The organism is Stenotrophomonas sp. SXG-1 (assembly GCF_014083965.1).
In the GTDB taxonomy this organism is placed as follows: Bacteria; Pseudomonadota; Gammaproteobacteria; order Xanthomonadales; family Xanthomonadaceae; genus Stenotrophomonas; species Stenotrophomonas geniculata.
In genome coordinates, this window is sequence record NZ_CP046588.1 from 466,537 (window position 1) to 578,570 (window position 112,034).

A 112,034-nucleotide genomic window follows, 5' to 3' on the forward strand; every position below is an offset into this window, starting at 1 on the left:
GACGGCCAGCCAGGCATCCCCTTCGTGAGAGTGGGCCCAGCCCACGATCCGTCGGGCAAACAGATCCACCACGATGGCCAGATAGAGCCAGCCTTGCTGGGTCGGGATGTAGGTGATATCCCCTGCCCAGACTTGGTCGGGTGCCTCCGGGTTGAATTGGCGTTCCAACACGTTGGGCGCGGTCAGTGCCTGCGGCCCCAGACTGTGGTACTTGTGCCGCCGGTGCTGCCGCGCCCTGACGCCGGCCCGGCGCATCAGCGTCCGGGCGCGGTAGCGACCCACTGGCAGGCCGCGATTGGTCAGCTCCCTGGCCATCTTGCGAGAGCCACAGCTCCCCCGGTGGGACTGATGAATGCGACGAACCAGATCAACCTGGGCCAGCAGTTCCCGGTCAATCCGGGGCTCCCGGTGCAGCCAGGCGTAGTAGCTGCTACGGGGATAGTCCATCAACTGACACACCAACCGGATCGGAGCGACCTTCCCCAATTCCTGGATCACCTGTTCCGGTGATCGCTGTCCCGAATGAAGAAGGCGATGGATTTTTTTAGTAGGTCGCGCTCCTCCTTGAGCCTGCGATTCTGGGCCTCCAGCTCGGCGATTCTGACCTGGGCATCTACGGGCGGTGCCTCGGCCTGCGGGTCATGTTTTCGACGCCATTGCTCGATCCAGCGCCTCAGCGCCGTCGGGCCGACATCCATCAGCTGGCAGACGTCCCTGACTGTCTGCCCCTCCACAACCACAAGGCGAACCGCCTCGTCCCTCATGCCCTGAGTGATCTGCTTTGCCATGGGTCTACCTCGATGCTTGAAATTGATCCTATCGAGTGTCCAAGTTGATTAGACCACCACAGGTTCACGGCGTCCCCGCCACCCCCACCCGCCCGGCCCACCTACGGGAACCCAGCTTTCAGCGATCAACCCAACCCCACCACGGAGGGGCTCCGCCGTTCGCCGACTCCCGCCGAAGGCGCGCCTTCCACGGAAGAAAAAATTTCCAACAGACGTGTCGATTCCCAGCCCCCTGGTTCGTTGTACCCAGTGAAGGGCACGCACCACGCGTCCCCACGGGAGACTGCAATGAAAGTAATGGTGATCGTGAAGGCCAACGCCGACTCCGAAGCCGGCCGCATGCCCAGCGAACAGGAACTGTCCGAAATGGGCGCCTTCAACGAACAACTGGTGGCCGCCGGCATCATGCTGGCCGGTGAAGGCCTGCACGCCACCCAGCGCGGTCGCCGCATTCACTTCGGCAGTGGCGCACCCAGGGTCGAGGTGGGTCCGTTCGGTCCCGCCAGCGAACAGATCGCCGGCTTCTGGCTGTGGGACGTGCGGTCGCTGGAGGAAGCTGTCGAGTGGGCCAGCCGCGCGCCGTTCGGCAGTGGCGGCACGCTGGAACTGCGCCCGCTGATCACCGCCGAAGACTTCGGTGAAGCCTTCACCCCCGACTTACAGCAGCAGGAACAGCGTCTGCGTGCACAGCTGGAAGGTTGACCCGATTCATCTCCCTGCCGGGCAGGACCCGGCACTACTGCCTGAACCGCACAACGGAGTATTGCCATGAAACTGATTCCCTTCCTCGGCTTCAGCGGCCAGGCCCATGAGGCGATGGCGTTCTACGCCAAGGCACTCGGTGGCCAGGTCACGTCGGAAATGAAATACCGCGACATGCCGCCCTCCGATGGCTCGCCAGGCTGCAACGAGATGCCGCCGGAAACCCTCGACCACGTTGCGCACAGCCAGCTGGAAATCGGCAGCGCCATCGTGATGGCGGCCGACGGTCCCGGCGGTGGCGAGGGCGGCTCGACCACCATCAATGTCGATGTTGACAGCATCGAAGAAGCCGAACGCGTGTTCGCTGCGCTGGCCGAAGGTGGCCAGGTGCAGATGCCGATCGCCGAAACGTTCTGGGCGCACCGCTGGGGCATGCTGATTGATCGCTACGGCAAGCCGTGGATGGTCAATTGCATGAAGCAGCCCTGATCCCTCCCTCTTTCCTCTTCATCCACAAGGAGCGTTACCAATGAGTGCACCACAACCGCAGATGATCTTCGTCAACCTGCCCGTGCAGGATCTGGAGAAGTCCAAGGCGTTCTTCACCGCGCTGGGCTACAGCTTCAATCCAACCTATACCAATGACGATGCGGCTGGCATGGTCATCAGCGAGAGCATCTACGTGATGCTGCTGACCCAACCTTTTTTCCAGCAGTTCACCAACAAGCCGATTGCCGATGCGCGCACCCACACGGAAGTGATCAATGCGCTCTCGGCGCCCAGTCGCGAGGCCGTTGATGTGCTGGTGGACAAGGCACTGGCCGCCGGCGCCAGCGAGCCGCAGCCGGCGCGCGACCTGGGCTTCATGTACCAGCGTGGCTTCCAGGACCTGGATGGCCATCTCTGGGAAATCGCACACATGGATGGCGAGCCGGGCTGACGGCCGCCGCAAGGGAGAACCCTCATGGCTTACGTGGATGCTTACGTGCTGCCGTGCCCGCAGGACAAGGTGGCGGCCTACCGCCGCCTTGCCCGCAAGGCCGGCGCGGTGTGGAAGGACCATGGCGCGCTGCAGTACATGGAGTGCGTGGCCGACGACGTGGAACCGGGCAAAAGCACGTCATTCCCGCGCGCGGTGAAAGCCAAGCCCGGCGAAACGGTGATCGTCGCCTTCGTGGTGTTCCGCTCGCGCGCGGCGCGCGACCGCATCAACGCCAGAGTGATGGCCGACCCGCGGCTGGCGTCGCTGGGCCCGAAGGACATGCCGTTCGATACCAAGCGCATGTTCTGGGGCGGCTTCAAGCCCATCGTCGAAGCGTGAGCCATGGCGCTTGTGCGGGCCGGGCGTGCGTGCTGTGATCGGCGCATGCTCGATCCCGCACTGACGCAGCGTCTGGAAACCCTCTGGCGGATGGAGTCGCCGGTGTTGATCGCGCGCCTGGCGCGGCTGCTCGGGGGCGATGTCGGCCGCGCCGAGGAGCTGGCCCAGGACACCTGGCTGGCTGCGCTGGAGCGCTGGCCGGAGCAGGGCATCCCGGACAATCCCGGAGCCTGGCTGATGACCACTGCGCGCAACCGTGCCATCGATGTGCTGCGCCAGCACCAGCGCGTGGCGCAGCAGCATGCGCAATGGGGTGAGGAACTGCATCCGGCACCCCTGCCAGCGCCGGATGACAGCCAGGCGCTGGAAGATGATCTGGGGGACGACCTGCTGCGCCTGATGTTCGTGGCCTGCCATCCGGTGCTGCCGGCCGATGCGCGGGTGGCACTGACCCTGCGCCTGCTCGGTGGCCTGACCACGACCGAGATCGCCCGCGCCTTCCTGCAGCTCGAGCCGACCATCGCCCAACGCATCGTGCGCGCCAAACGCACCCTGGCGCAGAAGCAGGTGCCCTATGAAGTGCCGCGCGCGGAGGCGATGCCCGAGCGGCTGGCTTCAGTGCTGGAGGCGATCTACCTGGTCTTCAACGAAGGCTATGCGGCCAGTGCCGGTGACGACTGGATGCGTCCGGCGTTGTGCGACGAGGCACTGCGACTCGCGCGCATTCTGGCGCACCGGCTGCCGGTGCCGCCGGTGCTGGGCCTGCTGGCGCTGATGGAGCTGCAGGCCTCGCGTGCCGCAGCACGGACCGATGCACAGGGCGTGCCGGTGCTGCTGGACCAACAGAACCGCGCGCGCTGGGACTGGCTGCAGATTGAACGCGGGCAGCAGGTGCTGGCGCGCGCGCTGGCCGCCGGTGGCGGCGACGATCCCTATGTGCTGCAGGCGCGCATCGCAGCGTGCCATGCGGCGGCGCGGCGTCCCGAAGATACCGACTGGCCGCGCATCGCAACGCTCTATACGCAGCTGTTGCAGGTGCAGCCCTCGCCAGTTGTCGCATTGAACCGCGTGGTGGCGATACTGCGCAGCGACGGTGCCTTCGCGGCCTGGGCGCAGCTGCAGCCGTTGCTGGTGGACGCGCGACTGCGCGAGTACGCGCCGCTGCAGGTGGTGCACGGGGAACTACTACAGGCGTTGGGACGCGACTTGGACGCACGTCACGCTTTTGCGGAAGCCGCCAGACTCAGCCAGAACCAGGCAGAGCGCGGCCTGCTGCGGCAACGGGCTGGTCTGCCTCCCGCGGAGTGACCCCGACGAAGGCAGCACTTGTCGGCAGCCCCGCGAGCCGTTATGTTTCGCGCCCAGCGGACGCGTCAGCGTCCACTTTCCATGCGTATTGACCGAGGAGCGGTTGGATGTATTCAAGGACGAAGAGCGCATCGCGCGCTTTTGCGCGCCTGCTTGCCTGTGCCCTGTGCCTGGCCGTATGGCCGATGGCCGTGCAGGCGGCAGACAAATCACAGCAGGCCTATTGGGCCGGTTTTGCCTACACCGCTGATGCCGCCGCCGTGCAGGCGACCACGCCGCATGCGCATGCGGTGCTGGAACAGCGCGGCCTGATTCCGTTGAACCAGGCGCTGGCACAGTCGCTCAAGCGCCGCGCCCCGGCCCACCTGCAGCTGATTGACCAGCCGGTGGCGATGCTCGACGGCACGACCAGCGCGACCGTGCTGGCCGCGGCACTGGACCGCGAACTGGTCTCGGTCGAGCCGATCGGTGACCAGTACAAGGTGCTGGTGGAAGTGGCGCTGCAGGCGCTGTTCTTCGACTTCCGCGAGCGCCAGGTGATCGCGTCCTATCCGCTGACCCTGCAGCGCATCGATGTGCAGGATTACCGGCCGGACAACGACGATATCGACGCGATCGTTGCCGATCTCCTGTACGGCAGTGCCGATACCAGCCTGTCGCAGGTGCTGGCCGCCAGCCTCGCCCAGGCCAAGCTGCCCGATGCCGCCGTGCGTCGCCTGCAGGTCGGTGGCGTAACCCTGTCCGACGCGGTCCGCGCCAAGCTGCCCGACCCGAAGTGGGACGCCCCGCTGCGTGCCACGCTGGCCCACGAACTGTCCAAGACGCTGTCGTCCAATACCGGCGTCGGCCTGCTGCCGCCGGCCTCGGGCCAGGCGATCGGTGGTGCGATGGCGGCGCGCTTTGCCGACGGCAAGGTCTACCAGCTGAAGATTCCCGAGCCGGACTACGTCATCAACCTGCAGGTGGATGCGTTGAAGAACGGCGTGATCGAAGAAACCCCGGCGATGAAGACGATGCTGTTCGGCGCGTTCTTCACCGCCAAGGTGACCGAGCCGTTCTCCGGCAAGGTCTATTTCGAACAGCCGCTGCGCAAGGGGGCCACCAAGGTGGTGCCGGTCACGCAGTGGCAGGTCGACCAGTGGTCGGCCAGCTACGAAACCCTGCTGGCGGGCCTCGATGCCTTCGCCGGCGCCGCCGCCAAGCGCGCCGATTCGCGCGGCTGGCTGGACGAACAGAAGCCGGGCGGCCGCCCGTTGCAGCAGCAGACCCAAGCCCTCCAGGAGTTGATCAAGTCATGTCGTTGATGCGTACCATCCTGCTCATCCTCATCGCCCTGGTGGTGGCCTCGCCGGTCGCTGCGCAGACCGCCAGTTCGCGCGGTACTGGTTCGGCCAGCTACGGCCTGCGCCTGAGTGCCGACACCCGTGCCCAGGCCCTGAACAAGGCCAAGGTCAATGCACTGGAGGCGTACATCGCCGAAACCGGTGCGGCCAAGCTGCGCCTGTTCGAAGCGCGCCGCGCCGAGTTCATCGGCGAGATCGACCGCTACGTGCTCAGTGCCGTGCAGCTGTCGGACACCGAAGACAAGAAGGCCAAGACCTACACCGTCACCGTCCGCGCCGAGATCAACACCACCCTGCTGCAGACCAAGCTGGATGCAGGTTCGGCCGTGGCCGGTGCCACCGCCGCCCAGCGTTCGCTGCTGACCTTCCTGTTCATGGCGCGCTCGCAGGACACCGTGCAGTCGTTCCAGGACAAGGAATACCGCCGCGTCGACGCCAGCAGCAGCTACAACGAGAACACCCGCGAGGGCGACAGCTTCCGCGGCAACTCGGTCAGCACCAACGGCAGCATCAACCAGAACGGTTCGATGTCGGTCACCAGCGGTGGCAGCACCACCCAGCGCAGCGACAACATCAGCTGGAAGGTGGCCAACGCGGCCGAAGTGAACACCGCGATGACCGGTGCCTTCAGCGCCGCCGGCTACGAAGTGGTCGAAGCCGAATACGTGGAAGGCGAGTCGCGCGGCCTGCTCAGCATCGAGCGCATCCGCAAGGACTTCAGCACCGGCAACGACCTGGCCCCGGCCACCCTGCGTGATACCGCCAACGGCATTCGTGCGGCCAACATTCCGTACATCGCCGTCGGCACCCTCGACGTCGGCATGCGCGACCGCGATCCGGCCAGCGGCAACACCCGCGTGTTCGTCACCGTTACCGGCAAGGTGCTGGACGTGACCGGCCGCTTCCCGCGCACCGTGTCGTCGGTGGGCCCGGTGCAGTTCTCCGGCACCGGCCCGAATGAAACCGTCGCCCGCACCAACGCCCTGCAGCTGGCCGCCGAGAAGGCCGCCCAGCAGATGATCAACGAACTGAACGTCAAGGCAGTCCGCTGACGTTACCGCTGCGCTCGCCGGGCATGGCCCGGCGCTACCGGCTCTGGTGGGTGCCGAGCTTGCTCGGCACTGACTCGCTGCCATCCCCGATCTCGCGTGCCGCGCTGCGGCCGTCTTTCTCATAAAGGAAATCCCATGATCCGCAATACCGCTCTTGTCGTGGCCATCGCTGCCGCCACCCTGTCGATGCCGGCCCACGCTGGCCTGGGCAAGCTGAAGGACCTGGCCGGTGCCGCCACCGGCACCTCCAGCAGCAGCGCCTCCAGCGCCGCCGCTCCGGACGAAGCCGCGCAGGAAGCGCTGGTGCGTCGTTTCGTTACCTCGCAGTCGCACTCGCTGCAGGCCCAGACCTCGTTCGCCCGTGCCTTCGGCCTGGCCGAGCAGGTGCAGCTGCTGGAAGCCGAGCGCCAGGCGCTGTCGTCGGGTTCGGTCAGCGTCGATGCGATGAAGAAGTCGGTGTCGGTCAGCGAAGCGGCGCAGGCGGCGATCAACGAGCGCCAGGCCGCACAGCCGGAACTGAACGCTGAATCCAAGCAGCACTACGCCGAAGGCCTGGTCTCGCTGCTGTCCTCGGCGGCCGAAGCACAGAAGCTGGGCGGCGAAGCCAGCAACTTCACCGCCGGCATGAAGAACCTGGGCGCGACCCAGCTGGCCACCGTCGGCCGCAAGCTGGCGGCAGGTGCATGGGTGGCCAAGGAATCGCCGGGCTTCATCCAGGGCCTGTACGGCTCGACCAAGTCGGCCGTGACCTTCGCCAAGAAGAGCAAGGTGAAGGTGCCGTCCAACGCCGATTCGATGCTCGACAAGCTCTGATCCGAGGCGAATCTCCATGCGTATGACCTACCGTTTGATCGGCCTGGGCCTGGCTGCCACGCTGCTCGCAGCCTGTGGCAAGCAGGACACCCCGGCCGCCGCGCCCGCCAAGGACAAGGCAACCAGTGCACTGGCCAGCAATGCGCCGGTGGAAGCAGCGCCCCTGCGTGGCACGCCGGATTTCGGCGGCACCACCCAGGTCGCGCGCGAAGCCGACGGCATCGGCAGCACCCCGGAACTGGCGGTGCTGGCGGCATTGCAGTCGGCGGTGGCGCAGGTCAACGGCGTACGCGTGGCCAGCCAGATGCAGAGCCTGCGTGCAGGCCTGCATGTGGATGTGGATGACGAACACGTCGGCGATATCCGCGCCGACGCGTTCACCCAGCAGATGATCGCCGGCTCGCAGGGCGCGGTGCTGGGCTATGAAATCCTGTCGCAGGAAGAAGTGCGGCAGCTGGACGAGGAAACCATCGCCCGCGTGCGCGCCAGCGACGAAGGCTGGAGCTTCAAGGGCTCGGCGTCGGCCAGTGCGTCCGGCGAAGCCTCGGCCAAGGGCGGTTCGGCCTCGGCCAGTGTCAAGCAAAGCTACGACGAGAAGGTGAGTGTTGATGCCAAGCGTGGCGCCAGCTCCTACGATTCCGATGTGACCCATCGCAGCATGCGCAGCTACTGGAAGGTGCGCGTGCGCGCACAGATCGCCCAGTACCGTGCACCGGACGAGCAGGGCAAGCCGAAGATCGTGGTTGCACTGCCGCGCACCAAGGCCGGCAGCTACGCCGTGGGCGACGGCCGCGTGGACGCGGACGAAGTGGCCGACGCGATCCGCGCACGCCTGTCCGACACGCTGACCCAGACCCAGCGCTTCATCGTGCTGGACCGCGAGTTTGGTGACGAGCTGCAGGCCGAGATCGACCACATCAACAGCGGCAACGTGCGCCTGCAGGACACCGCACGCGTGGGCCAGCAGCTGGCGACCGACCTGATCCTGATCCCGACCATCGAGCGTTTCGAGTACCCGCGCAGCGTGCGCAACCTGCGCATGTCCGACCGCCAGGTGACCTCGTACTCCGGTGGCGGGCGCATCACCCTGCGCCTGATCAACGCCACCACCGGCCAGGTGGTGATGTCCGACAGCTTCGACCACCAGCTGGCCTCGACCGGCCCCAGCACCCTGCCGCGCGTGGTCAACGGTCGCAACATGGCGGCGGCGATGATGGAGTCGCTGTCCGGCCAGATCGGCACCACCATCGTCACCACGCTGTTCCCGGTGTCGGTGGTCTCGGTGGACGGCGACCAGGTGGTACTGAGCCAGGGCGGCGAAACGCTGCAGGCTGGCCAGCGCTGGCAGGCCGTGCGCCTGGGCGAAGAACTGAAGGACCCGCAGACCGGCCGCTCGCTGGGCCGCAGCGAACACCCGTGCTGCACCATCCGCATCGATCGCGTGGCTGCACAGACGTCCTACGGCACCATCGAAGACGGCGTAGACGCGATGCGCGGCGGCTTCCGCCCGGGCCAGATCGAACTGCGCCAGAAGCTGGGCAGCAAGCCGGCAACGGCCGCCGCAGGCGCGACCGCCTCGGCCGCTCCCGCAGCTGCCGCACGCCCGGCCGCCAAGCCGAAGCCCAAGGCCGCGGCGGCCCCGGCCGAAGACCCGAACTGGTAACAGGCTGAAGCAACACACAGATGGGGTCAGAGCCCTTTCCCGACGGGAAAGGGATCTGACCCCTTCGTGTTTCCGAGCGTGTCGACCAAGGTCGACACCTACCAACAGCAGCGGGAATCTGTCGAAGGCGGGGTGGGTCCGGTTGCGGGGGCGTGAGCCGCATGGATGCGGCGACCGAGCCTCCATGGACGGATTTACGGCGACCCCCGCAACCGGACCCACCCCGCCATCCCACGGAATGCCGCTGTTGCTTCGGCTGTTGCTGCTGCCCTGGCTTCGGCAGGTGCAGGGCGCAGCCCTGCCGAATCCCATTACACTCCAGAGAGATTTCCCTGCTGGAGAGAGCAATGAAGCGAGTAGCACTGGGCCTGCTGGCCTTGTCAGTGTCGAGCGCACTGATGGCCGCCACCCCGAAATTCGACGGCGCGCGGATCTCCGCCGACGTCAAGGAACTGGCCTCCGACGCCTACGAAGGCCGCTCCCCGGCCACCGCCGGCGAAGAGAAGACCATCGCCTTCCTCAGCAAGCAGTTCGCCGATGCCGGCCTGCAGCCGGGCGGTGACCTCAAGGATGGCAAGCGCCTGTGGACCCAGGCCGTGCCGCTGCGCAAGGGCGACATCGTCGGCGCACCGCAGCTGGCGCTGCACCAGGGCGGCAAGACCCTGCCGCTGGAGCAGGGCAAGCAGATCGCCGTGCGCGCCGCCATGAACGGCGCCAGCAACGTCGATATCAGCAAGGCGCCGCTGGTGTTCCTCGGCTACGGCGTGAAGGCCCCGGAGCGCAACTGGGACGACTTCAAGGGTGTGGACCTGAAGGGCAAGATCGCCGTCGTGCTGATCAACGATCCGGACTTCGAGACCGGCCAGGGCGACTTCGACGGCAAGGGCATGACCTACTACGGCCGTTGGACCTACAAGTACGAAGAAGGTGCCCGCCAGGGCGCGCTGGGCGTGCTGATCGTGCACGAGACCGCACCGGCGTCGTACGGCTGGGCCACCGTGGCCGGCTCCAACACCAACACCATGTTCGACGTGGTGCGTGACAACCCGGCCGACAGCCACCCGCTGCTGGAAGGCTGGATCCAGCGCGACCTGGCCGTGGAGCTGTTCCGCTCGGCCGGGCAGGACTTCGAAGCGCTGAAGAAGAAGGCGCAGCAGCGCGACTTCACCCCGGTGCCGCTGACCGGCGCCAGCCTGGACGCGAAGTACGCGGTGAAGACCGAAGTGATCACCTCGCACAACGTGGCCGCACGCCTGGAAGGCAGCCGCCACCCGGACGAGACCATCGTCTACAGCGCGCACTGGGACCACATCGGCGTGGGCGAGCCGGACGCGCGTGGCGACCGGATCTTCAATGGCGCACTGGACAACGCCAGTGGCACCGCATCGCTGATCGAACTGGCGCGCGGCTTCGCCAAGGCCAGGCGCCCCGAGCGCTCGGTGCTGTTCCTGGCGGTCACCGCCGAGGAAAAGGGCTTGCTGGGTTCGGAGTACTACGCCACCCATCCGCTGTACCCGCTGGAAAAGACCGTGGCGGTGATCAACATGGATGGCATGGCACCGTTCGGGCCGTCGCGTGATTTCGGCATCTACGGCGCCGCGCGCTTCGAGCTGCTGGACCAGCTGAAGGACGTGGCCAAGGGCTGGGACATCCGCTACACGCCGGACCCGAAGCCGGAAGCCGGCCTGTTCTTCCGCTCCGATCACTTCCCGTTCGCCAAGCGTGGCGTGCCGGCGCTGTCCTGGTCGGCCGGCCAGGACTGGGTGGATGGCGGCGTGGCCGCGGGCAAGAAGGCCTCCGAGGACTACACCGCCAAGCGTTACCACCAGCAGGGCGACGAATGGCAACCGGACTGGGTGTTCGCCGGTGCCGCCCGCGACCTGGAAGTGCTGTACACGCTGGGCAACCAGCTGGCCAATTCGCGCAGCTGGCCGAACTGGAGCAGGGACGAGTCGTTCCGCGCCGTGCGTGACGCCAGCGCCGACCAGCGCAAATAACGGCGTTCGGTAGTGCCGGCCGCTGGCCGGCATTGCCCCTCCGGGGAAACGCCGGGCCATGCCCGGCGTTTCCGTAACGGCTTCCATCCCCGCTTTTCCCCCCTTCGTCGCAGCCCGCTTGTTTGCCCGGCGGGCCGCCCTATGCTCGGCTCACCCCCTTCCTCCAAGGCGCCGCCGTGTTTGCCAGCCTCTCTCTCCTGCTTCGTCACCTGCTGGCCTGGGCTGCGGCGCTGTTCGTCGCCGGCATGGTCTGGAGCGGCATCTTCAGTGGCATGAACGATGGCCCGGGCTGGATCTTCGGCCTGCTGGCGATGTTCTTGATGATTTCCGCGCTGGGCAGCGCGATTACCCATGTACGCCGCGTCTGGCTGGTCGCCGGCCGGCTGGATTCGACCACGCTCTCCGGCCGCCAGCGCCGCCAGGTGGAACTGCCGATGGACGCCGGCCAGGCATTCTCGGTGGTGGAAGCGGCCATCGCCGAACTGCCGCGCGTTGAAGACGTGGAAAGTTCGGCCGGCAGCCTGCAGGTACGGGCCTACGTGCGCCGCGTGGATGCCTGGAACGGCCGCCAGCCGTCGCGCTGGAATCTGCCGGCTCGGCTGGCGATCAAGCGCAACAGCGTGCTGGCGACGGTCACGCCGGGGCAGGGCACCAGTACCGTCACTCTGCTGTTTGAACCGGATGCCGGCTGGTGGGCCGACCTGCTGGCGCTGGATGAGGGCAGCAACTTCGAGAACGCCGAAGCGGTCACCCGCGCGATCAGCCGCCGTGTTGCCGACCAACGTCGCGACGAGCAGGCCGCGGCCGAGCAGACCCAGGTGGAAAAGGAACTGTCGGTGGCCCGGTTGAATCTGCTGCATGCGCAGGTGGAACCGCACTTCCTCTACAACACGCTGGCCAACGCGCAGGTGCTGACCCGCACCGACCCGGCACGTGCCGACCAGATGCTGGGCCACCTGATCCAGTACCTGCGCAGCTCGTTGCCACAGGTGGACGAATCGCTGTCCACGCTGGGCGTGGAGCTGGAGCGCACCCGTGCCTACCTGGAGATCCTGCGTATCCGCATGGGCGCACGGCTGGGGGTGGAGGTGCAGGTGCCGAACGAGCTGCACGGCGTGCAGCTGCCGGCGATGGCGCTGCAGACGCTGGTGGAGAACGCGATCAAGCATGGCCTGGAACCCAAGCCCGGCGGTGGCACGATCTGGATCCTGGCGCGTGGCTTCGATGACCATGTGACGGTGACGGTGGCCGACGATGGCCTCGGCTTCGGCCAGGGCACCAGCGGTACCGGCATCGGCCTGAAGAACCTGCGCGAGCGCCTGCGCCTGACCTGCGGTGAGCAGGCCGGCGTGGCGATCGTCGCCAACTTCCCCAGCGGCGTGGCCGCAACCATGACCCTGCCGCAGTCGAACAAGGAGCGCAGCCATGCCGCTTGAGGCGCTCATTGCCGAAGACGAGGAACTGCTGCGGCAGTCGCTGGTCGAGCAGCTGGGCCGGTTGTGGCCGGACCTGAAGCTGGTGGCCGAGTGCGAGGATGGCGCCAGTGCACTGGAGCAGCTGGCCGAGAAGCAGCCGGACATCGCCTTCCTCGACATTCGCATGCCCGGCATCAGTGGCATTGAAGTAGCCCGTTCGCTGTCCGAGCTGAGCCCGCGCACCCAGGTGGTGTTCGTGACCGCCTACGACCAGTACGCCATCGACGCGTTCGAGCAGGGCGCGATGGATTACCTGCTGAAACCGGTCAGCGACGAGCGCCTGCTGGCCACCCGCGAACGCATCCTGTCGCGGCTGCCATCAACGCGCCAGGACGATGCCGTACTCGAGCGCCTGCTGCGGCGCCTGGGGCCATCGCAGGGTGCGGCAGAGCGCCCGCCATTGGCCTGGATCACCGCCAGCAACGGCCGCGAGACGCAGCTGATCATGCTGGAAGACGTGGCCTACTTCCGTGCCGACAACAAGTACACCACCGTGGTGACCGCTGCCGGCGAGAGCCTGTTGCGCACGCCGCTGCGCGAACTGCTGGAAGTGCTCGACCCGCAGCATTTCCGCCAGATCCATCGCTCGACCATCGTCAACATGAAGGCGGTGGCGGCGGTCAGCCGCGACGATACCGGGCGCGGCGTGCTGCGCCTGCGTGGGCGCACGGAGACGCTGGTGGTCAGCCAACCGTTCATGAGCCTGTTCCGCGGCATGTAGCCGCATCCTGGAGGCACCATGCGCCTGTTCCTGTTTGCCTGCATCGCTGCGTTGTCGTTGGCCGGCTGTGAGAAATCCAGCAATACCTCGATCACCCGCACCCGTGCCAATGGCGTGGACACGCTTTACAGCAAGGGCAGCGTGGTCGACGGCGAGGCACGGTTCCAGTGCATCGCCAGCAGTAGTGGCCAATGCCACTACCTGGTGCTGGACCCAGCGTGCAGTACCGACGCCGCGTGTGCGACGCCACCATTGCGCCGGTTTGCCGTGGCGGTGGGGAAGACCGAGGCGATGCGTGACCTGCCCAGCGGCTTCCACCAGTGCGTCAGCCAGGACCCGATAGAACACTGCCACCGTGAGTGATCACGGTGGCAGTGTGGGTCCCCCCGCTTCCCTGAAGGGTCAGTAGGCAGGCTGCAGTGTCAGGTCGTGGTGGTGCTCGTTCTCGCCCACATGGTTCAGGCGGCCGACCAGTTCGGAGTGCTGCTTCATGCGCCCGATCTCGGTCATGATGCGGATGTCCTCGTGGCGCAGCTCGCGTTTGGCGGTGACCGCCTGCTTGTAGTCCAGCACTTCCGGATAGTGCTCGGCCAGGTCAAGCGCCTCGGCCACGTGCTCGACGCTGTCGGCTTTGGAGCTGATGCGGGCGCGGCTGTTGAACGCCTTCATCCAGCGCTCGAAGCCGGCCTGCTGATCGAACATGTTGGCCATGAACCAGATCACGAACAGGATCGACACCCACGAGCCGAACACGATTACCACGCGGGTGAAGGTGATATGGAAGTCGTCGCGCCACAGGTAGTTGGCGATCAGGCCCAGGATCAGCAGCGAGGCCGCCTGCCAGCCGACGATCGAGGCGATCAGCCACTGGCACTTGGCCTGGGCCAGCACAGCCACTTCATCGCGGATCTGCTGCTCGCTGAGGTTGCGCCAGTGCGCCACCTGTTTGTCGAACGGGCTGCTGTAGAGCTCGTTGTCGCGAAGCAGAATTCCCAAACCCTTGAACAAGGCAATCATGGCTGGCTCCTTGTGGAACGTGCGTCGATCAGCATTGGACGGTGTGGCGGATCCAGTTCTAGCACTTCCAGCGAGCCGTGCAATGGGGGCAATGCCAAGCGGCGCAAGGGTTTGACCGGTGGGAGTGAAAATTGATGCGATGCAGCATCGCAGTCACGGCCTGCGACAGGATGTCGCAGGGTGAAACGTGCTGCGACCGCACATGAAACCGTCGCTGAGCGGGGAGGCTCGCCGCCGGAGGCGTGATCGCCGAGAATCGGAGCCAACCGCGCAAGACGCGACTGTTCTTCCGCCTCTCCTGGACCTGTGATGCCGGCTTTGCTGCAGCGACTCTCCCGCCCCGTCACGGCGCCGATCCGACGCTGGGTACTGGACGCCTTCCCGCGCGGCCAGAGTGGTATCGACTACGACCATCCGCAGGGCGATCCGGGCTGGTTCGGCCCGGACAGCGTCACCTGGCGGCTGCACGCCGAATTTCCCTCGATGCTCGCCGGTGGCCTGTGCGCGCTGATGCTGCAGACCCTGCACCCACGCGCGCTGGCCGGGGTCTATGACCACTCCAATTTCCGCCAGGACCTGGTGGGTCGGCTGCGCCGCACCACGGCCTTCGTTGCCGGCACCAGCTATGCGCCCAGCGGCGAGGTGGAGGCGCTGGTGGCCAGGGTGCGCCGCATCCATGCGCAGATCCGCGGCCAGACCGCGCAGGGCGAGCCCTACGCCGCCGACGATCCGCAGTTGCTGACCTGGGTGCACGTGACCGAAGCCTTCGGTTTCCTGCAGGGGTTCCGACGCTTCGGGCGCGAGGTGCCGGCGCACATCGCCGATCGCTATTACGACGAGTACCGTTGCGTGGCCGAGGCACTGGGCGCGGTGGATGTGCCGCGCAGCGAAGCGGAAGTGGCGGCGTACTTCTGTGCACGTCAGCCGGAGCTGCGTGTGGATGAGCGCTCGCGCGAGGTGCTGGAGGTGCTGTCCGGCGTGCGCCTGCCGGTACCGGTGCCGGGGCTGTCGCGCGAGGTGTTCCTCGGTGCGGGCGCGGCGCTGCTGCCGGACTGGGCCGAAGGCATGCTTGCACGCAGTGGCCGTCAGCGCGCCCAGGCTGCGGCATCTGCGAAGCTGATGCAGGGCATGGCGCCGCTGTTCCGCCGTGCGCTGCCCGACGGCCTCGCCAGCCGCGCCTGTGCACGCATGGGCGCGCCGGTGGAGATCCTGCGCGAGTGGCCCGCGGTTGCCTGGTAGGTGCCAACCTTGGTTGGCACGCTTTTCGCGGTGCCGCGGAAGCGCCAACCAAGGTTGGCAGCTACCCGCAAGTGAAACGGGCGCCTTGCGGCGCCCGTTCCGGTTACATCACCACACCTTGACCCGCTTGTCCGGCGCCAGGTACAGCTTCTGGCCTTCCTTCACCTCGAACGCCGGGTACCAGGCGTCGATGTTGCGCACGGTCAGTGCGCGGAACTGGCCCGGTGCATGCACATCGGTCAGCAGCGAGTTGCGCAGCGCCTGCTCGCGGCTCTTGCTGCGCCACGCCTGGGCGAAGCCGAGGAAGAAGCGCTGGTCCGGGGTAAAGCCTTCCAGGGTCTGGCCCGGCTTGCCCTGCAGCGACAGCTGATAGGCATCGTAGGCGGTGCCCAGGCCGGCCACGTCGGCGATGTTCTCGCCCAGGGTCAGCTTGCCGTTCACATGCACGCCCGGGAACGGCTCGTAGCTGCTGAACTGCGCGGCCAGCGCATCACCGGCGGCGTTGAACTGCTTCAGGTCCTCGGCGGTCCACCAGTTGTGCAGCTTGCCGGTTTCGTCGAACAGCGCGCCGGCGTTGTCGAAGCCGTGGCTGATCTCGTGGCCGATCACTGCGCCTATCGCACCGTAGTTCACCGCGTCGTCGGCGGCACCGTCGAAGAACGGCGGCTGCAGGATCGCGGCCGGGAACACCAGGCGGTTCTCCAGCGGCACGTTCATCGCGTTGATGGTCTGCGGCAGCATCGCCCACTCGCTGTGGTCGACCGCCTTGCCCAGCTTGGCGATGTTGCGCTGGTACTCGAACAGTTCGGCGCGCTGCGCATTGCCCAGCGCGTCATCACGGCGGATCTCCAGGCCGGTGTAATCACGCCACTTTTCCGGGTAACCCATGCCCACGGTCAGGCCGGCCACCTTGGCCTTGGCGCTGGCCTTGGTCTGCGGCGACATCCATGCGAGCGCGTCGATGCGTTTGGCGAAGGCGGCGATGATGTTCTTCGCCATCTCGTCCGCGCGTTCCTTGGTCCTGGCGTCGAAGTGCTTCTCGACGTAACGCTTGCCGATCGCTTCGCCGACGGCATGGTTGGCGTCGTCCACCGCACGCTTCCAGCGGTCGCTCTGCTGCGGCGTGCCGCTCAGCGCGGTGCCGTGGAAGGCGAAGCGGGCATCGGCGAACTTCTTCGGCAGGTAGGCAGCGGCGCGGTCCAGCGCGTGGAAGGCCAGGTAGTCCTTCCAGGCATCCAGCGGCTCGGTGGCGACCAGCTTGGACAGGCCGGCCACGGCCTTGGGCTGCCAGACGATGAAGTCCTGCTGCTTGCCCAGTGCGGCCGCGTCGAGGAAGGCGCTCCAGTCCATGCCCGGCGCCTTCGCATTGAAGTCGGCCTGGGTCCACGGATTGGCACCCTTGGTCACGTCATTGGTTTCTTCCTGGGTGGCGTGCGCCTGCGCGATCTTCGTTTCCAGCGCGAGAATGCGCTGTGCCTTGCCCGCCGGATCGGCGACGCCGGCCAGCTGCAGCATCTGTGCGATGTAGGCCTGGTACTGCTTGCGCAGCTCGGCCATGCGGCCACCGCCCAGGTAGAAGTCGCGGTCGGGCATGCCCAGGCCGCCCTGCACCAGGTACGGCGCGGTGCGGTCCGGCTGCAGCAGGTCCACCGACACCCACAGGCCGAACAGGCGGTCGGTGTAGAAGTTGGTCGCATTGAGCAGGTCGACGTCGGCACGCACGTCGCCGCCCAGGGCACGGGCCAGGCCGGCCTTGTCGGCGATCGCGTCGATCGCCTTCAGCTGCGGCTGTACCGGCGCAATGCCGTGCTGCTCGATGCCGGCCTCGTCCATGTAAGCAGCGTAGTAGTCGCCGATCAGCTTGTCGTCACCGCTGGCCTGGGTGTTGCCGGCGGCGCCCTCAAGAATGGCGCGGGTGTCGGCCAGGGTCTTCTCGGCGATGACGTTGAAGCTGCCGAAGCGCGAGCGGTCGGCCGGGATCTCGGTGTTCTTCACCCAGGTGCCGTTGGCGAAGCCGAAGAAGTCATCACCGGGGGCAATGCTGCGGTCCATGCCGCTGGCATCGAAGCCGAAGCTGCCCAGCATCGGCTTGGCCGCAGCGGGTGCAGCTTCGGCGGGCTTGGCGTTGCCAGCGGCCGGATCGGCCGGGCGGTCGCAGGCGGCCAGGGTCAGGCTGGCAACAATGGCCAGTGCCAGGGTGGGACGGCGCAGCTTGGACATGGACTTCTCTTGCAGCGGAAAACCCCAAGTCTAATCCGCTCCGCCCCGGCTGGCCCTCCCGTTGTGGCACCTGCCCTGTGCGGGATCTGGCTGAACGCGCGGAAGCGATCTTCACGCCGTCACCGGGGTGGTGCATGCTGGGCCCGGGAACCCTGCGCGGGCACGGGGAGGTGGCCATGCGGGGTGGGGTCAGGCGTCAAGAATGGCGTCCGCCGGCCGTTGAGGTCGGGGACGTGGAGGATTCGTTCGCGCATGAAGCCAGCCGACTGCACAAGGAACACCCGCCGATGCCCGCGCTGAAACGCGCGTTGGCCCGCCCGCTGCGCGCCATTACCTGGGGCGGAGTGCTGCTGGGCGTGCTGCTGGTAACCGGCCTGACCCTGATGCTGGTCAATGACTACCACCGCCGCCTGGAAGCGGCACAGCGGCAGAGCCGGGCGCTGGCGGTGGGCAGCGAGCGCCTGCTGGCGCTGGAACTGCGCAACCTGGAGCGGGCCATGTCCGGCATCGCCGCCGACGCCGCCGAGCTGTTCCGCAGCGTGCCGGCGCAGGCGCCGGCCTTGATGGATGCCTCCATCGGCGGGGTGCTGGGCCGGCATGCCGAACTGCACAGCATCGCCGTGCTCGACCGCCATGGCCGACCGTTGACGGCCGGCGAGGGCGACCTGCAGCTGCCGCTGTGGACCGACCCGCAGCGTCGTGGCCAGGGCAGCGCCCTGTACATCGGCCCGCCGCAGCGGGCCAGCGATGGCGGCTGGGTGGTGCCGCTGGCGCTGCCGATGGCCGGCGAACGCTGGCTGCTGGCACGGCTGCGCTGTGGCGAACTGCAGCGCATCGTCGGCGGCCTCGATGTCGGCCCCAACGGACTGGTCTCGATCAGCGATGCCGAGGGTTACATGCTGGCCCGCGTGCCTGATCCGCACGGCACGGTGGGCCGCCGCTACGGCCTGCCGCGCCGTGACCTGCTCGGCACGCAGGCGGTGGTCGAGCTGGGCAGCGTGCCGGGTGTGGTCGACGGCGTACCGCGCATCATGACCATCAGCACGCTGGAACACAGCCCGCTGGCGGTGCAGGTCGGCCTGGCCGACGAAGACGTACTGGCGCCGTGGTGGCCGTACCTGCAGGCGTCGGTGGCGATCGTACTGGCTTACATCGCGGTGTTGCTGGTGCTGCTGTACGCCGTGCGGCGCAGCACCCGCAGCCAGCAGGCGATGGCCGAGGAGCTGAAAACAGGCCACGCCGAGCTGCGTCTTGCGCACCAGGTCGGTCGTGTCTGTACCTGGTACGTGGATGAGGACGCCGCATTGCTGCGCTGGTCGCCGCTGGCGCGCGAGATCTTTGGCGTGCAGACCGATGCGCTGCCGGTGGCCGATTTCTTCGCACGCGTGCACCGCGACGATGCCGCGCGCCTGCAGCATGCCTTTGACCAGGCATTCGCCGGCGGCGCCGTGCTCGACCAGGTGTTCCGCTTGGTATTGCCCGGGGGCGAGGTGCGCTGGGTGGGCGCGCGTGGGCAGCGGGTGGAAGTGGCCGACAGCGAGCGGCGCATGATCGGCGCGCTGACCGACCTGAGCGAGCGTTACCAGGCGCGCGAGCAGGTGAGCGAAGTGGAACGGCGCTTCCGGCTGCTGTTCGACCGCAATCCTGCACCGTTCTGGGTGTTCGACCCGGATACGCTGCGCTTCATCGAGGTCAACGACGCTGCGGTGCGCCAGTACGGCTACAGCCGCGACGAGTTCCTGGCGATGAGCATCCTCGACATCCGCCCGCGCGAAGGCTGGGACGAAGTGCGTGGTGCCATCCAGCGCGCACAGGTGGGCGATCCTCCGGACGCGACCGTGCGCCTGCACCGGCGCAAGGATGGCAGCGTGTTCGAGGTCCGCGCACACCTGTCCAAACTCGATTTCGACGGACAGCCGGCGTGCCTCGTGCTGGCCGAGGATGTCAGCGAACGGCTGGCCTACGAGCGTGACCTGGCCTATCGGGCACGGCACAACCCGGCCACTGGCCTGCTCAACGTGCGCGCCCTGACCGAACAGCTGGATGAGCAGGAACAGGGTTACACCATCGCCTTCGTGCAGCTGCGCGGCCTGCAGCTGGTGGCCGATACGCTGGGCCGCGAGATCGGCGATGCGGTGCTGCAGTCGATGGCGACCCGGCTCGGTGGCCTGGGCGCGCGCTGTGGCACGCTGGCCTTCCAGCCAGCCGAGGACTTCGTGCTGGCCATCGGTGCCGAGCACGATACCCAGCGCGTGCTGGACGACCTGCTGCAGATCGTGTCGGCGCCGATGCGCGGCAAGGATTCACTGCACCAGTTCGAACCGCGCATCGGCGTGGCCGTGCACACCGCCGGTGACGGCCACAGTGCCGAGCAGGTGATCGGCATGGCCGCGCAGGCCGCGCACGCGGCACGCGCCGAGGGCAACGTGGTGGTCTGGTTCGACGCGGCGGTGACCACTCGGCTGGCCGACCGGCTGCGCCTGGCCGGGCGCATCCATGCCGCCATCGACAACGAATTCCAGCTCTATTTCCAGCCGATCCGGCATGCCAGCGATGGCACCCCGGCCGCCTTGGAGGCGCTGCTGCGCTGGCCGCAGGCCGACGGCAGCTTCATCCCGCCCAACGAGTTCATCCAGCTGTGCGAGGAGACCGGGCTGATCCTGGCGCTGGGCCGCTGGGTGATCCGCGCGGCGGCGAAAGCGCAGCGCCGGCTGGTCGAGGCCGGTTGGGGCGAGCTGCCGATCGCGGTCAATGTATCGGCGGTGCAGTTCTTCAACAGCGACCTGGTGGCCGAGTTCACCCGTGCGCAGCAGGACTTCGGCCTGGCCCGCGGTGCCCTGCACGTGGAGCTGACCGAGAGCAGCCTGATGCGCAAGCCGGCGCAGGCGATGCAGACCATGCAGCGCCTGCACGAGCAGGGCATCAGCGTGTCGCTGGATGATTTCGGCACCGGTTATTCCAGCATGTCCTACCTGCAGCACCTGCCGCTGGACATCCTGAAGATCGACCGCAGCTTCGTCGCCGACGTGGAAACCAATCCGCGCAATGCCTCGATCTGCCGCGCGCTGTTGTCGCTGGGCCACAGCATGGGCCTGACCATCATCGCCGAGGGCGTGGAAACGCCGGGGCAGCTGGACTGGCTGGCCGCGCACGGCTGCGACCAGGTGCAGGGTTACCTGCTGGGGCGGCCGGCACCGCTGGAACGGATCATCGATGCGCTGGACGAAGTCGCTGCCTGAGCGGATCTCGGATTTGCCGGTCGCTGGCCGGCAAACACCAGACTCGTCTACACCCCGCTTTCCACCAGATGATCGATGAAACTGCGCACCTTCGGTGCCAGGTGGCTGCGGCTGGTGTAGACCGCGAAGATGCCGATCGGCGAGGCCTCCCACTCCGGCAGGATGCGCACCAGGCGACCATCGGCCAGCGCGTCTTCCAGCAGGAAATCCGGCTGCAGGATCACGCCCATGCCAGCAATCGCGGCTTCGCGCAGCACATCGCCGTTGTTGGCGTGCAGCAGGCTGTTCACCGCCACCTTCACCTCACCGCCGGGCCCCTGCAGCGGCCAGTTGTTGCCGGCGGCCCAGTAGCTGTAGCTCAGGCACGCGTGTGCCTGCAGGTCCTGCGGGGTCTGCGGGGTGCCGCGTGCGGCCAGGTAGGCCGGCGCGGCGCACAGGCTCACCCGCGATTCGCCCAGGCGGCGTGCGATCAGCGTGGGGCTGGGCTCGCGGGTGATGCGGATGGCCACGTCGTAGCCTTCCTCGACCATGTCCACCAGGCGGTCGGACAGGGCCAGGTCCAGTTCCACCTGCGGGAAGCGTTCGCGGTAGCTGGCCAGCAGCGGGCCGAGGCGGGCGATGCCCCAGCTGACCGGCGCGTTGATGCGCAGCGTGCCGGAGGGCTCCAGCGCCTGCGCACCGATGCTGGCCTCCAGCGCGTCGAATTCGGCCAACAGGCGCACGCATTGGGCGTAGTAGGCGGCGCCGGCACTGGTGGGGCTGACCCGGCGCGTGGTGCGGTGGAGCAGGCGGGTGGACAGGCGCTTTTCCAGCGCGGCGACCTGGCGGGTGACGCCGGCAGTGGACATGTCCAGAGCCTGGGCGGCGGCGCTGAAGCCATTGCGCTCGACCACCGCCACGAACACGCGCATCGCCTCGAGGGTATCCATTGTTGCGCCTTTTGAAATAAATACGGTCAATCGATCGTATTTATCAGTCCGTGAAGGCGCAATAACCTGTGCCCACTCCCTTCAAGGTGCTTTGCCATGCACACCACGACCGCTCCTGTTTCGCCGCTGGCGCCGTATGGCGCCACCCTGCTGCGCCTGGCACTGGGCGTGCTGTTCCTGGCCCATGCGCTGACCAAGCTGCTGGTATTCACCCCGGCCGGCACGGCGGCGTACTTCGAGTCGCTGGGCCTGCCCGGCGCGCTCGGCTACCTCACCATCGGCGTCGAGCTGGTGATCACTGTCGCGCTGCTGCTGGGCGTCTATGCGCGCTGGGTGGGCCTGGTCGGCGTACCGCTGCTGCTGGGCACCATCGTCACCGTGCACGGCGCCAACGGTTTCGGTTTCGCCAATGCCGGCGGCGGCTGGGAATACCCGGCGTTCTGGGCACTGGCGCTGGTGGTGCTGTTCCTGGTCGGCGATGGCAAGTGGACCCTGCGTTCGCGCTGATCGCCGCCTGATCCTGCAACTGGAGCATTCCATGTCCCGCCTGCCTTCGCTGTACATCTCCCATGGTTCGCCGATGACTGCCCTGCATCCGGGCCAGGTCGGTGTGCGCCTGGCCGAGCTGGCGCGCGACCTGCCGACGCCGCGTGCCATCGTGATGGCCTCGGCGCACTGGCTGGGCCGGCAGCCGCTGGTCGGCGCGCATCCGCAGCCGCCGACGATCCATGACTTCGGCGGCTTCCCGCGCGCGCTGTTCGAACTGCAGTACCCGGCGCCGGGCGATCCGGCGCTGGCCGAAGAAGTGGCCGGCCGCATCGCCGCCGCCGGCCTGCCGGTGGCGCTCGACCCGCAGCGCGGCCTCGACCATGGCGCGTGGGTGCCGCTGCGGTTGCTGCGCCCGCAGGCCGACATTCCCGTGGTGCCGCTGTCGATCCAGCCGCTGCTCGGCCCCGAGCATCAGCTCGCGCTGGGCCGCGCGCTGGCGCCGCTGCGCGAACAGGGCGTGCTGCTGGTCGGCTCCGGCAGCATCACCCACAATCTGCACGACTGGGGCGACTACCAGGACGGCAAGGAAGCGCCGTACGTGCGCCCCTTCATCGAGTGGGTGGAGCAGCGCCTGGCCGCTGATGACCGCCAGGCGCTGTTCGACTATCGCCGGCAGGCGCCGTTCGCCGAGCGCGCGCACCCGACCGACGAGCACCTGCTGCCGCTGTTCTTCGCGATGGGCGCGGCCGGCGAGGGCGGCTTCGGTGCACGCCGCATCGACGCCGGCATCGATGCCGGCTTCCTCGCCATGGATCTGTACCGCTTCGACGGGGCATGAGCCGGGGCTGACGCGCGGCGGCCCCGGCCATCGCGGTCGTGGCCGCATGTGGTAGTTTTTTCCGGGTTTCCGGCGCTGGCCTTCGAGCCTCCCCGCGCGCCGCTTCCTGGAAGAAGCATGCATACCATTGAAGTCGTCCTGGCGATGCTGGTGGCCGTTGTCGCCAGCGGCTACCTGGTTCGCGTCCTCCCGTTCTCGTTGCCGCTGCCGCTGGTGCAGATCGGCCTGGGCGCGGTGATCGCCGGGGTGTTCAACCGCGGCCACGCGCTGGAGCCGGAAGTGTTCTTCCTGCTGTTCCTGCCGCCGCTGCTGTTCCTGGATGGCTGGCGCATTCCCAAGCAGGGCCTGTTCCGCGACAAGGGCGCGATCCTCGAGCTGGCGTTCGGCCTGGTGGTGTTCACCGTCATCGGCGCAGGCTTCCTGATCCACTGGCTGATTCCGGTGATGCCGCTGGCGGTGTGCTTCGCGCTGGCGGCGATCGTGTCGCCGACCGATCCTGTGGCAGTGGGTGCGATCGCCTCCAAGGCGCCGATTCCCAAGCGCTTGATGCACATCCTGGAAGGCGAGTCGCTGCTCAACGATGCATCGGGCCTGGTCTGCTTCCGGTTCGCGGTGGCTGCGGTGATGACCGGCACGTTCTCGCTGGCCACGGCCTCGCTGACCTTCGTGTGGGTGGCCGTGGCCGGCCTTGCGGTGGGCGTGGCGGTCACCCTTGGTGTGTCGACCTTCCAGCGCTGGCTGTGGCGCCGCTTCGGCGAAGAGCCGGGCGCGGCGATGCTGGTCAACCTGCTCATTCCGTTCGCGGCCTACCTGCTGGCCGAAGAGATCCACGCCTCCGGCATCCTCGCCGCGGTCGCCGCAGGTATCGCGATGAGCTATGTCGAGCTGACCGGCCGCGTCTCCGGCAGCATGCGCGTGCAGCGTGCCGGGGTCTGGAACATGCTGCAGTTCAGCTTCAACGGCATCATGTTCGTGCTGCTGGGCGAGCAGCTGCCAGGCATCGTCGAACGCGCCACCACCACCATGAACGAGACCGGCCACCAGAGTGCGTGGTGGCTGCTGGTGTATGTGGTGGTGATCAATCTGGCGCTGGTCGTGCTGCGCCTGTTGTGGGTGTGGCTGTCGCTGCGCTGGAACCTGCTGCGCGCGCGCCGTCGCGGCCTGGAGCGGGGCGAGGCACCGAACTGGCGCATCGTGGTGGCGACCTCGGTGGCCGGTGTGCGCGGTGCGATCACCCTGGCCGGTGTGTTGACCCTGCCGCTGTTCCTGCCTGATGGCAGTGCGTTCCCGGCACGTGACCTGGTGATCTTCCTGGCCGCCTCGGTGATCCTGTTCTCGCTGCTCGGCGCCAGCATCGCGCTGCCGCAGCTGCTGAAGGGCCTGCAGCTGCCGGCCGATTCGGGTGAACGCAAGGAAGAGGACCTGGCGCGCCGGCTGTCGTCGAAGGCGGCGCTGGCCGGGGTCGAGCGCATGCGCCAGCAGCTGGTGATGAACCAGAACACCGAGAACGTGCAGCTGTACAACGACGCCGCGTCGCGGGTGAGCCTGCTGTACCAGCGCCACCTGGAGCGCGACAGCGAGGGGCCCGACGTGGACCCGGAGAAGGTGCGGCGCATGGAAATGGGCTACCGCCAGCTGCGCAGCGCCGGCCTCAATGCCGAGCGCGAGGAGCTGTTCCGGTTGACCCGGCGCGGGGTGATCTCCGATGAGATCTCGCGGCGCCTGATCCGCAACCTGGACCTGCTGGAATCGCGCAAGCGCGAGTGACGCCTGGGACCGGGCGTTGCTGACGCTGACGCGGATTCCGCCCTGGCATGTAGAGCCGAGCCCATGCTCGGCTACGCTTGCTTCAGGCGTCATGAACCCGGAACGAAAAGCAGCCGAGCACAGGCTCGGCTCTACATGCCGGTGCCGGTTATTCCGGTTTCTGGTCCAGGAAATACGCCTCGACCTTGCCCTTGACCTTGATGGTCATCGGGTTGCCGCGGCGGTCGCGGGCCTTGCCGGCCTGCACGCGGATCCAGCCTTCGCTGACCGAGTATTCCTCGACGTTGTCGCGCTCGACGTCGTTGAAACGCACGCCGACGCCGCGCTCCAGCGCCTGCGCATCATGGAAGGGGCTGGCCGGGTTGATCGCCAGGTGGTCGGGAGGGGTATCGCTCATCGCTTCATTCACAGTGACGGCCACCAAGGCCGGCTTCAGCGGCACAGGATAAACCGTAGAATGCCGGCCTGCCCCAGAGGAAGTTCCGCCATGCCCGACAACAGCGACTATTTCGACTTCGAGGAAGACATCCACGACTTCGACGAAGACGGCTTCGAGGCCCGGGTCTGGAACCTGCTGGTGCTGATCAACCCGGGCGACGAAGAGCTGGCCCTGCAGCAGTTCAACCGCTGGCGCGAGCACTTGGCCGAGGACGGGCAGCCGTTGGAAGCGGACAGTGACTGGCTGCCGGCACTGTTCACGGCCATCGCCTGGCAGTCCGGCTTCGAGGTCGAGCGCGATGACCTGGAATCGCTGCAGTCGGCGGTGAACGAGCTGTCGGCGCGCTTCAACCTGCAGCTGGACTGGGGTGGCGACCTGGACGACGAGGACTTCGCCGAAGACCTGGACGGCGTGCAGCTGATGTCCACCGCCTTCGACCGCCTGCGCGAGCACAACTACACGCTGTGGAGCGTGGATGCCGGCAGCGACGGTTTCACCGGCGTGATGGCATTGACCCGCGACGACGACGCGATGCTGGCGCTGTGCTCGCTGCTGAACGTGGAAATCCGCCTGGGCAGCGACCCGTTCTGATCGATGATCCGACCCGCCGGGCATGGCCCGGCGCTACCTGTTCCGCCAGCCCGTGGTAGCGCCGGGCCATGCCCGGCGAGCACACCACGCACTACGGCCGGTACTGCGCCCTGGCGTTGGCAATCACCGCTTTGACCAGGTCACGGTCGGCGTGCCGGGAAATCGCCCGCGCACCGAGCGCGATGGCCTGCGCGCGCAGCTCGGAAGTGACATCGTAGTGCGCACCGCTGGCCTTGTTCTGGAAGGCCCGCGGTGGAATGCCGAGCTGCGCCGCCATCGCGTGCAGCTCGGCCAAGGTGTCGGCCATCAGGTGCGCCCAGCGCTGTCCGCGCCAGGGATGCACCGCGTCATCGACGTAGACCGTCACCGCCGCGGCCGGTTCAGGCCTGCGGCTTGCTGCCGCTGTCAGCGGCCGGGGGGGCCTCGGCAGCAGCTTCAACCACTTCGCCTTCGGCGGCCTCAGCGGCTTCTTCGCCTTCTTCGGCTTCCACGGTCTCGAACTCGGCGACCAGCTTGTCCAGGTACTCGTCAGCGGTCTGCTCGGATTCGGCTGCCAGGGTGTCCAGCAGCTTCTGCAGCAGCTCGGAGTACTCCAGGTTGACCTTGCGGCCTTCCTTTTCCTGCACGTTGGACAGGTGCTTGAGCATGGCCAGCATCGGCACCGGGTTTTCGGCGTTGCCCATGGTCTGGCCGCCGATGGCCAGCAGCCACTCACGGCCCTGCAGGCCGATGGCCGCGACCACCTGGCCGTCTTCGTTGGTCAGCACGGCATGGTTCTGCACCTGCTGCTGGGCGTTCAGGCGCAGGAACGGACGCTTGGCCTGCTGCTTCTTGCGCTTGTCGCGCTTGGCCTTGGAGTTCTGGGACATGGGGTGGGGTCACCTGGAAACGGAAAGACCGCCATTGTAGCGGCCGCACGCAGGTGGGGTCAGATCCCTTTCCAGGGGAAAGGGATCTGACCCCGGTTCAGTGCGCCTCACCCTGCGCGGCCTGCACGTCCGGGTCGGCGGTCGGCGCCGACAGCCCCACCTGTGGCCCGGCACCGGCCAGGGCGGCCGCTTCGGCGGCCTGGGTCATCACCACGATGCTGATGCGGCGGTTGATCGGGTTCTGCGGGTCGACCTTGTCGAACAGCACTGACGAAGACAGGCCGACCACGCGGGTGATCTTGCTGTCGTCCAGGCCACCATCGATCAGCGCGCGGCGTGCGGCATTCGCACGGTCGGCGCTCAGTTCCCAGTTGCCATAGCCGCGAGCGGCGGAATAGGCGGTGATGTCGGTGTGACCGGTCAGGCTGATTCGGTTCGGCACATGGTTCAGGTACTCGGCCAGCTCGTGCAGGATCTGCTGCGTGTACGGCTTCAGCGTGGCGCTGCCAAGGTCGAACATCGGCCGGTTCTGCTTGTCCACGATCTGGATGCGCAGGCCCTCCGGGGTCAGGTCCAGCAGCAGCTGGTCCTTGAACGGTTCCAGCGCCTGGCTCCTGCTGATTGCTTCCTGCAGCTCCTTCATCAGCTGTTCCAGCTGCTGCTTGTCGCGCTGCTGCTGGTCCACCGGCTGCGGTACTGCTTCCTTCTGGTTCTGGAAGGGATCGTTGCTGTTGCCACGCGAAACGTCGGTGGCACCGCCCAGCTTGATCATCGAGGTGCTGGCGCCGCCCGGGCCGGCCATGCCGGGTGCCGGCGTGGCGTTCTGCCCGCTCAGCGGGCTGGGGTTGCGGAAGTACTCGGAAATGGCAGCACGGTCGTTCTTGTTGGTGGTGGCCATCAGCCACAGCACCAGGAAGAACGCCATCATCGCAGTCACGAAGTCGGCATAGGCCACCTTCCACGAACCGCCATGATGGGCGGCGTGGCCGGCCTTCTTGACCCGGCGGACGATGACGGTGGGCTTGGTCTCGGCCATGGCTTACTTGACCGTCTTCAGGTGCTGCTCAAAATCGGAGAAGGCCGGGCGCACGTTCGACGGCAGCGTCTTGCGGGCGAATTCCAGCGCGATCTTCGGGTTGTAGCCGCGCAGGCAGGCCAGCAGGGCGGTCTTCACCGATTCGTAGATGCGGCTGTCCTGCTCGGCGCGGGCCTCCATCGCGGCTGCCATCGGGCCGACGAAGCCATAGCCCAGCAGGATGCCGAGGAAGGTGCCGACCAGCGCACCGGCGACGTGGCCACCGACCTCGACGATGTCGCCACCGATCGAGCCCATGGTGATGACGATGCCCAGCACCGCCGCCACGATGCCGAAACCGGGCAATCCGTCGGCGACCTTGGTCAGCACCTGCGACGGCGCCATGGCCTCGGCGTGGTGCTTTTCCAGCTCCAGTTCCAGCAGCGGCTCCAGCTCGTGCGGCTCGATGTTGCTGCCGATCATCAGGCGCAGGCAGTCGGTGATGAAGTCGATCAGGTGGTGGTCGGCTTGCACCTTGGGGTAGTTGCCGAACAGCGCGCTCTCGGCCGGCCGCTCGACATGGTCTTCCAGCGCCATGAAGCCTTCGCGGCGGGCCTTGTTGAGCAGTTCATAGAGCAGGCTGAGGACGTCGATGTAGTCCTGCTGCTTGTAGCGCGGGCCCTTGAACACGCCGACCATGGCCTGCAGGGTCTGCTTGACCGTCTTGGCCGGCGTGCCGACCAGGAAGGCGCCGAGCGCGGCGCCGCCGATGATGACCAGCTCGTAGGGCTGCCAGAGGGCACCCAGGCGGCCGTGGGCACCGAGATAGCCCCCGATCACGCTGATGATGACGACCAGGAATCCAACGATGATGAGCATGGGGCGACGCAAGGAGAGGGGATATCTCCTTGTCGGCCCGTCGCCCGGTTTTCTGAAGAGGGAATTCTGTGAAACCGGTCAGCGGAATGTTTCAGCCCGCCACGCCGCTTTCTGCGCCGCCACGCTGCAACGGATCGGGCCAGGGCTCGCCATTGCCGGTGAACGAAAGTGAGACGGAGTTCAGGCAGTGGCGCTCGTAGGTGGGCGGCGGACCGTCCGGGAACACGTGGCCCAGATGGCTGCCGCAGCGCGCGCAGGTGATCTCGGTGCGCACCATGCCGTGGCTGGTATCGCGGATCTCGCGCACGTGCGCCGGGTCGAACGGGGCAAAGAAGCTGGGCCAGCCGGTGCCGGAATCGAACTTGGTGCTGGAGCGGAACAGCGGCAGTGCGCACAGACGGCAGCAGTAGACGCCCTCGCGTTTGTTGTCGAGGAATACGCCGCAGAACGGCGCCTCGGTGCCGTGCTGCAGCAGTACGCGGCGTTCTTCGCCGCTGAGACCGGCGACCAGCGCCTCGGTCTGGGTGGCGGTGGGGGGCGTCAGGTCGAAGGCGGTCATGGCGGCGCTCCGTGGGGTCGATGGCCTGGGGATGCCGGAAAACGTGGGGGTGCCGGCGCGCACTTGCAAGTGTGACGGCCGTTCATGGGCGGCACACAGGTGCAGGCGCAAGGTGAATGCGATCCACGCCGGAGCGTGACATGAAACCGAGCCTTCCCCTGCTGTTGATGGGCCTGCTGCCCCTGGTTGCGCAGGCCCAGGTACCGACGTCGTCGAGCCCGACCGCCACCCGCAGTGCCACCACCGTGGCACCGCAACCGGTGGCACCTCCGCCACAGGCTGCCCGCCCGCAGCCGCAGGTGCTGCCGTCGCCGCAGCCGGCACAGCCGATCAAGTCCACCGGCCCCGCCCGGATCGCGCCGGCGCCGGTACCGAAGCCGGCCGACAAGGTCTATGACCGCAATGGCCGCATCGTGCCTGGCGTGCGCCCGGCCGGCCCGAACCGCGTGTTCGACTCGCGTACAGGCCGTTATTACGACAGCGTGCCTGCCGGTGATGGCCAGCAGATCAGGCGCTGACCTATGGGCCAAGCAAGGTTGGCAGCTCCTGCGCGTCGTGCGGGCTGAACGCACGAAAACAGCCTCTTGGCGATCACTGCTTTTTCGCCTGCGATTAACCGTTCCGGGACCACCGTGGCCCTGCGCTGGCATTCCGCCGCCGCATGTCCTTCGTCCACTGGATCGCGATCATGAAAAACCAGCAGAACCGTCATCCCGGCAAGGAACCGCAGGGCCGCAACCCGCAGCAGCAACAGCAGCAACAGATGGACCCACAGCAGCCGCACAAGGGCGGCAAGCAGCAGGAACAGCGCTCGCAGAAGCATCCGCAGCAGCGCTGAGGGACTCCGGGGGTCGGATCCCGCACCGCGGGCTCTGACCCCATCCTGCGAGCGCCTCAATCCGGAATCGGCAGGCTCAGCGTTTCCTTCACTTCTTCCATCACGATGTAGCTCTTCGACTCACGTACATGCGGCAGCGTCAGCAACGTGCTGCCGAGCAGCTTGCGGTAGGAGGCCATTTCGCTGATCCGCGCCTTCAGCAGGTAATCGAAGTCGCCCGATACCAGGTGGCACTCCAGCACGTTGGGCAGCTTCAGCGCCGCGCGCCGGAACTCCTCGAAGATGTCGCCGGACTTGTAGGCCAGGCTGATCTCCACGAACACCAGCAGGCTGGCCTTCACCGCGGCCGGGTCGAGGTGGGCGTGGTAGCCGGTGATCACCCCTTCGCGCTCCAATCGACGCACGCGCTCAGTACAGGGCGTGGTCGACAGGCCGACCCGCTCGCCCAGTTCGGTGAAGGAGATACGGCCCTCGGCCTGCAGGATGCGCAGGATCTTGCGGTCGATCTTGTCCAGTTCGCGGGTACGGGTGGCCATGGCCGTCAACCTTGGGGAATGAATTGCAGGAAAACATCCTGCCGGTTGATTTCAAAACAGGCAAATCAACTGGGAATGGCTGTCTATACTTCCCCAATTATGGTCCCGGCACGCTCCAGTGCAGGGAATGATCGGGTTGGAGAAGTCCCATGCGAGTCCTAGTTCTCGGCAGCGGCGTGATCGGCACCACCAGTGCCTGGTACCTGCGACAGGCCGGGTTTGAAGTCACGGTCATCGATCGTCAGCCCGGCCCGGCGCTGGAAACCAGCTTCGCCAATGCTGGCCAGCTGTCGTTTGGCTACACCTCGCCGTGGGCGGCCCCGGGCGTGCCGAAGAAGGCCATCGGCTGGCTGTTCGAGAAGCACGCGCCGCTGGCGATCAAGCCGGGCATGGACCTGGCCCAGTACCGTTGGCTGTGGCAGATGCTGCGCAACTGCACCCATGAGCGCTACGCGATCAACAAGGCGCGCATGGTGCGCATGTCCGAGTACAGCCGCGACTGCCTGAACGAGCTGCGCGCACAGATCGGCATCGAATTCGAAGGCCGCGACCTGGGCACGACCCAGTTGTTCCGCACCCAGCAGCAGCTGGATGCCTCGGCGCAGGACATCGAGATCCTGGCCCAGTACGGCGTGCCGTACGAGGTGCTGGACCGCGCCGGCATCATCCAGGCCGAACCGGCCCTGGCCCACGTCGATGGCCTGGTCGGCGCGCTGCGCCTGCCGCGTGACCAGACCGGCGACTGCCAGCTGTTCACCCGCCGCCTGGCGCAGATGTGCGTGGATGCCGGTGTCGAGTTCCGATTCGACCAGGACATCACCGGCCTGGAGTTCGATGGCGACCGCATCACCGGCGTGCGCATCGACGGCAAGCTGGAAACCGCCGACCGCTTCGTGGTCGCGCTCGGCAGCTATTCGCCGGCGCTGGTCGCATCGCTGGGCATGCGCCTGCCGGTGTACCCGCTTAAGGGCTACTCACTGACCCTGCCGATCACCGACCCGGCGATGGCGCCGACCTCGACCATTCTCGACGAGAGCTACAAGGTGGCGGTGACCCGCTTCGACGACCGTATCCGCGTCGGTGGCATGGCCGAAGTGGCCGGCTTCGACCTGTCGCTGTCGCAGCGCCGCCGCGAAACCCTGGAGCTGGTGGTCAGCGATCTCTACCCGAAGGGCGGCGACCTGTCGCGTGCGCAGTTCTGGACCGGCCTGCGCCCGGCCACGCCGGACGGTACGCCGGTGATCGGCGCCACGCCGTTCCGCAACCTGTACCTCAACACCGGCCACGGCACGCTGGGCTGGACCATGGCCTGCGGCTCGGGTCGCTACCTGGCCGACCTGATGAGCGCGCGCCAGCCGCAGATCAGCACCGAAGGCCTGGATATTTTCCGCTACGGCCAGTACGGTCACGCGCCGCAACAAGAGAACCGCACATGCGTCCTGCCCGCGCGCTGATCGATCTGGGCGCCCTGCGCAGCAACTACCGGCTCGCCCGTGAACTGGGCGGTGGCAAGGCCCTGGCGATCATCAAGGCCGATGCCTATGGGCATGGCGCGGTGCGCTGTGCCCAGGCGCTGGAAGGTGAGGCTGATGGTTTCGGCGTGGCTACCATCGAAGAGGCACTGGAGCTGCGCCAGGCCGGCATCCGTGCGCCGATCCTGCTGCTGGAAGGCATCTTCGAGCCCAGCGACATGGCGCTGGTGGCCGAGCATGACTTCTGGTTCGCCGTCGGTTCGCCGTGGCAACTGGAGGCCGTTGCTGCCTACGACAGCCCGCGCCCGTTGACGGTGTGGCTGAAGCTGGACAGTGGCATGCATCGCCTTGGCCTGGACGTGGACAGCTTCCGTGCCGCGCATGCACGCCTGTCGGCGCTGCCGCAGGTCGAGCGCATCGTGCTGATGACCCACCTGGCGCGCGCCGATGAGCTGGACAGCGAACGCACCCACGAACAGGCCGCGACCTTCGCGCGGGCCATCGACGGCCTGGACGGCGAGACCAGCGTGTGCAACTCGCCGGCGCTGCTGGGCTGGCCGGATGTACGCAGCGACTGGGTGCGCCCGGGCCTGATGCTGTATGGCGCCAATCCGCTGCCGGACAACACGGCACTGACCGAGCGCCTGCGCCCGGTGATGACGATGCAGTCGAAGGTGATCGCCGAGCGCTGGATCGAGGCGGGTGAGCCGGTGGGTTATGGCGCACGCTTCGTGGCCAAGGCACGCACCCGCGTGGGTGTGGTCGCGCTCGGCTATGCCGACGGTTATCCGCAGTTCGCCCCGAATGGCACCCCGGTGCTGATCGACGGCCAGCCCGGTGCGCTGATCGGGCGCGTGTCGATGGACATGCTGACGGTGGACCTGACCGCGCATGCGCAGGCCGGCATCGGCAGCGTGGTGGAACTGTGGGGCAGCGCACCGACGCTGTCCGAACTGGCGCCGCGCTGTGGCGTGAGTGCGTACCAGCTGCCGTGCGCGGTCAAGCGCGTGGGCAAGGTATACGTGTAGAGCCGAGCCCACGCTCGGCTTCGGTAGCGGCCGACCTTGGTCGGCGCCGTGTAATGCGTGTCGACCAAGGTCGACACCTACCGAGTGGCCTAACGCGCAGCGGTGGCCTGGCTGGCCAGCTGGCGCTTCACCCAGTCATCGATCAGGCGCTTCTCGTAGCGCAGCGGATCACTGTCGCTCTTCAGCCCCAGGTTGTGCAGGTAGCCGGTATCGCTGAGGCGCGCATCGCCCTCGCTGACGATACGGCCGCTGGCGTCCTTCAACGTGTACTGCAGGCTGATCCGCGGCGGGTAGATGTCGCGCATGATCCGGATGTCGCGGCCACGCGGGCCGTGCCACGGCTCGTAGTCACCGGCACGCTTGATGTCCACCAGGGTCACATCGAGGGTCTGCCCAGGCTGCAGCGGCTTGGCAGCGGTGGTCTGCAGGTAGCGGGCCAACTGCTGTACCCAGTCACCGCGTTCGGCCTCGAAGCGGTTGGTGCTCTGGCGGATCTCGGTGAATTTGGCCGGATCCTCCCATTTCACGCTGACCGGGCCATCGGCCTGCAACGCGCGCGGCGCGTCCGCATCGGTCACGGTGCGCGGTGCAGCGTTGGCGCCGCCCGCCACCAGGGCGCCTGCCAGCAGGGCAATCGCGAGTGAGCGTTTCATGACGGTCTCCTGCGTCCCCGCGCTGGGGACGATGTTGATCACAGATCGAGTGTGATCCTGTGGCCGGGCCACCGCAATGGCCGATTGCGTCGTGCGCAAGGGTGGTTGCCGCCAATTCATCGACGTCAACCATGACTGACGGCGCTTGACGCTGTGAATACGCGCTTTGGAAGATGCTGTGCTTCCAATCCGGCCTGCACAGACGCCCCTTGTCCACACTGCCGCCCCTCGTGGAGCGCCCACCGATGATGGTGCCAGCGCCCGAACCCGACCTGCATCATGGCGTGCTTGAGCGCATCAACGCCGGTTTCTGCGTGATCCAGGTGCTGTTCGAGGGCGATCGCGCGGTGGACTACCGTTTCATCGAGGTCAACGATGCGTTCGAGCGCCACACCGGCCTGAAGGACGCGCGTGGCCAGCGCATGACGGCGCTGGAACCGGGCCACGAGCAGGACTGGTTCCGCATCTACGGCGAGGTCGCGCGCAGTGGCCGCCCCGCCCAGTTCGAGATGGAAGCGCGTGCGCTGGGCCGCTCGTTCGCGGTTGATGCGGTGCGCGTGGGCCGTCCGGGCGAAGACAAGGTCGGCATCCTGTTCTTCGACATCACCGCACGCAAGCAGATGGAAGTGGAGCTGGGCGAAAGCGAAGCCCGCTTCAGCGCACTGGCCGACGGCCTGCCGATGCCGGTGTGGGTGCTCGACGAGCGCGGCCATGCCCGTTTCGTCAACAGCGCTTTCAGTGAGTTCTTTGGCGGTGACGAAACACGCGTGCCGGAAGATGTCTGGCGCGGCCTGGTGCATCCGGACGATGCATCGGTGTTCGAGTACGAACTGCAGGAAGCACTGAAGGCGCAGCGGTCGATGCATGCGCTGGTGCGGGCCCGACGTGCCGATGGCGAGTGGCGTTGGCTGGAGATGAACGCACGCCCGCGTTTCTCACGGATGGGCCGCTTCATCGGCCTGGCCGGCAGCAGCCCGGACGTGACCGAACGCCGCGAGATCGAACTGGCCCGCGAAGAGCTTCTGCAGTCCGAGCGTGCCGCGCGCAGCGCCGCCGAGAACATGGCGCGGTTGAAGGACGAGTTCCTGGCCACGCTGTCGCACGAGCTGCGCACGCCGCTGACCACCATCCTCGGTTGGAGCGAGCTGCTGCTGCAGCGCGTGGACAACACCAGCCCGCTGTACAAGGGCCTGAATGTGATCGCCAACAGCGCCGGTGCGCAGAAGCGGCTGATCTCGGACATGCTCGACCTCAGCAGCATGCTGCTGGGCAAGGTGCAGCTGGAGGTGGAGATACTGGACCTGCGCGACCTGCTGGGCGAAGCCATCGGTGCGCAGGAACTGGTCGCCGAAGGCAAGGCGCTGGACGTGAGTCTGCTGCTGCCGGAGCAGCCCAGCCTGGTGCTGGGCGATGCCACCCGCCTGCAGCAGGTGTTCTGGAACCTGCTGTCGAACGCAATCAAGTTCACCCCGGCCGAAGGCCGCATCGACGTGCAGCTGCAGGCCGACGGCAACCACTGGGTGATCACGGTGCGCGATACCGGTGATGGCATCGCACCGGAGTTCCTCAACCATCTGTTCAGCCGCTTCCGCCAGGCCGATGGCACCACCACCCGACGCCATGGCGGCCTCGGCCTGGGCCTGGCGATCGTGCAGCAGCTGGTCGAACTGCATGGCGGTACCGTCACCGCCGCCAGCGAAGGCCATGGCCACGGCGCCACCTTCACCGTGCGCCTGCCGCAGCACATTCCCGATGCCGAGCGACGCCCGCTGCGCGAAGTGATCAGCGGGCCGATCCTGGAGCCGGTGATCGTCGAACCGTACCCGCTGCGTGGCATGCATGTGCTGGCGGTGGAAGACCAGCCGGAAGTGCTGGAGTACCTGCGGCGCATGCTGGAAGAGCAGGGCGCGAGTGTGTCGGCCGCCAGCTCGGCCGGTGAAGCGCTGGCGTTGCTGGCCGATACCGGGCACCTGCAGTACCACGTGATGCTGACCGACATCGGCATGCCGGGCATGGATGGCTATGGTCTGGTGCGCACGCTGCGCGAGGACATGGGCGTGGATGCGATGACCCTGCCGGCGGTTGCCGTGACCGCGCTGGCACGCGCCGATGACCGGCGCCGAGCGCTGGCGTCAGGCTTCCAGGAACATGTCGCCAAACCGTACTCGGTGGCACAGCTGGTGGCTGCGGTACGCAAGGTGCAGGTGCCACGCGCGGACAGCGCGCTGCACTGAGCATTCACGGCCGATCGGCGACCCTGCACGCAGGAGGTCGCCGATGTCCCGTATAGCTCCCCGCATCCATACCGATCCGGCGCAGATCGCGCGCCTGGAAGCCCTGTTGCCGCAGCTGGAAGGCGAGACGCAGGTGCAACTGACCCTGCACGATGGTCGCCGCCTGCTCGGCACCGTGGCGGTGAAACCGACCGTGCAGCAGTACCGCAACGACGCCGGCGACGAAGGCAGCAACGGCCAGTTGCGCCTGGATGACTACGACACGCCGGTGCAGCAGCACCATGTGTGGCTGGACGAGATCGCCAGCGTCAACCGTCTGCCACCCAGGGCGCCTTGATCGGATGTAGAGCCGATCCCACGCTCGGCTGCGCCGTCGCCCGAGCGTGGGCTCGGGCGCTACCGGTGTGTCAGTGCTCGAACAAGGTCGGTGTCGCCTCGAACCGGCGCGCATAGGCGCGTTCTTCCGCCACCCGGGCCACCTCGTCATCGGCCAGGTCCGGTGCGCCGTACACCGCATAGGCCACGCTGCCGTCGGCGCCATGACCGACCTGGTGCAGCCGATAGCGCGAGTGGCCGCCGCCGGTATCCTCGGGGTAATGCACGGGCGGATGGCTGCCTTCCAGGTCCATTTCACTGTTGTCGACCACGCCACCGACGAACAAGGCTCGCATGCAGGTTCTCCTGGGTTTCCGGGGGAGCCTCTACCCTGAACGTTTCAATGTTGCTGGCAGATCAAGGCCCCGTTCGGGTTTCGCAAAGCGGCATACCGGGGCCGGTCCGGCCAAGCCGGTACAATGGACGGCCCTCACGCTTGAAGTACCCGCGCCGATGGCCTCCAGCGACGACGCCCCCCTGCAGACCCTGTTCCTGCCGTTCTCCCAAGGCGCCCTGCGCTGGCCGGAGGGCCCGGTGGCCTTCCTGCGTGCCCGCGACGGCTGGCCGCTGCGTGAAGCGGCCGGCAGCCGCGAGGTCCACTGCGAGCAGAGCTTCGCCCCGTTCGCGCAGCCGCTGCAGCAGGCCGCCGGCTGGACCGTCAGTGGCCAGCTGGATGATGGGGCCGGCAAGGGCCGTTACCCGCTGGTGCTGGTGCTGCCGCCGCGCCAGCGTGAAGAGGCCCGCGCGCTGTTTGCCCGTGCGCTGGCGCTGGTCGCCGACGGCGGCCGCATCGTTGCCTGCCAGTCCAACAACGAAGGTGCACGCTCGGGCGAGGGCGACCTCAAGCAACTGACCGGCCTCGGCGGCAGCCTGACCAAGAACCACTGCCGCGTGTACTGGACCGCCCCGATGCAGGGCCAGCACGACGCCGACCTGGCCAAGCGCTGGTCGGCACTGGATGCGGTGCGGCCGATCGTCAGCGGCCGTTTCCTCAGCCGCCCGGGCGTGTTCGCCTGGGACCGCATCGATCCGGCCTCGGCGCTGCTGGCCGAGCACCTGCCGGCCGACCTGGCCGGCCGCGCCGCCGACCTCGGTGCCGGCTACGGCTACCTGTCGCGCGAGCTGCTGGAGCGCTGCCCGAAGATCACCGCGCTGGACCTGTACGAAGCGGAGCAGCGCGCGTTGGCACTGGCCGAGCTGAACCTGGCACCGCCGCCGCGTCCGCTGCCGCTGCGCTTCCTGTGGCAGGACGTCACCGCCGGCATCGAGCCGGGCTACGACGTCATCATCAGCAATCCGCCATTCCACACGCCCTCGCGCGCCGATCGCCCGGACATCGGCCAGCGCTTCATCGCCGTGGCCGCGCAGGCGCTGCGCCCGGGCGGACGCCTGTACGTGGTGGCCAACCGCCACCTGCCGTACGAGTACACGCTCAACGAGAGCTTTGGCGCGGTGCGCGTGATCGCCGAGCGTGATGGCTTCAAGCTGGTGGAAGCGGTGAAGGGGAAGGGCAAGTGAAGCTGGTCAAGCTCATCGCCAACCTGGGCTACGGCAGCCGCAAGCAGGTGCAGTGGATGTTCCGCGAAGGCCGCGTCACCGACGCCGACGGCGAGGTGCTGTATGCCGACGACCAGGTGCCGCACGAGGCGATCCGCGTCGACGGCGAGCCGCTGGACCCGCCGGTGGGCCTGTCGATCGCGCTGCACAAGCCGGCCGGCTACACCTGCTCGACCAAGGACACCGGCCGCCTGATCTACGACCTGCTGCCGCCGCGCTTCCGCGACCGCGATCCGGTGCTGTCTACAGTGGGCCGCCTCGACCGCGAGACCAGTGGCCTGCTGCTGCTGACCGACGACGGTGGCCTGCTGCACCGGATCATCTCGCCGAAGTCGAAGCTGCCGAAAGTCTATGAGGTCGAGTTGAGCGATGACCTGCGCGGCGACGAGGTGGCGCTGTTCGCCAGCGGTACGCTCATGCTGGAGTCCGAGAAGACGCCCCTGCTGCCGGCTGAATTGGAGGTGCTGGATGCGCGTCGCGCGCGCCTGGTGCTGCACGAAGGCCGCTACCATCAGGTACGCCGCATGTTCGCCGCCACCGGCAACCACGTGCAGGCCCTGCACCGCAGCCGCGTCGGCGGGCTGGACCTGCAGGGGCTGGACGAAGGGCAATGGCGGCAGCTCACTTCCACCGACCTGGATACGCTGTTCGCTCCATGACCACCATCGCTGCGCTGCCGTTCCTCCCCGACGCCGTCATCTTCGACATGGACGGCCTGATGATCGACAGCGAGCGGGTCTCGCTGGCCTGCTGGAGCGAGGCCGCCGACGAATTCGGGCTGGGCCTGGACGAGGCGGTGTTCCTGCGCATGGTCGGCCTCGGTGACCGCGATACGCACGCGCTGCTGCGTGCGCAGGGCATCGAGGACAGCGTGATCGACGCCGTGGCGGCACGTTGCCATGAGCTGTACGAAGCACGCACGCAGACCGGTCTGCCGCTGCGGCCGGGCATCCTGGAGCTGCTGGAGCTGCTGAAGGCACATGCGATCCCGCGTGCGGTGGCAACCACCACGCGGCAGCCGCGGGCCAACCGCAAGCTGGCCGCTGCTGGCCTGCTGCCGTACTTCGATGCGGTGATCACCAGCGGCGACGTGGCGCGGCCGAAGCCGGCACCGGATATCTACCTGCTGGCCGCGCAGCGGCTGGGCCAGGCCCCGGAACGCTGCCTGGCGCTGGAAGACTCACCGGCCGGTACGCGCGCGGCGCTGGCCGCCGGCATGACCGTGATCCAGGTGCCGGACCTGGTGCATCCTGATGAAGAGCTGCGCGCACTGGGCCACCGCATCGTGGGCTCGCTGGTGGACGCGCACGCATTGCTGGTGCCGTTGTTGCCGAAATAAGCGGTAGATGCCGGCCGTTGGCCGGCACTGAGCCGAGCATGGCTCGGCTCTACATCTATTGGTGGGTGCCGACCGTTGGTCGGCACACCTGCCCCCATCACACCCGCCCGAACACCAGCGCGGCGTTGGTGCCACCGAAGCCGAAGCTGTTGGACATCACCGTATCCAGCTTCTGCTCGCGGCTTTCGCGTAGGATCGGGAAGCTCTCCACCTTCGGGTCCAGTTCGCCGATGTTGGCCGAACCGGCGACGAAGCCATCGCGCATCATCAGCAGGCAGTAGATCGCCTCGTGCACGCTGGCCGCACCCAGCGAATGGCCGGACAGCGCCTTGGTCGAGGACAGCGGCGGCACCGCATCGCCGAACACTTCGCGGATCGCATTGAGCTCGGTGACGTCGCCCAGCGGCGTGGAGGTGCCGTGGGTGTTGAGGTAGTCCAGCGGGCGATCGACGCCCTGCAGCGCCATCTTCATGCAGCGCACCGCGCCTTCGCCGGACGGGGCGACCATGTCGGCGCCGTCGGAGGTCACGCCATAGCCGATCAGCTCGGCATGGATGTGCGCGCCGCGCGCAACGGCGTGGTCGTAGTCCTCCAGCACCAGCATGCCGCCGCCGCCGGCGATGACGAAGCCGTCGCGGTCCTTGTCGTAAGGGCGCGAGGCGCTGGCCGGGGTCTCGTTGAAGCTGGTCGACAGCGCGCCCATCGCATCGAACATCACGCTCATCGACCAGTGCAGGTCTTCACCGCCACCGGCGAACATGATGTCCTGCGCGCCATGGCGGATCATGTCCGCGGCGGCACCGATGCAGTGCGCCGAGGTCGCGCAGGCGGCCGACAGCGAATAGCTGACGCCCTTGATCTGGTAGGCCGTGGCCAGGCAGGCCGAGACCGTCGAGCACATCGTGCGCGGCACCATGTACGGCCCGACCTTGCGCACACCACGTTCGCGCAGCAGGTCGACCGCGCCGATCTGCCATTCGCTGGAGCCGCCGCCGGAACCGGCGATCAGGCCGGTGCGCAGGTTGCTGACCTGCTCGGGGCTGAGCCCGGCATCGGCGATGGCATCGCGCATGGACAGGTAGGCGAAGGCCGCCGCATCGCTCATGAAGCGCTTCTGCTTGCGGTCGATCAGCGCCTCCAGATCGAGGTCGACACGACCGCCAACCTGGCTGCGCAGGCCCGCTTCGGCGTGGTCGGCCAGGGCGGTGATACCCGAGCGCCCTTCGCGCAGCGCGGCCGAAACGGTATCCAGATCATTGCCGAGGCAGGACGTGATGCCCATGCCAGTGATGACGACGCGACGCATCAGAAGCTCCCGGTTTCAGTGAACAGGCCGACGCGCAGGTCGCGCGCGCTGTAGATTTCGCGGTCATCCACGTACATGCGCGCGTCCGACTGGGCCATCACCAGCTTGCGGTTGATGACACGGCTGATATCGATCTCGTAGCGCACCAGCTTGGCCTCCGGCAGCACCTGGCCGGTGAACTTCACTTCGCCACAGCCCAGCGCGCGGCCCTTGCCGGGGGCGCCCAGCCAGGTCAGGAAGAAGCCGGTCAGCTGCCACATGGCGTCCAGGCCCAGGCAGCCGGGCATCACCGGGTCGCCGATGAAGTGGCAGCCGAAGAACCACAGGTCCGGGCGGATATCCAGTTCGGCGCGTACCATGCCTTTGCCATGCGGTCCGCCGTCCTCGCGGATGTCGGTGATGCGGTCGAACATCAGCATCGGATCGTTGGGCAAACGGCCGGCGGCGGCGCCGAACAGTTCACCGCGTGCGCTGGCCAGCAGCTGTTCGCGGTTGAACGCGTGGAGACGGGTCATGAAGCACAATCCTGGAAGCGGGGAAACAGGGAAACAAGCGCTCGAGGATGCCCGTGGAAACTGCGCCGATCAAACATTTCAACCGTACGCAACCGTAGTGTTTTCAATGGAATACGCGCATCCTGTTGATGTGCAACGACCATACTTCGGCGTGTGGCCCGTCCGGCACGCCCCCGCCCTTTCCGCCTGACATGACCCGACTGCGCAAGATCATCCACGTCGACATGGACGCGTTCTACGCGTCGGTGGAGCAGCGCGACGATCCGTCACTGCGCGGCAAGCCGGTGGTTGTGGCATGGCGTGGCGCGCGTTCGGTGGTGTGCGCGGCCTCGTACGAGGCACGCGTGTTCGGCGTGCGTTCGGCGATGCCCGCCGTGCGTGCCGAGCGCCTGTGCCCGGATGCGATCTTCGTGCCGCCGGACTTCGCACGTTACAAGGCGGTGTCACAGCAGGTGCGCGCGATCTTCCTGCGGCATACCGACCTGGTCGAGCCGTTGTCGCTGGACGAGGCCTACCTCGATGTGACCGAGCCGAAGAGCGGCATCGAACTGGCCACCGACATCGCCCGCACCATCCGCGCGCAGATCCGCGAGGAAACGAACCTGACTGCTTCAGCTGGCATCGCGCCAAACAAGTTCCTGGCCAAGATCGCCTCGGACTGGCGCAAACCTGATGGCCAGTTCGTGATCCCCCCGCAGCGGGTGGACGCGTTCCTGCAGCCGTTGCTAGTGAACCGGGTGCCCGGCGTCGGCAAGGTGATGGAAGGAAAACTTGCCGCGCGCGGCATCGTCACCTGCGGCGATCTGCGGCAGTGGGCGTTGATCGACCTGGAAGAAGCATTCGGCAGCTTCGGCCGCAGCCTGTACAACCGTGCACGCGGCATCGACGAGCGGCCGGTGGAACCGGACCAGCAGGTGCAGTCGATTTCCTCGGAGGACACCTTCGCCGAAGACCTGCCGCTGGAAGACCTGGGCGAAGCGATCGTGCAGCTGGCGGAGAAGACCTGGAAGGCCACGCGCAAGACCGAACGCGTCGGCCACACCGTGGTGCTGAAACTGAAGACCGCGCAGTTCCGCATCCTCACCCGCAGCTTCACCCCGGAGCGCCCACCGGAATCGATGGAAGAACTGCGCGACATCGCACTGGCCCTGCGCGCCCGCGTCGACCTGCCGGCGGAGACCCGTTACCGTTTGGTCGGCGTCGGGCTCGGCGGCTTCCGCGAGAAGGAGCCGGTGGTGCAGGGGGAGTTGTTCGAGCACGACATGAACAATCCCACAGATACCTAATCATCAAGCAGTGGAGTCAGAGCCCGTTGCGCAGCAACGGGATCCGACCCCGTGCCGACCAACGGTCGGCACCCACCATCAGCAGCAGGTTCCGACGGATAGCGGGAAACTGTCGAAGGCGGGGTGGGTCCGGTTGCGGGGGCGTGAGCCGCATGGATGCGGCGACCGAGCTTACATGGACGTACTTGCAGCGCCCCCCGCAACCGGACCCACCCCGCCAACCCTCAGGAGACCAGCTTTTGCTGTTGCTTCGGCTGTTGCCGTTGCATTGAGCAGGTGCAGGGCGCAGCCCTGCAAAAGAAAACTTCCTACCTCATGGCCACTGCATCTCGCCCTTGGCCACCTTCGCACTCAGCTCCAGCGATGCGACGCCATCCAGCTTCGGGTAGCGCGACTGCATTGCTTTCACCAGTGCCGCACTGTCCTTGGCCTTGGCCGCCTCGGCATCGAACGCGCGGATGTAATCTGCGGTGAAGCGCAGCGCACTCGAATCCAGTGCGGCACCCGGTGCGTAATGCCCCGGTACCACTACTTTCGGCTTCAACGCCTGCAACCGCTGCAGGGTCTGCAGCCAGTCGGTGTGCGACTTCGGCGTCTGCGTGTCGGCCATCCACACGTGCTCACCGGCCACCACCGGAATGCCACCGACGATCGCACGCAGCGACGGCACCCACAGCACCGTGCGGTCCTGGGTCGGTCCGTCCAGGCCGATCAGCGGCAGGCGCTGGCCTTCCAGCTGCAGGGCATCGCCATCCAGCACCTGCGGCACCACGATGCGGGCCGGCACGTCGGCACCCATCTTCGGGCCCCAGTAGGCCAGCTTGCCGGCCTGTGTCTGCTGGATGTGGGCAACGGTCTGCGCGGTAGCGACGATGCGCGCCTTCGGGAACGCATCCTGCAGCGTGGCCAGGCCGAAGTAGTAGTCCGGATCGCCGTGGCTGATGTAGATCGTGGTCAGCTGCTTGCCGCTGGCGCGGATCAGCTCGACCAGCTTGCGCGCGTCGCTGGCACCGAACTGCGCATTGACCAGGATCGCGTCGTGGCGGCCTTCGATCAGCACCGAGGACACCGAGAACATTGCCTGCGGGCCGGGATGGAAGGTCTGCAGGTGCAGCTGGGATTTCGTTGCCGTGGCCGGCACCGGGGTGGCCGATGCGGCCATCAGCGGCGCACTGGTGAAGCTGGCGGCCAGGGCGAGGCGAAGCAGCAGGGCAGCGGTACGCATGGGAATTCCTTGTGTAGAGCCGGGCCAACGCCCGGCTGCATGTTCGCGTAGAGCCGAGCGCGGGCTTGGCTCTACATGGGACGTGCGTGGATCAATACGCTGCAGTGATGATCTGCTTCGGGTACTGGTGCGCTTCCAGCTCGGCGACGAACGCCGCGCCATAGTCGGCGTAGCTGATGCGGCTGTGGCCGCTGGCATCGGCAAGGAAGGCCTTGGGCTGCACGCGGTACTGGCCGCGCTCTTCCCCCGGGCCGATTTCTGCGGCCGGCGAGAAGAAGGTCCAGTCCAGGTCGTCCACTGCCTGCAGGCGGTTGAACGCCTCGCGATGGGCCAGCGCGTACGGCTTGTAGGCCTCCGGGAAGTCGGGGGTATCGACCAGCTGCACGCCGGGCGCGACTTCCAGGCTGCCGGCACCACCGACCACCACCAGGCGCGGTATACCGGCCTTGCGTGCGGCGGCGGCCAGCTGCGCGGCGACCTCGCCCACACGGCCGATGTCATCGCCGGGGCGCGGGCCGTAGGCACTGGCCAGCACGTCGTGGCCGGCAATGGCGGCGACCAGCGCATCCAGGTCGTCCAGCGAGGCGACCACCGGATGCGCACCGGCCAGTTCAGCCGGAAGGTCCTGCGCGCTGCGCACGATGACAGTGAGTTTGTGGCCGCGGGCCAGCGCGTGGCGGGCGATCTGGCGGCCGATGTTGCCGGTGGAACCAACGAGGGCGATTTTCATGGCAGGACTCCGTGGGGCGGTGTGGGGTGGGAATGGGGCCACTCTAGGCTGCTGCAGTTGATCGAAAAACAGCGTATAACGCGCTTGTTTGTTGCATGAATCGAGCATATGGACCGACTGACCGCCATGACCGTGTTCGTCGAGGTCGCCGAGCGCGGCAGCCTCACCGCCGCTGCCGAGGTGCTGGACATGTCGCGGGCGATGGTCACCCGCTACCTGGCCGAGGTTGAAGGGTGGCTGGGTGCGCGCCTGCTGCACCGGACCACGCGCCGGATCAGCCTGACCGGCCCCGGCGAGGCGGCGCTGGCGCGCTTCCGGCAGATGTTGGCGATCGGCGAAGAACTGCAGGGCGAGCTGGCCAGTGATGATCCCGAGCCGCACGGCACGCTGCGGGTGACCGCCAGCGTCTCATTCGGGCAGAGTCACCTGGCACGGGCCGTGGCCGGCTTCGTTGCGCGCCATCCGGCGGCACGCATCGAGCTGCTGCTGGTCGACCGCACGGTGAACCTGGTGGAAGAGCGGGTGGACCTGGCCGTGCGCATCGCGCGCCAGATCGACCCCAGCCTGATCGCACGGCGCCTGGCCACCTGCCGCTCGGTGTTGTGCGCGACGCCGTCCTACCTGCAGGTGCGTGGCACGCCGACCGCCCCCGAGCACCTGGCCGCACACAACTGCCTGACCCACCATTACGTCGGTAAAAGCCTGTGGCAGCTGCACCGCGATGGACGTTCGCTGTCGGTGGCGGTGGGCGGCAACATCAGCGCGAACGAGGCCTCGCTGCTGCTGGAGGCGGTGCGGGCCGGTGCCGGTATCGCCATGCTGCCGACCTACCAGGTGGCGCCGCTGCTGCGCAGTGGCGAGCTGATCGAACTGCTGCCCGAATTCAGCCTGGACGAACTCGGCATTCATGCCGTGTACGCGTCACGGCGCCAGCAGCCCGCTATCATGCGGCGATTCCTGGATTTCCTGGGCGAGTGTTTCGCCAGCCCGGCCTTCCAGGATCTGGATTGGCGCCCACCGGGCAAGGAGAACACATGAACCATGGACAGGCCTTGATCGACCACAACCGTGCTGCCTGGGACCGCCAGGCCAGCGAAGTGCGCGAATGGTCGCGCCCGGTGGAAAGTTCAACGATTGCCGCCGCGCGCGAAGGCCGCTGGCAGGTGCACCTGACGCCCCGCGCGCTGCCGCTGGACTGGATGGGTGATGTGCGCGGCCGTCGCATCCTGTGCCTGGCCTCGGGCGGTGGCCAGCAGGCACCGGTGCTGGCCGCTGCGGGCGCTGACGTCACCGTGTTCGACCTGTCCGACGGGCAGCTGGAACAGGACCGCAGGGTCGCTGCGCGCGATGGCCTGCAGCTGCGCACCGTGCAGGGTGACATGCGCGATCTGCACGTGTTCGCCAACGACAGTTTCGACGTGGTGTTCCACCCGATCTCGAACCTGTACGTGCCTGACGTGCGCCCGGTGTGGACCGAATGCCGCCGTGTGCTGGCACGCGATGGCATGCTGATGGCCAGCTTCTACAACCCGGTGCTGTTCGTCGGTGCGCGCGATCCGCAGCTGGATGCACAGGGCCTGATCCGGCCGCAGTACGCCATTCCCTATTCGGACCTGGAAGACCTGCCGCCGGCCGAGCGCGAGGCGAAGCTGGCACGGGGCGACGCACTGACCTTCGGCCACAGCCTGACCGAACTGATCGGTAGCCAGCTGGATGCCGGCTTCATCATCGATCGCTTCATGGAGGACTGGCAGCCGCAGCCGCGTTTCCTGATCGACCGTTACCTGCCCACGTTCCTGGCTACCCGCGCGCGCCGGATCGGCTGAGGCGGATCGGTGCAAAAACCAGCGGCGTACAATGGGCGGCCCCACGTCATGCAGGTGCCGTCCCTTGTCGTATCCGTATCCACTGGTCGTGTTCGACCTTGATGGCACGCTGGTCGACAGCGCAGCTGATATCGCCGAAGCGCTGAACCGCACGCTGGAGGACATCGGTGTGGCACGCGTACCGGAAGCCACGGTGCTGGGCTGGATCGGCGACGGTGTGCGCCGCCTGGTCGAACAGGCCGTGCATGCCACCGGCCGCGAAGTCGACCTGGCCGAGGTCATGCCGGTCTTCATGGTGCACTACCGCGAATGCCTGCTGCGCAGCCCGCGCCTGTTCGATGGCGTGGGTGAAGCGCTGGCGCAACTGCGTGCACGCAACGTGCCGCTGGCCATCTGCACCAACAAGCCCGAAGCGCTGGTGCCACCGCTGCTGCAGCACCTGGGCATCGGTGATGCGTTCGCGCTGATACTGGGCGGCGATTCGCTGCCGCAGCGCAAGCCCAGTGGCGAACCGCTGCGGCACATCGCTGCGCACTTCGGGCTGCCGGTGGATGCCTGCCTGATGGTGGGTGATTCGTTGACCGACTACCGCGCCGCCGAAGATGCAGGCATGCCGATCGCGCTGGTGCGTTACGGCTACCCGCGCGGCCTGGACATGGCCACCGCGCATGCCGTGGCGGTGATCGACGATCTGCGTGAATTGCCGGGGTTGGCCGCCGGCGTCCCGGTGTAGAGCCGAGCCCATGCTCGGCTGCTTTGCTGCCTGAGCCGAGCATGGGCTCGGCTCTACAGAAAAAGCGCCGGGAATGCCCGGCGCGTTTCCTCATTTCGGCTGGTAACGCACGCTCAACTGGTACTCACGGCCCGGCTGGTTGAACCACGCCACCGTCTCATACCTGCGGTCGAAAACGTTGGCGGCACGCGCCAGCAGCGACCACTCCGGTGTCAGCGCGTACTCGGTGCGCAGGTCCAGCGTGCCGTAGCCGCCAACCTTCACCGAGTTGCTGGCGTTGTCAAAGCGCTTGCCCGCGCCCTGTACGGTCAGGCCGGCGCGGAAATCGCCGAAGCGACGGTCGATGTCCAGGCGCGCGGTCTGCTGGGCACGGCGCGGCAGCCAGTTGTCAAACTGGGTGCTGCCGTGGGTGCGGTTGCGCGGGTCGGTGTAGCTCAGCTGCGCGTTGATGTCGAAGCCGGCCAGCAGCACGCCACCGGTCAGCTCGGCACCACGGATGCGCGCCTTCTCCACCTGCTGCATTTTCATCGTGGACGCATCGTAGGTGATCAGGTCATCGATGCGGGTTTCGTACACATCCATGCCCCAGTGCCAGCCCTGGCCCTGCTGCGAAACGCCGAGGTTGGCGCTCTTGGACTTCTCCGGATTCAACGTCGGCACGCCGCTCCACGGGTCGTACAGGTCGCTGAAGGTCGGTGCCTTGAACGCGGTGCCGTAGCTGGCGTTGAGGCGCAGGCCGTGGCCCAGTTCCATCGCCCAGCCAACGCTGCCGGTGGCGTGGTTGCCGAACTGCTGGTTGTCGTCGTTGCGGGCGCTGGCCTGCAGTTGGTGGCGGCCGAAGCGGCCCTGGTACTGCACGAACACGCCGGTGTTGCGGCGGCTGTCGACGAGATACCCGGCGCTGCTGCCGTCCAGATTGTCTTCGCTCCAGTCCACGCCGGCACTCAGCAGCTGGCCCTCGGCCACACCGAAGTCACCCTGCAGCGAGGCGCTGTCACGATGAGTCTGCGCGCTGCCAAACACCCCCGGTGCGCCGAAGTTGTCGGACTCATTGTCGCTGCGGCCGACGTTGGCGGTGAACGCCAGGCGCTCCGACGGGGTGTAGCGCACCTTGCCGGCCAGCACCTGCTGGCGGGTCTCGGAGTAGTTGTAGTAGCCGTCGTAATGGTTCTTGCCATCGGCGCGCAGTGCGCTGCCTTCCACGTTCCACTGGTCGTTGAAGCTGTAACCGCCGCGCAGGCTCTTGGACAGGTTGCGGTAGCCGTCGCGGTCGTGCTCGTCGGCAAAGCAGCCCGCGGTGAACACCGAGGAAGAACCGCGGCAGGCATCGATGCCGTCGGAATGCTGGTAGGCGATGTCGGCACCGAACCAGCCGCGCTCGGTGCCGCCACCAATGCCGCCGCTGGCTTCGCGCAGCCCGTTGCTGCCGCCACCGAGCTGGAAGTGCGGAGCGAAATCGCCCTGGTTGCGACGGGTGAAGATCTGGATCACGCCACCGATGGCGTCGGCACCGTACAGACTGGACTGCGGGCCGCGAACGATTTCGACGCGCTCGATCTGCGCCAGCGGCAGGTCCTGGTACATGGCCAGGCCGAGGTCGGCACTGTTGATGCGCACGCCGTCGACCAGCACCACGGTGTGGCCCGAGTTGGTGCCGCGCAGGAACAGCGAGCTCTGCTTGCCGAGGCCGCCGGCATTGGTCAGGTTGATGCCGGCGCGGCCGCGCAGCAGCTCCTGCAGCGAGGTGGCCTGGCTGGATTCGATCTGCGCGCGGTCGATCACCTGCGCCGGCGCGATACTGTCCTGCAGCGCGATCGGGGTGCGGGTGGCGGTGACCAGGATCTGGTCGAGCGCAGTGGTGTCATCGGCGGCCTGGGCCAGCGCGGGCAGGGTGGCCAGCACGGCCAGGGACAGCATTCGGGACTGCAGCTTCATGGGGGACTCCAGGTGCCACGCACGCCCGCGTGGCGAAGGGGAGGAGCCGCGAAGGCAGGCATGCGCCGACGCCGCAGCGCAGGCTGCGGTCATCCAGCGCCATGCCCACCGCATCGCGACCTGAGGCTTCCGGGCCGGTCTCCGGGCTTGCCGCCGGGTGGCCTGGGGCCACCGTCCAGGCGCCTTCCCATGCCTGCGGCACAGTGGCGGTGTTGCCTGGAACTGACGTGCTTACCGTTGCGGGGGCAGCGCCGGCCTGGCGTGGAATCACGCGTCACCGGCTTCCCGTTTCAACCTGCCGGCCACGGCCGCAGGTCACCTGGAAGTGCGCGCAGTCTACGGCATCGCAGGCGGCCCGTAGCGCCGCGCGTGCTCGACTGCCTTTGCCGTGCCTTTAGAATGGCCCCTTGATCCCGTGGTGCCGTTGCCGATGTCCGCCTGTTTTCCGCTGTTCCCGCGTCGCCTGTACAGGACGCGCGCATGATCCTCGACCTGGTCCGCCATGCCGGCAACGGTCGCGATGAGTTCCTCGATGGCCGCAACGATCCGCCGCAGCTGGCCCGCCTGCCGCAGGAACTGGTCGACGCCTACGCCGCGCAGCCCTGGGAGCGGGTGATCAGTTCGCCACGGCTGCGCTCGCTGCACACGGCGATGGCCCTGGCCACCCCGCGTGGGCTGGACGTGGAAGCGGACGAGGAATGGGAAGAGCTGGATTTCGGCGATTGGGACGGGCAGTCGCTGTTCGACCTGCCGGAGGATGCACTGGCGGCCTTCCACGCCGATCCGCATGCATTCCCGCCGCCCAACGGCGAAAGCTGGGGCCACTTTGAACGGCGCATCGCGCGCGCGCTCGATCGCCTGCTCGATGAGGACGATCCGGTGCCGACGCTGGTGGTCAGCCATGGTGGCCCGCTGCGCATGGTGCTGTCGCAGGTCTGCGGCCTGCCAATGTCGTTGTGCTGGGCCCTGCGCATCGACCACGGCACGCGCCTGCGGGTGTGGCTGGAACGCGGTGAGGTCGGGCTGGTGGGCGAGCTGCTGGAGCTGCAGCAGCCCTGATCTGCTCTTGTAGAGCCGAGCCATGCTCGGCTGCACTTCGATCAGAAAAGCCAGCCGAGCGTGGGCTCGGCGCTACAGAAGGGCGCGGCTCAATCCTCGTCCGCGCCCTCGGCAACGCTGTCTTCAGCGTCATCGTCGGCATCGAAGCGCTGCTCATGTACCGGGCCCGACGCCGGGCCGGCCGCCTTCAGCGGATGCGCGGCGATGCGTGCTTCGTAATCCTGCACCAGCGCATCGCGCTGCGGCTCGCTCAGTTCCTGCCAGTGGCAGTCCAGCAGCGCGCCTTCCAGGGAATACAGCAGGTTCAGGCTGGGCTTGAAGCCCGCGCGCTTGACCTTGACGAAGGCGCCCACGGCACCGATCGCAACCAGGTCTTCGCGGCTGCGCAGGCCGACCTGGCGCAGCCACGCCGCACTTTTCGGGCCGATGTTGCGCAGCTTCGGTGCGCTCATCCCAGCGCCTCGACGAACACGCGGGCGATGGCTTCCAGGCCGGCCTGGTCGTCGGCATCGAAGCGTCCGACCTTCGGGCTGTCGATATCGAACACGCCGATCAGTTCATCACCGCGCAGCAGCGGCACCACCAGCTCCGAACGCGAGGCAGAATCGCAGGCGATGTGGCCGGGGAAGGCATCGACGTCGTCCACGCGCTGGGTCACGCGCTGGCTGGCGGCGGCACCACACACGCCCTTGTCCAGCGGAATGCGCACGCAGGCCGGCAGGCCCTGGAACGGGCCGACCACCAGCTCCTTGCCGTCGTACAGGTAGAAGCCCACCCAGTTCAGGTCGGGCAGGGCGTGGTAGACCAGTGCCGAGAGGTTGGCCGCGTTGGCGATGCGGTCGGACTCGGCGTAGACCAGGCCACGGGCCTGTTCCAGCAGCTGGGCGTATTGTTCCGGCTTGCTGCCGGTGAGCGAGGCATTGGCGAACATGCCTGCAGTCTAGCAAGTGCACCGGGCCGGCGATAATGCACGCACTGTTGCCCTGTTGGAGCCCATCGATGCCGTTGCCCGCTACGCTGCCGCCCGCCCTGTTCGTTACCGGCACCGACACCGAAATCGGCAAGACCGCGGCCAGCACCGCGCTGCTGCATGCACTGCGCCAGCGTGGCCTGCGCGCGGTGGGCATGAAGCCCGTGGCCAGCGGCAGCGAGGATCTGGGGCAGGGCCTGCGCAACGAGGACGCGCTGGCGCTGCAGGCGGCCAGCTGGCCGGTGCCGGACTATGCCGACCTGAATCCCTATGCGCTGCGGCAGCCGCTGGCACCGGAGCTGGCCGCTGCCGAGGACGGCGTGCAGGTGGCGCTGGCGCCGATCGTGGCCGCGTTCGAGCGTCTGCGCGCGCAGGCCGATGTGGTGGTGGTGGAGGGTATTGGCGGTTGGCTGGCGCCGGTCTCGGCCACGCTGGATCAGCTCGACCTGGTGCGCGCGCTGAAGTTGCCGGTGCTGCTGGTGGTGGGCATGCGGCTGGGCTGCGTCAACCACGCGCGATTGACCGCGCAGTCGCTGCAGGCCAGCGGCGTGGAGTGCCTGGGCTGGATCGGCAACCACATCGACCCGGCGATGCAGCGGCAGGATGAAAACTTCGCCACGCTGCGGCAGCGCCTGCCGATGCCGTGCTGGGGGCGGCTGCCGCATCTTCCGGGGGCGGATGGCCAGATCCTGAGCACGCACCTGCTCGATTGACCTGCTTCCTGTAGAGCCGAGCCCATGCTTGGCTCAGCGGGGACCATTGGCGAAGGGCAGCCGAGCGTAGGCTCGGCTCTACAGGAGCTGGCGCGCCGCCAGCTCCCGCGCAATCGCACCCAGCCGCTCCACCGCGCCGATGAAGCGCGCATCCAGCGTCTGGCAGCACGACAGCCGCAGGCAATGCCGGTAGCGCGCGCCGCGCGAATACACCTGGCCGGGCATGAACACGATATCCTCCTGCAGTGCACGCTCGAACAGCTCGCGCGTATCCACGCCCGGCAGTTCCAGCCACAGCAGGAATCCGCCCTGTGGTTCGGTGGCGCGGGTACCGGGCGGGAAATGTTCGGCCACCAGCTGGCGCAGCCGCCCCACCTGTTCGCGATACAGACGACGCATGCGATGCAGGTGGTGCTCGTAGCTGCCCGCTTCCAGATAGGCCGCCACCGCGTCGCCAAGCAGCTGCGGCTCGCCACCGGTGGACTGGAATTTCAGCAGCGCGATGCGCTCGGCGAAGCGGCCGCCATCCAGCCAGCCGATGCGGTAATCCGGCGCCAGCGTCTTGGAGAAACCGCCGACCACCATCACCCAGCCGTCGCGATCAAAGGCCTTCAGCAAGGGCGCCGGCGGTTCGCAGAACTGCAGTTCGGCGTAAACCGCATCCTCGATCAGCGGCAGTTGCCGCGCGTTGACCAGTTCTGCCAGGCGTTGCTTGGCCACTGTCGGCATGGTGCAGCCCAGCGGGTTGTGCACGGTCGGCATCACCACCAGTGCGGCCAGCGGCGTGTGCTCGAGCAGCGCATCCAGCGCATCCACGTCGAGCCCGTGCTGCGGGTGGGTGGGCAGTTCGATGGCCTGCAGGCCCAGGTTGGCCAACAACGGGTAGAGGTTGAAGTAGGACGGCGCCTCGATGCCCACCGCATCACCTGGCTGGGTGACTGCACGCAACGCCAGCTGCAGCGCTTCCATTGCACCGTGGGTCAGCAGCAGGCGCTCGGCGTGGGTGTGCAGGCCCATGCGCGGACCACGGCGCACGATCTGCGCCAGCAGCCGCGGCGAACCATTCGGGCGCGCGTAGGTCTCCACCGTCTGCTGGCCATGGCGCAGTACCTGCGCGGTGTGCCTGGCCAACTGCGCGCCGGGGTAGAACTGGCGACCGCGCGGGCCGGCGAAGGCCAGGTCGATCACGCCCGGGCGGCGCTGTGCTTCCAGCACGCGGGCCATCAGTACCTGCTGCAGTGGTGCAGTGGGCGCGGACGGGGTATCGCGCAGCGAACGCTCCGGCACCGACAGTCGCGGCGCCACCTCGAAACCGGCCTTGGGTCGCGGAATCACCAGGCCGGCATCTTCCAGCTGGCGATAGGCGGCAATCACCGTGTTCAGGCTGAGCCTGCGCTGCAGGGCCATCTGCCGCAGCGAGGGCAGGCGGCTGCCTACTGGAAGCCGGCCGCCGTGGATGGCCTCGGCCAGTTCGTCGGACAGCCGTTGGTAGCGGGGGGGGATCATCGCGCTCTGGTCATCTGTATCCATCGAATTTCCCGCCATCTGGTGCTGTACCCATGATGATGGCGAGACTAGCATGTCGTTGTCGGCCGGGCCTGATCGGGGCGCGGCCGATACTTCCCAAGCGCACGGCTGGATGGCCGTGCGTCTTTTTTTTTGTGTGTAGAGCCGAGCCCATGCTCGGCTGTACCTCCGCCAACGGCAGCCGAGCATGGGCTCGGCTCTACAGAAGAGCAGCGCCGAGCATCGATCAGCCCTAGGGGAAATGCCGTCAGCGCATCGGCACCAGCGCCGCATCGCGCCGGTACAACGCCGGGAACTGCTTGCCCAGCGCGGCCAGCTTCGGTGCGTCGTAGTAGCGGACGTAGGCCGCCTGCGGGTAGTTCGTCATGTAGTTCTGGTGGTAGCTCTCGGCCGGGTAGAAGTGCTGGCCGCTGACCAGCTGGGTGACGATCGGCGCGCGGTAGCTGCCGGTCTGGCCGAGCTGGGCAATGTAGGCGCGGCTGGCAGCCTGCTGGCGTGCGTCGTCAGTGAAAATCGCCGATCGGTACTGGCTGCCGTGGTCCGGCCCCTGGCGGTTGAGCTGGGTCGGGTCGTGCACTACCGAGAAGAACACCTGCATCAGCTGCCCGTAGCTGACCTGGCGCGGGTCGTAGTCGATTTTCACCGCTTCTGCGTGACCGGTACGTCCGCTACTGACGCGCTCGTAGCGTGCATCGGCGCCGCTGCCACCGATGTAGCCGGACACCGCATTGCTCACGCCTTTGACGTGCTGGAACACACCCTGCACGCCCCAGAAGCAACCACCGGCGAACACCACGCTGGCGTGGGTGGCGTCAGCGCGGAACGCGGCGTCGCCCGTGGGTGCCGGTAGTGCCTGGGTCTGCGCGCTGGCTTCGAGCGGTGCCGCGATGGCGCCGTGGTCAACGAGTAGCACACCGGCGATCAATGCCGTGGCCACCAGACCTGCAACACCGGCGGCGATGCCCTGTTCAAAGGAGAGTTTCATCGTGTCCTCCCGGTTCAACCGAAGGTGAAGGCATAGGCCTGCACGCCCGCGTCGAGGAACTCGATCTCGAAGCGGTGCGGACCGACCGTGCCGCGTTGGCGCACCAGCTGGTACAGGCGGTGCTCGTTGACCACACCGCTGCCATCGGCACCGACATCGCTGCCGGCATCGGCAGCCGGCAGCGGCTTGCCGTCCAACAACACGCGGAAGCGCACCGGCTTTCCTTCCTGGGTCGGCGCCAGCACCAGGTGCAGGTCGCGCGCATGGAACTGGAAGGCGATGCGGCCACCGGCCTGCTGCAACTGCGCAGCCTCGTCGGTGACGGTCCAGCGCCCCGACAGTCCCCACTGGTTCAACGCCAGGGTGGCCGGCAAGGTGTAGTCGAATGCCGCATCGTTGCGCTGCCCGCCGGGCGAGGCGAACTGCTCGGCGCGGGCGTGGCCCAGATAGGTTTCCGGTGAGCGCAGATTGCCCATGTCGGCCTGCGCGGCCACGCCCTTCAGGTCGGCGGCAGCGGGATCGGCCGGTGGTGGCAGATTCGTCTGTCCGGCTTCGGTCAGCAGTCGACGGATCATCTGTTCCGAGCGCGCGTAGTTGCCTTCGCCGAACTGGTGGCCGCGGATGTTGCCCTGCGCGTCGACGAAGTACTGCGCCGGCCAGTAGCGGTTGTTGAACGCACGCCAGATCGTGTACTGGTTGTCGAGCGCTACCGGGTACTCGACCTTGAGTTGCTGCACGGCCTTCATCACATTGCGCGGGTCACGTTCGAAGGCGAACTCCGGCGTGTGCACGCCGACCACCACCAGGCCGTGGTCACGGTAGCGGCGTTCCCATTCGTGCACGAACGGCATCGCGCGCAGGCAGTTGATGCAGGAGTACGTCCAGAAATCGACCAGTACCACCTTGCCGCGCAGCTGCTGGGCCGTCAGCGGTGGGCTGTTGAGCCAGCCGGTGGCGCCGTCCAGCGCGGGCAGGGTGCCTTCCACCGGCAGCGGTGCATCGGCTGCGGCGTTGGCACCGGCCATCATCATCATCGGCGGTGCCGCCGGCTGCGCGCCGGGTACCGCATCCAGCAGGCCCTGCTCGATGCGTGCGGTGCTGACCGTCGAAAGACGGGTGAGCAGGCCGGTATCCCAGCCCATGCCGATCGCCACCACCGCCAGCAGCGCGGCTACGCCCAGCACCTTGCGTAGTGCGTCGCCGAGGCCAAGCCGCGCCTGCAGCGCACGGAACACACGACCGCCCACCCACACCGCCAGTGCCAGCGCGGTGATCGCGCCCAGCGCATACGCCAGCAGCAGGGTGCTGGTGCCGACGCTGGCACCGTGCAGGGCGGCGCCGGTCAGCACCAGACCGAGGATCGGTCCGGCGCACGGTGCCCACAGCAGGCCAGTGGCGATGCCGATCAGCAGCGAGGTCCACGCGCCGCCACGCCCGGCGGCATCGGCCGCATCGGCGCGCGCGCTCAGCCGTGCGCCCACCCGCTGGAACGGTGCCAGCAGATGGTCGGCCAGTCGTGGCCACAGCAGGGCGACTGCGAACAACGCCATCAGCAGCAGGGCGATCCAGCGTCCAACCTGGTTGGCCTGCGCCACCCATTGGCTGCCCACGGCGGCGAGGCTGGCGACCACGGTGAAGGTCAGTGCCATGCCCAGCAGCAACGGCAGCGTGCTGCGCAGGAACGGGCGGTCGGCACGCGCGAACACGAACGGCAGCACCGGCAGGATGCAGGGGCTGAGCAGGGTCAGCGCGCCCCCGAGGTAGGCAAGCAGCAACAGCAGCATCGTCAGGCTCCGGAAGCAGGGGAAGAACCGACCGGCACCCGCCAGCCGTCGGCGGTGCCATCCGTGGCGCCGGGAACGAACACCATCGCCGCACCGTTCATGCAGTAGCGCAGCCCGGTCGGGCGCGGACCATCGTTGAACACATGGCCGAGGTGGCCGCCACAGCGGCGGCAGTGCACCTCCACCCGCAGCATCCCGAAGGTGACGTCCCGGTCTTCGCCGATGGCGTTGTGCAGCGGCGCCCAGAAGCTGGGCCAGCCGGTGCCGCTCTCGAACTTGGTGGACGAGGAGAACAGCGGCAGCGCACAACCGGCGCAGGCGAAGGTGCCCTGGCGGTGTTCCTTGTTGAGCGGGCTGCTGTAGGGGCGCTCGGTGGCCTGCTGGCGCAGTACGGCGTACTGCGCCGGGGTCAGCTGCCGGCGCCACTGTGCATCGCTGTGCATGACCTCGAACTGTCGCGACGGGCGCGCTTCGGCGGCCGCCGGGGCGGCGCGGCTGCAGGCCCCCAGGCCGAACAGGCCGGCGGCGGTGGCAACACCGCCCAGGCCCAGCAGATGGCGGCGGGACAGGGACATGGCGTACTCCGGGAAGGGGCGACGGGGCCATGCTGCGCCCGCCCGGGTCAACGAATCCTCACGCAGGATTCAATTTTTCGTGAGGTATCGGCGGCCGTCCCGCGCCACAATGCAGCCAGCCTCCCCACTGGCCCCGAGCTGCCGATGTCGACCAAACGCGTGCTGATCGTTGAAGACGATGCCCACATCGCCGACCTGCTGCGCATGCATCTGGGCGATGAGGGTTACGACGTCGCCCATGCCGCCAGTGGCGATGCCGGCCTGCGCCTGCTTGAGCAGGATGGTCCGTGGGATGCGCTGGTGCTGGACGTGATGCTGCCCGGCGTGGACGGCCTGCAGGTCTGCCAGCGTGCACGCGCGATGGCGCGCTATGTGCCGATCATCATCATCAGCGCGCGCGGCAGCGAAACGCAGCGCATCGTTGGCCTGGAACTGGGCGCGGACGACTACCTGGCCAAGCCCTTCTCGATGCCGGAACTGGTGGCACGGGTGCGCGCATTGCTGCGCCGCGCCGAGGCGATGGCGCAGAGCGCACGCATCGATGCCGGCGCGATCGAGCTGGGTGGGCTGCAGCTGGACCCGGTTGCACGCACCGCCTCGGTGGACGGCAACGCGCTGGAGCTGACCCCGCGCGAGTTCGACCTGCTGCTGTTCTTCGCCCGCCATCCAGACCAGGTGTTCGCACGCATGGAACTGCTCAACCAGGTCTGGGGCTACCAGCACGATGGCTACGAACACACGGTCAATACCCACATCAACCGACTGCGCAGCAAGATCGAGCCCGATCCGGCGAATCCGCGGCGGCTGCTGACGGTGTGGGGGCGCGGCTACAAGCTGGTCGACCCGGCCGGGGCGGCGGCATGATCAAGCCGAACCTGTGGCAGAAGCTGGCAGCGGTGATCGCCGCGCTGATGCTGATGTGCTGCATGGCGCTGCTGGCACTGCAGATGCGTGCCAACACCCGCCACGAGCAGGAGGTGGTGCAGCGGCTGTCGCTGGGCCTGGCCGAGCACATCGCCCAGCGCAGCGAGCTGATGGATACCAGCGGCATGCGCGACGCCGCGGTGCGCGCGCTGTTCGGCCAGTTGATGGCGGTCAACCCCAGCGTCGAGGTCTACCTGCTGGACGACCAGGGCCGCATCCTCGGCCACGATGCGCCCAGTGGGCACCTGGTGCGCAACCGGGTGGACGTGGCGCCACTGCGCCGCCTGCTGGCCGGTGCGCCGTTGCCGATCCTGGGCGATGACCCGCGCAGTGCGGATGGGCGCAAGGTGTTCAGTGCAGCACCGCTGATCGTGCAGGGCCGGCAGGCCGGCTATGTGTACGTGGTGCTGGTCGGCGAGCACCGGCAGATGCTGGCCGACGATCTTGCCGCCGGCAGCCAGTGGAACACCACCTGGTGGTCGGTGGTGCTGGTCGGCAGCCTGGGCCTGCTGGCCGGGCTGGTGGCGTTCTACTGGGTGACCCGCCCGCTGCGACGGCTGACCCGGCGCATCCAGGCGTTCGACATCGACGCACCCACGCCATTGCCGCCGCCGGAGCCGCTGCGCCCCGGCGAGCGCGACGAACTGGTGATCCTGGAGCACGCGCACGCACAGATGGCGCAGCGGCTGGGAGAGCAATGGCAGCAGCTGCGCCAGCAGGACCTGCAGCGCCGCGAGCTGGTCGCCAACATCTCGCACGACCTGCGTACGCCGTTGTCGTCACTGCACGGCTATCTGGAAACGCTGGCATTGAAGGACGCCACGCTGTCGCCGGATGAGCGCCGCCGCTACCTCGGTATCGCGCTGGCGCAGAGTGCCAAGGTTGGCCGGCTGGCACGTGCGCTGTTCGAGCTGGCGCGGCTGGAACATGGCGAAGTGCGCCTGGAGTGGGAAGTGTTCGCGCTGCCGGAACTGCTGCAGGACGTACTGCAGAAGTTCGAGCTGGCCGCGCAGGCGCGCAACCAGCGCCTGCACGCCGGGTTCCCGCCGGGCCTGCCGCTGGTGCGTGCCGATCTGGGCCTGGTCGAGCGGGTGCTGACCAACCTGCTCGACAACGCGTTGCGGCATGCGCCGGAGGGTGGCCGGATCGAGGTGTGCCTGCGCGCGACGCCGGACAGCGTTGAGGTGAGTGTTGCCGACGACGGCCCCGGCGTAGCCCCCGCGCTGCGTGCGCAGCTGTTCCAGGCGCCGGCCGCGCTGGGCGCACGACGCGGTGACAACGGTGGCCTCGGCTTGCTGATCGTGCAGCGCATCGTGCAGCTGCATGGGCGCCGGATCGAGCTGCGCGACAGCGAGCGGGGTGCGCTGTTCGTGTTTGCCTTGCCGCGCGCGGAACCGGCGGTCTAGCAGGTCGTCTCGCTCTCCACGGCACCGCCGCTTTCCAGTGGCAGGTGCAGGCGGATGCAGGCACCGCCCAGTTCGGAGTCGATCACTTCAACGTGGCCGCCATGCTTGTCGGCCACCACCTGCACCAGCGCCAGGCCGAGGCCGAAACCGGGGCTGCCCGGATCCAACCGCACATAGGGTTGCAGCACCTGGCCGCGCAGTTCGAGCGCGATGCCGGGGCCGTCGTCCTCCACCTGCAGGCACAGCCAGCCATCGTTGACGGTGCTGGCGATGCGGATCTGCCGCCGCGCGTAGCGCAGGGCATTGCCGAGCAGGTTGCGCAACGCCAGTTCCAGCATGTGCCGGTTGACGTTGACCAGCCCTGCCGGCGACAGCGCCTGCTGCACGGGCATCGGCAGCGGCGCGAACTGGGCCACCACGCCGCGCACCAGTGCCGCCAGCTGCAGGCGCTGGCGGGTCAGCTGGTGACAGCGACCGAGTGCGGCGTACTCGACGCCGGCGTCGGTGAGGTGCTGCAGCCGATCGACATCGGTGCGCAGGCCGCCCAGCGCATCGCGCTGTATCTCGTCCAGCGCAGTGTCCTCCAGGTCGGCCAGGCCGAAGCGCATCCGTGCCAGCGGCGTGCGGACCTCGTGTGCCACCGCCTGGGCCAGCACGCGCTGGCTTTCCAGCAGCTGCTGCAGCTGCTCGGCCATGTGATTGAAGGCATTGGCCAGCGGCCGCACCAGCGCGGTGCCGGCGCGTGGCGCGCGCGTGTCCAGCTGGCCGTCGCGCATCTGCCGGGCGGCCTGGGCCAGCTGCGAGACGTCGCGCCACAGGCGGTAGACCATCACGTACATCGGCAGCGCCACGGCCACCATCAGGATCAGCAGCAGGATCGCCACGCCGGACACTTCGCTGTCCTGCCACCCCTCATCGGGCAGTGCTTCGTCCAGTGGCCCCAGCATCACGGCATAGTCGCTGTCACCGATCCGCTGCAGGCTGCGCATGTGTTCGAGGTCGATCTGCACCCGGCCGTTGTTGAGCGGCGGTCGCTGGCTGGCCGACAGCTCCTTTTCCGCCTCGGCCAGCGGCACCATCCGCAGGGCATAGGCGAAGTCGGCGTCGAGCCCGCGTGCCAGCGCCGGCCATTGCTCGCGCGGTGTTTCCGCGAAGCGTTGCTGCAGCAGCGCATGGGTGCCACGCATCTCGGCCAGCAGGCTGGCTTCGGTGCGGTCTTCCAGCAGCGCATCCCAGGCCCACAGGCCCAGCACGATCAGCAGCAGGTGGGCGACCAGGAAGCCGATGCCGTAGCGCAGGAAGTGGAAGGCGTGGCCGCGCATCGCCGAAGGCGTGCGCTTCATCCCCATGCCGAGCGGCTGAACAGGTAGCCGCGTCCACGCACGGTCTTGATCCGCTCCGGTTGTTCAGGGTTGTCGCCCAGCTTGCGGCGCAGGCGCGAGATGCGTGCATCGATCGAACGGTCCAGGCCATCAAAGGCGATGCCACGCAGGCCGCGCAGCAGTGCATCGCGGTCCAGGATCTGGCCGGCGTTGCTGGCCAGCAGGAACAGCAGGTCGAACTCGGCCGTGGTCAGCTCCAGCAGGCCGCCCTGCAGGTGCACATTGCGGGTGGACGGGTCGATGTTCAGCTCGCCGAAGCGCAGGCTGCCGTCGCGCGGTTCGACCCGGCGATGGCGGCGCAGGTGCGCACGCAGGCGGGCCAGCAGCACCCGCGGTTCGATGGGTTTGCCGATGTAGTCGTCGGCCCCCAGCTCCAGTCCCAGCACCTGGTCGATGTTATCGGTGCGGGCGGTCAGCACACAGATGATGCCGTCATAGTGGGGCCGGATCTGCCGACACACTTCGAAACCATCCTGGTCGGGCAGGCCGACATCGAGCAGGACCAGGGCCGGCTTCTCGGCCAGGATCCGGGCCACCGCGCGCTCACCACTGCGCTCATGGGCCACCTGGTAGCCATGCCGCTGCAGATAGTCGCTGACCATCGTACCCAGGCGGGCATCGTCTTCGACCAGTACGATATCCAGCATTTTCAAGGCCTCCGTGGGGCATCCGTACCGCCACGGCACGAGCGCGGCGATGCTATCCCAGCCTTCGGGCCACCCGGGTCCAGGGGGCGGGCGCCATTCAGCCGGGGTTGCTGGCGCGCGGGCCGGGCCTCAGGCCTGGCAACAACTTGGCGTCCAGCATAGCTTGTTGCCGTTACAAAACGTTACCTTCGTGATACGTCTGGTGACCATCGCTGACAGCAAAGCGACTGACGCGGGGCAGGTGCGGCGCCGAGCATGGAGTCTCCTCCGCTCCGCGTGCCGTTCCCATGTCGCCCGCCGCCCCCTGCCTGCTGAACCCGTCCCGCCGCTGCCGCTGCGGAGGTGCCCGATGAGCGGCGTGGTCGGCGCCTGGCTGCCTGCCGCCGAGGACGAACAGCTGCTGCAGCAGCTGGCGCCGATGCTGCGCGCCCTGCAGCAGCGCGGCCGGGGCCGCATCGGCTACTGGACCGACGCCGAGGCCGGCCTCGCGCTGGGCCACTGCCGGGCACCCACCGATACGCCGTTGCAGCCGCTGAGCTCGGACTGCGGCCGTTACGTGCTGTGCCTGGACGGCCGGCTGTACAACCGTGGCGACCTGCAGGCGCAGCTGCGCGATCTGCCGCGCAGCTGCAGCGATGCCCGGCTGCTGCTGCAGGCGATCGTTGAATGGGGCGTGGAGCGCGCGCTGTCGCGTGTCGAAGGCGCCTTCGGTTTCAGCGTATGGGACCGTGAGTCGCGCGCGTTGTGGTTGGCGCGTGATCCGGTCGGTGAGCGGCCGCTGTACTACGGCTGGTTCCAGGGCCAGTTCCTGTTCGCCTCGGAAATGAAGGCGCTGCAGGCCTTCGCCGGCTTCGCGCCGAGCATCGACCAGGATGCGCTGAGCCTGCTGCTGCGCCACGACTATGTGCCGGCGCCGCACACCATCTACCGGGGCATCCACAAGCTGGTGGCAGGCGCGATGCTGCGCGTCGATCTGGATGACCACGCTGCCGGCGGTTCCAGCCAGGCGACGGAAGGGGGGACGCGCTACTGGTGTGCACGCGATGCGATGCAGCGTGCGCTGCAGGAGCCCCTGCAGCCGACGCCGAGCCTGGAACAGGCCACCGACCAGCTGGAAGCCGTACTGCAGAAGGCCATTGCCGCACGCATGCATTCGCCATTGGCGTGTGGCGCGTTCCTGTCCGGCGGCACCGACTCGTCGCTGGTGACCGCGATGATGCAGGCCCAATCGACCTTGCCGATCGAGGCGTGGACGGTCGGTTTCGACGATCCCGGCCATGACGAAAGCGATTGGGCCTCGCAGGTCGCGCGCCATCTGGGCGTGCAGCATCATCTGCACCGGATGGATGCGCGGCAGGGCCTGGACCTGCTGCAGCGGCTGCCGCAGGTCTGGTGCGAGCCGTTCGCTGATGCCTCGCAGCTGCCGACCCTGCTGGCCAGTGAACTGCTGGGTGCGCGCAAGCCGGTGGCGCTGACCGGTGACGGCGGCGATGAGCTGTTCTTCGGTCACCCGAGCTATGGCCGCGCGCTGCGCAATGCACGCCTGTGCGGTGGCCTGCCGGACTGGGTGCGCGACCTGGCACGGCGCAGCGGCAACCGCATGAACGTGGAGCGTGGCCGCCTCGGCGGTTGGCGTGCGCTGGTGGCCGAGGTCGCTGCCAACGATGTGGAAGGGCATTACCTGCAGCGGGTCACCCGCTGGCGCCAGCCGGCGCAGGTGGTGCTGGGCGCGCGCGAACCGATCACGATCTTCCAGCAGCAGGACACTGCGCTGCCGGCCGAGGCGCGTATCCAGCTGCTGGATTTCCGCATGGACCTGGCCGAGGGCATTCTCGCCAAGGTCGATCGTGCCGGCATGGCAGCGGGCGTTGAAACGCGTGCGCCGCTGCTGGACATGGAGGTGGTGCGCTTGGCCTGGCGCCTGCCGCAGCATCTGAAGTACCACGACGGCGAGCACAAGCGGATTCTCAAGCACCTGCTGGCACGCTACCTGCCCGAGCCGCTGGTGTACCGCCCCAAGCGCGGTTTCGGTCCGCCGATGGCACGTTGGTTGGCAGGCCCGCTGCGCGATTGGGCGGAGGCGTTGCTGGATCCGCAGCTGCTGCGCAACCAGGGCTGCTTCGATGCGGCGCGCGTGCGCGGTATCTGGGAAGCGTTCCTGCGCGGCGAGCGCAAGTGGCACACGCACCTGTGGAACGTGCTGATGTTCCAGGCGTGGCACCAGCACTGGCACGGTGGTCGCGGGCGCTGAGGTTCCTTTGCGGTGTGTTCTGCGTGGCGTGTGGCGGATTCGTTCTGCGTGGCGCAGGGCGGAGACCCTTGCGTACGAATGTCCTCCGGCGCCGGCCGTTGGCCGTCACCTCCCCCCTTACTTCGTACGCAAGGGCCTCCGCCCTGCGTTCGGAGTTCGTCGGTGCCTCATTGAGAAGTTGCCATGAGCACTGAGCTTTAGCTGCCGTAAGCCGAGCCTCGTCGGGGCGGGCAGGGGCCTGGGCAAAGTAAAGGAGGAGGTGACGGCCAACGGCCGGCGCCGGGGGACATTTGCCCAGGCCCCTGCCCGCCCCGACGGGGCCCATCAGCTCGCAGGAAATCCAGACGAGGAAGCGCTCTTGAATCCAGACAACGGGCAAAAAAAGACCCGGCAGAGGGAGGGATCTGCCGGGTCCGGATTGCGTGGGGGGAGGGACCCACGCAATGAGCGTTGCGTCGCGTCAGTGGTTGTTCGCGTCCGCCGTTGATTCGTTGTAGCCCTGTGCCAGTTCGGACCAGGCCTTGCTGGCCTGCAGGCCGAGCCCGACCATGTCCTGCTGGGCCTGACCCAGCCGCTGCAGGTTGTCCTGCCACAGTTGCGCGCCCTTGGAGAGCGTACCGGCCGCGTCTTCACTGCGGGCCAGTTCGCCCAGCCAACCGCTGGTCGCGGTCAGGTTGCGCTCCATTACCTTCAGCTGCACGCCGAACATGCTTTCCGCGTTCTCCAACGCCAACCGGTTCGCGCGCGTTGCCGCGGCGGCGAGCTGGCGGGTGGCATCACTGAAGCGATCGCTGAAGGCGGCGGCCATGGGGCATCAGGAAGTGGCTTGATGCATTGCAGCATACGCCCTTGATGCCGCATTGCAACAAAAATAACAAAGGCGCCCAAGGCGCCTTTGAAAAACCTTTCAGATCAATGGGTTGATCAGGTCTCGGGGCCGCGGTAGCGGCAGCCCGACGTGCAGGTTTCGTGCACGGTGATCTCGCTCAGCGCTGGCAGGCTGGGCTTGAGCTCGTTCCAGATCCACACCGCCAGGTTCTCGCTGGTCGGATTCTCCAGGCCGGGGATGTCATTGAGATAGTGATGGTCCAGGCGGTCGTAGATCGGCTGGAAGGCCGCCTTCACGTCGCCGAAGTCCATGATCCAGCCGGTCTGCGCACCCGGCTCGCCCTCGACCTTCAGTTCCACCCGGAACGAGTGGCCGTGCAGGCGCGCGCACTTGTGCCCCGGCGGCACGTTGGGGAGGCGGTGCGCCGCCTCGAGCATGAAGACTTTGAAGATTTCCATGGCGCGATTGTACGCCGCAGGTGGCCGGCCATCCTGAGCGGATGTTGGCCTTTCGTGAAGTAACTCTTTCCATCCGGATGAAGAGATGATAGCTTCTCTTATATCCGTATGAAGAGATGTTATTGGCCGGACCCCGGCCAGGCATGGACTACTGCGGAACTTCGTCGTCCTTACCACCTCCCCACATCGTCATGCCCAAGCACACCCTGCTCGTGGCGGCCCTGGCCGTCGCTCTGGCCGCGCCTTTGCCTGCCGCCGCCGAAACCTCCGCCGACGCCAGTGGCGAAGCCAGCACCCTGGCCGCCGTGCGCGTCACCGGCTCCAACATCAAGCGTACCGATACCGAAGCCTCCAACCCGGTGCAGGTGATCGGCCGCCAGCAGCTGGAACAGACCGGCAAGGCCACCGTGGCCGATGTGCTGCGTTCGATCTCGGCCAACACCGGCAACGCCAGCAACGAAACCACCAACAACGGCTGGGCCTCCGGCTCGGCCGGCATCGGCCTGCGCGGCCTGTCGCAGAAGAACACGCTGGTGCTGCTCAACGGCCGCCGCCTGGCCAACTATGGCTTCCCGGCCGGCGGCCTGTCCGACACCTTCGTCGATCTCAACGCGCTGCCGCTGGTGGCCGTCGAGCGCATCGAAGTGCTCAAGGACGGCGCCTCGGCGGTGTACGGCTCCGATGCCGTGGCCGGCGTGGTCAACATCATCACCCGGCAGAACTTCGAAGGCGCCGAGATCGGCGGCAGCTTCGGCGGTGCCGACCAGGGCGGCCTGCACGAGCAGAACCTGAAGTTCGTCGGCGGCCTGGGTGATCTCGACACCGATGGCTACAACATCCTCTTCAGCCTGCAGGGGTACAACCGTGAGCGCCTGGACCAGGACGAACGCAACCTGACCAGGAGCGGCATCTACACCGACAAGCCGGGTGGCCGCTGGAACGGCTGGTCGGCCAAGGGGGCGCGCTACTTGGTCAACGGCGTGTCGGTACCGATGCTCGACGCCAACGGCAACTGCCCGGCCGGCACCACCCGCGTTGCCAGCGCGCCGATTGATGGCCTGTCCGGTGACACCTGCGGCTTCAACCAGGCGCCGTTCACCACGCTGATCCCCTCGACCAAGCGTTACCAGGCCTATGCCAACGGCACCTTCCGCCTGAACGACAACGTCGAGGCCTTCGGCGAAGTGCTGTACAGCCAGATCAAGAGCGCCGCGTGGTTCGGCAGCAGCCCGTTCTTCACCCTGGAGAGCGGCCGCTTCGCACTGAACGCCAACAGCGGCCTGGCCGAGCCGGTGTCGTCGCTGCTGCCGGCCAACAATCCGTACAACCCGTACGGCCGTGCGATCCCGATCGAGTACACGTTCTTCGACCTTGGCGGCACCATCAAGACCAACCGATCCACGGCCTATCGCGGCGTGTTCGGCCTGCGCGGCACCACCGCCAACTGGGACTGGGAAGTGGCTGCATTCGGTGCGCGCAGCAGCGAACGCGAGAGCGTGTCCGGCGGCTTCGCCAACCGCTGGGCGCTGGCCGATGCGCTGGCCACGGGCAGCTACAACCTGCTCAACCCGGCGGCGACGCCGCAGTCGGTGCGCGACTCGATCAACATCGCCACGCTGCGTCCGGCCGAATCCAAGCTGCAGGGCATCGATGCAAAGATTTCCGGCAGCCTGGGCCACACCTGGGCCGGCGAGATCGGCTTCGCTGCCGGTGCCGAGTGGCGCCGCGAGAAGCTTGATTCCAACAACCCATGGCAGATCGATGCCGGCCTGCAGGTGCGCCCGGCCATCGCCGAAGTGCACGGCAAGCGCCAGGTCAGTGCGGCCTATGCCGAAGTGAACGTGCCGCTGGCGTCGACGCTGGAGCTGTCCGCCGCCGCGCGTGCCGACCATTACGATGATTTCGGCGATGCCTTCTCGCCGAAGATCGGCCTGCGCTGGCAGCCGCTGGACTTCCTGCTGGTACGTGCATCGGCCTCGAAGGGCTTCCGTGCGCCGTCGCTGTCGGAGAACTCCAACAGCACCAGCATCGCCTACGGCAGCGTGGTCGACCCGCGTGATCCGGACGTGCCGGGCTCGCGGCAGAACCCGACCTTCTTCACCGTTGGCAACAACGCGCTGAAGCCCGAGCGCACCAGGAGCGTGAACTTCGGCGTGGTGCTGTCGCCGTGGGCCAACACCAACCTGAGCGTGGACTACTACCGCATCCAGCTGGACAACCTGGTCGGCACCAACAACACCCAGACCCTGGTCAACGACAACGTGGCCGGCGCGGTGCAGCGCGATGAACGCGGCAAGCTGCAGGCGGTCTACAACCGCTACCAGAACCTGAGTGAGCTGAAGACCTCGGGCATCGACGTCGAGCTGCGCCAGCGCATCCCGACCGCAGCACTGGGTGACTTCACCGTGTCCTCGGCCTACACCCACGTGCGCGACTACCGCCGCCCGACCGTGGTCGGCGGCCCGCTGGTGGATTACGCCGGCAGCAACCTGGGCGCGACCCTGCCCAAGGACAAGGCCACCACCACGCTGGACTGGAAGTACGGTGATTTCAACGCCGCCGTGACCTGGTACTACACCAGCAGCTACCGCCAGGAAGCCAGCACCGCCGCCAAGGCCGTGCAGCAGCGCGTCGGCAGCTACAGCCAGTACGACCTGTACCTGGCCTACACCGGCATCGACAAGCTGACCGTGTACGCAAAAGTCCAGAACCTGGCCGACAAGACGCCGCCGTACGACGCCTCGTTCCCGGGCATCCGCGCGCCGTACGACTTCAGCCAGTACGACCTGCGTGGCCGCTACTTCACGCTGGGCTTCGATTACCGCTTCTGATCCATCCGCCGCGGCCGGTCACCTGAAGGGACCGGCCGCGCGACTGTCTGCCGTTGTGTTCCAGGGGAGTCACCGTGTCCTTGCATCGCCGTGCCGTTCTTCCGTTGCTGCTTGCCGCCGCCACCGCACTGTCCTCGCCGCAGCCGGTGCAGGCACAGAGCGCGTACTTCTTTCCGCAGGTCACCGACGCAGCGGCGTTCGATGCAGCGGTGCCCACGCCGGAGCAGTTCCTCGGCTACCCGATCGGCAGCCGTTACACCCGGCACGACCAGCTGGTGGCGTACTTCCAGGAACTGGCGAAGCGTTCCGACAAAATCAGCGTGCGCGAGATCGGTCGCAGCTATGAGGGCCGCCCGCTGCTGATCGCCACCGTCACTGCTGCAGGCAATCATGCGCGGCTGGAGCAGATCCGCCAGCAGCACGCGACCCTGGCCGATCCGGCGCAGCCGCGCAGCGCCGCCGGTGACAGCCCGGTGGTGGTATGGCTGGGCTACAGCGTGCACGGCAATGAGACGTCCAGTGCCGAAGCGGCGATGCTGACCGCTTACTACCTGGTGGCCAACCGCAGCGCGGAAACCCAGCAGTGGCTGCAGCAGGCGGTGGTGCTGTACGACCCGGCGCAGAACCCGGACGGCCGTGATCGTGCCGCCAACTGGCACAACGCCTGGGCCTCCGACCCGGCCTCGGCCGACCCGGCCGACAAGGAGCACGTCGAGCCGTTTCCGCAGGGCCGCACCAATCACTACTTCACCGATCTTAACCGCGACTGGCTGGCCCTGACCCAGCAGGACTCGCGGCCGAAGGTGGAGGTGTTCCACCAGTGGTACCCGAACGTGCAGATCGACTTCCACGAAATGGGCAAGGACAGCACCTACTACTTCGAGCCTTCGCCGAAGAGCATGCACAGCCCGCTGATTCCGGCGGCATCGTATGAATTCAACAAGACCCTGGCCACGTACCACGCGCAGGCGCTGGATGCCTTGGGTTCGCTGTACTACACCGGCGAGAATTTCGACAATTTTTCGCCGGTGTACGGCTCCACCTACCCGGACTTCCATGGCGCTGTCGGCGTTACCGTCGAGCAGGCCAGCTCGCGCGGTCGCGTGCAGGAATCGGTGAATGGCCTGCTGACCTTCCCGTTCACCATCCGCAACCAGGTCGCCACCGGTCTGGGCACGGTGCGCGGCGCGGTGACCGAACGCAACGGCCTGTTCGACCTGCAGAAGCAGTTCTTCCAGAGCGCGTTGAAGCAGGCTGCGCAGCAGCCGGTGAAGAGCTTCGTGTTCGGCGACGCGCATGACCCGGCACTGACCCGTCGCCTGCTGGAGCTGTTGCTGTTGCATCGCATCGAGGTGCGCGCGCTGGATCGTGCAGTTACTGTCGATGGGCAGCGCTTCGATGCCGGCAGCGCCTACGTGGTGCCGGTGCAGCAGGCGCAGTTCCGCCTGGTGCATTCGATCTTTGCCGAAACGCCGCCGATCAAGGGGGATGTGTTCTACGGCAGCACCAGCTATGCGATCGCACCGGCCTACGGTGTGGCCTTCGCCGGCAGCCGCAGTCGTATCGAAGGTGGCGCCCGCGTGGCCGCGCTGCCGGAGGAGCAGGGCGCGGTCTTGGGTGGCCAGGCCGGCTTCGCCTATGTCATCGACTGGCGCGACTACAACGCCGGGCGTGCGCTGGCGGTGCTGCAGGCCAAAGGTTTGAGCACACGCGCAACGTTCCAGCCATTTACCGCTTCGACTGCACAGGGCGAGGCCGATTTCGCCGCTGGCAGCATCGTTGTTCCGGTGGCCGGGCAACCGCTGCAGGGCGCGGCGCTGCTGGATGCGGTGAGTGCTGCTGCACGCGATGCCGGCGTACGCGTACATGCGTTGTCCAGCGGCCGCAGCCGCGAAGGCATCGACCTCGGCAGTGATGGCGTCAAGGCGCTGCGCAAGCCAGCGGTGGCACTGGTGATGGGCGAGGGCGTGGCCGCCACCGAGATCGGCTCGGCCTGGTTCCTGCTCGACCAGCAGCTGCACCTGCCGGCCAGCAAGCTGGATCCGCAGCAGCTGGGCAAGGTGCCGCTGGACCGCTACACCACGATTGTGTTGTCCGGCGGTACCTATACGGGCGTCGATGCCACGGCAGTGGCTGCACTGAAGCGCTGGGTGCAGGCCGGTGGTTCGCTGGTGACCTACGGCAGTGCCTCGAAGTGGGCGATCGAGCAGAAGCTCGCCGACGGCGAAAAGCTCGGCAAGGAAGAAGAGGCTGCTGATGCAAGCCGCCGCGCGTTTGGCGACCAGCGCGACATCGCTGCGATCGAGCGGGTGAGCGGCAACATCCTCAGTGCCGATGTTGATACCAGCCATCCGCTGGCGTTCGGCGTGCCGCGCCGGCAGCTGGCGATCAACAAGGAGAACACGGTGACGCTGCAGCCGAGCACGAATCCGTTCTCGACGGTGGTGCGCATTGATACGCCACCGTGGGTGAATGGTTACCTGTCCGAGCGCAACCGTACGCGGGTGGCGGGCAGTGCATGGTTGCTGGTGTCGGCGCAGGGGCAGGGTAACGTTGTGCTGTTTGCCGATGATCCGGCGCACCGCAAGTACTGGCACGGGACGGACCGGCTGCTGATCAACGCGATCTTCTTCGGGAATCTGGTGAATCCGAGTAAAGCGCGGGGTTGAGACGTTTGGCGCCGAGTCGTTGTTGTGCTTGGGAGGCAGGGGGCCTCAGCCAGGACACGCCGTGAACCCATCCATGGGGGCTCGATGGCGCCATCCTTGGCGCCAACGGTCCTGGCTGAGGCCCCCTGCCTCCCATGACAGTTTCCTGCGGGCGCGGACGCATCAGACCCCAAGGCGGGAGCAAGGGCAAAAGCAAAGGCAAAGGCAAAGGCAAAGCTAGGAATTGCGGCTTCGGCTTTTGACTTTGAATTTGAATTTGAATTTGATCTTTCTTCTCCCGGCTACCCGGCGGGAGAAGAAGGCGCGGGCAATGCTTGAAGCGGATGGGCGTGGGGCCAGCGCAAAACCGTGAGGCGCATGGATGCGCCGACCGAGCCCCCATGGATGGGTTTACGGCGTGTTTTGCGCTGGCCCCACGCCCATCCGCCCTCAGCGCAGCACACCGCCGGCTTCTACTCACGGTAGCCAGCAACAAAAAAGGACGGCGCGTCAGCGCCGTCCCTCGATAGCCCCCCGCGCAGCGGGAAGCACCCTCCATGTCAGCTGGGATCAGCCAGCGCGACCACCGCCGCCACCCTGGCCACGACCACGGCCACCACCATTGCCACCACCGCCACGGCGCTGGCCCTGGCCGGCACCGGCACGCTGCTGGCCATTGCCACCGCCCTCGCGACGGCCGCCTCCGGCCTTCTTCGGGCCGGCATGCGCATGGCGCGGCGCATCGCCGTGCGGACGGCGCGCGTGGCTCTTGCGCGGTGCGCGCTCGCCCGTATCGTGCTCGGCCTTGCCCGGTGCGCTGTTGCCCCAGCGGATCGGCGTCTGCAGCTCGAAGCCCGGCACGTCGCGGATGTCCATGTCGCGGCCCAGCAGGCGAGTGATCGCACGCAGCAGCTTCACTTCGTCCTGCGCCACCAGCGAGATCGCCTGGCCGGTGGCACCGTTACGGCCGGTACGGCCGATGCGGTGCACGTAGTCCTCGGCCACCATCGGCAGATCGAAGTTGATCACCTTCGGCAGCTCGTTGATGTCGATGCCGCGCGCGGCGATGTCGGTGGCCACCAGCACGGTCACGCGACCGGCCTTGAAGTCACCCAGTGCACGCAGGCGCTGGCCCTGGCTCTTGTTGCCATGGATCGCCGCGGTCTTGATGCCGGACTTTTCCAGGAACGTGGCCAGCTTGTCGCTGCCGTGCTTGGTACGTGCGAAGACCAGGGTCTGCTCGCGGCTGTCCTGCGCCAGCAGGTGCAGCAGCAAGTCGCGCTTGCGGCTGCCATCGACCGGGTGCACGCGGTGGGTGATGGTCTCGGCCACGGTGTTCTTCGGCGTCACCTGGATCTGTTCCGGGTTGCGCATGAACTCCAGCGCCAGCTGGCGGATGTTGTCCTCGAAGGTGGCCGAGAACAGCAGGGTCTGGCGGTTCTGCTTCGGCAGCTTGGCCAGGATGCGCTTGATCGACGGCAGGAAGCCCATGTCGAGCATGCGGTCGGCTTCGTCCAGCACCAGCAGTTCAATGCCGGACAGATCGATGCTGCGACGCTCCAGGTGGTCGATCAGGCGGCCCGGGCAGGCCACCAGCAGGTCCACGCCACGGCGCAGGATGTCCAGCTGGTTGCCCATGCCGACGCCGCCGTAGATGCAGGCGCTGGGGATGCGCAGGTACTTGCTGTAGCCGCGCAGGCTGTCGTGCACCTGGGTGGCCAGCTCGCGGGTCGGGGCCAGGATCAGCGCGCGCGGCTTGCGCGGGCCACTGCGCACTTCCTGCGAGGCGGTGCCCAGGTGCTGCAGCAGCGGCAGGCCGAAGGCGGCGGTCTTGCCGGTGCCGGTCTGTGCGCCGGCCAGCAGGTCGCGACCGGCCAGCGCCAGCGGGATCGCCTGCTGCTGGATCGGGGTCGGGTTTTCGTAGCCCTGCTCGGCAAGCGCACGCAGCAGGAAGGGCGCCAGGCCCAGCGATTCAAAAGACATTGAGATTGCTCCAAGTACAAGAAACGCCTGTCCAAACGGACAGACGGGGGCAGATCAAACTGATCGGCTGACTCGGAGCGTTCCCGTGAACCGCGCTGCGAGAATTGGGTGCAGCCGGCACGAAGCGCAGGCTGGAATGCGTGACGAACGGCGTCGGAGTGGGGGCGGGCGAAGAGGGCGGACCCTGGTCGCCGGCGATCCCGGAGGGAAACGGACGGCCGCTGCAGACCCCGCAAGTCTAAACGATGTTTGAGACTTCACGCAAAAAGGCCTGTTCAGGTAAGGGGCTCTCTGCAGGGCTGCGCCCTGCACCCGCAGACGCCCGAGCCAAGGCCAGAGCAACGTCAGAAGCCGGGTTCCTGCGGGTAGGCGGGGTGGGTCCGGTGGCAGGGGACGCTGCAAGTACGTCCATGTAAGCTCGGTCGCCGCATCCATGCGGCTCACGCCCCTGCAGCCGGACCCACCCCGCCTTCGACGGTTTTCCGCGATCTGTCGGATCTCATTCGATCAATTTCGATGTCTGAAGGATCTCGACGGTGAATGATGTGGATGTTCGATCCGTCATCGGGAAATTGTCGGGGGTGGGGCGGTGTGGGTGGGCAGGACCGTTGGCGCCATGGATGGCGCCATCGAGCCCCCAGGGACGGGTTTACGGCGTGTCCTGCCCACCCACACCGCCCCACCCAACTCACAGGAAACCAGAGCCGCTTTGGCATTTGACGTAGCCCTGGCTTGACGCAGGTGCAGGGCTGCAAGCCCTGCCGACCCCCCACTACGGTAGGGTGGACCGATGCCGCGCTGCAGCTTGGCGCCGCCGCAGATTTGATTACACTTGAAACTTGTTTGCCCACGACTCCGGACACCCACCCATGAAGCTTGGTTCTTTGAAGGAAGGCGGCCGCGACGGCACCCTGATCGTCGTCTCGCGCGACCTGCGCCACGGCGTGCGCGCCACCGGCATTGCCGCCACCCTGCAGCAGGCCCTGGAAGACTGGAGCCACATCGCGCCGCGCCTGAACGCCCTGTATGAATCGCTCAACGCCGGCGACGCCGATGGCGTGTTCGACCTTGACCCGCAGGCACTGGCCGCGCCGATGCCGCGCGCCTATGAGTTCGTCGATGGCAGCGCGTACCTGCCGCACGTCGAACGCGTGCGCCGTGCCCGTGGCGCCGAGGTGCCGGAGAGCTTCTACACCGATCCGCTGATGTACCAGGCCACCAGTGCCGGCTTCCACGGCCCGCGCGATGCGGTCAAGGTGGTCAGCGAGGACTACGGCATCGACCTGGAAGCGGAGATCGTGGTGATCACCGACGACGTGCCGATGGCCGCCACCCCGGAGCAGGCGGCGGGCCATATCCAGCTGGTCGGCCTGGTCAACGATGTCTCGCTGCGCAACCTGATCCCGGGCGAGCTGGCCAAAGGCTTCGGCTTCCTGCAGTCCAAGCCGCGTTCGGCGCTGTCGCCGGTGTTCGTCACCCCGGATGAGCTGGGTGCGGCCTGGCAGGACAGCAAGGTGCACCTGCCGCTGCTGACCCACATCAACGGTAAGTGGTTCGGTGCGCCGGAAGCGGGCGTGGACATGCAGTTCAACTTCGCCGAGCTGGTCGCGCATGCGGCCAAGACCCGTCCGCTGGGCGCCGGCACCATCGTCGGCTCGGGCACCATCGCCAACGAAGACACCAGCAAGGGTGCATCGTGCTTCGCCGAGCAGCGCGTGGTGGAAACCCTGCGCGACGGCAAGCCGAGCACACCGTTCATGTCCTTCGGCGACGTGGTCCGCATCGAGATGCTTGATGCCGCGGGCAACAGCATCTTCGGCGCGATCGAGCAGCGCATCGAACAGGCGGCCAAGCCCTGAGCATGGAGGCGGCGATGGAGATCCTGGTTGACGACGGCCCGGTCGACGACGGCATCGTGCTGTACACCTACTGGCGATCCAGCGCCGCCTACCGCGTGCGCATCGGCCTGGAGCTGAAGGGCCTGGCCTGGGAGGCCCGGCCTGTGCACCTGGTCCGCGAGGGCGGCGAACAACACCTCGACGCCTATCGCACGCTCAATCCACAGCAGCTGGTGCCGACGCTGCTGCATGACGGTCAAGTGCTGACCCAGTCACTGGCGATCGTGGAATACCTGGATGAGTGCTTCCCGCAGGTACCGCTGCTGCCGGCCGACGCCGCCGGCCGCGCGCGGGTGCGGGCGCTGGCCCAGCTGGTGGCCTGCGATATCCATCCGATCAACAACCTGCGGGTGATGCAGTACCTGGAGCGCGACCTGCAGTTGCCGGCCGACGTCCGCGCGCAGTGGACCCTGCACTGGATGGCCGAAGGTTTCCAGGCCATGGAAACGCTGCTGGCCAACAGCGGTGACACAGGCACGTTCTGCCACGGCGATCGTCCGGGCCTGGCCGACCTCTGCCTGCTGCCGCAGCTCTACAACGCACACCGCTTCGGCCTGGACCTGACGCCGTACCCGACCCTGCGCCGCATCGAAGCGGCCTGCCAGGCGCTGGACGCCTTCGACCGCGCCCGCCCGGAAAACCAGCCCGACGCCGCCTGACGGGCCGCTTCGCTCGCCGGGCGCGGCCCGGCGCTACCGGTCCCCGGCCCGTGGTAGCGCCGGGCCATGCCCGGCGGATGCCCCATCCCCTCGCAACATCTGCCGAAGGTCTTCCCGGAACAGCCGATAGCCGGCCTCGCGGCGTGCATCGTCGGTCTGCCGCAACACCCACGCCGGGTGCACCGTGGCGTAGCCGCGCGTGCCATCTTCGAGGGTGTGCCAGCGTCCGCGGTCGCGTGAGAGGTCGAAGTCACGGCCAAATACCGAGGCTGCCGCGGTTGCGCCGAGGCAGACGATGACCTGCGGCCGCACCCGCGCGATCTCGCCCATCAGCCATGGCCGGCAGGCCTGGATGTGGCGGCTTTCCGGACGCTTGTGCAGCCGGATCTTGCCGCGGCGCTCATGGTGGAAGTGCTTCACCGCATTGGTCAGGTACAGCGTGGCGCGATCGATTCCCAGCTCGGCCAGGGCACGATCCAGCAGCTGGCCGGCCGGGCCGGCGAATGGCTGGCCGCGCAGATCCTCGACGTCGCCCGGCTGCTCGCCGACCACCATGATCGGGGCATCGGCCGGGCCTTCACCGAACACCCCCTGCGTGGCCGCTTCCCACAGCGGGCACTGGCGGCACGCCAGCGCCTGTTGGCGCAGTGTCTGCAATCCCTTGGCGTCGGCGGCGGGCATTGGCGCCAGCGCCCGCGCAGGTATCTTCCGTTGCGGTGCCTGCGCGGGCCGGTCATGCATTTCCTGCACGCGATCGCCCGCATCGCGCACCAGGCGCGGCAGCAGCTGCGCCTCGGGCAGGTGGCGCCAGTACTTGGCCGGCATCTCCTGCATCATCATCCGGGTATTGAGCCGCGCCGGATTGAAGATGCTGGCGTAATAGGTCTGCCACAGCGCCTCCCGTGCATCCTCTGCCGGGGCGTCCTCGCGCCGTGCGCCGGGGCCGAAGGCCAGCGCTTGTCCATCCCATGCCACGCTGCGTGACGGCGTCAGGATGGCCCAGTGCATGCCGGTGAAGCGGCGCGCGAAAAACGGCGCCACCCGATCGACGATGTGGTGCTGTGGCTCGAACCACGCGATGAACGCCTCGGGCTGGCCGGGCACCTCGCGGAAGCGCACGAACGCCTTCATCTTGTGGGTATCGCGGCGAACGGCCTGGGCGAGCGCGGTTGCGCGCAGCACGTCGGCATCGGCGGGATTCGACAGCACCGAGCGCTCGCCATGGGTGATGCGCCACAGCAGCCGGTACAACAGGGCCATGCGCTGCATATCGCGGTGGCACAGGCAGGTGGCCGCCAGTTCAAGGAAGTCGCGCGGTACGTTCGGCACGCCGGCATCGGCCAGCACGGGCGCGGAGCTGACCGCCGGCGCAGCCAGCAGTGATGCGTCGCTGCCCTCCAGCCAGTCGAGCTGGTCCGGTGCGATGCCGCGCAACAGGGCTTCGCGGGCACCGTTGCGCCAGGCCTCCAGCGACCACGGCGGGTCCACCCGCAGCGACCAGCGCTGTGCGTCAGGCTGACGGTGGGGCATCGAACAGCGATCCCTGACGGGGCGGTGGGGCCAATTGGGCGCGCAGCGCCGCCGGATCGTCCAGCGCCCTGCGCGGGTGGTGGTCGGCCAGCAGCACGAATGGCAGCAGTTTGCTCATCGGCGCCTTCAGGCGTGCCACATCGGCAACCCGCAGGCGACCGTGGCGGCGCGCCATCAGCACCCGCTTCACATTGCGCACGCCCAGCCCGGGTACGCGCAGCAGCATTTCCTTCGGCGCGCGGTTGAGATCCACGGGGAAGCGTTCTGGGTGGCGGATCGCCCAGGCCATCTTCGGGTCGATGTCCAGATCGAGCATGCCGGCCTGGGTGGTATCGGTGATTTCATCCACGCCATAGCCGTAGAAGCGCAGCAGCCAGTCGGCCTGGTACAGGCGGTGCTCGCGCTGCAGGGGCGGCGGCTGCAGCGGCAGCTGGCGGCTGGCATCCGGAATCGGGCTGAAGGCGGAGTAGTACACCCGGCGCATGCGGTAGTTGCCGTACAGGCTGTCGGCGCTTGCCAGGATCTGCTGGTCGTTGGCCCCGTCCGCGCCGACGATCATCTGCGTGCTCTGTCCGGCGGGTGCGAAACGGGGAGGGCGCGGGCGTGCGCTGCGGGTGGACACCGGCGCGACCACCGCTGGCACCTTGCGCGCTTCCTTCGCTTCCTCGATGCGCCAGCGCAGCTCGCCCATCGCACCGCGGATGGACTGTACGGTCTTCTCCGGTGCCAGCGCGCTCAGCCCGGCTTCGGTGGGCAGCTCCACGTTGATCGACAGCCGGTCGGCGTAACGCCCGGCGCTGGCCAGCAGTTCCGGCGACGCTTCGGGAATGGTCTTGAGGTGGATGTAACCGGCGTAGCGGTGTTCCTCGCGCAGTTGCCGCGCTACTTCCACCATCTGCTCCATGGTGTAGTCCGCATTGCGGATGATGCCGCTGGAAAGGAACAGGCCCTCGATGTAGTTGCGCTTGTAGAAGTCCAGCGTCAGCGCGACCACCTCGTCCACGCTGAAGCGCGCGCGGGGCACATTGCTGGACACGCGATTCACGCAGTACGCGCAGTCGTAGACGCAGAAGTTGGTCAGCAGGATCTTCAGCAACGAAACGCAACGGCCATCCGGCGTATAGCTGTGGCAGATGCCCATGCCTTCGGTGCTGCCGATGCCGCCGCTGGCGCGTGAGTCGCGCTTGCCCGAGCCGCTGGAGGCGCAGGAGGCATCGTATTTGGCGGCGTCAGCCAGGATGGCAAGCTTGCGGATGGTTTCCATTGCGGAAACCTACGGATCGGCGGTCTCATTGGATGAGACCGCCCCTGAACCCTTCAGAAAAAGGGGACGGAGGGGATTAAGTCGTTTGTGCCATAAACGACTTAATCCCCTCCGTCCCCTTTTCCAGGTCAGAACCCGTGGGTGATGCTCGGCGCGCCCGCCGAGAAATCGGCGTACGGGTCGTGCTCGCCACTGCTGCCTTCGGACAGGCGGAACTTCAGGGCCAGGCCATCGCGCGAGTCGGCCGCGCGTAGGGCCTCCTCCTGCTCGATGATGCCGGCCTTGGCCAGCCGGAACAGGCACTGGTCGAAGCTCTCCATGCCTTCTTCCAGCGAGCCTTCCATCGCCGCCTTGATCTCGTGCACCTGGCCGCGGCGCAGCAGGTCGCGGATCATCGGCGTGTTGATCAGCACCTCGGTGGCAGGCAGGCGACGGCCTTCCTTGTTCTTCACCAGGCGCTGGCTGATCACTGCACGCAGGTTCAGCGCGAGGTTCATCAGCACGTTCTTGTGCGCGCTTTCCGGGAAGAAGTTGAGGATGCGCTCGATGGTCTGGTCGGCGTTGTTGGAGTGCAGGGTGGCCAGGCACAGGTGGCCGGTCTCGGCGAAAGCGATGGCGGCCTCCATCGTTTCCGCATCCAGGATCTCGCCGATCAGGATCACGTCCGGCGCTTCACGCATCGCGTTCTTCAGCGCGTTGTGGAAGGCATGGGTGTCCAGCCCGACCTCGCGCTGGTTGACGATCGACATCTTGTGCTTGTGCAGGTACTCGATCGGGTCCTCGATGGTGAGGATGTGACCGGTGGTGGTGCTGTTGCGGTGGTCGATCATCGACGCCAGCGAGGTGGACTTGCCGGAACCGGTGGACCCCACCACCAGCACCAGCCCGCGCGGGGTCATGATGACGTCCTTCAGCACCTGCGGCAGGTTCAGCTCCTCGATGCTCGGGATGCGGCTGCGGATGGCGCGGATGACCATGCCGACCTCGCCCCGCTGCTTGAACACGTTGACGCGGAAGCGCCCGGCATCGGGCAGGGCGATGGCCATGTTGAGCTCCAGCTCGCGCTCGAACTGCGGCACCTGGCCTTCGTCCATCAGCGAGTAGGCGATCTTCTTGACCATGCCCGGCGGCAGGCCGGTGTTGCCCAGCGGATAAAGCTTCCCCTCGATCTTGATGTAGACCGGTGCTCCGGTGGTCAGGAACATGTCCGAAGCGTTCTTTTCGGTCATCAGCTTCAGGAAGTAGCCGATATCCATTGCGAATTTTCCCCAACGAAACGGCCGACGCCCGTTGCCAGCACGGTGTCGGCTTGACGACAATGGCCGTGAACCGACAACCGGTACGGCCTCCCCAATGAAACGACTTAGCTTCGCACGAATGCGCCATGGCCTGTATGTGATGGCGTTTGCATTCGCACTGTCTGCCCCCGCCTGGGCGCAGGACGGCGCACTGGAACTGGCCCAGGCCCGGCAGGCGGTCGACAAGGCCACCCAGGCCGACGCCGACCAGTACGCCCCGGACCTGATCGGGCTGGCCCGGCAGGGGCTGGAGCAGGCCCAGCGTGCTGCCGGCGACCGCCGCGAGCGCAAGAACGCCCCGGCGATCGCCCTGCGCGCCGCCGCCGATGCCGACCTGGCCCGCGTCCGCAGCGAGGAAGCCACCGTGACTGCCCAGCTGCAGCTGCGCCGCAACGAGGTCAACCAGCTGCAACGCCAGCTGTCGACCGGGGAGGACCGCCGGTGAAGCCGATGACTGCCGCAACCCTGGCCGCGCTGCTGGCGCTGCCGCCCCTGGCCGTGGCCGCCGACAACCCGATGGTGGCGCAGCTGAGCCAGCGCCTGATGGCCATCCAGGCCAATCCCGACACCGCTGAGCTGGGCGCCTTCGAGCGCATGCAGGCCCAGCAGGCCATCGCCACCCTGGACAAGGCCAAGCGCCGCGACCAGGAGCTGGCCACCTACCTGGCTGAGCGCCGGGTGGAGATTGCCGAGACCGCCGTGCGTACCGCACTGGCCGCGCGCGAGGTCGACCGCCTGGAGCGGACCCGCAGCGACCTGCTGATCGAGGCCAGCCGCCGCGACGCCGCCCGCGCCCGCCAGGAAGCCGAGCAGCTGCGCATGCAGGCGCAGATGCAGGCGGAGGAGGCCGAGCGCCTGCGCCAGGCCGCCGAGGCCGAAACCCTGGCCCGCCAGGACGCCGAGAACGCCCTGACCAGCGTGGCCGGCAAGCAGCAGCAGCGCCTCAGCGCTGCCCAGCAGAACGCCGCCAAGCTGGCCCGCGAGGAAGCCGAGCTGGTGTCCGGTCAGAAACTGCCGGCCTCGAAGTTCGATGGTCGCGGCGAAGTCTTCACCTTCCGTGGTGACGCGTTCACCGCCGGCGCCTCCAGCCTGTCCGGCGGGGCCCGCAACCAGGCCAAGGCACTGGCCGAATACCTGAACATCGGCAAGAAGGGCCGCCTGCGCATCGAGGCCTACGACAACGCGAACGGCGTGGGCCAGAAGCGTGCCGAAGCGCTGCGCGATGCCCTGGTCGCGGCCGGTGTCGCCAGCAACCGGATCCAGCTCGCTGGCAAGAAGGCGGCCTCCACCCAGGCGCGTTCGGCCGAGGTCATCATCGCCCCGTAATTGCTTGATATTGTTTGTTTTTCGTTGCGATGAGCATTCAGCCTGAACCCCGCCCCGGCGGGGTTCGGTCTTTTTGCCGCAGGGGTCTTGTTCCCCGCCTTGAGCAGGCGTAGGGTCAATCGTCCGGGACGCAATGCCGCGGACCGGACGATGGGAGGGCCGGGCCGATGCAAACTGGGCGCGAACCGCAGCGAATCGACGTGCGCAGGCCAGTGCCGCAGGTCGTTGCAGGCGTCCAGGTGGCCATCGACCGGCGCTCCTCCATGAACAACGCCCCGTGCCTTGCGGCCGGGGCGTTCGTGTATCTGTCGAAGGAGGTCCATCATGTTTGAAGATCAGCCCCAGAGCGAGATCGACGCCCGTCGCGCGCGTGATCCGGAGTTCAGGGCACTCCATGACCAGCACCGCAAGTTGAACAAGAAGTGCATGGACGCGGAGTTGGGTGTACTCCCGATCGATGATGTCACCCTGGGTCGCATGAAGCGCGAGAAGCTGCTGGCCAAGCAACGACTTCTGCGAATGTACGAAACACCGCTCCCAACGACGTCCCCCACGCTTTGAAGCACCCCGTCACGCCCGGAACGGCGTGACCCGGCCATCGATGGCCCGCCGGGCGCTTCTGCCCCGGCATCGCGGCACCGCCGATGAGGCGGCCGCGCCAAGGCACCACAAGCGGTGGTGCCTTGGCCTGCAGGCACAACTCACCGGTGCGGGCGGTACCGGTCTCCTCGTCGATCCGGGGCCGTCCGCATCTCTTTTTTACGGCGGGCACGCCGCTGCCGCAGCGACCTGACTTTCATCGCCATCCGTCGGATAATCATCGGTCCGGCCCTGCGTGGCGCGAACCGAAAGTCCTCCGAATGCCCATCCATTCTTCCGTCCTCGAACTCATCGGCCAGACCCCGATCGTCAAGGCCCAGCGCCTGGACACCGGCGTCTGCGAGCTCTACCTGAAGCTGGAGAGCGCCAACCCGGGCGGATCGATCAAGGATCGCATCGGCCTGTCGATGATCGAAGCGGCGGAGAAGCGCGGCGACCTGAAGCCCGGCGCGACCCTGGTCGAGGGCACCGCAGGCAACACCGGCCTGGGCCTGGCCCTGGTGGCTCAGCAGAAGGGCTATAAGCTGATCCTGGTCGTTCCCGACAAGATGAGCCGGGAAAAGATCTTCAACCTGAAGGCGATGGGCGCTGAAGTGCGTCTGACCCGCTCGGACGTGGCCAAGGGCCACCCCGAGTACTACCAGGATCTGGCCAAGACCATCGCCGAGCAGACCCCGGGCGCGTACTTCATCAACCAGTTCGGCAACCCGGACAATCCGGCCGCGCATGAATTCGGTACCGGCCCGGAGATCCTGGAGCAGATGGGCGGCGACCTCGATGCCATCGTATTCGGCTGTGGCAGCTCCGGCACCATGACCGGCCTGTCGCGCGCCTTCGCCAAACTGTCGCCGAAGACCGAGCTGGTGCTGGCCGACCCGGTTGGCTCGATCCTGGCCGAGTACATCAACGACGGCAATCTGAACGACAAGTCGGGCAGCTGGCTGGTGGAGGGCATCGGCGAGGACTTCCTGCCGTCGATTTCCGATTTCAGTCGGGTGAAGAAGGCCTATGCCATCACCGATGCGGAGAGCTTCCACACCGCGCGCGAGCTGCTGGGCAAGGAAGGCATCCTGGGCGGCTCGTCCACTGGCACCCTGCTGGCGGCGGCACTGAAGTACTGCAAGGAGCAGACCACGCCGAAGAGGGTGCTGGTACTGGTCTGCGACACCGGCAACAAGTACCTGTCGAAGATGTACAACGACTACTGGATGCTGGACAACGGCTTCCTGCAGCGCCCGCAGCACGGCGACCTGCGCGACCTGATCCTGCGCCCGTACGGCCAGCGCGACACTGTCGTGATCGGACCGAACGACCTGCTGACCACCGCCTACCAGCGCATGAAGCTGTACGACGTCTCGCAGCTGCCGGTGATGGACGGCGACCAGCTGGTCGGCATCGTCGACGAAAGCGACGTGCTGCTGCATGTGTATGGCGATGAGGCACGTTTCCGCGACACCGTCGCCACCGCGATGGTCAGCAAGCTGGACCGGCTGGACGTGAAGTCGCCGATCGAGGCGCTGTTGCCGGTGTTCGACCGCGGCCAGGTGGCGATCGTGATGGACGGCGACACTTTCCTGGGCCTGATCACCCGTATCGACCTGCTGAACTATCTGCGCCGTCGCGTGCAGTAAGCCGCTGATCGCAGACGTTCGCTGCTGAATCCCGGTTTATCCGCGTCAAAGGTCGTTAAGGCCGCGCTGGTAGACTTCCGCACCTTCGATGGCGCCGCGTGTCGGCGCCCCTCAGGAAAGAACATGTCCAACGCTACTTCCCAGGATCGCGCCCTGGCCCTGGCCACGCTGGCCATCCACGGCGGTCAGTCGCCCGATCCCAGCACCGGCGCGGTGATGCCACCGATCTACGCCACCTCGACCTATGCCCAGTCCAGCCCGGGCGAGCACCAGGGCTTCGAGTACTCGCGTACCCACAACCCGACCCGCTTCGCCTATGAGCGGTGCGTGGCGTCGCTGGAAGGCGGTACCCGTGGCTTCGCCTTCGCTTCGGGCATGGCGGCCAGCTCGACCGTGATCGAGCTGCTGGACGCCGGCAGCCACGTGGTGGCGATGGACGACATCTACGGCGGCAGCTTCCGCCTGTTCGAGCGCGTGCGTCGCCGCACCGCCGGGCTGGACTTCAGCTTCGTCGACCTGACCGATCTGGCGGCGTTTGAAGCCTCCATCACGTCGAAGACGAAGATGGTCTGGATCGAGACCCCGACCAACCCGATGCTGAAGATCGTGGACATCGCTGCGGTGGCCGCCATCGCCAAGCGCCACGGCCTGATCGTGGTGGTCGACAACACCTTCGCTTCGCCGATGCTGCAGCGCCCGCTGGAGCTGGGCGCGGACCTGGTGCTGCACTCGGCCACCAAGTACCTCAATGGCCACTCGGACATGGTCGGTGGCATGGTCGTGGTCGGCGACAACGCCGAACTGGCCCAGCAGATGGCCTTCCTGCAGAACTCGGTGGGTGGCGTGCAGGGCCCGTTCGACAGCTTCCTGGCCCTGCGTGGCCTGAAGACCCTGCCGCTGCGCATGAAGGCGCACTGCGCCAACGCGCTGGCCCTGGCCCAGTGGCTGGAAAAGCATCCGACGGTGGAAAAGGTGATCTACCCGGGCCTGCCGTCGCACCCGCAGCATGAGCTGGCGACCCGCCAGATGGGCGGCTACGGCGGCATCGTCTCGATCGTCCTCAAGGGCGGTTTCGAGGCGGCCAAGCGCTTCTGCGAGAAGACCGAGCTGTTCACCCTGGCCGAGTCGCTGGGTGGCGTGGAAAGCCTGGTCAACCACCCGGCGGTGATGACGCACGCTTCGATTCCCGTGGCACGCCGCGAACAGCTGGGCATCAGTGATGCGCTGGTAAGGCTGAGCGTGGGCGTGGAGGATCTGGGGGATCTGCAGGTGGATCTGGAACGGGCGCTGGGTTGAAACGCAGTAGCGTCACTTCATGTGCTTACGCATGACTTCATTGGGAAAATTTTCAGATGAATCGAATTTCTCCCGGAGCGTTGTTGAATTCGCTCTGGACAAATCGTGGAATCGTGTGGTTGCTTGGAAAGAGAGACGTCCAGAGCAAATATAAGGGGTCATTTGCAGGCCTGCTCTGGGCTTTCATCAATCCGCTGCTCATGCTGCTCATCTACACATTTGTCTTCGCTGTAATCTTCAAGGCGCGCTGGCATGGTCAGGTGGGCGACAGCAGGGCGCAGTTTGCACTGGTGATGTTCGTAGGCGTGATTATCCATGGCCTTTTCGCCGAGGTGATCAATCGCGCCCCGGGTATCATTTTTGAGAATACAAACTATGTGACCAAGGTCGTTTTCCCGCTCGAGATGCTGCCAGTCATCAGCCTCGGATCCGCCCTTTTTCACTGTCTTGCCAGCGTATGTGTCCTGCTTGCGGGTCTTGTACTCTGCAACGGCGGTTTGCATTGGCAGGCTGTGTTCTTTCCCGTCGTTCTGGCGCCCCTGCTTGTCATTGCGGTCGGTATTGCCTGGATCCTCGCTGCGCTGGGTGTATTCATTCGTGATTTGAAGCAGACAACGACGTTCATCACAACTGCAATGCTGTTTCTTTCGCCGGTCTTCTATCCGCAGTCCGCGTGGCCCGAAAAATACCAGAAGCTGTTCATGTTGAATCCTCTGACCTTCATCATGGAGCAATCCCGGCAGGTGTTGATCTGGGGTAAGTTGCCTGACTTCAAGGGGCTGATCGTCTATTTGATGATTGCCTCCGCTTTCGCTTTCATCGGATTCGCTGTATTCCAAAAAATGCGTAAAGGCTTCGCTGATGTCCTCTGACAATTCGCCCGACCCGTCGCCGGAAGTAGTGATCGATGTATCAGGCCTCGGCAAGTTTTACGAAATCTACGCAGATCCGAAGGATAGGTTGAAGCAATTCGTCCTGCCCGCGCTGGATCGAGCGCTGGGTGGCGAACCCAAGCACTACTATCGCGAATTCTGGGCGCTGAAGGATGTCTCGTTCAGTGTGCGTCGTGGCGAAACCGTTGGCATCATCGGTCGCAACGGTTCGGGAAAGTCGACTCTGCTGCAGCTTGTCTGTGGCACGTTGAGTCCGTCTGTGGGTGAGGTAAAAACAACCGGGCGAATCGCGGCGCTTCTTGAGTTGGGATCAGGGTTCAACCCTGAGTTCACCGGGAAAGAAAATGTAATGCTAAGTGGCGCGTTGTTCGGACTGACTGCCGAACAGATGGAGAGTCGCTACCCTGACATCGTTGAGTTTTCCGGAATTTCCGATTTCATAGATCAGCCGGTCAAGACATATTCAAGTGGTATGGTTGTGCGCTTGGCATTCTCGGTTATTGCACATGTCGATGCGGATATCCTCGTCGTCGATGAAGCGTTGTCCGTAGGAGACGCCTATTTCACCCAGAAGTGCATGAGATTCCTCCGGTCATTCATGAAGCGCGGGACTCTGCTTTTCTGCAGTCATGATATGGGGGCTGTCATCAATCTCTGCGAACGCGCAATCTGGTTGGACAAGGGCGATCTCCGCATGAATGGTGCGCCCAAGGAGCTGTCCCAGGCGTATCTTGCATCGCTTTTCGAGCCAGAATCTGCTGGCACGCCGGTGGTTGCGGCTGAACCTATTCTGGATGAGTTGGAAGAAACAGCGGAGAAGCCACGTGCTGCGACCGACGCCTTTGTCGAGGTCGCACCTGTTGAATACGTGGACATGAGGCAGTCGCTGATCGATGCGTCCAATCTGCGCAACGACATTCAGGTTTTCCAGTTCGACGAGAACCGGGCCTCGTTCGGAACAGGTGCCGCCACCATCACCTCTGTGCAACTGCTGGATGCTGGTGGCAATCCGGTTAACTGGGCCGTTGGAGGGCAGGACGTTACTCTGCAGGTCACTGTCCGGACTAGGGACGAGATTCATCGGCCGATTGTCGGGTTTGTTGTCAAGGATAAACTGGGCCAGATCATCTTCGCGGACAATACTTACCTGTCACAGCGAGACCTGGATATGAAGGTGCCACCGGAAACAACGCTGGTTGCCTCCTTCAATTTTACCTTCCCGGTATTACCTGGTGGGGAATACAGTATTTCACCTGCGGTCGCAGAAGGCACCCAGGCTGATCATGTCCAGCACCAGTGGATTCATGATGCCCTGATCCTCCACGTTCAATCGAGTGCCGTATGTCTCGGCCTGTTTGGCGTACCAATGCGCAGGATCGAAATGGAGATGAAGTCGTGATTAATGGTTCTGTGCCCATGTCCGAACACCATCTGGACTTCACCGGAGAACGCTTCATCCCGGGTGTGACCGGTGAGATCGAGATGGAACATTACCATCGATATCACCTGGCTTGCGAAATCATTGCTGGTAAGCACGTGCTGGACATTGCATGTGGAGAAGGCTACGGCTCCGCCTTGATGTCCCGACATGCTCAGAAAGTAATTGGCGTTGACATTGATCCTGGTGCCGTAGACCACGCTCGTGACGCATACAGGTCCGGCAATCTCGAATTCCATTGCGGCTCCTGCACAGCAATCCCTTTGCCTGATGCTAGCGTCGACGTCGTCGTCAGTTTCGAGACAATCGAGCACCATGATCAGCACCATGAAATGATGAGGGAAATCGTCCGTGTCCTTCGTCCCGACGGAGTGCTGATGATATCCAGTCCGGATCGTGTCGAGTATTCGGAGAAACCGGCATTCCACAATGAATTCCATGTCAAGGAGTTGGATCGTGCCGAGCTCGAGGAGTTGATTCTTCAGTACTTCCCAGCCTTCGAACTTTACGGTCAGCGCACCACCATGGCTTCGATGATCGGGCGGATCAGGCCGATCAGCCCGGTTGCTTCGGATCGTGCCGATGCGATCCGCCACTACTGGAGCGAAGAGGGCGGGCTTCTTGAAGAAGCGCAGAATGCGCAGATGCCTCGCCAGCCCGTCTATTTCGTTGCGCTTGCGTCTGCGGGGGAGATCCCGCGGTTACCTCAGTCCGTGTTTGAGGTTGCTGGCTACGTTGAGGCGCGCGTTCGACAGGTGGCCAATGACTATCAGTGCGAGATTGCGAGGATAGCTCTTGAGCGCGACCAGATGCTTGTCGACAAGGATCAGGCGTGGGGACAGCGAGTTGAGCAGGTCGCCGCAGATTATAGGATGGAGATTGAACGAATCTCAATTGAGCGCGACCAGGCGCTTCTGGCCAAGGACAGTGATTGGAAGGCTGAAGTAAATAAGGTCGCAGCTGAGTATCAGGAGATGCTGCGGAGTATGGAGGGTGCGCGTGATTATGCTGTCCATGAAGAGAAGGCGCAGCGTCATCTCAATGAGGTGTCACAAGCTAAAAGGGCGCAGTTCGAGAAATCTCTCCCTTTGGTGAGCCTTATTGTTGTCAATTACAATGGCAAGCGTTTCCTGCAGCCGCTCTTGGAGAGCATCGAGAAGCTCGAGTATCCCCGATTTGAAGTAATTTTCGTCGATAATGCGTCGGCTGATGACTCCGTGGGCTATGTTGGATCTGCCTTCCCTTGGGTTCGCATCATCGAATCAAGGAAAAATCTGGGTTTTGCAGGTGGAAACAACCTTGGCATGACCCACGCAAATGGTGAGCTGATTGGGCTGATCAACAACGATACCGTAGTCGATCCGCTGTGGCTCTCGGCTTTGGTCGAGGAGCTGATGTCCCATCCGGCGGCATCAGCTGCTGGATCGAAGATTCTTTTCTTCCGGCGGTATGTCGAGCTCAACATCCAGAGCGGGGCATTCCGCCCGAGCGAAGCAGGTGGTTCGGGCGACACTCGAGAACTTGGCGTGCTTGTTGACGATGAGAGTTGCTTCATCGGAAGTGGTTACCGAAAGCTGATATATTCCGACGGCTTCTGGGGTCCGGAGTATCACGGTTCCAGAAAGGTCAACTGGACAAATGGTGACGCAACGCTACGAATCCCTTTGCCGCCAGAACCGACGGGCGGAAGTTTCAAGTTGAAGCTGGTGCTCTCTGGCTCTGAGATGGGAGGGGGCGGCGAGTTTACTGTCAAGGCAGGCGGGCGTCAGCTGGCATCTGGGCGGCTTGAGACAGGCTTCAAAGAATTCGTTTTTGACTGTGATGCAAGCTTCCTGACGGGTCTGGCGTTTGATGTGATCAACAATGCTGGAACCAACTTGAATGACAGCGGTGAAGCTGGCGATCGTGGCATCTACGAGGTGGACACCGGCCAGTTTGACGCCGCTGAGAACGTCAACGCGCTGTGTGGTGCATCGATGCTGATGCGGCGATCGGCATTGATCGAGGCCGGCTTGTTCGATTCCAGCTTCTTCATGTATTACGAGGATACAGATCTCTGCTGGCGTCTTCGCAAGGCGGGAGGCAGTCTCCGTTATGTTCCTGATAGTGTAGTTCGTCATGTACATACCGGGTCCAGTGTCGAATGGTCACCGACGTTCATCTTTTATGTGTCGAGAAACCACGTCTTGATCAAGATCAAGCATGCTCATGTATATGTAGCGGCAGCCGCATATGCGAGGGAGTCCGCCCGGTGCCTGCGGGCGTCCGTCGCTGCGGTGCGGCGCGGATTCCGGAACGAGAGATGCAATGCAGAGCTTCGTCTTCGACTTCGCATCCAGTATGGATTGCTCAAGCTCGCCCCCCTGGCCTTGCTGCACCGCTGGACCGGATACTTGCGCGCGACTGATATGATTGGGGCTAGAGCACGATGAAAGTTGGTATCTATAATCGCTATTGGTCCACGATGGGTGGTGGCGAGAAGCACGTCGGAACCATCGCAGAAGTATTGTTGTCTGAGGGCTACGAGGTTGACCTGATTCGCGTTGGTCCAGTTGATGAGGTCGAGTTCTGCCAGCGTATGAATCTGAAGCTTGATGGCGCGCGATGGGTGGACTGGCCTGCACAGCCGTGCGCCGAGCTCGCGCCCAGAAGTGCTGATTATGACTTGTTCATCAATTCAACCTATTGTTCGTCGATGGTCTCGCAGGCAGCCAGGTCGATCTATCTGGTGTTCTTCCCCCACGAGTTGGTTGAAAGCTCACGCGTCGCTCGCTTCCTGCAGCGGGCGGCAGGAAAGTTGAGTCGCGAGGGATTTCCGCGCTTTGGGCGTATTGCTAATAATGCAAGAAAGCTCGTTCGAGGCCATGTCTCGAAAGACCTGCGCCCTTTTATCGACAGTTACGATGTACCGTTGGCCAATTCAGAATTCACGGCTGCCTGGGTAGAGAAGCGTTGGGCGCGTAAAGCGGATGTTCTACCGCCCCCGATCGATACCGAACGATTCGCTGGAATTGAACTCGACGGCAAGAAAAGGGTAATCCTGAGCGTCGGGCGTTTCTTTGCCGGTGGGCATAACAAAAAGCACGTGGAACTCATTGGTGCCTTCAGGGGTATGTGCGACGCTGGCATGGTGCCAGAGGGGTGGGAGTACCACCTCGCGGGCAGTGTACATGCGGATACAGCCGCCCATCGAGAGTACTTTGAGCGGGTGAATGAGCTTGCTCGCGGTTACCCTATCAGAATCATGGGCAACCTTACTGCCAGAGAGTTGCTGGAGGAGTACTCCGTGGCCTCGATCTTTTGGCATGGTGCTGGCTGGGGTGAGTCGGAAACTATCGAACCGGAGAAGCTGGAGCACTTCGGCATGACAGCATGCGAGGCGATGGCTGCTGGTGCAATCCCAATCGTTGTTCCTATGGGGGGGCCGAAGGAAATCGTCACAGATGGCGTCGACGGATTCCACTTCCGTAGTGCGGATGACCTGCGCTTGAAAACCCGAGATTTGATGGCGCTGTACGGAACCGGAGCGCAGATCGAACTGGCCGAGAGGGCCCGTCAGAGCGTGGCCAAGTACTCAAATTCGAGTTTTCGAAACGGGTTCATGAAAATCATGCGCCGTCGTTGACAGTTGCGGAGGAGGAGTGCGCTGGCGCGTTGCTCCGTGGGTAGGCGGTTAAAGGACTGCATTGGTCGGGCTTGATTGCCTGAAAGTTTATGCAACGTGTATTTCCGCCATTCGTAGAGTCTAAGTGTGTTAGCGAAGAGAGATTCTTGATGAATGCAATTTCGGTCGGTTGCGAGAAGGCTAGGGGCCTGATTGCATTCACACTTTTCCTGTTTGTTGGTGTCGCCTTCTATCAATTGAGGGCAAATTCTTATCTCACGGCAGTGCCGGGCGATCTGATCGACGCAAGATTCAACTCGGTGGTGCTTGAGCACGTCTATCAATGGCTGCGAGGAGACGTAGAGTCTCTGTGGAGTCCGGGGTTCTTCTATCCTGTGAAGGACGTCCTGGCGCTCAGCGATAACCATTTCGGTTCTATTCTTCCTTATGCCCTGCTTCGCCTTCTTGGGTTTGAGCGGGAGCCGGCGCTTGCGCTCTGGTTGATGCTTGGAGGTATTCTGAACTATGTGCTTGCATACGTCGCATTCAGACGTTTGAAGCTCAGGCATTCAGGTGCCGCGGCTGCTGCGTTTGTCTTCGCGTTCTCCCTCCCGGTTCTGGCCCAGCAGGCCCACGCGCAATTTGCGTTTCGCATGTTCGTGCCGTTGGTATTTGTCACCTTCTATGCCTGGTTGGAGTCAGGAAAAACGTCATCTCTGGCGTGGACTGCCGTCTGGCTCATGGCGCAGTTCTACTGTGCAATCTATACCGGTGTCTTCGCTGTCTATCTTCTGATCGCGATGGTTGTCGGCTGGCTGTTACTGGGCAAGGCAGGGGCTATCCGCCGGAGCGTCATGCAGAGTGTCAGTAGAACCAATTTGTTTGGGACGCTAGCATCTGCATCCGTAGTACTTGTGTGCGGCGCGGCTGTGTTTGCATTGCTCGCAAAATACAAGCAAGTCACGCTCGCCCATGGGTTTGAGCGACCTCGCGATGAGATTCTCGGTATGCTCCCCAGGGTCTGGAGCTACCTGATTTCAGATTTTTCCAAGCTAAGCCATGTTGTCGGCGGATCGATCACCGACATTTCAATGCGGCATGAGCATCAGCTTTTCATCGGAGTGGGCGTTCTGCTCTTCTGTCTGGTGGGTGCACTGGTTGCGCTTCGCAGGATCGAGTACACCGATATTGGCCGGTTGGCGTTTGTGTCCTTACTGTTGCTGGTGGCTGGAACCCTGAATGTTAGTAATTTCTCCATCTATCGACTCTTCCTGCACGTTCCTGGGATCGACTCAATACGAGCTGTAACCCGTGTGATGCTGGTCATGGTCGTGCCTCTCGGTATCCTTGCAGGTATTGGTTTCCAGCGTGTTCTCACGCTTCTTGAGCGACGCGGTGCCCTTCGTCTTTGCATTGGAGGTCTGCTGGCGGTCGTTCTTCTGGTTGCAGAGTCAAGTACCTTTGAGGCGGGCAACGCAAGCTTCGCTGCCTGGCGGGCCAGACAGGCGAACTTTGAATCGAGGGTGCCTGCCGGGGCGGTTCGCGGGAGCGTGATCATGGCGGATCGATCATCAGATTCTCCATATCTCGATGACCTGGACGCGATGATCTATGCTCAGGATCATGGAATGGCTTCCATTAATGGATATTCCGGCTACGTGCCGCCTGGCGCTGGCGTGGCTGGAAGCTGTGAAAGCGCGGAGAGTTTCGTCCGCACACAGATTCAGTTTGGGCGAGTGAATGCGACTCAGGCGCAGCAGCTTCTGGATAGGATCGTGATGGTTCCCAAGCAAGAATGCGTTGGCGGACGATTGGCACGATTTTCGGGCCGGATCCCGGCAGGGGTCGCGCGCAATGTCAGCATTGCAATCGCAAGTGTGATCTATGATGAGGGCGGGGCGAGGGTCACTGTAACTATCCATAACGGATCTTCCCAGGACATCAGTACCCTTGAGGTGGCTGGACGCAATGTTCGCCTCTCATGGCGGGTCGTGCAGCCCGGTGAGGACAAGGCACCCCCGGGATGGGATACCCGCCAGGACTTGATGCTACAGTTGGCGCCGGGTGAATCGGCCAACGTGGAATTCCACGCCAGTGGATTGAACCGTGGGGCAGGAACCTTGCAGGCGAATTTGGTTCAGGAGACTGTTTTCTGGTTCAGCGACGAGGGAATGACGGTTGCCTCAACCCCGCTGAACCGCTGAGGGAACGCGGTTGGCTCCAGCCTCTGCGGGCCTCATTCATGCGGTCAGGGGAGGAGGGATGCGGGTCTCAGGAAGGTATTTCGCTGCAGCGGCTTTCGTGGTCTACCTGTTGGCGGGAGTCCTGATTTACTCGGATTACGCTGTCTCTTGGGATGAGCCAACGTCCCGGATGAATGGACTGGTCAACCTCAAGTATGTTGATCGCGTGGTGGGTTCGGGAGCTTTGCAGGAGGAGCTCAGATCGATACCCGACCTTTCAACGTGGCAGGACAGAGATTATGCAGTAGCCTTTGAGCTTCCGCTTGCCGCGGCAGAGCGGTTGACTGGGGTAGAGGGGGAGCGGATCTGGCCGCTAAGGCATCTGTTGACATTCCTGCTCTCTGCCTTGGGTGTTTTCGCCATCTATCGAACAGCCCGGCTTGCATACGCGAACCAGGCCGTCGCGCTCGCAGCGGCGATTTTAATGGCGCTTTCTCCCAGAGTTTTTGCTGAGTCGTTTTACAATTCCAAGGATATTGCGTTCATGGCTGCAATGGCCATATCGACGTGGACGTTGACGAGGGTGCTGATTTCCGGGCGTGTCGAAGCAATGGTCCTCCATGGAGTGGCCACGGGGTTTGCTATCGATATCCGAATCATGGGGGTCGTGCTTCTGCCCCTGACTATTATTCTACTTGTTATTCAGATGGTACAGGCAAAGAGATCCGGCGGCCATGTGTTCAGGTTGTTCCTGCTTTACACCTTTTGCACTGTGGCTGCCGTCTACGTAATGTTTCCATTCCTCTGGGGGGCGCCTGTTCGGAATTTCATTTCGCTTTTGAACGAATGGCGCATCTCCGGTGGGATAATGAGGTCCTCTACCTCGGTCGTGTGTACCAAGCAACTGATCTTCCTTGGCACTACCTCCCGGTCTGGATAGCAATAACCACGCCGCCGGCAGTCCTAGTTCTGGCCGCGATTGGTACTGCTTCTGCGTTGGTCCAAATAGTGCGTCGGGGCGAGAGGATTGAACTGGCGATCGCCTATCTTTATTCGCCGTGCAGATCCGTTGGATGGTGATGGTGCACCCCCTGCAGAACGTCTACTTCAACCTTCTTGCGGGCTCTGATTGGAAGCGACGATTTGAGGTCGATTACTGGGGGCTGGCAAACAGATCCGCGATCGAGTCTGTAGTTGATCTGAAGGGTGGACGGTTGATTTCAATAAAGGCCGTCAGTAGGACACCACTTGATATGGCGTTGCTGGATATGCCACCGGATTATCGAAAGCGCGTGGTCATTGTAGATGATAATGCGAGACCAGAGTTCATTCTTGACAACTATCGTGGCGGTTCGATTTGCGCGGATTCGTGCTTTTCAGGGGGCTACGAAGAGTATTTCCGGAAGCAGGTGGCGGGTGAGGACGTTGTGTTTATTTCCAAGTTGAAACAAGGTTTCGTCGCGGATCCCTACTTCAATGTAGTTCCCTTCGCTGGTCGAATTGCACTGGATGTGGCGGCCAGAATTGAGCTTCTTATCATGGAGTGTTCACCAGTGGTCGGTGGTGTCAGCGCTAGGGTTCGGATAAGAAATGGTTCAGATTCGATCTTGAAAACCATCGAGACTGAAGGGTGAAATGTTCGGCTTTCTTGGCGCTGGGTGCCTGTTGAAGGTAATTGCGCGCCGCCGGGTTGGGACGCACGCAAGGATCTTTCGCTTGAGCTATCGCCCGGGAAGGCGGTAGATGTTTCCTTCAACGCTGAGGCGCCTCCCGATCACTACATGCTTGAAGTAAGCTTGGTTCAGGAGTTGGTCTTCTGGTTCCACGACGAAGGCATGAGAGTGCCTGGGATGCTCGTGGTCATCTGATGCTTGGCAATACTGATAGAGAGACTATTGTGAAGATTGCGGTTGCGGGTACGGGTTACGTGGGATTGTCCAATGGTGTGCTTCTTGCTCGCCAGCATGAAGTTGTTGCTGTCGATGTCGTTGAAGAAAAAGTCAAGTTGCTCAACAGAGGCGTGTCTCCGATTGCCGACCCTGAGCTCGAGGCCGCATTGCAGGGCGGCGGGCTTGATTTCCGGGCGACACTGGATCCGGTCGATGCGTATGCTGGAGCAGCATTCGTCATCATTTCCACGCCTACCGATTACGACCCCGAAACAAATTACTTCAACACTTCGTCGATCGAATCGGTGATTTCTCAGGTGCTACAGATTGCTCCTGAGGCTACCATGGTCATCAAGTCCACCATTCCGGTTGGTTACGTGGAGAGTGTGCGAGCCAAGTTCGGGACCCGGAACATCATTTTCTCGCCAGAGTTCCTGCGAGAAGGGCGTGCTCTACATGACAATCTGCATCCTTCTCGGATCATCGTTGGCGAGAAGTCCGAGCGCGCGGAGATATTTGCGGCCCTACTGAGCGATGCGGCGATCAAGAAGGATGTTCCCATCCTGTTTACTGATCCAACCGAAGCGGAGGCAATCAAGCTTTTTGCCAACACCTACCTGGCCATGCGGGTATCGTACTTCAATGAACTGGATAGTTATGCTGTCAGCCACGGGCTGGATAGCAAGCAGATCATCCGGGGCGTAAGCCTGGATCCACGCATTGGTGGACACTACAACAACCCTTCTTTCGGATACGGCGGCTACTGCCTTCCGAAGGACACAAAGCAGTTGTTGGCGAACTACAGCAGCGTTCCTCAGAATCTGATCCGCGCGATTGTTGAATCCAATACCACGCGAAAGGATTTCATTGCCGAGCAGATCCTCAAGCGCAAGCCCAAGGTTGTTGGCGTCTACCGTCTGATCATGAAAAGCGGTTCAGACAACTTCCGCTCTTCAAGCATCCAAGGCGTGATGAAGCGCATAAAGAGCAAGGGAGTAGAGGTAATTGTCCATGAACCGAACTGCCCGGATCCAGAATTCTTCCGGTCGAGAGTCGTCAATGATCTGGCTCTCTTCAAGCGCGAGGCCGATGTGATCATCAGCAATCGTATGTCTTCCGAACTTGATGACGTCTCAGACAAGGTCTATACCCGGGACCTGTTCGGAGACAACTGAATCTGCTGGAAGCAGGGCACCCTGGGGGTGCCCTGCCCAAAGCATCAGCTTAGTGCCTTTTCCAGCTCCGGCAGGATCGCAAACAGATCCCCCACCAGGCCGATATCGGCGATCTCGAAGATCGGCGCGTCGCCGTCCTTGTTGATCGCGACAATCGTGCCGGCATCCTTGATGCCGGTCAGGTGCTGGATGGCACCGCTGATACCCACGGCCACGTACAGCTCCGGCGCGATGATCTTGCCGGTCTGGCCGACCTGCAGGTCGCTGGGCACGTAGCCGGCGTCGACCGCGGCACGCGAGGCACCCACGGCGGCACCGAGCTTGTCGGCCAGCTGGAAGATGACCTTGAAGTTCTCTTCCGAACCGACACCACGGCCGCCGGAGACCACGCGCTTGGCGCTCTGCAGGTCCGGGCGGTCGCTGGCACCGGCGGCCAGGCCGACGAAGCGAGTATGGGTCGGCAGGGCAGCGTCAACGCTGGCTGCTTCGATGGCGGCGCTGCCGCCCTGGGCAGCTTCCGGCCAGGACGCGGCGCGCACGGTGGCGACTACGATCTGGTCGGCCGGTGCTTCCACGGTGATGATCGCGTTGCCGGCATAGATCGGGCGCTTGAAGGTGTGGCTGCCTTCGACGCTCATCAGATCGGAGACCTGGTTGACGCCGAGCAGGGCGGCCACGCACGGCATGAGGTCCTTGCCGAAGGTGGTCGACGGGCCGAACACATGGGTATAGCCCTTGGCCAGCTGCGCGATCTGCGGTGCCAGTACCTGGGCGATGGCCTGCGCGTTGGCGGCATTGGCCACGGTCAGGACCTTGGCGACGCCAGCGATCTTCGCGGCTTCGGCGGCGACGGCGGCCGGGTCGGCGGCCAGCACCAGCACGTCGATGCTGGCACCGCTGATGGCGGCGGCGGCACTGACGGTCTTGGCGGTGGCGGCGTTGAGCTTGCCGTCGTGGTGCTCGGCGATGACGAGAATCTTGCTCATTACAGCAGCCCCTTCTGCTTGAGTGCGGCAATCAGTTCGGCCGCGTCCTTGACCATCACACCCTTGCTGCGCTTGGACGGCGCGGCGTACTGGGTGGTCTTGAAGGTGTCGGCGGCTTCAACGCCGAGGTCGGCCAGCTGCAGGGTTTCCAGCGGCTTGGCCTTGGCCTTCATGATGTCCGGCAGCTTGATGAAGCGCGGCTCGTTCAGGCGCAGGTCGGTGGTGACCACGGCCGGCAGATCCACTTCCAGTGTTTCCAGGCCGGCGTCGACTTCACGGGTCACCGTGGCCTTGCCGTCGGCAATCTCCAGCTTGCTGGCGAAGGTCGCTTGCGGGCGGCCCCACAGCGTGGCCAGCATCTGGCCGGTCTGGTTGGCGTCGTCGTCAATGGCCTGCTTGCCGAGGATCACCAGGTCCGGCTGTTCCTTCTCGATCAGCTTGAGCAGGATGCGCGACGCGGTCAGCGGCTGGATGGCCTGGTCGGTGACGACATGGATGGCGCGGTTGGCGCCCATGGCCAGGCCGTTGCGCAGGTGCGCCTGGGCGTCGGCCGGAGCGATGGTGGCAACCACGACTTCGCTGGCGATGCCCTTGTCGCGCAGGCGCAAGGCTTCTTCCAGGGCGATTTCATCGAAGGGGTTGGGGGACAGCTTGACGCCGTCGGTGACCACGCCGGAACCGTCCGGCTTGACCTGAATGCGGACGTTGTAGTCCACCACGCGCTTGTACGCGACGAGGATTTTCATCTGGTACGGGGTCCTTCAGTAACAGGGAGAACGTCCGGTCCTGGAACAGCAACCGGTTCGGGGGTGGGACCCCGATTCTAGCTGGCTTGGGGTGACCATGCGAATGCGTATGGTTATGTTGCGGCGCGGCAAAAATGCACTTCGCGAGCTCGTGTTCACGTCACGCAAGCAGTCGTGAAGGCCATCGGCATGTATCCTGTGCCGCTGTGCCGGGGCGCTCATGGGCGCTCCTTGGGTGAATTTCGATCAGGAGAACAGGTAGTGCCCACATGGCTTGTCACCGGCGGCGCCGGATTCATTGGCGGTAACTTCGTTCTCGAGGCCGTCGCGCGCGGCGTCAAGGTCATCAACCTCGATGTGCTGACCTACGCCGGCAACCTGAAGACCCTGTCCAGCCTGGACGGCAACCCCAACCACCTGTTCGTGCAGGGCGATATCGGCGACCAGGCCCTGGTCGCGAACCTGCTGGCCGAACACCGGCCGGATGCCGTGGTGAACTTCGCCGCCGAAAGCCACGTTGACCGCTCCATCGACGGTCCCGGTGCCTTCATCCAGACCAATGTGGTGGGCACCCTGGGCCTGCTGGAAGCGGTCCGTGACTACTGGAAGGCGCTGCCGGACGAACAGGGCGCGGCCTTCCGCTTCCTGCACGTGTCCACCGACGAGGTGTACGGCACCCTGGGCGAGACCGGCAAGTTCAGCGAAACCACACCGTACGCCCCGAATTCGCCGTACTCGGCGTCGAAGGCCGCTTCGGACCATCTGGTCCGTGCCTTCCACCACACCTACGGGCTGCCGGTACTGACCACCAACTGCTCCAACAACTATGGCCCGTACCACTTCCCCGAGAAGCTGATCCCGCTGGTGATCGCCAAGGCGCTGGCTGGCGAGCCGCTGCCGGTGTACGGCGATGGCAAGCAGGTGCGCGACTGGCTGTTCGTTTCCGACCACTGCGAAGCGATCCGCACCGTGCTGGCCAAGGGCCAGGTCGGCGAGACCTACAACGTCGGCGGCAACTCGGAAAAGCAGAACATCGAAGTGGTGCAGGCCATCTGTGCGCTGCTGGACCAGCGCCGCCCGCGCGCGGATGGACAGCCGCGCAGCAGCCAGATCACCTACGTCACCGACCGCCCCGGCCATGACCGCCGCTATGCGATCGATGCCTCCAAGCTGAAGAACGACCTGGGCTGGGAACCGGCCTACACCTTCGAGCAGGGCATCACGTTCACCGTCGACTGGTACCTGGACAACCAGGAATGGGTCAACGGCGTGCTGGATGGCAGCTACCGCCTGCAGCGCATCGGCACTGCCGCCTGAGGCCGGGAGATAACATGACGCAACGTAAGGGCATCATCCTGGCCGGCGGTTCCGGCACCCGGCTGTATCCGATCACCAAGGGCGTCAGCAAGCAGCTGTTGCCGGTGTACGACAAGCCGATGATCTACTACCCGCTCAGCGTGCTGATGCTGGCGGGCATCCGCGAAGTGCTGATCATCAATACTCCGCACGAACAGGCGCTGTTCCAGCAGCTGCTGGGCGACGGTTCGCAATGGGGCATGGACATCCAGTACGCGGTGCAGCCGAGTCCGGATGGCCTGGCCCAGGCCTACCTGATCGGCCGCGACTTCGTCGCCGGCAAGCCGAGCTGCCTGGTGCTGGGCGACAACATCTTCCACGGCCACGGCCTGCGCGACGTGCTCAAGCGTGCCGACCAGCGCGTGGATGGCGCCACCGTGTTCGGCTACTGGGTGAACGACCCGGAACGCTACGGCGTGGCCGAGTTCGACAAGAGCGGCAAGGTCATCGACCTGGTGGAGAAGCCTGAAAACCCGCGCTCGAACTATGCGGTCACCGGCCTGTATTTCTACGACAGCAACGCCAGCGCGCACGCCGCCGAACTGAAGCCGTCGCCGCGTGGCGAGCTGGAGATCACCGATCTCAACAATCGCTATCTGGCCGAGGGTAACCTCCACCTGGAAGCGCTCGGCCGTGGCTATGCCTGGCTGGATACCGGCACTCACCAGTCGCTGCTGGAAGCCTCCAACTTCATCGAGACCATCCAGACCCGCCAGGGCCTGCAGGTCTGCTGCCCGGAAGAAATCGCGTTCGGCCGAGGCTGGATCAATGCCGAGCAGCTGGAGGCGCTGGCTGCGCCGTTGATCAAGAATGGCTACGGCCAGTACCTGCACACGCTCGCCCAGCGTGGAGTCGTTCCGTGAAAGTGATTGAAACCAAGTTGCCCGGCTGCGTGGTGATCGAGCCGGCCGTGTTCGGCGATGCCCGCGGTTATTTCTTTGAAACCTGGAATGCCGAGCGTTTCGCCGCGCTGGGCCTGCCGGATCGTTTCGTGCAGAGCAATGTGTCCACCTCGGCGCAGGGCGTGCTGCGTGGCCTGCATTACCAGTGGCCGCGCCCGCAGGGCAAGCTGGTCAGCGTGCTGGAAGGCGAGGTCTATGACGTGGCCGTGGACATCCGCCGCGGCTCGCCGACCTTCGGCCAGTGGGAAGCGGTGGTGCTGAGCGCGGAGAACAAGAAGCAGTTCTGGATTCCGGAAGGCTTCGCCCACGGCTTTGCCGTACTGTCCGAGCGCGCGGTGTTCAGCTATCTGTGCACCGAGGTCTACCTGAAGGACTTCGATGCAGGCGTGCGCTGGAACGATGCGGATATCGCCGTGGACTGGCCGGTCAGTGCACCGACGCTGTCGGCCAAGGACGAGAACGCGCTCTTCCTGAAGGACATTGCCGAAGACCGCCTGCCGGTTTACGCGCCATGACCGTGCTGGTCTTTGGCGGCAACGGCCAGGTCGGCCAGGAGCTGCTGCGCGCGCTGGCGCCCCTGGGCAAGGTGGTTGCAACCACCCGTAGCGGCGTCCTGCCTGATGGCAGCCCCTGTGAAACCGCTGATTTCGGCCAGCCTGACAGCCTGACAGCCCTGCTGGACCGGCTGCGGCCGTCGGTGGTGGTCAATGCCGCGGCCTACACGGCGGTGGATCGCGCCGAACAGGACGCCGAGGCCGCGTTCGCGGCCAACTCGCAGGCACCGGGTGTGATCGCGCGCTGGTGCGCGGCGCATGGCGTGCCCTTCGTGCATTACTCCACCGACTACGTGTTCGACGGTCAGGGCAGTGCGCCCTACCGCGAAGACGAAGCGACCGCGCCGCTGGGCGTCTATGGCACCAGCAAGCGGGATGGCGAAGACGCCGTGCGCGCCGCCGGTGGTCGTCACCTGATCTTCCGCACGGCGTGGGTGTATGCCTCGCACGGTGCCAATTTCCTGCGCACGATGTTGCGGGTGGGCGCCGAGCGCGACCAGCTGCGTGTGGTGGCCGACCAGATCGGCACGCCGACCCCGGCCGCGCTGATCGCCGATGTCACTGCGCAGGCGCTGCAGTATCCGGATCCGTTGTCCGGTACCTGGCACCTGACCGCCAGTGGCCAGACCAGCTGGCACGGTTTTGCCGAGGCGATCTTCGCGGAGGCTCTGTCTTCGGGCGTGCTGTCGAAGGCGCCGTCGGTCGAGGCGATTCCCAGTTCCGAGTATCCGACCCCGGCCAAACGTCCGGCCTGGTCGGTGCTGGACAACCGCAAGCTGCAGCAGGATTTCGGCATCGTGCTGCCGGCCTGGCAGGATGGCCTGAAGCGGGTGATGACTGAGCTGGTACCGGCCAACGGCTGAGGTGTGGGGAGTACGCTCGGTTTGCCGGAGGCGACTCCTTGTTTTCGCATACAATCACCGCGATCAGTCTGTGCCTATCCATGTGTACAGTCCCATTCGCCTCCATGGTCGCAACTTCAAAATGCCGAGGTCAGCTTTGAAACTTGAAGAGCAAAAACGCATTCTGGTTACCGGTGGTGCCGGTTTCCTCGGTTCCCACCTTTGCGATCGGCTGATCGAGGCTGGGCACGATGTTCTCTGCGTGGACAATTTCTACACCGGAAGCAAGGCCAATGTTCAGGGTCTGCTGGACCATCCCCGCTTTGAGTTGATGCGACACGACGTCACATTTCCCCTGTATGTCGAAGTGGACCGCATCTTCAACCTGGCTTGCCCCGCCTCGCCCGTGCATTATCAGTACGATCCGGTGCAGACCACCAAGACCAGTGTCCACGGAGCCATCAACATGCTTGGCCTGGCCAAGCGTGTTGGGGCGCGCATCCTCCAGGCAAGTACCAGCGAGGTCTACGGTGATCCCGAGATCCATCCGCAGGTCGAAGGCTACTGGGGACGCGTGAACCCGATCGGCATCCGCAGCTGTTATGACGAGGGCAAGCGCTGTGCGGAGACCTTGTTCTTCGACTACTGGCGTCAACATCAGTTGGAGATCAAGGTGATGCGGATCTTCAATACCTATGGCCCGCGCATGCATCCAAGTGATGGGCGGGTGGTGAGCAATTTCATTGTACAGGCGCTCAAAGGTGAGCCTATTACGATCTACGGCGATGGTACACAGACCCGTAGCTTCTGCTATGTCGATGACCTGGTGGAGGGGATGTTGCGTCTGATGGATTCCCCCGCCGATTTCACTGGTCCAGTCAACATCGGCAATCCCGGCGAATTTACGATGCTGGAGCTGGCTGAGACGGTTCTGCGCCTTGTCGGCGGGCACTCGACCATCGAGTTCCGCCCGTTGCCTTCGGACGATCCGAAACAGCGTCAGCCCGACATCAGTCTTGCAAAGTCAACGTTCGACTGGGAGCCGAAGGTCTGTCTTGAGGATGGCCTGAAGGAAACCATCGCATATTTCCGTCACCGCCTGCAGGCATGAGGAAGAACTGATGCGCAAGGTCGTGGTGATGCCCGTGTACGAGGACTTGGAAGCGTCATCCAAGTTGTTCCTTGAGATTGCCCGAACGCAGGGGCTCGACACCTACATCGTGGCTGTCGATGACGGATCCGTGCGTCAGCCCCTTGATGTTTCGGCAATTCGGGCTGCGGCCCTTGATGGTGTGGTGATCAAGTTGCGCCGCAATGTAGGGCATCAACGCGCGATCGCAATTGGTCTTAGTTATGTAGCCGAGCACTTCGGGGATGATGTGGTTGTAGTTGCCATGGATTCCGATGGCGAAGATACGCCGGAAAGCATGACCGAGCTGGTTTCAGCGCTGGATTCGCCCGAGGTGGATGTGGTCGTCGCGAGTCGGAAAAGTCGAGTGGAATCCTTGAAGTTCAAGGCTTTCTATGTTGTATACAAGATGCTGTTCTCGCTTCTCAGTGGGCGCCGGATCAGTTTTGGCAACTTCATGGCAGCCAAGATGCCTGCAGTCCGTCGACTGGCCTCGATGCAGGAGTTGTGGACTCACGTCGCTGCTGCTGTGCTGGGGTCGAAGTTGCGGGTGCAGACCTGCTCGCTGGATCGGGGGCCGCGTTATGCGGGCCGCAGCAAGATGAATTTCGTCGGTTTGGCATTGCATGGCTTCCGTGCGCTGATGGTCTTTGCGGAGGACGTGCTCGTGCGTGTGGGTATTGCGTGCACACTGGTTGCAGGACTATCGGTCTGCGGTGGCGTTCTTGCTCTGCTCCTTAAAGCTCTCGGGTTTGCGACTCCGGGTTGGTTTTCTCTTGCGTTTGGAATCCTCTTGCTGGTGTTTCTGCAGACCGCTGCGTTGACGCTGATCATTCTGATGCTTTCGGGCATGATCCGTAGCGGGGGCGTCTTGGTTGCAGGGAGCTACCGGGAGTTCGTTGCAGAGATTCAGTATGCCGGCCGGCAGTGAGCGACTGTTGTCCGGCCAGTTCGTTCGCTACGTCATCAACGGAGTCGTAGCTACGGTCGTGCACTACGGGGTGCTGCATTTCAATATTGAAGTTCTCCAGATTCCTGTCGCGGGCATTGCCAATGCGATAGCCGCAGTTTTCGGTATCGCTGTCTCCTTCGTCGGTAATCGCTATTTCGTCTTCCACGGTCAGCAGGGCAGTCTGCTCAAGCAGGGCTCGCTGTTCCTGGTCGTGTATGTTGCGATAGCAGCGTTGCATGCCCTGGTGATGTACATCTGGGCAGATCGATTGGGATACGACTATCGCATTGGATTTCTCATAGCAACTGCGGTGCAGATGGCTTTCAGTTTCATAGCGAATAAACTTTTGGTGTTCAAATGAACAAGTACTTGCGGGCAGGTTTGGCAACTGCCGTCTTCATTGTTGCGCTGCTGCTCACGTACTACATCCATATGCGGTACTTCCGGGTCAACGTAGTTTTCTATGCCAGCGTGCTTGATGCGGCGATCGCATTGGTACTCGTGTTTGGCACGCTTCATTTATTCAAATGGTTCAGTGAATTCAGCAAGCTCGAGTTGATTCAGCTCGCTACGATCTGGTTGCTTGGCGGGTACTTGTTCGCAATTTCAGTGCCGACCGTCATTGATCGTTCGCTGTCGTTTTACATTCTTGAGAAGTTGCAGCAGCGAGGGGGAGGGATCCGGGAGGATGCGTTCCGTGAAGTTTTTACGGATGAGTACGTGCGAGAGCACCACCTGGTAGAAGTGCGCCTGACGGAGCAGTTGCAGTCCGGCACCATCGAGATCCAGCGCGGTTGCGTGAAGTTGACGGAGCGCGGTGAGAGGTTGGCATCTTTCAGTCGTTTCTACAGGAAGAATCTGCTGCCGACTCATAGGCTGTTGATGGGTCAGTACACCGATGCGCTTACTGATCCATTCCGAGACAGTCAGATGAGCAAAGACTACCGGTGCCAATAGTGTCGCTTTTTCGGTTGTCAGCCTGACACACCCTTAGTGGTCTCAACTTTGCAACTGATCAACGAAAAAGCCAGGGTCATTGACCCTGGCTTTTCTCTGTAACGCCCTTGGCCGGTTGCAGGATTGGCAACCCACCTCAGCTGCGCCCGTAGGTATCCTCGAACCGCACGATGTCATCCTCGCCCAGGTAGCTGCCCGACTGTACTTCGATCAGTTCCAGCGGCAGTTTTCCGGGGTTGCGCAGGCGGTGAGTCACGCCCAGCGGGATGTAGGTGCTCTGGTTCTCGCTGAGCAGGATCACTTCGTCGCCGCGGGTCACTTCTGCGGTGCCGCTGACCACGATCCAGTGTTCGGCGCGATGATGATGCATCTGCAGGCTGAGCGTGCCGCCGGGCTTGACCGTGATGCGCTTGACCTGGAAACGCTCGCCGTTATCGATTGAATCGTAGGCGCCCCACGGGCGGTAGACCTTGCGATGCCAGGCGGCCTCGCTGCGGCCTTCGGCCTTCAGTTGGGCGACAACGGTCTTGACCTCCTGCATGCGATCGGCCTTGCCGACCAGCACCGCGTCGTCGGTCTCGACGACGATCACGTCATCCAGGCCGACCAGTGCCACCAGGCGCTGTGCATAGGCATAGGTGTTGCGGCAGTCGATGGCGATCACATCGCCCTGGTGGGCGTTGCCATCGCCGTCCTGCTGCGAGACATCGCGCAGCGCCGTCCACGAGCCGACATCGTTCCAGCCGGCGTCCAGCGGAATCACCACGGCGTCTGCGGTTTTTTCCATCACCGCGTAGTCGATGGAGTCGGAAGGAACCGCAGCGAAGGCGTCCTTGTCCAGACGGGTGAAATCCGAATCGCGACGGGCCTGCTGCCAGGCCTGGCGGCTGCCGGCCAGCATGTCGGGCTGGAAGTGCTCAAGTTCCTGCAGGTAGCGCGAGGCCTTGAACAGGAACATGCCGCTGTTCCAGTAATACTGGCCGCTGCTGACGTAACCGGTGGCGGTCTCAAGGTCGGGCTTTTCGACAAAGCGCTCGACCGCACGCAGGCCCTGCCCATCGGCGGCCTTGATATAGCCGTAGCCGGTTTCCGGACCGCTCGGCACGATGCCGAAGGTCACCAGCTTGCCGGCCTCGGCAGCGCTGGCTGCAGCCTGCACGACTGCGCGGAATGCGGCCTCATCGGTGATCACATGGTCCGAGGGCAGCACCAGCAGCAGCGCATCGGCGCCGTCGCGGGTGGCCTCCAGGGCTGCGACCGCGATCGCCGGCGCCGTATTGCGGCCCACCGGCTCCAGGATGATGCCAGCCGGCTCGGCGCCGACCTGCTGCAGCTGCTCGGCAGCGACGAAGCGGTGCTCCTCGTTGGCGATCACCAGCGGGCCATGCGCGGCGATGGGAGCGACGCGCTGCCAGGTGGCCTGCAGCATCGTCAGCTCGCTGGCCAACGGCAGGAACTGCTTGGGGTAGGACTCGCGCGACAGCGGCCACAGGCGGGTGCCGGAGCCACCGGACAGAATGACGGGCTGGATGATGCTCATGGTCGTCCTTGGTTACTGCTGAAGGAGGTGGGAAATTTCATCAGTGCGGGCCTGCATCAGCCCTGCGTCGCCGCGGGCTTCAACGTTCAGGCGCAGCAGCGGCTCGGTGTTGGAGCTGCGCAGGTTGAAGCGCCAGTCGCCGAAGTCGGCACTGATGCCGTCGGTGTGGTCCAGTACCGGCGCTTGCGCCGCGAAGTGCGCCATGACGCGGGCCACAGCGGCCTTGGCATCGGCCACCTTGAAGTTGATCTCGCCACTGCACGGATAGGCCGCCATGCGGTCTTCGACCCAGTCGGCCAGCGAGCGGCCGCTTTCGGAAATCAGCTGGGCGATCAGCAGCCACGGGATCATGCCGGAGTCGGCATAGGCGAATTCGCGGAAGTAGTGGTGGGCGCTCATCTCGCCGCCATACACCGCATCCTCGGCGCGCATCTTTTCCTTGATGAAGGCATGGCCGCTCTTGCACAGCACCGGTACGCCGCCCGCCTGCTCCACCATCTCCACGGTGTTCCAGACCAGGCGAGGGTCGTGCACGACCTTGCCGCCGGGATTGCGCGCGAGGATAGCCTTGGCCAGCAGGCCGACCAGGTAATAGCCCTCGATGAAGCGGCCGGTGTGATCGAAGAAGAAGCAGCGATCAAAGTCGCCGTCCCAGGCGATGCCGAAGTCAGCACCATGCTCGCGCACGGCGTCGGCAGTGGCGGCACGGTTTTCCGGCAGCAGCGGGTTGGGAATGCCGTTGGGGAAGTTGCCGTCGGGTTCGTGGCAGATGCGGATGAACTCGAACGGCAGGTGCGGTGCCAGCAGGTCGACGATGGCGCCCGCGCCGCCGTTGCCGGCATTCACCACCAGCTTCAGCGGCGTGAGCTTGCTGGCATCGACATAGCTGAGCAGGTGCTGGATGTAGGCGCTCTTGTCATGCTGGGCGGTCTGCCCGGCGCGCGGCGGCTGGGCCTCGGACGTATCGACGGCGACCGCGTCGGAAATCGCGAACAGGCCGGTATCGGAGCTGATCGGACGGGCATTCTCCTTGACCAGCTTCATCCCGTTGTAGTCCATCGGGTTGTGGCTGGCGGTCACCATCACGCCGCCGGCCGCACCGAGGTGATCGGTCTGGAAGTAGACCTCTTCGGTGCCGCACAGGCCGATGTCGATCACCTCGCGGCCGGTACCACGCAGGCCTGCGGCCAGCGCATCCTGCAGCGCCGGGCTGGTCAGGCGCACATCGTGGCCGAGGACCACCGGACCGGGAGCGAGCTGTGCGGCCAGGGCGACGCCGATGCGGCGGGCCAGGTCTTCGTTCAGTTCTTCCGGCACACGGCCGCGGATATCGTAGGCCTTGAAGGCGGGCAGGGGCATCGATCAGATCCTTTGTGAGCTCAGCCCCCAATTGTAGTCCCAGTCCCGTATGGGAATCGTTTCCATCGGGGAACGCCACCTGACTGGCGTTCGGGGGTCAGGCTCGCGTCGACCGTTTGCCCGCTTTACGGGAACGTTTGCCGGGCAGGCCCGGCAACGGCGCCAGCAGCGCCTGCACGTCTTCCTCGCTGAAGCGTGGCCCCGTGCTGCCGCCGCCTTCCAGAATCGAGTCGGCCAGCGTGGCCTTGCGTTCCTGCAGCTCGGCGATCCGTTCTTCAATGCTGCCTGCGGCGATCAGCCGGTAAACGAACACCGGCTGCTGCTGGCCGATGCGATGGGCGCGGTCACTGGCCTGGTTTTCGGCCGCCGGGTTCCACCAGGGGTCGAAGTGGATGACGGTGTCGGCGGCGGTCAGGTTCAACCCGACGCCACCTGCCTTCAGGCTGATCAGGAACACCGGCACCTCGCCCTGCATGAAGCGCTGCACCGGCGTAGCCCGGTCCTGGGTGTCGCCGGTCAGGGTCACATAGGCCAGCCCGAGCTCCTCCAGCGCCTGTGCGATCAGTGCCAGCATGCCGGTGAACTGCGAGAACACCAGGACCCGCCGGCCTTCCTCGACCATCGACGGCAGCATGTCGCGCAGCAGCTCCAGCTTGGCCGAGCCGGCATTGCGTGCCGGGGTGTCGCCCGGCAGCAGGCGCGGATCGCAGCAGACCTGGCGCAGCTTCAGCAGGGCATCCAGCACCACGATATGGCTGCGCGCCAGCCCGCTGCCGCTGATGGCCTCGCGCACCTGCTTTTCCATCGCTGCACGCACGGTTTCATAGAGATCACGCTGGCCGCCTTCCATGTCCACCGCACGGGTAATGAGGGTCTTGGGCGGAAGCTCTGACGCGACCTGGTCCTTGCGCCGGCGCAGGATGAAGGGACGCAGACGCTGCGCCAGCAACGTGGCGCGACGGTGGTCGCTGCCGCGTTCGATCGGATGGCGCCAATGCTGGTTGAACTGCTTTTCGCTGCCGAGCAGGCCGGGCAGCAGGAAGTCGAACTGCGTCCACAGCTCGCCCAGATGGTTCTCCAGTGGCGTGCCGGTCAGGCACAGGCGATGGCGGGCCTGCAGCGTGCGCAGGGTAATGGCCGCACGTGACTTCGGATTCTTCACCTGCTGGGCTTCATCCAGAATCAGCAGATGGTAGGCATGTGCCTGCAGCGCCTGCTCGTCGCGCCACAGCAGGGGATACGTGGTCAGCACAAGATCATGCTCGGGAATCGCCTCGAACAGTGCTTCGCGCGTCGGTCCGTGCAGGGTCAGCACCCGCAGGCCAGGGGTGAAGCGTGCGGCTTCGCTCTGCCAGTTGTGCAGCAGCGAGGTCGGCACCACCAGCAGCGCCGGCCGGTCCAAGCGGCCACTTTCCTTCTCGACCAGCAGATGCGCCAGCGTCTGCAGGGTCTTGCCCAGCCCCATGTCATCGGCCAGCACGCCGCCCAGACCCTGCTGGCGCAGGTACTGCAGCCACGACAGGCCTTCACGCTGATAGGGACGCAGCGTCGCCACCAGCCCCGCCGGTGGCGGCACTTCACCCAGTGCGGGTGCCTGCATCAGGCGCTGCACCAGTGCCTGGGTGTCCTTGCGCCCCCGGAACTGCAGGCGCGCCGTATCCCGCAGCGCCTGCAGGCGGCCACGGTCAAGCGCTGACAAGCGCAGCGGCGCGCCACGCTGGGCGAACAGGTCCGCCAGCAGGGCCATGATCGGTTTCAGTCGCGCGGCCCGCAGTGCCAGGCGGGTGTTGTCGCCTGCCATCAACAGGATGTTCTCGTCATCGCCGATGGCGTCCAGCTGGCCACGCATCCAGCGGGGATCGGACTGCAGCACCTGCTGCAGCAACGGAACCATCGACACGTTGCGGCCTTCCACCTGGATGTCCAGGCCCAGGTTGAACCAGCCCGCATCCGCCGGGTCGGCCTGGATGTCCAGGCCGATCTCATCCACCCGGGTGATGCGATGGCGGAAATCGTCGTCCGTCTCCACTTTCCAGCCCAGGGCTTCCAGGCGCGGCACGTCGTCCAGCAGGAACCGTGTCCAGTCATGGGTGCGCAGCTGGAACTGCGGGCCTGCGCCGTCCAATGGCGCCCGTGGCTCCGTGTCGCGATGCAGTCCCACCGTGCGCAGCTCGGCCTCGCGCCGTGACTCCTCAACCAGGTCGCGGGGCAGCAGGGCGAGCTGGCCCTCCGGATCGTGTGCGAACAGGCTCGGATCATCCAGGAACCGCACGTGCTCGTCGTATTCGAAGGCCACGGTCGCGATATCGGCCCATTGCGAAGGGTCGCGGGGGCCGAGCCACGGCGGACGGAACTCGACCGTGTGCAGGCGCAGGACGGGCGTCATCGAACGGATCAGCAGCGTTGGCAGCGTGCTGCTGTCGTCGGGCATGGGGGGCGTATGGTCGATCTGCTGCAGCATCTGCGCCAGCACAGCCGCCACGTGCATGCAGTCGTGGCCGAGCAGGCAGGAACACCGGTTGCGCAGCAGGCTGCGCGGATGGCGAAGGCTGGCGGCCAGGTCGATCTCCACCCGGTAGGAGTACTTGGCCGGGATCTTTACCTCAGCGACCAGAATGTCACCGAACAGACGCATGTTGTGGACTTCCGACAGGCCATGGTCGCTCATTTCCAGCGTCCGGCCTTTCATCCAGCGGAGCAGGTCTTCTTCGGTGTAGGTATGGGCCATCAACGAGGGTGGGGCGGGCACGGGGCCGGCCATTGGCAGGGGAACCCGGCATTCTACGGAACCCTGTGCGATGCCCGTGCAATGCTGCGGCGCATCCAGGCCCTTCGCCGCCCTCCAGCTAGAATGCGGTCATCCTCAACGTGCAGGGTAGTACAGCAATGCAGCAATCGACTTCCACCGGCAAGCGCAGCAAGCGCTTCGCCAGTGCGGCGGAGGCCCTGCAAGGGGTGGTCGCCGATGGCCAGACGCTGGCCGTGGGCGGCTTCGGCCTGTGTGGCATTCCCGAGGCACTGATCGCCGCGCTGCGCGACAGCGGCGCCAAGGGCCTGACCGTGATCTCCAACAATGCCGGCGTTGATGGTTTCGGCCTGGGCCAGCTGCTGGAAACCCGGCAGATCAGGAAGATGATTTCGTCCTATGTGGGCGAGAACAAGGAATTCGAGCGCCAGTTCTTGGCCGGCGAGCTCGAGCTGGAATTCAACCCGCAGGGCACCCTGGCCGAGCGCCTGCGTGCCGGCGGTGCAGGCATTCCGGCGTTCTTCACCGCCACCGGCTATGGCACCGTGGTGGCTGAAGGAAAGGAAACCCGCGAGTTCGACGGCAAGCACTACGTGATGGAAACCGCGCTGCGCGCCGACGTGGCGCTGGTCAAGGCGTGGAAGGCCGACGAAGCGGGCAACCTGGTGTTCCGCAAGACCGCGCGCAACTTCAATCCGGCTTGCGCGATGGCCGGCAAGGTCTGCATCGTGGAAGTGGAGGAGGTGGTGCCGGTCGGCGCGATTGATCCGGACCAGGTGCACCTGCCGGGCATCTACGTACACCGCATCGTGCACAACCCGCATCCTGAAAAGCGTATCGAACAGCGCACCATCCGCGCGGAGGGCAACTGACATGGCGTGGACCCGCGATGAGATGGCGGCACGTGCCGCCCGCGAACTGACCGATGGTGCGTACGTGAACCTGGGCATCGGCCTGCCGACCCTGGTTGCCAACCACATCCCCGAAGGGGTGGACGTGTGGCTGCAGTCGGAAAACGGCCTGCTCGGCATCGGTCCGTTCCCGACCGATGCCGAAGTGGACGCCGACCTGATCAATGCCGGCAAGCAGACCGTCACCGCGCGTGCCGGTGCCAGCTATTTCGGCAGCCACGACAGCTTCGCGATGATCCGCGGTGGCCATGTGAACCTGGCTATCCTCGGCGCCATGCAGGTCACCGACAAGGGTGACCTGGCCAACTGGATGGTGCCCGGCAAGATGGTCAAGGGCATGGGCGGTGCGATGGACCTGGTGGCCGGCGTGCAGCGCGTGGTGGTGCTGATGGAGCACACCGCCAAGAACGGCGAGCACAAGATCCTGACCGAATGCACGCTGCCGTTGACCGGTGTCGGCGTGGTCGACCGCATCATCACCGACCTGGCCGTGTTCGATGTCACCGACAAGGGGTTGCTGCTGGTGGAAGCCGCACCCGGTGTCAGCGATGACGAGTTGAAGGAAAAGACCGGCGTTGCGTTCCAGCGCGCTTGATGTCCCGGGGCGGCTGCAGGCCGCCCCTTTCCGGAAGGCACGCGATGCTGTTCCCCGACGATCTTCCTGATGCTGACGTCCAGCACCTGCGGGGTTGGCTGGCCCCGGCCGACGCGGACGCGCTGATGTCCGTGCTGCAGGCTGATGTGCCTTGGGAGGTCCATCGCATCCGCATGTTCGGCAACTGGGTGGATTCGCCGCGGCTGAGTTGCTGGATCGGCGATCCGCTGGCGCGCTACCGCTATTCCGGGGCTGAATTCGTGCCGCACCCCTGGCCACCCGCGTTGCAGGCCATGCGCGGGCGCCTGCAGGCGGAGGGCATCGGCCGCTTCAACAGCGTGCTGCTGAACCGCTATCGCGGCGGTGGCGACTACATGGGCTGGCACAGCGATGACGAGCCAGAGCTGGGGCCGACCCCGGTGATTGCTTCGCTGAGCCTGGGCGCGGCGCGCCGCTTCCTGCTGCGCCGGCGCGATGACCCGGCGCGGAAGGCCGAGTACCTGCTCGGCCATGGCGATCTGCTGGTGATGGCGGGGCAGACACAGCGGTTCTACCAGCACGCGCTGCCGAAGATGGCACGGGTGCAGGGTGAACGGATCAACCTGACGTTCCGCTGGATTACGCCACGCTGACCGGTCAGCGCGCGACGGTCGGCTGGTCGGCCTGCCCGCTTGTCAGCGTCCAGCCCACCATCTCCTGTGCCAGCTGCTGCAGGCCGCGCTCGAACGCGGCGGCAACCGCCGGCACGTCGGTACTGCCGACCGGCTGTGCCTGGCGGAAGGTACGGTCGGCGACCACGCGCTGGTCGGCCACATGGATCAGCTTGGCGTTGACCTCGATCACCACGGTCGGCGTGGCCTGGCCCAGGTAGTCCGATTCAAAGCGGCGCACATCGGTGGACAGCTTGTAGTCGGCACGGATGCCGGCACTGCTGCGCGCCACGCCACGGATGCGGCCGGAGTCCTCAAAGCCACGCAGCAGGGTGTCCTCGATCATGTCGGTGGCCGGCTGTGCCCAGCTGGCCCCCTTGTAGATCTCCATCTGCGACGGCGTCGGCCGCACGTTGATACGCGGGCTGTCGACCATGCGCGCGGCGCTGGGCTTGGCCAGCACCAGCTGCCAGCCCACCTGTGGCCACGCCGGGTCGGCCTTCACCTGCACGGACGGCGAGTACAGCGTCACTGCGGTTTTCTCGCTGCTGCCAAGGATGGAGCAGCCGCCCAGCAGGGTGACCATCGAAGCGGCCAGCAGCAGGCGCGGAAGGGCGGTCGGGCTCATTTGGGTTCGAACTCCTTCGGTGCGTCGCGGCCCAGCAGGTAGCGCGCGGGGTTGTTCTCGAGGCGGTCGCTGACCCGGCGCAGATCGCGGATCAGGCCGCGCAGTTCGGTCAGCGTCGGGCCGAGCTGGCCGAGGCCATCGTTGGCGAAGCTGTTGATCGCGGCACGGTTCTCGCCAAGGATCGAGTCGGCGTTGCCAGCGGCCGAATCAAGCTTGGCCAGGGTGGCGTCGAGCTTGTCGATGATGCCCGGCAGCTGCTGCACCAGGTTCTTGTCCAGGCGCTCGATGGTGCCATTGGTGGTCTTCAGCGTGGTGTCCAGGCTGCGGGCGGCATCGCGCGCGCTGAGCAGCAGCGCCTGCGTGCCCTGGTCGCGGTCGGCCAGGCCGCCGCTGATCGTTTCCAGGTTGGCCAGCGTCGCGTTGATCGAGGCCACGTTGCGGTCGCTGAGGATCTGGTCCATGCGCTCGACGATGCGGTTGGCAACGTCGGTGATGTTCTGCAGCGCCGACGGCGTGGTTGGAATGATCGGCGCCGGGTCCTTGTTGACCGTGGTCAGTGCCGGCGACTGCGGCGTACCACCGCTGAGCTGGATGATCGACGGGCCGGTCAGGCTGGTGATCGCCAGCTTTGCACGGGTATCGGTCTTGACCGGGGTGGTCGAGT

The 112,034-nt window shown here is 65.6% G+C and carries 105 protein-coding genes and 1 riboswitch (2 of these 106 only partly in view); of the genes, 65 read left to right on the forward strand and 40 right to left on the reverse strand.

Going from position 1 to position 112,034, the window contains the following annotated elements; genetic code table 11:
• On the reverse strand, positions 1–498 hold the 5' portion of the coding sequence (locus GOC52_RS02100; RefSeq protein ID WP_043397638.1) for an IS3 family transposase. 336 nt of this gene lie to the left of the window's left edge; only the first 498 of its 834 coding nucleotides appear in the window; it begins with the start codon at positions 496–498; the stop codon falls past the left edge of the window.
• The gene (locus tag GOC52_RS20870) at positions 495–788 is read right to left on the reverse strand and encodes a transposase (protein ID WP_019338990.1); all 294 of its coding nucleotides are present in this window, start codon (positions 786–788) and stop codon (positions 495–497) included. The genes GOC52_RS02100 and GOC52_RS20870 overlap by 4 nt, the downstream gene beginning before the upstream one ends.
• Positions 789–1,076: 288 nt before the next feature.
• On the opposite strand from GOC52_RS20870, the gene GOC52_RS02105 reads away from it, so the two are divergent.
• From GOC52_RS02105 to GOC52_RS02165, 13 genes are all read left to right on the forward strand, one after another.
• On the forward strand, positions 1,077–1,490 hold the full coding sequence (locus GOC52_RS02105) for a YciI family protein (RefSeq protein WP_159359738.1): 414 nt from the start codon (positions 1,077–1,079) through the stop codon (positions 1,488–1,490).
• Between the two features lie 66 nt (positions 1,491–1,556).
• A complete protein-coding gene (locus GOC52_RS02110; RefSeq protein WP_005407887.1) occupies positions 1,557–1,979 on the forward strand; it encodes a VOC family protein in 423 nt (140 codons plus the stop codon).
• Between the two features lie 40 nt (positions 1,980–2,019).
• Positions 2,020–2,430 carry a VOC family protein gene (locus GOC52_RS02115; protein WP_010484146.1) on the forward strand — a complete coding sequence of 137 codons (411 nt, stop codon included), beginning with the start codon at positions 2,020–2,022 and terminating at the stop codon, positions 2,428–2,430.
• Between the two features lie 24 nt (positions 2,431–2,454).
• Positions 2,455–2,811 (forward strand): DUF1428 domain-containing protein, encoded by a 357-nt coding sequence (locus GOC52_RS02120; protein ID WP_010484145.1) that lies wholly within the window; start codon positions 2,455–2,457, stop codon positions 2,809–2,811.
• 45 nt (positions 2,812–2,856) lie between these two features.
• Positions 2,857–4,119 (forward strand): RNA polymerase sigma factor, encoded by a 1,263-nt coding sequence (locus GOC52_RS02125; RefSeq protein ID WP_191850567.1) that lies wholly within the window; start codon positions 2,857–2,859, stop codon positions 4,117–4,119.
• Between the two features lie 107 nt (positions 4,120–4,226).
• The gene (locus GOC52_RS02130; RefSeq protein WP_019660897.1) at positions 4,227–5,423 is read left to right on the forward strand and encodes a hypothetical protein; all 1,197 of its coding nucleotides are present in this window, start codon (positions 4,227–4,229) and stop codon (positions 5,421–5,423) included.
• A complete protein-coding gene (locus GOC52_RS02135; RefSeq protein WP_019660898.1) occupies positions 5,414–6,514 on the forward strand; it encodes a hypothetical protein in 1,101 nt (366 codons plus the stop codon). The genes GOC52_RS02130 and GOC52_RS02135 overlap by 10 nt, the downstream gene beginning before the upstream one ends.
• Before the next feature lie 135 nt (positions 6,515–6,649).
• Entirely contained in the window at positions 6,650–7,327 is a 678-nt protein-coding gene (locus tag GOC52_RS02140) for a hypothetical protein (protein ID WP_010484141.1), read from the forward strand.
• 16 nt (positions 7,328–7,343) lie between these two features.
• Complete coding sequence (locus GOC52_RS02145) at positions 7,344–8,990, forward strand: CsgG/HfaB family protein (RefSeq protein ID WP_100447564.1); 1,647 nt, start codon at positions 7,344–7,346, stop codon at positions 8,988–8,990.
• Positions 8,991–9,337: 347 nt separating this feature from the next.
• Complete coding sequence (locus GOC52_RS02150; protein ID WP_043398924.1) at positions 9,338–10,987, forward strand: M28 family metallopeptidase; 1,650 nt, start codon at positions 9,338–9,340, stop codon at positions 10,985–10,987.
• A gap of 176 nt (positions 10,988–11,163) precedes the next feature.
• Positions 11,164–12,423, forward strand: coding sequence for a sensor histidine kinase (locus GOC52_RS02155; protein WP_043398922.1), 1,260 nt, complete (start codon positions 11,164–11,166; stop codon positions 12,421–12,423).
• Complete coding sequence (locus GOC52_RS02160) at positions 12,413–13,183, forward strand: LytR/AlgR family response regulator transcription factor (protein WP_010484137.1); 771 nt, start codon at positions 12,413–12,415, stop codon at positions 13,181–13,183. Before GOC52_RS02155 ends, GOC52_RS02160 begins: the two co-directional genes overlap by 11 nt.
• Before the next feature lie 18 nt (positions 13,184–13,201).
• Complete coding sequence (locus GOC52_RS02165; protein ID WP_043398917.1) at positions 13,202–13,546, forward strand: hypothetical protein; 345 nt, start codon at positions 13,202–13,204, stop codon at positions 13,544–13,546.
• Positions 13,547–13,585: 39 nt separating this feature from the next.
• Here GOC52_RS02165 and GOC52_RS02170 read toward each other — a convergent pair whose 3' ends face one another.
• Positions 13,586–14,200 carry a hypothetical protein gene (locus GOC52_RS02170; RefSeq protein WP_010484135.1) on the reverse strand — a complete coding sequence of 205 codons (615 nt, stop codon included), beginning with the start codon at positions 14,198–14,200 and terminating at the stop codon, positions 13,586–13,588.
• 309 nt (positions 14,201–14,509) lie between these two features.
• Between GOC52_RS02170 and GOC52_RS02175 the strand changes: the two genes are divergently transcribed.
• Positions 14,510–15,439, forward strand: a complete 930-nt coding sequence (locus tag GOC52_RS02175; RefSeq protein WP_191850569.1) for an oxygenase MpaB family protein — start codon at positions 14,510–14,512, stop codon at positions 15,437–15,439.
• A gap of 108 nt (positions 15,440–15,547) precedes the next feature.
• On the opposite strand, the gene GOC52_RS02180 is transcribed toward GOC52_RS02175, so the two are convergent.
• Positions 15,548–17,659 (reverse strand): M13 family metallopeptidase, encoded by a 2,112-nt coding sequence (locus GOC52_RS02180; RefSeq protein WP_049410419.1) that lies wholly within the window; start codon positions 17,657–17,659, stop codon positions 15,548–15,550.
• 176 nt (positions 17,660–17,835) lie between these two features.
• On the opposite strand from GOC52_RS02180, the gene GOC52_RS02185 reads away from it, so the two are divergent.
• Complete coding sequence (locus GOC52_RS02185; RefSeq protein ID WP_191850571.1) at positions 17,836–20,898, forward strand: bifunctional diguanylate cyclase/phosphodiesterase; 3,063 nt, start codon at positions 17,836–17,838, stop codon at positions 20,896–20,898.
• A 47-nt stretch (positions 20,899–20,945) separates the two neighbouring features.
• Here GOC52_RS02185 and GOC52_RS02190 read toward each other — a convergent pair whose 3' ends face one another.
• On the reverse strand, positions 20,946–21,827 hold the full coding sequence (locus GOC52_RS02190) for a LysR family transcriptional regulator (RefSeq protein ID WP_191850574.1): 882 nt from the start codon (positions 21,825–21,827) through the stop codon (positions 20,946–20,948).
• A 96-nt stretch (positions 21,828–21,923) separates the two neighbouring features.
• Here GOC52_RS02190 and GOC52_RS02195 point away from each other — a divergent pair, with 96 nt between their 5' ends.
• The 3 genes from GOC52_RS02195 (at position 21,924) to GOC52_RS02205 (ending at position 24,921) form a co-directional block, all read left to right on the forward strand.
• Positions 21,924–22,334: a DoxX family protein gene (locus GOC52_RS02195; protein WP_049435172.1), complete on the forward strand. Its 411-nt coding sequence runs from the start codon at positions 21,924–21,926 to the stop codon at positions 22,332–22,334.
• Between the two features lie 31 nt (positions 22,335–22,365).
• On the forward strand, positions 22,366–23,154 hold the full coding sequence (locus tag GOC52_RS02200; protein ID WP_191850576.1) for a dioxygenase family protein: 789 nt from the start codon (positions 22,366–22,368) through the stop codon (positions 23,152–23,154).
• 117 nt (positions 23,155–23,271) lie between these two features.
• On the forward strand, positions 23,272–24,921 hold the full coding sequence (locus tag GOC52_RS02205; RefSeq protein WP_010484128.1) for a Na+/H+ antiporter: 1,650 nt from the start codon (positions 23,272–23,274) through the stop codon (positions 24,919–24,921).
• 148 nt (positions 24,922–25,069) lie between these two features.
• Here the strand turns inward: GOC52_RS02205 and GOC52_RS02210 are convergent, their stop codons facing one another.
• A complete protein-coding gene (locus GOC52_RS02210; protein WP_032128750.1) occupies positions 25,070–25,318 on the reverse strand; it encodes a DUF3297 family protein in 249 nt (82 codons plus the stop codon).
• A gap of 90 nt (positions 25,319–25,408) precedes the next feature.
• Between GOC52_RS02210 and GOC52_RS02215 the strand changes: the two genes are divergently transcribed.
• On the forward strand, positions 25,409–25,951 hold the full coding sequence (locus tag GOC52_RS02215) for a DUF6630 family protein (protein WP_005407911.1): 543 nt from the start codon (positions 25,409–25,411) through the stop codon (positions 25,949–25,951).
• A 91-nt stretch (positions 25,952–26,042) separates the two neighbouring features.
• On the opposite strand, the gene GOC52_RS02220 is transcribed toward GOC52_RS02215, so the two are convergent.
• The 5 genes from GOC52_RS02220 to msrB (GOC52_RS02240) form a co-directional block, all read right to left on the reverse strand.
• Complete coding sequence (locus GOC52_RS02220) at positions 26,043–26,318, reverse strand: DUF4031 domain-containing protein (RefSeq protein WP_010484125.1); 276 nt, start codon at positions 26,316–26,318, stop codon at positions 26,043–26,045.
• 13 nt (positions 26,319–26,331) lie between these two features.
• Positions 26,332–26,820, reverse strand: a complete 489-nt coding sequence (locus tag GOC52_RS02225) for a hypothetical protein (RefSeq protein ID WP_191850578.1) — start codon at positions 26,818–26,820, stop codon at positions 26,332–26,334.
• 97 nt (positions 26,821–26,917) lie between these two features.
• Positions 26,918–27,856, reverse strand: a complete 939-nt coding sequence (motB, locus tag GOC52_RS02230; protein WP_010484123.1) for a flagellar motor protein MotB — start codon at positions 27,854–27,856, stop codon at positions 26,918–26,920.
• 3 nt (positions 27,857–27,859) lie between these two features.
• A complete protein-coding gene (motA, locus tag GOC52_RS02235; RefSeq protein WP_005407915.1) occupies positions 27,860–28,714 on the reverse strand; it encodes a flagellar motor stator protein MotA in 855 nt (284 codons plus the stop codon).
• 91 nt (positions 28,715–28,805) lie between these two features.
• Positions 28,806–29,273: a peptide-methionine (R)-S-oxide reductase MsrB gene (gene msrB / locus GOC52_RS02240; protein WP_010484122.1), complete on the reverse strand. Its 468-nt coding sequence runs from the start codon at positions 29,271–29,273 to the stop codon at positions 28,806–28,808.
• 140 nt (positions 29,274–29,413) lie between these two features.
• Here msrB (GOC52_RS02240) and GOC52_RS02245 point away from each other — a divergent pair, with 140 nt between their 5' ends.
• The gene (locus tag GOC52_RS02245; RefSeq protein ID WP_043398903.1) at positions 29,414–29,791 is read left to right on the forward strand and encodes a hypothetical protein; all 378 of its coding nucleotides are present in this window, start codon (positions 29,414–29,416) and stop codon (positions 29,789–29,791) included.
• Between the two features lie 143 nt (positions 29,792–29,934).
• A complete protein-coding gene (locus tag GOC52_RS02250) occupies positions 29,935–30,111 on the forward strand; it encodes a hypothetical protein (protein ID WP_033833709.1) in 177 nt (58 codons plus the stop codon).
• A gap of 56 nt (positions 30,112–30,167) precedes the next feature.
• Here GOC52_RS02250 and GOC52_RS02255 read toward each other — a convergent pair whose 3' ends face one another.
• On the reverse strand, positions 30,168–30,647 hold the full coding sequence (locus tag GOC52_RS02255; protein ID WP_005407919.1) for a winged helix-turn-helix transcriptional regulator: 480 nt from the start codon (positions 30,645–30,647) through the stop codon (positions 30,168–30,170).
• Between the two features lie 149 nt (positions 30,648–30,796).
• On the opposite strand from GOC52_RS02255, the gene GOC52_RS02260 reads away from it, so the two are divergent.
• Positions 30,797–32,101 (forward strand): D-amino acid dehydrogenase, encoded by a 1,305-nt coding sequence (locus GOC52_RS02260; RefSeq protein ID WP_032128742.1) that lies wholly within the window; start codon positions 30,797–30,799, stop codon positions 32,099–32,101.
• Positions 32,080–33,147 (forward strand): alanine racemase, encoded by a 1,068-nt coding sequence (gene alr, locus GOC52_RS02265; RefSeq protein WP_049454390.1) that lies wholly within the window; start codon positions 32,080–32,082, stop codon positions 33,145–33,147. Before GOC52_RS02260 ends, alr begins: the two co-directional genes overlap by 22 nt.
• 89 nt (positions 33,148–33,236) lie before the next feature.
• Here the strand turns inward: alr and GOC52_RS02270 are convergent, their stop codons facing one another.
• Positions 33,237–33,800 (reverse strand): DUF3016 domain-containing protein, encoded by a 564-nt coding sequence (locus GOC52_RS02270; RefSeq protein WP_010484117.1) that lies wholly within the window; start codon positions 33,798–33,800, stop codon positions 33,237–33,239.
• Between the two features lie 245 nt (positions 33,801–34,045).
• On the opposite strand from GOC52_RS02270, the gene GOC52_RS02275 reads away from it, so the two are divergent.
• Complete coding sequence (locus tag GOC52_RS02275; RefSeq protein WP_043398895.1) at positions 34,046–36,034, forward strand: hybrid sensor histidine kinase/response regulator; 1,989 nt, start codon at positions 34,046–34,048, stop codon at positions 36,032–36,034.
• Between the two features lie 43 nt (positions 36,035–36,077).
• Positions 36,078–36,371, forward strand: coding sequence for a DUF3247 family protein (locus GOC52_RS02280; RefSeq protein WP_010484115.1), 294 nt, complete (start codon positions 36,078–36,080; stop codon positions 36,369–36,371).
• Positions 36,372–36,441: 70 nt separating this feature from the next.
• Here the strand turns inward: GOC52_RS02280 and GOC52_RS02285 are convergent, their stop codons facing one another.
• The gene (locus tag GOC52_RS02285; protein ID WP_005407925.1) at positions 36,442–36,705 is read right to left on the reverse strand and encodes a hypothetical protein; all 264 of its coding nucleotides are present in this window, start codon (positions 36,703–36,705) and stop codon (positions 36,442–36,444) included.
• A gap of 157 nt (positions 36,706–36,862) precedes the next feature.
• On the opposite strand from GOC52_RS02285, the gene GOC52_RS02290 reads away from it, so the two are divergent.
• Genes GOC52_RS02290 through GOC52_RS02300 form a run of 3 tightly spaced genes read left to right on the forward strand, consistent with a single transcriptional unit; the run spans position 36,863 to position 39,305 of the window.
• Complete coding sequence (locus GOC52_RS02290; protein WP_191850580.1) at positions 36,863–37,927, forward strand: class I SAM-dependent methyltransferase; 1,065 nt, start codon at positions 36,863–36,865, stop codon at positions 37,925–37,927.
• Positions 37,924–38,625, forward strand: coding sequence for a pseudouridine synthase (locus GOC52_RS02295; RefSeq protein ID WP_005407927.1), 702 nt, complete (start codon positions 37,924–37,926; stop codon positions 38,623–38,625). Before GOC52_RS02290 ends, GOC52_RS02295 begins: the two co-directional genes overlap by 4 nt.
• On the forward strand, positions 38,622–39,305 hold the full coding sequence (locus GOC52_RS02300) for an HAD family hydrolase (protein ID WP_019337995.1): 684 nt from the start codon (positions 38,622–38,624) through the stop codon (positions 39,303–39,305). Before GOC52_RS02295 ends, GOC52_RS02300 begins: the two co-directional genes overlap by 4 nt.
• A gap of 97 nt (positions 39,306–39,402) precedes the next feature.
• Here the strand turns inward: GOC52_RS02300 and fabB are convergent, their stop codons facing one another.
• Together fabB and fabA are read right to left on the reverse strand one after the other, a co-directional pair.
• Complete coding sequence (gene fabB / locus GOC52_RS02305) at positions 39,403–40,611, reverse strand: beta-ketoacyl-ACP synthase I (RefSeq protein ID WP_014645811.1); 1,209 nt, start codon at positions 40,609–40,611, stop codon at positions 39,403–39,405.
• Positions 40,611–41,126 carry a 3-hydroxyacyl-[acyl-carrier-protein] dehydratase FabA gene (fabA, locus tag GOC52_RS02310; protein ID WP_049480813.1) on the reverse strand — a complete coding sequence of 172 codons (516 nt, stop codon included), beginning with the start codon at positions 41,124–41,126 and terminating at the stop codon, positions 40,611–40,613. Before fabA ends, fabB begins: the two co-directional genes overlap by 1 nt.
• 191 nt (positions 41,127–41,317) lie before the next feature.
• Between fabA and dinB the strand changes: the two genes are divergently transcribed.
• Positions 41,318–42,412: a DNA polymerase IV gene (gene dinB / locus GOC52_RS02315; protein ID WP_191850582.1), complete on the forward strand. Its 1,095-nt coding sequence runs from the start codon at positions 41,318–41,320 to the stop codon at positions 42,410–42,412.
• 313 nt (positions 42,413–42,725) lie between these two features.
• Here the strand turns inward: dinB and GOC52_RS02320 are convergent, their stop codons facing one another.
• On the reverse strand, positions 42,726–43,637 hold the full coding sequence (locus tag GOC52_RS02320; RefSeq protein WP_191850584.1) for an MBL fold metallo-hydrolase: 912 nt from the start codon (positions 43,635–43,637) through the stop codon (positions 42,726–42,728).
• Between the two features lie 91 nt (positions 43,638–43,728).
• Complete coding sequence (locus GOC52_RS02325) at positions 43,729–44,367, reverse strand: NAD(P)-dependent oxidoreductase (protein ID WP_191850586.1); 639 nt, start codon at positions 44,365–44,367, stop codon at positions 43,729–43,731.
• A gap of 108 nt (positions 44,368–44,475) precedes the next feature.
• On the opposite strand from GOC52_RS02325, the gene GOC52_RS02330 reads away from it, so the two are divergent.
• From GOC52_RS02330 to gph, 3 genes are all read left to right on the forward strand, one after another.
• The gene (locus GOC52_RS02330) at positions 44,476–45,405 is read left to right on the forward strand and encodes a LysR family transcriptional regulator (protein WP_049453300.1); all 930 of its coding nucleotides are present in this window, start codon (positions 44,476–44,478) and stop codon (positions 45,403–45,405) included.
• A complete protein-coding gene (locus GOC52_RS02335; protein ID WP_191850588.1) occupies positions 45,402–46,193 on the forward strand; it encodes a class I SAM-dependent methyltransferase in 792 nt (263 codons plus the stop codon). The genes GOC52_RS02330 and GOC52_RS02335 overlap by 4 nt, the downstream gene beginning before the upstream one ends.
• 64 nt (positions 46,194–46,257) lie before the next feature.
• On the forward strand, positions 46,258–46,926 hold the full coding sequence (gene gph / locus GOC52_RS02340; protein ID WP_126560655.1) for a phosphoglycolate phosphatase: 669 nt from the start codon (positions 46,258–46,260) through the stop codon (positions 46,924–46,926).
• 90 nt (positions 46,927–47,016) lie between these two features.
• Here gph and btuB read toward each other — a convergent pair whose 3' ends face one another.
• A complete protein-coding gene (btuB, locus tag GOC52_RS02345; protein WP_191850590.1) occupies positions 47,017–48,861 on the reverse strand; it encodes a TonB-dependent vitamin B12 receptor in 1,845 nt (614 codons plus the stop codon).
• 115 nt (positions 48,862–48,976) lie between these two features.
• Positions 48,977–49,199, reverse strand: a riboswitch (cobalamin riboswitch).
• A 142-nt stretch (positions 49,200–49,341) separates the two neighbouring features.
• Between btuB and GOC52_RS02350 the strand changes: the two genes are divergently transcribed.
• On the forward strand, positions 49,342–49,920 hold the full coding sequence (locus GOC52_RS02350; RefSeq protein ID WP_010484101.1) for a histidine phosphatase family protein: 579 nt from the start codon (positions 49,342–49,344) through the stop codon (positions 49,918–49,920).
• An 89-nt stretch (positions 49,921–50,009) separates the two neighbouring features.
• Here GOC52_RS02350 and GOC52_RS02355 read toward each other — a convergent pair whose 3' ends face one another.
• Complete coding sequence (locus GOC52_RS02355) at positions 50,010–50,372, reverse strand: TfoX/Sxy family protein (RefSeq protein WP_049453288.1); 363 nt, start codon at positions 50,370–50,372, stop codon at positions 50,010–50,012.
• Complete coding sequence (locus tag GOC52_RS02360; protein WP_004140850.1) at positions 50,369–50,851, reverse strand: GAF domain-containing protein; 483 nt, start codon at positions 50,849–50,851, stop codon at positions 50,369–50,371. Before GOC52_RS02360 ends, GOC52_RS02355 begins: the two co-directional genes overlap by 4 nt.
• A 68-nt stretch (positions 50,852–50,919) precedes the next feature.
• Here GOC52_RS02360 and bioD point away from each other — a divergent pair, with 68 nt between their 5' ends.
• On the forward strand, positions 50,920–51,603 hold the full coding sequence (gene bioD, locus GOC52_RS02365; RefSeq protein WP_191850592.1) for a dethiobiotin synthase: 684 nt from the start codon (positions 50,920–50,922) through the stop codon (positions 51,601–51,603).
• A 78-nt stretch (positions 51,604–51,681) separates the two neighbouring features.
• Here the strand turns inward: bioD and GOC52_RS02370 are convergent, their stop codons facing one another.
• The 4 genes from GOC52_RS02370 to msrB (GOC52_RS02385) form a co-directional block, all read right to left on the reverse strand.
• Positions 51,682–53,133: an aminotransferase-like domain-containing protein gene (locus GOC52_RS02370; protein WP_057503353.1), complete on the reverse strand. Its 1,452-nt coding sequence runs from the start codon at positions 53,131–53,133 to the stop codon at positions 51,682–51,684.
• 244 nt (positions 53,134–53,377) lie between these two features.
• Positions 53,378–54,115, reverse strand: a complete 738-nt coding sequence (msrA, locus tag GOC52_RS02375; protein WP_191850594.1) for a peptide-methionine (S)-S-oxide reductase MsrA — start codon at positions 54,113–54,115, stop codon at positions 53,378–53,380.
• Between the two features lie 14 nt (positions 54,116–54,129).
• Positions 54,130–55,899: a cytochrome c biogenesis protein DipZ gene (locus GOC52_RS02380; RefSeq protein ID WP_049480792.1), complete on the reverse strand. Its 1,770-nt coding sequence runs from the start codon at positions 55,897–55,899 to the stop codon at positions 54,130–54,132.
• 2 nt (positions 55,900–55,901) lie between these two features.
• Positions 55,902–56,474 (reverse strand): peptide-methionine (R)-S-oxide reductase MsrB, encoded by a 573-nt coding sequence (gene msrB / locus GOC52_RS02385; RefSeq protein ID WP_057503809.1) that lies wholly within the window; start codon positions 56,472–56,474, stop codon positions 55,902–55,904.
• Between the two features lie 144 nt (positions 56,475–56,618).
• Between msrB (GOC52_RS02385) and GOC52_RS02390 the strand changes: the two genes are divergently transcribed.
• Together GOC52_RS02390 and GOC52_RS02395 are read left to right on the forward strand one after the other, a co-directional pair.
• Positions 56,619–57,338, forward strand: coding sequence for a response regulator transcription factor (locus tag GOC52_RS02390; RefSeq protein WP_014035866.1), 720 nt, complete (start codon positions 56,619–56,621; stop codon positions 57,336–57,338).
• A complete protein-coding gene (locus tag GOC52_RS02395; protein ID WP_019338004.1) occupies positions 57,335–58,804 on the forward strand; it encodes a sensor histidine kinase in 1,470 nt (489 codons plus the stop codon). Before GOC52_RS02390 ends, GOC52_RS02395 begins: the two co-directional genes overlap by 4 nt.
• On the opposite strand, the gene GOC52_RS02400 is transcribed toward GOC52_RS02395, so the two are convergent.
• Together GOC52_RS02400 and GOC52_RS02405 are read right to left on the reverse strand one after the other, a co-directional pair.
• Entirely contained in the window at positions 58,801–60,147 is a 1,347-nt protein-coding gene (locus GOC52_RS02400; RefSeq protein WP_191850596.1) for an ATP-binding protein, read from the reverse strand. The genes GOC52_RS02395 and GOC52_RS02400 overlap by 4 nt on opposite strands.
• The gene (locus tag GOC52_RS02405; protein ID WP_010484092.1) at positions 60,144–60,833 is read right to left on the reverse strand and encodes a winged helix-turn-helix domain-containing protein; all 690 of its coding nucleotides are present in this window, start codon (positions 60,831–60,833) and stop codon (positions 60,144–60,146) included. The genes GOC52_RS02400 and GOC52_RS02405 overlap by 4 nt, the downstream gene beginning before the upstream one ends.
• A gap of 349 nt (positions 60,834–61,182) precedes the next feature.
• Here GOC52_RS02405 and asnB point away from each other — a divergent pair, with 349 nt between their 5' ends.
• Positions 61,183–63,084 carry an asparagine synthase (glutamine-hydrolyzing) gene (gene asnB, locus GOC52_RS02410; RefSeq protein WP_099560184.1) on the forward strand — a complete coding sequence of 634 codons (1,902 nt, stop codon included), beginning with the start codon at positions 61,183–61,185 and terminating at the stop codon, positions 63,082–63,084.
• Between the two features lie 460 nt (positions 63,085–63,544).
• Here asnB and GOC52_RS02415 read toward each other — a convergent pair whose 3' ends face one another.
• Positions 63,545–63,892 (reverse strand): phasin family protein, encoded by a 348-nt coding sequence (locus tag GOC52_RS02415; protein WP_019338007.1) that lies wholly within the window; start codon positions 63,890–63,892, stop codon positions 63,545–63,547.
• A gap of 116 nt (positions 63,893–64,008) precedes the next feature.
• Positions 64,009–64,371 (reverse strand): 6-carboxytetrahydropterin synthase QueD, encoded by a 363-nt coding sequence (gene queD / locus GOC52_RS02420; protein ID WP_057503810.1) that lies wholly within the window; start codon positions 64,369–64,371, stop codon positions 64,009–64,011.
• Between the two features lie 191 nt (positions 64,372–64,562).
• Between queD and GOC52_RS02425 the strand changes: the two genes are divergently transcribed.
• Both GOC52_RS02425 and GOC52_RS02430 read left to right on the forward strand, forming a co-directional pair.
• The gene (locus tag GOC52_RS02425; protein ID WP_099560182.1) at positions 64,563–67,202 is read left to right on the forward strand and encodes a TonB-dependent receptor; all 2,640 of its coding nucleotides are present in this window, start codon (positions 64,563–64,565) and stop codon (positions 67,200–67,202) included.
• Positions 67,203–67,276: 74 nt separating this feature from the next.
• Positions 67,277–69,871, forward strand: a complete 2,595-nt coding sequence (locus GOC52_RS02430; RefSeq protein ID WP_191850599.1) for a M14 family zinc carboxypeptidase — start codon at positions 67,277–67,279, stop codon at positions 69,869–69,871.
• Between the two features lie 549 nt (positions 69,872–70,420).
• On the opposite strand, the gene GOC52_RS02435 is transcribed toward GOC52_RS02430, so the two are convergent.
• On the reverse strand, positions 70,421–71,833 hold the full coding sequence (locus tag GOC52_RS02435; protein ID WP_049410488.1) for a DEAD/DEAH box helicase: 1,413 nt from the start codon (positions 71,831–71,833) through the stop codon (positions 70,421–70,423).
• 869 nt (positions 71,834–72,702) lie between these two features.
• Here GOC52_RS02435 and GOC52_RS02440 point away from each other — a divergent pair.
• Positions 72,703–73,692, forward strand: a complete 990-nt coding sequence (locus GOC52_RS02440; protein ID WP_043398812.1) for a fumarylacetoacetate hydrolase family protein — start codon at positions 72,703–72,705, stop codon at positions 73,690–73,692.
• A gap of 14 nt (positions 73,693–73,706) precedes the next feature.
• Positions 73,707–74,390, forward strand: coding sequence for a maleylacetoacetate isomerase (gene maiA / locus GOC52_RS02445; protein WP_071306564.1), 684 nt, complete (start codon positions 73,707–73,709; stop codon positions 74,388–74,390).
• A 33-nt stretch (positions 74,391–74,423) separates the two neighbouring features.
• On the opposite strand, the gene GOC52_RS02450 is transcribed toward maiA, so the two are convergent.
• The 3 genes from GOC52_RS02450 to GOC52_RS02460 form a co-directional block, all read right to left on the reverse strand.
• Complete coding sequence (locus GOC52_RS02450; protein WP_191850601.1) at positions 74,424–75,920, reverse strand: UdgX family uracil-DNA binding protein; 1,497 nt, start codon at positions 75,918–75,920, stop codon at positions 74,424–74,426.
• The gene (locus GOC52_RS02455; RefSeq protein WP_191850603.1) at positions 75,901–77,184 is read right to left on the reverse strand and encodes a putative DNA modification/repair radical SAM protein; all 1,284 of its coding nucleotides are present in this window, start codon (positions 77,182–77,184) and stop codon (positions 75,901–75,903) included. The genes GOC52_RS02450 and GOC52_RS02455 overlap by 20 nt, the downstream gene beginning before the upstream one ends.
• Before the next feature lie 128 nt (positions 77,185–77,312).
• Entirely contained in the window at positions 77,313–78,440 is a 1,128-nt protein-coding gene (locus GOC52_RS02460) for a PilT/PilU family type 4a pilus ATPase (RefSeq protein ID WP_014645840.1), read from the reverse strand.
• A 121-nt stretch (positions 78,441–78,561) separates the two neighbouring features.
• Between GOC52_RS02460 and GOC52_RS02465 the strand changes: the two genes are divergently transcribed.
• The 13 genes from GOC52_RS02465 to GOC52_RS02525 all read left to right on the forward strand — a co-directional run bounded on the left by GOC52_RS02465 (position 78,562) and on the right by GOC52_RS02525 (position 94,517).
• Complete coding sequence (locus GOC52_RS02465; RefSeq protein WP_010480631.1) at positions 78,562–78,927, forward strand: DUF4398 domain-containing protein; 366 nt, start codon at positions 78,562–78,564, stop codon at positions 78,925–78,927.
• Complete coding sequence (locus tag GOC52_RS02470) at positions 78,924–79,808, forward strand: OmpA family protein (protein ID WP_010480632.1); 885 nt, start codon at positions 78,924–78,926, stop codon at positions 79,806–79,808. Before GOC52_RS02465 ends, GOC52_RS02470 begins: the two co-directional genes overlap by 4 nt.
• A gap of 324 nt (positions 79,809–80,132) precedes the next feature.
• A complete protein-coding gene (locus GOC52_RS02475; protein WP_005407964.1) occupies positions 80,133–80,369 on the forward strand; it encodes a YdcH family protein in 237 nt (78 codons plus the stop codon).
• Positions 80,370–80,668: 299 nt separating this feature from the next.
• Positions 80,669–82,039, forward strand: coding sequence for a pyridoxal-phosphate dependent enzyme (locus GOC52_RS02480; RefSeq protein WP_010480640.1), 1,371 nt, complete (start codon positions 80,669–80,671; stop codon positions 82,037–82,039).
• Positions 82,040–82,162: 123 nt separating this feature from the next.
• Positions 82,163–83,335, forward strand: a complete 1,173-nt coding sequence (locus GOC52_RS02485; RefSeq protein ID WP_191850605.1) for a cystathionine gamma-synthase — start codon at positions 82,163–82,165, stop codon at positions 83,333–83,335.
• A 56-nt stretch (positions 83,336–83,391) separates the two neighbouring features.
• On the forward strand, positions 83,392–84,207 hold the full coding sequence (locus GOC52_RS02490; RefSeq protein WP_049410495.1) for an ABC transporter permease: 816 nt from the start codon (positions 83,392–83,394) through the stop codon (positions 84,205–84,207).
• Positions 84,197–85,627, forward strand: a complete 1,431-nt coding sequence (locus GOC52_RS02495) for an ABC transporter ATP-binding protein (protein WP_049410498.1) — start codon at positions 84,197–84,199, stop codon at positions 85,625–85,627. The genes GOC52_RS02490 and GOC52_RS02495 overlap by 11 nt, the downstream gene beginning before the upstream one ends.
• A gap of 17 nt (positions 85,628–85,644) precedes the next feature.
• Positions 85,645–88,098, forward strand: a complete 2,454-nt coding sequence (locus tag GOC52_RS02500; protein WP_049410500.1) for a methyltransferase domain-containing protein — start codon at positions 85,645–85,647, stop codon at positions 88,096–88,098.
• Positions 88,095–89,291: a glycosyltransferase family 4 protein gene (locus GOC52_RS02505; RefSeq protein WP_191850607.1), complete on the forward strand. Its 1,197-nt coding sequence runs from the start codon at positions 88,095–88,097 to the stop codon at positions 89,289–89,291. The genes GOC52_RS02500 and GOC52_RS02505 overlap by 4 nt, the downstream gene beginning before the upstream one ends.
• A gap of 149 nt (positions 89,292–89,440) precedes the next feature.
• Entirely contained in the window at positions 89,441–91,474 is a 2,034-nt protein-coding gene (locus GOC52_RS02510) for a hypothetical protein (RefSeq protein WP_151458211.1), read from the forward strand.
• Between the two features lie 97 nt (positions 91,475–91,571).
• Complete coding sequence (locus GOC52_RS02515) at positions 91,572–92,393, forward strand: glycosyltransferase family 39 protein (protein ID WP_191850609.1); 822 nt, start codon at positions 91,572–91,574, stop codon at positions 92,391–92,393.
• A 139-nt stretch (positions 92,394–92,532) separates the two neighbouring features.
• A complete protein-coding gene (locus tag GOC52_RS02520; RefSeq protein ID WP_191850611.1) occupies positions 92,533–93,087 on the forward strand; it encodes a hypothetical protein in 555 nt (184 codons plus the stop codon).
• 263 nt (positions 93,088–93,350) lie between these two features.
• Positions 93,351–94,517, forward strand: coding sequence for a nucleotide sugar dehydrogenase (locus tag GOC52_RS02525; RefSeq protein ID WP_049410588.1), 1,167 nt, complete (start codon positions 93,351–93,353; stop codon positions 94,515–94,517).
• A 44-nt stretch (positions 94,518–94,561) separates the two neighbouring features.
• Here GOC52_RS02525 and GOC52_RS02530 read toward each other — a convergent pair whose 3' ends face one another.
• Entirely contained in the window at positions 94,562–95,503 is a 942-nt protein-coding gene (locus GOC52_RS02530) for an electron transfer flavoprotein subunit alpha/FixB family protein (RefSeq protein WP_049410517.1), read from the reverse strand.
• Positions 95,503–96,249, reverse strand: a complete 747-nt coding sequence (locus tag GOC52_RS02535) for an electron transfer flavoprotein subunit beta/FixA family protein (protein ID WP_049410518.1) — start codon at positions 96,247–96,249, stop codon at positions 95,503–95,505. Before GOC52_RS02535 ends, GOC52_RS02530 begins: the two co-directional genes overlap by 1 nt.
• Before the next feature lie 261 nt (positions 96,250–96,510).
• Here GOC52_RS02535 and rfbB point away from each other — a divergent pair, with 261 nt between their 5' ends.
• The 8 genes from rfbB (at position 96,511) to GOC52_RS02575 (ending at position 102,941) form a co-directional block, all read left to right on the forward strand.
• A complete protein-coding gene (rfbB, locus tag GOC52_RS02540; RefSeq protein ID WP_049410522.1) occupies positions 96,511–97,566 on the forward strand; it encodes a dTDP-glucose 4,6-dehydratase in 1,056 nt (351 codons plus the stop codon).
• Positions 97,567–97,580: 14 nt separating this feature from the next.
• Complete coding sequence (gene rfbA / locus GOC52_RS02545; protein ID WP_049410525.1) at positions 97,581–98,468, forward strand: glucose-1-phosphate thymidylyltransferase RfbA; 888 nt, start codon at positions 97,581–97,583, stop codon at positions 98,466–98,468.
• On the forward strand, positions 98,465–99,022 hold the full coding sequence (gene rfbC / locus GOC52_RS02550; RefSeq protein WP_049410527.1) for a dTDP-4-dehydrorhamnose 3,5-epimerase: 558 nt from the start codon (positions 98,465–98,467) through the stop codon (positions 99,020–99,022). Before rfbA ends, rfbC begins: the two co-directional genes overlap by 4 nt.
• Positions 99,019–99,924, forward strand: coding sequence for a dTDP-4-dehydrorhamnose reductase (gene rfbD, locus GOC52_RS02555; protein ID WP_049410530.1), 906 nt, complete (start codon positions 99,019–99,021; stop codon positions 99,922–99,924). Before rfbC ends, rfbD begins: the two co-directional genes overlap by 4 nt.
• A 136-nt stretch (positions 99,925–100,060) precedes the next feature.
• Positions 100,061–101,014 (forward strand): UDP-glucuronic acid decarboxylase family protein, encoded by a 954-nt coding sequence (locus tag GOC52_RS02560; protein ID WP_312543459.1) that lies wholly within the window; start codon positions 100,061–100,063, stop codon positions 101,012–101,014.
• A gap of 10 nt (positions 101,015–101,024) precedes the next feature.
• Entirely contained in the window at positions 101,025–101,963 is a 939-nt protein-coding gene (locus GOC52_RS02565; RefSeq protein ID WP_049410534.1) for a glycosyltransferase, read from the forward strand.
• Between the two features lie 7 nt (positions 101,964–101,970).
• Positions 101,971–102,345, forward strand: a complete 375-nt coding sequence (locus tag GOC52_RS02570) for a GtrA family protein (RefSeq protein ID WP_225792004.1) — start codon at positions 101,971–101,973, stop codon at positions 102,343–102,345.
• Positions 102,342–102,941 carry a hypothetical protein gene (locus GOC52_RS02575; RefSeq protein ID WP_049410539.1) on the forward strand — a complete coding sequence of 200 codons (600 nt, stop codon included), beginning with the start codon at positions 102,342–102,344 and terminating at the stop codon, positions 102,939–102,941. The genes GOC52_RS02570 and GOC52_RS02575 overlap by 4 nt, the downstream gene beginning before the upstream one ends.
• A 136-nt stretch (positions 102,942–103,077) precedes the next feature.
• Here the strand turns inward: GOC52_RS02575 and GOC52_RS02580 are convergent, their stop codons facing one another.
• From GOC52_RS02580 to GOC52_RS02590, 3 genes are all read right to left on the reverse strand, one after another.
• The gene (locus tag GOC52_RS02580; protein ID WP_049410542.1) at positions 103,078–104,481 is read right to left on the reverse strand and encodes a mannose-1-phosphate guanylyltransferase/mannose-6-phosphate isomerase; all 1,404 of its coding nucleotides are present in this window, start codon (positions 104,479–104,481) and stop codon (positions 103,078–103,080) included.
• 12 nt (positions 104,482–104,493) lie between these two features.
• On the reverse strand, positions 104,494–105,840 hold the full coding sequence (locus GOC52_RS02585; protein WP_049410544.1) for a phosphohexomutase domain-containing protein: 1,347 nt from the start codon (positions 105,838–105,840) through the stop codon (positions 104,494–104,496).
• A gap of 97 nt (positions 105,841–105,937) precedes the next feature.
• The gene (locus GOC52_RS02590) at positions 105,938–108,568 is read right to left on the reverse strand and encodes an SNF2-related protein (protein ID WP_191851395.1); all 2,631 of its coding nucleotides are present in this window, start codon (positions 108,566–108,568) and stop codon (positions 105,938–105,940) included.
• A 158-nt stretch (positions 108,569–108,726) separates the two neighbouring features.
• Between GOC52_RS02590 and GOC52_RS02595 the strand changes: the two genes are divergently transcribed.
• From GOC52_RS02595 to GOC52_RS02605, 3 genes are read left to right on the forward strand one after another with little or no spacing between them, the layout of a single operon-like run.
• The gene (locus GOC52_RS02595) at positions 108,727–109,458 is read left to right on the forward strand and encodes a CoA transferase subunit A (RefSeq protein WP_043398748.1); all 732 of its coding nucleotides are present in this window, start codon (positions 108,727–108,729) and stop codon (positions 109,456–109,458) included.
• Between the two features lies 1 nt (position 109,459).
• Complete coding sequence (locus GOC52_RS02600; protein ID WP_109814907.1) at positions 109,460–110,092, forward strand: CoA transferase subunit B; 633 nt, start codon at positions 109,460–109,462, stop codon at positions 110,090–110,092.
• A gap of 44 nt (positions 110,093–110,136) precedes the next feature.
• Entirely contained in the window at positions 110,137–110,724 is a 588-nt protein-coding gene (locus GOC52_RS02605; RefSeq protein WP_057502853.1) for an alpha-ketoglutarate-dependent dioxygenase AlkB family protein, read from the forward strand.
• Between the two features lie 4 nt (positions 110,725–110,728).
• Here the strand turns inward: GOC52_RS02605 and GOC52_RS02610 are convergent, their stop codons facing one another.
• Positions 110,729–111,370, reverse strand: coding sequence for an ABC-type transport auxiliary lipoprotein family protein (locus GOC52_RS02610; RefSeq protein WP_049455356.1), 642 nt, complete (start codon positions 111,368–111,370; stop codon positions 110,729–110,731).
• On the reverse strand, positions 111,367–112,034 hold the 3' portion of the coding sequence (locus GOC52_RS02615) for an MlaD family protein (protein ID WP_010480691.1). It continues 259 nt past the right edge of the window; the window shows 668 of its 927 coding nt (coding positions 260–927); the start codon falls outside the window, past its right edge — the gene reads right to left on this strand; it ends in the stop codon at positions 111,367–111,369. The genes GOC52_RS02610 and GOC52_RS02615 overlap by 4 nt, the downstream gene beginning before the upstream one ends.

Excerpts from the sequence above, each read along its gene's own strand:
- GOC52_RS02205 (WP_010484128.1), top strand. The coding sequence starts at position 23,272 with ATGCATACCATTGAAGTCGTCCTGGCGATGCTGGTGGCCGTTGTCGCC.
- fabB (WP_014645811.1), bottom strand. The coding sequence starts at position 40,611 with ATGCGTCGCGTCGTCATCACTGGCATGGGCATCACGTCCTGCCTCGGC.
- GOC52_RS02360 (WP_004140850.1), bottom strand. The coding sequence starts at position 50,851 with ATGTTCGCCAATGCCTCGCTCACCGGCAGCAAGCCGGAACAATACGCC.
- GOC52_RS02395 (WP_019338004.1), top strand. The coding sequence starts at position 57,335 with ATGATCAAGCCGAACCTGTGGCAGAAGCTGGCAGCGGTGATCGCCGCG.
- GOC52_RS02610 (WP_049455356.1), bottom strand. The coding sequence starts at position 111,370 with ATGAGCCCGACCGCCCTTCCGCGCCTGCTGCTGGCCGCTTCGATGGTC.
- GOC52_RS02335 (WP_191850588.1), top strand. The coding sequence starts at position 45,402 with ATGAACCATGGACAGGCCTTGATCGACCACAACCGTGCTGCCTGGGAC.
- GOC52_RS02505 (WP_191850607.1), top strand. The coding sequence starts at position 88,095 with ATGAAAGTTGGTATCTATAATCGCTATTGGTCCACGATGGGTGGTGGC.
- GOC52_RS02565 (WP_049410534.1), top strand. The coding sequence starts at position 101,025 with ATGCGCAAGGTCGTGGTGATGCCCGTGTACGAGGACTTGGAAGCGTCA.
- GOC52_RS02245 (WP_043398903.1), top strand. The coding sequence starts at position 29,414 with ATGAAACCGAGCCTTCCCCTGCTGTTGATGGGCCTGCTGCCCCTGGTT.
- GOC52_RS02125 (WP_191850567.1), top strand. The coding sequence starts at position 2,857 with ATGCTCGATCCCGCACTGACGCAGCGTCTGGAAACCCTCTGGCGGATG.
- GOC52_RS02200 (WP_191850576.1), top strand. The coding sequence starts at position 22,366 with ATGTCCCGCCTGCCTTCGCTGTACATCTCCCATGGTTCGCCGATGACT.
- msrB (WP_010484122.1), bottom strand. The coding sequence starts at position 29,273 with ATGACCGCCTTCGACCTGACGCCCCCCACCGCCACCCAGACCGAGGCG.
- fabA (WP_049480813.1), bottom strand. The coding sequence starts at position 41,126 with ATGACCCGTCTCCACGCGTTCAACCGCGAACAGCTGCTGGCCAGCGCA.
- rfbA (WP_049410525.1), top strand. The coding sequence starts at position 97,581 with ATGACGCAACGTAAGGGCATCATCCTGGCCGGCGGTTCCGGCACCCGG.
- GOC52_RS02215 (WP_005407911.1), top strand. The coding sequence starts at position 25,409 with ATGCCCGACAACAGCGACTATTTCGACTTCGAGGAAGACATCCACGAC.
- alr (WP_049454390.1), top strand. The coding sequence starts at position 32,080 with ATGCGTCCTGCCCGCGCGCTGATCGATCTGGGCGCCCTGCGCAGCAAC.
- GOC52_RS02595 (WP_043398748.1), top strand. The coding sequence starts at position 108,727 with ATGCAGCAATCGACTTCCACCGGCAAGCGCAGCAAGCGCTTCGCCAGT.
- GOC52_RS02500 (WP_049410500.1), top strand. The coding sequence starts at position 85,645 with ATGTCCGAACACCATCTGGACTTCACCGGAGAACGCTTCATCCCGGGT.
- GOC52_RS02495 (WP_049410498.1), top strand. The coding sequence starts at position 84,197 with ATGTCCTCTGACAATTCGCCCGACCCGTCGCCGGAAGTAGTGATCGAT.
- GOC52_RS02460 (WP_014645840.1), bottom strand. The coding sequence starts at position 78,440 with ATGGATATCGGCTACTTCCTGAAGCTGATGACCGAAAAGAACGCTTCG.
- GOC52_RS02185 (WP_191850571.1), top strand. The coding sequence starts at position 17,836 with ATGCGGGGTGGGGTCAGGCGTCAAGAATGGCGTCCGCCGGCCGTTGAG.
- GOC52_RS02400 (WP_191850596.1), bottom strand. The coding sequence starts at position 60,147 with ATGAAGCGCACGCCTTCGGCGATGCGCGGCCACGCCTTCCACTTCCTG.
- GOC52_RS02130 (WP_019660897.1), top strand. The coding sequence starts at position 4,227 with ATGTATTCAAGGACGAAGAGCGCATCGCGCGCTTTTGCGCGCCTGCTT.
- GOC52_RS02355 (WP_049453288.1), bottom strand. The coding sequence starts at position 50,372 with ATGAGCGCACCGAAGCTGCGCAACATCGGCCCGAAAAGTGCGGCGTGG.
- GOC52_RS02530 (WP_049410517.1), bottom strand. The coding sequence starts at position 95,503 with ATGAGCAAGATTCTCGTCATCGCCGAGCACCACGACGGCAAGCTCAAC.
- GOC52_RS02165 (WP_043398917.1), top strand. The coding sequence starts at position 13,202 with ATGCGCCTGTTCCTGTTTGCCTGCATCGCTGCGTTGTCGTTGGCCGGC.
- GOC52_RS02605 (WP_057502853.1), top strand. The coding sequence starts at position 110,137 with ATGCTGTTCCCCGACGATCTTCCTGATGCTGACGTCCAGCACCTGCGG.
- GOC52_RS02465 (WP_010480631.1), top strand. The coding sequence starts at position 78,562 with ATGCGCCATGGCCTGTATGTGATGGCGTTTGCATTCGCACTGTCTGCC.
- GOC52_RS02255 (WP_005407919.1), bottom strand. The coding sequence starts at position 30,647 with ATGGCCACCCGTACCCGCGAACTGGACAAGATCGACCGCAAGATCCTG.
- maiA (WP_071306564.1), top strand. The coding sequence starts at position 73,707 with ATGGAGATCCTGGTTGACGACGGCCCGGTCGACGACGGCATCGTGCTG.
- GOC52_RS02105 (WP_159359738.1), top strand. The coding sequence starts at position 1,077 with ATGAAAGTAATGGTGATCGTGAAGGCCAACGCCGACTCCGAAGCCGGC.
- GOC52_RS02210 (WP_032128750.1), bottom strand. The coding sequence starts at position 25,318 with ATGAGCGATACCCCTCCCGACCACCTGGCGATCAACCCGGCCAGCCCC.
- GOC52_RS02115 (WP_010484146.1), top strand. The coding sequence starts at position 2,020 with ATGAGTGCACCACAACCGCAGATGATCTTCGTCAACCTGCCCGTGCAG.
- GOC52_RS02520 (WP_191850611.1), top strand. The coding sequence starts at position 92,533 with ATGGTGCACCCCCTGCAGAACGTCTACTTCAACCTTCTTGCGGGCTCT.
- GOC52_RS02380 (WP_049480792.1), bottom strand. The coding sequence starts at position 55,899 with ATGCTGCTGTTGCTGCTTGCCTACCTCGGGGGCGCGCTGACCCTGCTC.
- GOC52_RS02450 (WP_191850601.1), bottom strand. The coding sequence starts at position 75,920 with ATGCCCCACCGTCAGCCTGACGCACAGCGCTGGTCGCTGCGGGTGGAC.
- GOC52_RS02585 (WP_049410544.1), bottom strand. The coding sequence starts at position 105,840 with ATGCCCCTGCCCGCCTTCAAGGCCTACGATATCCGCGGCCGTGTGCCG.
- GOC52_RS02485 (WP_191850605.1), top strand. The coding sequence starts at position 82,163 with ATGTCCAACGCTACTTCCCAGGATCGCGCCCTGGCCCTGGCCACGCTG.
- GOC52_RS02480 (WP_010480640.1), top strand. The coding sequence starts at position 80,669 with ATGCCCATCCATTCTTCCGTCCTCGAACTCATCGGCCAGACCCCGATC.
- GOC52_RS02370 (WP_057503353.1), bottom strand. The coding sequence starts at position 53,133 with ATGGATACAGATGACCAGAGCGCGATGATCCCCCCCCGCTACCAACGG.
- GOC52_RS02455 (WP_191850603.1), bottom strand. The coding sequence starts at position 77,184 with ATGGAAACCATCCGCAAGCTTGCCATCCTGGCTGACGCCGCCAAATAC.
- queD (WP_057503810.1), bottom strand. The coding sequence starts at position 64,371 with ATGGAAATCTTCAAAGTCTTCATGCTCGAGGCGGCGCACCGCCTCCCC.
- GOC52_RS02590 (WP_191851395.1), bottom strand. The coding sequence starts at position 108,568 with ATGGCCCATACCTACACCGAAGAAGACCTGCTCCGCTGGATGAAAGGC.
- GOC52_RS02280 (WP_010484115.1), top strand. The coding sequence starts at position 36,078 with ATGTCCCGTATAGCTCCCCGCATCCATACCGATCCGGCGCAGATCGCG.
- GOC52_RS02320 (WP_191850584.1), bottom strand. The coding sequence starts at position 43,637 with ATGCGTACCGCTGCCCTGCTGCTTCGCCTCGCCCTGGCCGCCAGCTTC.
- GOC52_RS02600 (WP_109814907.1), top strand. The coding sequence starts at position 109,460 with ATGGCGTGGACCCGCGATGAGATGGCGGCACGTGCCGCCCGCGAACTG.
- GOC52_RS02260 (WP_032128742.1), top strand. The coding sequence starts at position 30,797 with ATGCGAGTCCTAGTTCTCGGCAGCGGCGTGATCGGCACCACCAGTGCC.
- GOC52_RS02285 (WP_005407925.1), bottom strand. The coding sequence starts at position 36,705 with ATGCGAGCCTTGTTCGTCGGTGGCGTGGTCGACAACAGTGAAATGGAC.
- motB (WP_010484123.1), bottom strand. The coding sequence starts at position 27,856 with ATGGCCGAGACCAAGCCCACCGTCATCGTCCGCCGGGTCAAGAAGGCC.
- rfbD (WP_049410530.1), top strand. The coding sequence starts at position 99,019 with ATGACCGTGCTGGTCTTTGGCGGCAACGGCCAGGTCGGCCAGGAGCTG.
- asnB (WP_099560184.1), top strand. The coding sequence starts at position 61,183 with ATGAGCGGCGTGGTCGGCGCCTGGCTGCCTGCCGCCGAGGACGAACAG.
- GOC52_RS02425 (WP_099560182.1), top strand. The coding sequence starts at position 64,563 with ATGCCCAAGCACACCCTGCTCGTGGCGGCCCTGGCCGTCGCTCTGGCC.
- GOC52_RS02350 (WP_010484101.1), top strand. The coding sequence starts at position 49,342 with ATGATCCTCGACCTGGTCCGCCATGCCGGCAACGGTCGCGATGAGTTC.
- bioD (WP_191850592.1), top strand. The coding sequence starts at position 50,920 with ATGCCGTTGCCCGCTACGCTGCCGCCCGCCCTGTTCGTTACCGGCACC.
- GOC52_RS02275 (WP_043398895.1), top strand. The coding sequence starts at position 34,046 with ATGATGGTGCCAGCGCCCGAACCCGACCTGCATCATGGCGTGCTTGAG.
- GOC52_RS02195 (WP_049435172.1), top strand. The coding sequence starts at position 21,924 with ATGCACACCACGACCGCTCCTGTTTCGCCGCTGGCGCCGTATGGCGCC.
- GOC52_RS02135 (WP_019660898.1), top strand. The coding sequence starts at position 5,414 with ATGTCGTTGATGCGTACCATCCTGCTCATCCTCATCGCCCTGGTGGTG.
- GOC52_RS02440 (WP_043398812.1), top strand. The coding sequence starts at position 72,703 with ATGAAGCTTGGTTCTTTGAAGGAAGGCGGCCGCGACGGCACCCTGATC.
- GOC52_RS02390 (WP_014035866.1), top strand. The coding sequence starts at position 56,619 with ATGTCGACCAAACGCGTGCTGATCGTTGAAGACGATGCCCACATCGCC.
- GOC52_RS02535 (WP_049410518.1), bottom strand. The coding sequence starts at position 96,249 with ATGAAAATCCTCGTCGCGTACAAGCGCGTGGTGGACTACAACGTCCGC.
- GOC52_RS02160 (WP_010484137.1), top strand. The coding sequence starts at position 12,413 with ATGCCGCTTGAGGCGCTCATTGCCGAAGACGAGGAACTGCTGCGGCAG.
- GOC52_RS02270 (WP_010484117.1), bottom strand. The coding sequence starts at position 33,800 with ATGAAACGCTCACTCGCGATTGCCCTGCTGGCAGGCGCCCTGGTGGCG.
- msrB (WP_057503809.1), bottom strand. The coding sequence starts at position 56,474 with ATGTCCCTGTCCCGCCGCCATCTGCTGGGCCTGGGCGGTGTTGCCACC.
- GOC52_RS02145 (WP_100447564.1), top strand. The coding sequence starts at position 7,344 with ATGCGTATGACCTACCGTTTGATCGGCCTGGGCCTGGCTGCCACGCTG.
- GOC52_RS02180 (WP_049410419.1), bottom strand. The coding sequence starts at position 17,659 with ATGTCCAAGCTGCGCCGTCCCACCCTGGCACTGGCCATTGTTGCCAGC.
- GOC52_RS02170 (WP_010484135.1), bottom strand. The coding sequence starts at position 14,200 with ATGATTGCCTTGTTCAAGGGTTTGGGAATTCTGCTTCGCGACAACGAG.
- dinB (WP_191850582.1), top strand. The coding sequence starts at position 41,318 with ATGACCCGACTGCGCAAGATCATCCACGTCGACATGGACGCGTTCTAC.
- GOC52_RS02190 (WP_191850574.1), bottom strand. The coding sequence starts at position 21,827 with ATGGATACCCTCGAGGCGATGCGCGTGTTCGTGGCGGTGGTCGAGCGC.
- msrA (WP_191850594.1), bottom strand. The coding sequence starts at position 54,115 with ATGAAACTCTCCTTTGAACAGGGCATCGCCGCCGGTGTTGCAGGTCTG.
- GOC52_RS02150 (WP_043398924.1), top strand. The coding sequence starts at position 9,338 with ATGAAGCGAGTAGCACTGGGCCTGCTGGCCTTGTCAGTGTCGAGCGCA.
- GOC52_RS02300 (WP_019337995.1), top strand. The coding sequence starts at position 38,622 with ATGACCACCATCGCTGCGCTGCCGTTCCTCCCCGACGCCGTCATCTTC.
- motA (WP_005407915.1), bottom strand. The coding sequence starts at position 28,714 with ATGCTCATCATCGTTGGATTCCTGGTCGTCATCATCAGCGTGATCGGG.
- GOC52_RS20870 (WP_019338990.1), bottom strand. The coding sequence starts at position 788 with ATGGCAAAGCAGATCACTCAGGGCATGAGGGACGAGGCGGTTCGCCTT.
- GOC52_RS02575 (WP_049410539.1), top strand. The coding sequence starts at position 102,342 with ATGAACAAGTACTTGCGGGCAGGTTTGGCAACTGCCGTCTTCATTGTT.
- GOC52_RS02110 (WP_005407887.1), top strand. The coding sequence starts at position 1,557 with ATGAAACTGATTCCCTTCCTCGGCTTCAGCGGCCAGGCCCATGAGGCG.
- GOC52_RS02580 (WP_049410542.1), bottom strand. The coding sequence starts at position 104,481 with ATGAGCATCATCCAGCCCGTCATTCTGTCCGGTGGCTCCGGCACCCGC.
- btuB (WP_191850590.1), bottom strand. The coding sequence starts at position 48,861 with ATGAAGCTGCAGTCCCGAATGCTGTCCCTGGCCGTGCTGGCCACCCTG.
- GOC52_RS02415 (WP_019338007.1), bottom strand. The coding sequence starts at position 63,892 with ATGGCCGCCGCCTTCAGCGATCGCTTCAGTGATGCCACCCGCCAGCTC.
- GOC52_RS02250 (WP_033833709.1), top strand. The coding sequence starts at position 29,935 with ATGTCCTTCGTCCACTGGATCGCGATCATGAAAAACCAGCAGAACCGT.
- GOC52_RS02330 (WP_049453300.1), top strand. The coding sequence starts at position 44,476 with ATGGACCGACTGACCGCCATGACCGTGTTCGTCGAGGTCGCCGAGCGC.
- GOC52_RS02290 (WP_191850580.1), top strand. The coding sequence starts at position 36,863 with ATGGCCTCCAGCGACGACGCCCCCCTGCAGACCCTGTTCCTGCCGTTC.
- GOC52_RS02435 (WP_049410488.1), bottom strand. The coding sequence starts at position 71,833 with ATGTCTTTTGAATCGCTGGGCCTGGCGCCCTTCCTGCTGCGTGCGCTT.
- GOC52_RS02490 (WP_049410495.1), top strand. The coding sequence starts at position 83,392 with ATGAATCGAATTTCTCCCGGAGCGTTGTTGAATTCGCTCTGGACAAAT.
- GOC52_RS02325 (WP_191850586.1), bottom strand. The coding sequence starts at position 44,367 with ATGAAAATCGCCCTCGTTGGTTCCACCGGCAACATCGGCCGCCAGATC.
- GOC52_RS02140 (WP_010484141.1), top strand. The coding sequence starts at position 6,650 with ATGATCCGCAATACCGCTCTTGTCGTGGCCATCGCTGCCGCCACCCTG.
- GOC52_RS02175 (WP_191850569.1), top strand. The coding sequence starts at position 14,510 with ATGCCGGCTTTGCTGCAGCGACTCTCCCGCCCCGTCACGGCGCCGATC.
- GOC52_RS02120 (WP_010484145.1), top strand. The coding sequence starts at position 2,455 with ATGGCTTACGTGGATGCTTACGTGCTGCCGTGCCCGCAGGACAAGGTG.
- GOC52_RS02475 (WP_005407964.1), top strand. The coding sequence starts at position 80,133 with ATGTTTGAAGATCAGCCCCAGAGCGAGATCGACGCCCGTCGCGCGCGT.
- GOC52_RS02405 (WP_010484092.1), bottom strand. The coding sequence starts at position 60,833 with ATGCTGGATATCGTACTGGTCGAAGACGATGCCCGCCTGGGTACGATG.
- GOC52_RS02510 (WP_151458211.1), top strand. The coding sequence starts at position 89,441 with ATGAATGCAATTTCGGTCGGTTGCGAGAAGGCTAGGGGCCTGATTGCA.
- GOC52_RS02225 (WP_191850578.1), bottom strand. The coding sequence starts at position 26,820 with ATGTCCCAGAACTCCAAGGCCAAGCGCGACAAGCGCAAGAAGCAGCAG.